A 115,037-nucleotide genomic window follows, 5' to 3' on the forward strand; every position below is an offset into this window, starting at 1 on the left:
TCGTGCCCATCCATCGTCTGCCCGACAACCCCAGCCTCGAACGGCTCCGCAAGCAGGCCAAGACCCTCCTCAAGCAGGTGGACGCGGGAGCGCCCGAGGCGCGCGGGCTCGTCGCCGAGTTCCATCCCCGGCCGCCTGCGACGCTCAAGCTGTCGGACGCGCAGCTCGTCACCGCCCGCATGTACGGCTTCGCGAGCTGGCCCAGGCTGACGGAGCATCTCGCCACCGTCGAGCGTTACTCCCGCTCGCCGCACGAGGTCCCGCCGCGAGCGGACCTGCCGGAGGAGTTCCTGCGGCTGGCCTGCCTCACGTACGGCTCCGACTACCCCGGCCGGACCGACGAGGCCGACCTCCTGCTGGCCCGGCAGCCAGACCTCTCCACCGCGAATGTCTTCACCATGGCCGCCACCGGGTCGGCCGGCGCGCTGGCCGTGGTGCTGGCCGACGATCCCGGGCTCGCGCGGTCGCAGGGCGGGCCCTTCGGGTGGGAGCCGCTGCTGTACCTGGCCTATGCGCGGCTCAAGGCTCCGGGTCATTACGTGGCGGCGGCCCGGGTTCTCCTCGAACACGGTGCCGATCCGAACGCCGGATTCCTGTGGGACGGGCTGACCTCGCCGTTCACGGCGCTCACCGGCGCGCTCGGGGGCGGGGAGGGTGACCAGCCGCCGCATCCGGAGGGGATGGCGCTGGCGCGGCTGCTGCTGGAGGCCGGGGCGGATCCCAACGACGGCCAGGCGCTCTACAACCTCGGGCTCGGCGGGACGTTCTCGGACGACGTCGACCATCTTCGGCTGCTGCTGGAGTTCGGGCTGGGGCGGGGGGCGGGTGGGCCGTGGCGTGCGCGGCTGGGGCCGACGATCCAGTCCCCGCGGCAACTGCTGCGCGAGGAGCTGGCGACCGCCGCGCTGCGGGGCGGGCCGGCGCGGGCGCGGCTGCTGCTGGCGCACGGGGCGGAGGTGGACGGGCTCGGCGAGCATCTGGCGTACGGGGGGCGCACGCCGTACGCGCTGGCCCTGCTGAACGGGCACACCGAGGTCGCGGAGCTCCTCGCCGAGGCGGGCGCCACGGCGACGCTGGACGAGGACGACGCGTTCACCGCCGCCTGCATGCGCGCCGACGCCGGCGCGGTGGCCGCGTTCGGTCCGGAGGCGGCGGCCCGGGCGCTCGCTCGCGCCCCGGGGCTGATCCACAGCGCGGCCGGCCAGCGCAAACCGGCGGCGGTACGGTTGCTCGCCGGCCTCGGGTTCGACGTGAACCACCTGCACCGGTCCACTCCGCTGCACGCAGCGGCCTGGAACGACGACGTCGAGACGGCCAGGACGCTGATCGAGCTCGGGGCCGACCCGACGATCAAGGACGCCGAGCATGATGCGACACCGCTCGGCTGGGCCGACTACGGTGGCAAGCATCAGGTGGCGGCCTACCTGCGGAGCGTCGCCGGGCAGGAGTGAGCCGGCGAGTCCGCCACGGCGGCGTACGCCTGTGGAGTGTGAGCCGATCTCGCAAGAGGCGGCCTACCTGCGAAGCGAGGTGTGGAAGTGGTGATCGTCGGGGGTGGAATTGTCGGTGGCACTCGCCATGATGAAGCCATGACCGAGACGCCCCCCATCACCGCGCTGGCCGACGACACGGCCTACGCCGAAGCCGTCCAGCTGGCCGTGGACTCCGCGGCCGCCTACTACGCCGACGGCACCTCGACGCTCGACGACGACGCCTACGACCGGCTGGTTCGCGGCATCCAGGCCTACGAGGAGGAGCATCCCGAGTCGGTGCTGCCGGCCTCGCCGACGGGCAAGGTCGCCGGCGGGGCCGTGGTGGGCGACGTGCCGCACACCGTGCCGATGCTCAGCCTGGACAACGTGTTCGGCGCCGAGCAGCTCGCCGACTGGGCGGCCGGGCTGGAGCGGCGGCTCGGCCGGCCGGTCACGCGGTGGAGCGTGGAGCCCAAGCTCGACGGGCTGGCGATCTCCGCCCGCTACCGTAACGGCCGCCTGGCGCAGCTCGTCACGCGCGGCGACGGCACCGCGGGTGAGGACGTCTCGCACGCCATCGGGACCATCGTCGGCCTGCCCGACCGGCTGGCCGACGCGGTCACGGTGGAGTTGCGCGGCGAGGTGATGATGACCACCTCGCAGTTCGAGGAGGCGTGCGCCAAGCGGCAGGCTCACGACGGCACGACGTTCGCCAACCCGCGCAGCGCCGCCGCGGGCACGTTGCGGGCGCAGGACCGGCCCTACGTGTGCGAGCTGACGTTCTTCGGCTACGGCGTCCTGCCGCCCCCGGGCGACGGCTCCGAGCTGGCCGTACGCCTGCGCGAGCTGCCGCACAGCGAGATCATGCACTGGGTCGCCGCGCAGGGCGTGCAGACCACGGCCGCCACGCCGGTGGCCGGGATCGTGGCGGAGACGCTGGAGCGGGTGCAGGAGCGCGTCGGGGAGATCGGGGCAGCGCGTGCCGAGCTGCCGTTCGGCATCGACGGCATCGTGATCAAGTGCGACCTGGCGGCCGACCAGGCCGAGGCCGGGTTCAGCTCGCGGGCGCCGCGGTGGGCGATCGCGTACAAGCTGCCCGCCACCGAGAAGATCACCAAGCTGCTCCGCGTGGAGTGGAACACCGGACGCACCGGCATCATCGCCCCGCGCGCGGTGCTGGAGCCGGTCGAGCTGGACGGCAGCATCGTCACATACGCGACCCTGCACAACGTCGCCGACATCACCCGGCGTGGCCTGATGCTCGGCGACAGCGTGACCGTCTACAAGGCGGGCGACGTGATCCCCCGGGTCGAGGCGCCGGTGGTCCACCTGCGCACCGGTGCGGAGGAGCCGATCGCGATCCCGGAGGTCTGCCCGTCCTGCGGCGACGCGATCGACAGCTCGCAGGAGCGCTGGCGGTGCGTGCGCGGGCGCGGGTGCCGGGCGATCGCGTCCATCACGTACGCGGTCGAGCGCGACACGCTCGACATCGAGGGGCTGGCGGTGAACCGCATCCAGCAGCTACTGGACGCCGGCCTGATCGCCGACTTCGCCGACCTGTTCTTCCTGACCCGGGAGCAGTTGCTCGGGCTGGAGCGCATGGGCGAGACCAGCACCGACAACCTGCTCGCGGCCATCGAGCAGGCCAGGACGCGGCCGCTGAGCAGGGTGTTCGCGGCGCTCGGGGTGCGGGGCACCGGCCGCTCGATGAGCCGGCGCATCGCCCGCCACTTCGCCACCATGGCCGCCATCCGGGCCGCCGACGCCGAGGCGATCCAGCAGGTGGACGGCATCGGCCCGGAGAAGGCGCCGGTCGTGGTCGATGAGCTGATCGAGCTGGGCCCGCTCATCGACAAGCTCGTCCAGGCCGGGGTGAACATGACCGAGCCCGGTGCCACCCCGCCCGCCGAGAGATCCGCGAACTCCGAGGAGCCCGGGCAGTCCGGGGGGTCGGTGGTCGAGCTGCCGCTGGCGTCGATGTCGGTGGTGGTCACCGGCGCGATGACGGGGCCGCTGGCGGCGCTGTCGCGCAACGAGGTCAACGAGCTGATCGAACGGGCCGGGGGCAAGGCCTCCTCCAGCGTCTCCGCCAAGACGTCCCTGCTGGTGGCGGGCGAGAAGGCGGGCTCCAAGCGGGCCAAGGCCGAGACCTTGGGGGTGCGGATCGTGAGTCCGGAGGAGTTCGCCGAGCAGGTCGGCGCGTTCATGGGAGGGTGATCGCGGCGACTTCCCGGAGCTTGGGCGGAGGCCGTTTCCAGGGGTGGCGTGGCGGCTACTTGCCAGGGGCGGAGCGGCGGCGGATCCAGCCGGCGGCGCGGTGGGCGACGGGGCCGAGCAGGCTGACCTCTCTGGTGGCCTTCCTCAGCGCCTGGACGGCGTTCTGCGAGTCCGCCGTGACCTTCTTCAGCTCCGCGGTCGTGCGCCGCAGCTCGGTGGTGAGCCGGTCCACGTCGCTGACCGGTGACGCGGGCTTCGGCTTCTTGCGGTGGTTGACGCGTACGAGCCGGCGGTCCCCGAGCACGTCGGTCGTGTGCCACAGGTCGGGGCGCTCCCCGAGCCAGTCCAGCAGCCGACGCTGGACGGGCACCGGGTCGCCCCACATCCCGTACAACTTCTGCGAGCTCACGCAGATCGGCTGCAGGCCGAGACCGGCGACCGCCTCCCAGACGGCGAGCGCGACGCCCGGCGTGTGCTCGCTGCGATAGTCGTCGAAGGCGACGACCCCACCGGCCCTGAGCACGGTCCGCGCCGCCGCCACGTCGGCCTTCACGTGGGTGTAGAGGTGTGAGGCGTCGACGTGTACGAACCTGCAGGTGTCGGCCTCGACATGGTCGAGAATGACCGACGTCGGGCCGTGCACGATCTCGGGGAGCGTGGTGTGGACGCTCAGGTAGTTCTGCTCGAACTGGCGGCGGGTGAGCGCGGAGTACGACCTGGAGGTCTCGGCGCCGTTGTCCGCGTCGGGGGCGTCCGACTCGAACAGGTCGCAGACGGTGAAGGTCTCCCCTTGGCGTACGTGGCCACCGATCAGGACGGCGCTCTTGCCCAGGTACGTACCGAGCTCGAGCACGTCGCCACGAGCGGCGTCATCCGACAGGAACCACTCGAACAGGCGCTGGTCCGCGGGCCAGAACCAGCCGGGGATGCGCTCCAGCGCGGCGGTGAGATCCGGTACTGACATGTGCGGACGCTAACAGCCGTGTTTTCCGGAGAAAAAGGGGGTTTGCCGCATGGCCATCGGGAGGTCACCCAAAGTTCGGACGGGCAGGGTCCGACCAGCGCCGCGCCCCGACCCCACGAAAGAACACTAGTCCCAGCGATATAGGCAGGGTCTGCCAAAAGTCACCATTTTGCGCAAAGCCGAGGGCCCCGATTCTGTCGGTGCCACCGTTCATACTCGCCACCAGCACCAACCCTCGGGAGGAAATGATGGCGAGGCGATCCGGTCGTCGCAGGAAGCGGTCCAAGCCGGGCGGCAAGGAGCAGTTGTTGCTGGCCGGCCTCGTGGGCGTCGCCATCGCGGCCGTCCTCGTGGCCAATTTCGCCGCCGAATATCCCGGGGCCGCAATGGGCATCACCGCGCTCCTGATTGCCGCCTTCGGCGGCGTACTTTTCCTGCGATATCGGGTCATCCAAGCCCGCCGGCGACAATTCCTCGCCGCCAACACGGAATTGGCGAAGGTCGATCTCATGACCGGCCCACAATTCGAGCACCTCGTCGCCGAGCGCATGATCGCCGAAGGATTCCGGCGCGTTCGCGAGAGGGGGCGCAGCGGTGACGGCGGCGTGGACATCACCGCCGTGGCGCCGGGCGGGACGCCGTACGCCGTCCAGTGCAAGCGCTACAGCCGGACCGTCGGCGCACCCGAGGTCCGCAACTTTCTCGGAGCGCTGGCCAATGCCTTCGCCGGGCACACCGGAGTGCTCGTCACCTCGGGCCGCCTCACCCGACAAGCCCGGGAGGAGGCACTCAACGCACGCCAGACCCTGTTACTCATCGAGCGGGATCGCCTGGCCGACTGGCTGATCGGCAGGAGCACCCTGCTGCCGCAACGGGTGCCGCCCCTTGCCGAAGGGGGTGAGGAGTTGGCCGGCTGACCCTGGCCCATCGGTGCGGGGCCCAGCGTGGATCGGGGTGCGTGAGGTGATCGACTTCGGGACGGCGGCACCGCTAAGGTTGGGCGCTTTGCTCCTCCCGTCCCCCGGTCCTCGTCACTCCGTCCGCCCCTCTTTCCTGCCAGGAACGGCTCGTGCTCCGCTATCGCCTTGGCCTGATCGTCGTCGCCGTCTTCACGGCCTTGGTCGGCGCGTCAGGGGTCGTCGCCCTCGTGACCGGCGACATCCGGCTCTCTCAACTGCTCGTCTACTGGAGCTTCACCGTGTGGCGCCAGGAGCCCCACACTGACGTCATCGTGATGCTGATCCTGATGGGGATGCTGCACGCCTGGGCGCTCTGGCAGTTCCTGCCGAAACGGGAGGACGGCGGGAAGCCGGACCGGGAGGCGTGGCTGCTGCGGATCGCGCTGTACGCGTGGGCGGTGATCGAGCTCGCCGACCGGATGCCCTGGACAGATGTGCCCGAGGAGATCGCGCAGGTCGCCGTCGTCGTGCTGCTGTACCGGGGGATGCGCGGGGTCTCCCGGACACTCCGGCTGTTCGCACTCGTGGCTGGGTTGCACCAACCGGGGCTGGCGGTCGCGTACACAGTGCTGGACTCGGTCGGGATCAACGGCGGGTTCCTCCAGGACACTCTGCCGTTGGGCACCATGCCGTGGCTGGTGTGGATCGTGCTGACCCTGGTGGCGCAGGCGAAGGACGGCAGATGGCGGCGGGGCACGCTGTGGGCAGGAGCGGCGGCCGCGGTCGCGCCTGGCCTCTTGCCGCAGCTCGCGGGGCCGTTCTACTCGACATTTGTGTGGCACGAGGGTCTCGGGCTGGCGATCGGTGTCCTTACGTCGGTATGGCTCGCGCGGACCGCACGGGAGGTCGGTAACCGGCCCAGAAGTCCGCGACCCGCCACGGCCGGAAGCCCGTTGCGATGGTGGCCGGTGCAGGTGGTCGCGGTCGTGTTACCGCTGCTGCCCGCCGTGGTGAACAGCGCGAACGGGGTGTTCACCTGGATCGGGTCGCGCGGGGCGATCGCGTCCTGGTTCACCGGGAGCGGTCGGTTCCTGTGGCAGCTCTGGGTCTCGTTCGACCTCCTCGTCGGGATCGGCGGGGTCTCGGGGCTGGTGCTGGCGGCCGTGCTGGTGCGGACAAGGCGGCTCGTGCTCGGGACGACCTGGGCTCTACTGGTCGCGGCGGTGGCCGGAGTGGTGAGCGTGGTGACAGCCGAGGGCGAGGGCATGACGGCAGCCCCCGCGGGCTACGAGCTCGTGGAGGGCTACGACAGTGTCCGGATGTCACCGGACCAGCTGCTGGGGTCCGAGGTCGGCATCTCACCGCTCTGGTACAGCGCCGCCCTCACCGGCTCCGCCCTGCTTCTCCTCCTCGTGAGCAACGGCCCCCTTGCGTACGGTAGCCGCCTCGCGTACGGCAGCCCTCTCCCGTACGGCGGGGGGCGCAGGCCGTATCGGGTGGTCGCGGCAAGTGTGAGTACGGCCCTGGTGCTCGTTCTGGTGCCGGTGTCGGATCACGCGCCCGGCCCGATCACCACGGCGAGCGACTGCGAGGCCATGGACGGCCGCAAAAGCCCTAAAACCGGCGAGCAGGAGTTCGTCTGCATGGTCCGGAGAAGCAGCCTGCCGTTCGGCAAGGCCCTGCCCGATCCTCAACTGATCGCGTACGGGCGGCGCATGTGCGGCATCTACACCCGCGGCGATGCCCGGGAGGCAGCCGCGTTCCGCGCGGCGCACGGCATCGACCCGCTCCAAGAGGCCGGCCTCCTCTATGGCGTCTGCCCTAAGGCCGAGGCGGACAACGACAAGGCGGCCGCCGAGGAGGAGGCCGAGATGCTGGCGTGGGAGGCCGAGGAGCAGGCCAAGTGCGATCACGCCCCGCGACATCGGCCGCTGATCAAACCCGTGCGGGCCATCAGGCAGAAGCGGCCGGTCTGGCCCGAGACCGTGCTGGAGGCGTACGAAGGGGAGGGCATGCCGGACGGCGGGCTGGTGGGGCAGGGCTCCGAGCTGGTGGCCGCCGCGCCCGGCCACCTTCGCATCGAGGTCAACACCACATACCGCGTCTGCGTCACCACCGAGACGTACGCCCGCCGGCCCCCGGTCGAGACCAAGGGCTGGGACAGCGTTGTCGAGGTCGGATACGAGAGCCCGACGGGCCGCATCGTGCTCACCGACGGTCTGGCCGGCATCGAGCTGCCTGACCTGGCCGTTCGCGGCGCGGGGCGTTACCGCATCCGCGTCCACTACGCCTGGTTGGACTGGAAGGGTCATGAGAAGGTGGGGCAGCGGCTGCTGGTCATGGCTTGGCCCGGGCACGGTGACGACGTGGTGGTTCACCACCCCGCCCACGCTCAGGAGTGAGGACAAAAGCCCCGCCCACGGCTGAGCATGAAAGGCTGCACGCGGCCGAGGGCGAAGCGCCCCGCGCCGCTGAGGCGGAGAGCGGCGCACCGCGAGGAGCGAGAGGCTGCACGCGGCCGAGGGCGTAGCGCCACACACCTGGAGGCGGGGGCGGCGCACCGCTGGGGGCGGAGGGCCGCGCACCGGTGGGGCGAAGCGCCGCACACGGCTGGGAACGAAAGGTCGCGCGGCCGAGGTTGGGGGGCATGCGCGGCCGAGGGTGAAGGCGTGTGGGGCTGAGAGTGGAGGGGCGGCGTGTGGGGCTGAGGGTGGAGAGGCTGGCGCGGATGAAGGTCGGTAAGTGGCTCAGGGGTGTGTGCACAAGGTGGTGTCCAGGGCCTGCTCGACGTGCTTCTGGGCGGCCGGTGTGGTGGGCAGGTGGGTGACGGCGATGGCGGCGGCGCGGCCGTCGTCGGTGGCGGCGTTGGTGGTGTAGTAGCCGGGGATCGCCCCGCCGTGGCCCCACGCCCGGCCGCCGCATGACAGCTTGACGCTGCTCAGGCCCAGCCCGTACGCGCCGCCGGGGCCGAGCTCCGGGACCTTGACGGTGGTGCGCATCTGCTTGAGCTGCGCGGGCTTGAGGAGCTTGCCGTCGAGGAGGGCGGTGAAGAAGCGGTTGAGGTCGCTGGGGGTGGAGATCATCTGGCCGGCGGTCCACGCCTGGGACGGTTCGTACGTGGTGACGTCGGTCATCGGCTTGCTCGGGTCGTCCCGGTGGTAACCCTTGGCGTGCGGGGGGCGGAGGGCCTGGTCGCCGACGTTCGGGAAGTAGGTGCGGGTCAGTCCGAGCTTCTTGACCGTGCGGTTGGTGATCTCCTCGATCGCGGGGCGGCCGGTGATCTTCTCGATGAGCAGGCCGGCGACGATGTAGTTGGTGTTGGTGTAGGCCCATTTGGCGCCCGGCGCGAACTGGGCCGGCTTGCGCAGCGCCATGTCCAGGAGTTCGCGGGGCTGGAAGTAGGTGTGCTGGTAGGGCAGGGCGCCCTTGGCCAGGAAGTCGGTGTACTCGGGCAGGCCGCTGGTGTGCTGCAGGAGCCGGCGTACGGTGATGCGGCGGCCGTCGATGCCCTTGCCGCGCAGCAGGCCCGGCAGATACTTCTCGACCGGCCCGTCCAGCTCGACCTTGCCCTCCCCGACCAGCTGCAGGACGGTCACGGCGGTGAAGGTCTTGGTGTTGCTGCCGATGCGCACGTAGCCGTCGGCCGGCGGGTCGTCCTGGCCGGCGGTGTAGTCGCGCATGGTCCCGTCGCGGTCCTGTACGGAGGCCAGCGCGGCGGGGAACTCGTCCTTGCTGACGAGGTCGTCCAGCGTGTCCTGGACGGGGAACGAGTCCGCCTGCGCGGCGGTGGCGACGGGGCCGCACAGGACGGCGAGGGCGAGGGCGGAGGCGCCGGTCCACCGGCGGAGAAGTGGCGTGGTCATGCCCTAGAACCTACGGACGATCAACGGTCCATCTCGATCCCGCAGGCGGGAAGACTCAGGTAGTGCCAGCCCTACCTCCGCCGTCGATGACGTCCGTGAGGGCGCGCAGGCCCGCGACGATCTCCGCGGCGTCGGGAGTCTGGCCGGGGTCGGTGAGCCACTGCGTCACCACCCCGGTGAGCAGCGCCATCTGCACGGCCCCCAGCGTGCGCACGCTCCGGTCGTCGACGTCGTCCTCGGGCGTGCCCAGGAGGGTGGCCGCCAGCCCCCGGCGCCCCAGGGCCTGCCCGCCCGCGAGGTAGCGTCGCAGGTCGTCGGAGTGCTCGGCCTGGACCAGCGCCTCGATCGTGGCCAGCCACAACGTCCGGTGCGTGGTGAAGGACGCCGTGATCGCGGCCCACATCGCCTCGTAGCGTTCGGCGGGGCCGCTGCCGTCCGCCCCGAACGCGGCCAGGGTGCGGCCGACCTGCGTGCCCCACTCGTCGACGGCCTCGATGAGCGCCGCGTTCAGCAACGCCTCGCGCGAGCCGAAGTGGTAGCCGATGGCGGCCATGCTGACGCCGGAGGCGGCCGAGATGTCGCGCACGGTGGTGCGTCCCCAGCCCTTCTCCTCCAGGCAACGCCTGGCTCCGGCGAGGAGGTCTTCCCGGTTTCCCATGCTGGAGCAGCGTACTCGATGGTTGGCACGAACGCCTTAGACATCCGTCTTGCGCAAATGCGCAAACGACGGCTACGTTTCTCTCGTACGCCGAGTCGAGGAGACGACATGCTGAGCAGCCACGCCCGCCCCCTGAACGACATGACCGCCCTGGAGGAGATGATCGGAAGCGCCCGGATCGTCGGGCTCGGTGAGGCCGGCCACAGCGCCCACGAGTTCTTCACCCTCAAGCACCGCCTCTTCCGGCACCTCGCCGAGACCAAGGGCTTCACCACGTTCGTGCTGGAGGCGAGCTGGAGCACCGGCCTGCGCCTGAACGACTACGTGACGAACGGCGTCGGCGACCCCGTGCAGATCATGCGCGAGGAGTTCCAGGGCCAGTACGTCTTCTGGAACACCCAGGAGTACCTGGACCTCCTCCACTGGATGCGCGAGCACAACGCCGCCGGCCGCCCCCGGCTCAGGTTCGCCGGCAACGACCTCGGCTACCCGGGCCGGGAGGCGTTCGACCAGGTCCTCGCGGGCTGCCCCGAGCTCGCCGAGCGCCTGACCGAGCTGTACGCGCCGCTCAGGCCCGGCACGACCGAGGAGGCGGGCCGGTGGATGTTCGGGCAGCTCACCAAGGAGCAGCCGCTACGCCAGGCCGACGCGGACCGGGCGCGGGCCGCCCTCGACCTGGTGCGCGAGCACGGAGGAAGCGCGTGGGCCCGGCAGAACGCCACCGCGATCGCGCAGAGCTTCACCGCGTACGCCTACCCGGACGAGCAGTTCCCCGAGCGGATGCGCTACCGCGACCGGGTCATGGCGGACAACACCGCCTGGCTGCTCGACCACACCGGCGGCAAGATCCTGCTGGCCGCCGGCAACGGCCATGTCGCCTACACCAGCGACCACCCCGAGGAGTTCCCCGAGCCGGCCGGGGCGTTCCTGCGCGAGCGCCTCGGCGCGGACTACGTGAGCATCGGCCTGACCTTCAACCAGGGCACCGTCAACGCGCTGCCCGACTTCACCGCCCAGGAGCCCCGGGTCTACACCGTCCCGCCCGCCCCGCCGGGCCACAACGAGCACGTCCTGGACCAGGTGCCGTTCCGGGACTTCGCCCTCGATCTGCGGACCGTCCCGGACCGCGACTGGTTCGCGACCGCCCGCCCCACGCGCTCGTACGGCCTGTACTGGTCGGCCGACGACCCGAAGACCGCCCTGGCCTGCTCCTACGACCTGCTCGTCCACCTGCACCAGGTCGAGGCCGGCCACCTGCTCACCCCGGCAGGCGGTCGAGCACCGCGCGGGTGAACTCCCCGGTGCCGGCCGTGCCGCCCAGGTCCCGCGTGCGTACGTCCCCCTTGGCCAGGACGGCAGCCACGGCCGCCACGATCTCGTCGCCCGCCTCCCGATGCCCCAGGTGCTCCAGCATCATGGCCGCCGACCAGATGGCGCCGATCGGGTTGGCCACGCCCTTCCCGGCGATGTCGGGCGCGGAGCCGTGCACGGGCTCGAACATCGACGGGAACTCGCGCTCCGGGTTGAGGTTGGCCGACGGGGCGATCCCGATGCTGCCCGCGACGGCGGCGGCCAGGTCGCTGAGGATGTCGCCGAACAGGTTCGAGCCCACGATCACGTCGAACCGGGACGGCTGCAGGACCAGCTTCGCGCACAGCGCGTCGATGTGCTCCTGGTCCCAGCGCACGCCCGGATGCCCGGCCGCGCGCTCCCTGACCAGCTCGTCCCAGAACGGCAGCGTGTGCACGATCCCGTTGGACTTGGTGGCGGAAGTGACGTAGCTCCGGCGGCGGGCGGCCAGGTCGAAGGCGTAGTCGAGCACGCGCGTCACGCCCGCCCGGGTGAACACCGCCTCCTGGACGGCCATCTCCTCCGGGAAGCCGCGGTTCATCCGGCCGCCGATCTCGCTGTATTCGCCCTCGGTGTTCTCCCTGACCACGACGAGGTCGAGGTCGGAGGCGCGTACGGGGCTCTCGATGCCCTCGAAGAGGCGGACCGGGCGGAGGTTCACGTACTGGCGGAAGGCCCGGCGGATCGGGATGAGCAGGCCCCAGAGGGAGACGTGGTCGGGCACTTCGGGCGCCCCGACCGCGCCGAGGAAGATCGCGTCGTGGCCGCGCAGCCGGTCCAGGCCGTCGGACGGCATCATGGCGCCCTCGCGGCGATAGCGCTCGCACGACCAGTCGTACTCGGTGAGCCGGAACCCGAAGCCGTGCCGCCGGCCCGCGGCCTGCGCCACCTCCAGGGCCGCCGGGGTGACCTCGAGCCCGATGCCGTCTCCGGGGATCACGGCGATGTCATGCGTCGTCATGGTCCCGATTCAAGCGGCGGCCCGCGCGAACGTCCAGGACCGGCGAGCGATACGACCTATAGGCCACGCCTATAAGAGGTGGCGATCTCCAGGAACTCCGCGGCCGCCGGGGAGAGCCAGCCCTTCCTGCTGACCAGGGCCAGGTGCAGCGACGCCGGCGGGTCCAGGTCGAACACCAGCGCGCCCGCCCGCTCGGCCAGCGTCCGCCACGCCTCGGCCGGCACGCCGATCCCGACGCCCTTCAGCACCAGCGGCAGGAACGCCTCCCGGTGCTCCGACTCCACCGCGATCGCCACCTCCACGCCCGGATGCCGGTCGCGGAAGTGGTCGATCATGCTGCTCAGCGGCTCCGCCGCCGGGGACGGCATCGACGCGATGGCCACGCTGCCGCACACCATCCCGTGCACGGCGGCCACGCTCGCGCGGGCTGCCGCCAGGCTGCGGACGACCTGCCGGGCCGGCTCGATCAGCGCCCGCCCGGCCTCGGTGAGCACCACGCGGCGGCCGATGCGGTGGAAGAGCTGGCTGCCCAGGTCCTTCTCCAGGGTCCTGATCGCCTGCGACAGGGAGGGCTGCGCCATGGACAGCGCCTTGGCGCCCTTGTCGAACCCACCGTGATCGACGACGGCAAGGAAATACTCGAGTTGCCGGACGTCCACTGAACGCTCCTATGGGGCAGACCTATAACCCAGGTAGCTAACGCGTCTTGGACCCGGCCGCCACCCGGACCTTGAATGACGGGCGGAAACGTTAGGAGCAGGCGATGACCCCCGGTCCACCGAAAACCGACGTCGACCAGGCCCTCCTGGGCCACGCCACCTACCGCGGTCTCGGCGAGCAGAAGCTGACGCCGGCCGAGGAGAGGTTCGAGAAGGGCCGGCGCACCACCGGGATGTGGCTCGCGCCGCTCATCACGGTGGTCTTCCTGCTGCTGCCGCTCGGCATGGACGCCAAGCAGCAGACGCTGGCGGCGGTCCTGCTCGGCGTGATCGTGTTGTGGGTGACCGAGCCGGTGCCCATCCCCGTCGGGGGCCTCATCGGCGTCGGCGCGATCGTGCTGCTCGGGGTGGTCTCCGCGGCGGACGCGCTCTCCCCGTTCGGCTCCCCCACGATCTTCACCTTCATCGGGGCGTTCATCCTGGCGCAGGCCATGCTCAAGCAGGGCCTGGCGCGCCGCTTCGCCTTCCGCATCCTGTCGCTGCCGGGCGTGGGACGCTCGACGTTCCGGCTGATCGTGGCGTTCGGGGCGATCACGGGCCTGCTGTCGGCGTTCGTCTCGAACACCGCCACCGTCGCCATGCTGCTGCCCACGGCGCTGGGCATGCTGGCGGTGATCGCCAAGCTCCTGCAGGATCGCGGGCTGGTCGCGGCCGACTTCAACCCGCTGCGGCTGCGGGTGGGGGCGGCGCTGGTCCTGATGCTCGCGTACGGCGCCAGCGTCGGCGGCCTGCTCACCCCCGTCGGCAGCCCGCCGAACCTGATCGGCCGCGGCCTCATCGAGGAGGCCACCGGCCGGCGCATCTCGTTCGCGCAGTGGATGATCACCGCGCTGCCGATCTGCCTGCTCATGTTCGTCGCGCTCGCCGCCGTGCTGCTCCTGCTCAACCGGCCGGAGATCCGCAGGATCGAGGGCGTCGAGGAGTACGTGCGCCGCGAACGCGCCTCCCTGGGCAAGCTCTCACGCGCCGAGAAGAACACGCTCGTGGCCTTCGGCGTCACCGTCTTCCTGTGGGTCTTCCCCGGCCTGGTCGCGTTGTTCGCCGGCACCGAGTCCGCCCTCTACACCACCGTCAGCGGGCGGCTGAACGAGGGCATCGTGGCCGTGCTCGGGGCGGCCCTGCTGTTCGTGCTGCCGACCGACTGGGGCAAGCGCGAGTTCACGCTGAACTGGAGCGACGCGGCCCGCATCGACTGGGGCACGATCGTGCTGTTCGGCACCGGCATCATCTTCGGCTCCCTGCTGGAGGACACCGGGCTGGCCAAGGCCATCGGCTCCTCGGCCGCCTCGGCGCTCGGGCTGGGCAGCGTGTTCGCCATCACCGCCTTCGCCGTCGTGCTGGCCGTGCTGGTGTCGGAGACCACCAGCAACACGGCGTCCGCCGCCGTGGTGGTGCCGATCATCATCCCGGTCGCGGTGGCGGCGGGGATCAACCCGTTCGTGCCGGCGCTGGCAGCGACGTTCGCGGCGTCGTTCGGGTTCATGCTGCCGGTGTCGACGCCGCAGAACGCGATCGCGTACGGGTCGGGCGTGGTGCCGATCACGACGATGATCCGCTCCGGGGTGAGCTTCGACGTGCTCGGGGCCCTGCTGATCATCGTGCTCCTGCCCCTGCTCATCGGGGTGACCGGCATCGGGGGATGACCCTTCCCGGCCGGACCTCGGATGCGCCGCGTCGCCGGCCGGACCTGTGCCTGGCCTAGGCCGCCGCGGCCTGGCGGCGGTACCGGCCGGGCGCCACGCCGAACTCGCGCTTGAAGGCGTTGCCGAAGGCGAACTCCGACCCGTATCCCACCCGCTCGGCCACCTCCGCCACCGACGCGTCGGACTCGCGCAGCATGCGGGCCCCGCTCACCAGCCGCCACCAGGTCAGGTACGCCAGCGGCGGCTGCCCGACCAGCCCCGTGAAGCGGCGGGCGAAGCCGGCGCGCGACATGCCGGCGTGGGCGCCGAGCGACTCGACCGTCCAGCGGCGGGCCGGGTCGCGGTGGATGGCGTCGAGCGCGCGGCCGACACCGGGGTCGGCCAGTGCGGCGGCCCAGCCGGACAGCGTGCAGGGCTCGTCCTGGGTCTCGAAGTAGGCCCGCAGGACGTACAGCTGCAACATCTCGAGCAGGGACGACACGACGGTGTCCGTGCCGGGGCGCGGGTTGTCGATCTCGGCGGCCAGCAGCTCGACGGCGGCCCGCAGCTCCGGATGGCTGCCGAGCGTCGAGGGCAGGTGGATCACGCCGGGCAGCGAGCCCAGGATCGGATGCGTCCGGTCGAGGTCGAGCTGGTAGCCGCAGGAAAGGATCACCGTCTCGGCCCCGGCGCCGCCGAAGCCGGCCGAGGCGAACAGCTCGGAATGCGGGGCACAGTCCGGCTCGACCAGCGGCCGCGCGGGATCGTCGGCCAGCCCGAACGAGTCGCCATGCGGCAGGAACACCAGGTCGCCCACGCTCAGCGGAACGGGCTCGCCATCCGGGGGAAGGAGCCAGCAGGACCCGCGCAGCACCACCTGGAAACCGGCGGACCCGCGCGCCGCGCGGAACGACACGCCCCAGGGCGCGCGCCAGGAGATGCGGGCGGAGGTGGGACGCCCGCACCGCATGAAGGCCACCACGTCGCTCAGCATGTCCATGCGCTGAGTCTAGCGCCTGAGACGATAGCGTATAAACCTTGGACAGCAGCGCATTCAGTATCTCAGCAAGTCTCCCTACGGTGGTTCGAGTAACCGATTGAGGGAGCATTGACATGCTGAAGGTAGGCATCATCCTGGGCAGCACCCGTCCCGGCCGCAACGGCGAGGCGGTGGCGCACTGGGTCCGCGATCTGGCAGCCAAACGAGGCGACGCCGAGTACGAGCTGGTCGATCTGAAGGACTACAACCTGGGCAACCTGGACGAGCCCGAGCACCCCGCCACGGGCATCTACCAGCACGAGCACACCAGGCGCTGGTCGGCCAAGGTGTCGTCCCTGGACGCGTTCCTGATCGTGACCCCCGAGTACAACAACTCGTACCCCGGCGCGCTCAAGAACGCCCTCGACTTTCTGTACACGGAATGGACCAACAAGGCGGCCGGGTTCGTCGGCTACGGCGTGGACGGCGCGCCCCGGGCGATCTCGCACCTGCGGCACGTCCTGGGCCTGCTCAGCGTGGCCACCGTGTCGAACCAGGTCGGGCTGTCGCTCAACACCGACTTCGCGGACGGCTTCAAGCCCGCCGCCGTCCACGAGGACCGGCTGAACGTCGTCCTCGACCAGGTCCTCGCCTGGGGCTCCGCCCTGCGCCCGCTCAGGGGGTGAGCGGGCGGCGGGGAATCGAAACGATCGGTTCGATGGGGTGCTGGCATCCTTGATGGTACCGATCGGTTCGATATAGGGGTTGTCTCGTGGCGACGTTCGTCCTCGTTCCTGGCATGTGCCATGGCGGCCGGTGTTTCGCCGAGCTCGCCGAGGAGTTGCGGAGCCGGGGGCATCGAGTGCTCCCGGTGACGCTGACCGGGCTCAGCGAGCGCCGCCACCTGCTCCACGGCGGGGTGAACCTCGACACGCACCTCCAGGACGTGATCGGCCTCATGGAGATCGAGGGCGTCGAGGACGCGGTGCTGGCCGGGCACAGCTACGGCGGCATGGTGATCACCGGGGGGGCCGACCGGGTGCCGGGGCGGGTGCGCGGGCTGGTGTACCTGGACGCCATGGTGCCGGGGGACGGCGACTCGTGCTGGAACGTGGTCTCCGACCAGGAGCGGCGCTGGTACGCCGACGTCGTGGAGAGCGGTTACGCGGTGCGGCCGCTGTCGTTCTTCGATCCTCGGGCCACGCCGCACCCGGTCGCCTCGCTGCTGCAGCCGCTCCGGCTCACCGGCGGGCTCGCCCAGGTCCGCGGCAGAACGTACGTGTACGCCGCCGGCTGGGAGGCCCCGTCCCCGTTCACACCCGTCTACGAGCGGCTGCGCGAGGACCCGGCGTGGACGACGTACGCGCTGGACAGCGGGCACAACCTCATGCGCGGCGCGCCGCAGGAGCTGGTGGAGATCCTGCTGAAGGCAGCCGCTCGGCGGTGAGCCTCACGACGGCACGGGAGACGTCCTAACCCTCCCGGGAGCGCAGGAACGCTTCGAGGGCCGCGCGGACGGCGGCGCGGGTCGGTTCGAGAGTGATGCCGCGCTCGCGCAGGAGCGTGCTGGACTTGTCGCGCAGAAGGCCGAGGAGCATGTGCTCGGTGCCGATGTAGTTGTGCCTGAGCTCCGCCGTCTCCGCCAGCGCCGCCTGCAGGGCACGCCGGGTCTCGGCGCCGATCGGGACCGCCGCCGGGGACCCGGGGCCGGTGGACAGGCGTTGTTCGAGGTCGGCCTTGAGCGCGGCTGGGTCCACTCCCTGGGCGGCGATCGCTCGCACGGCGAGGGTGCCGGGGTCGTCGAGGATGCCGAGCAGGAGGTGGTCGGCGCCGACGGCGAGCTGGCCCAGGCGGCGGGCGTGTGCCTCCGCCCGTTCCACCGTCTGCCTGGCCCGCCCCGTGTAGCGCTCGAACGCCCCCGACTGCGCGAGGTCGGCGACGGTGAGGCTGGACCAGCGGCGGCCGTAGCGCTGCTGGGCCGCCTGGCGGCTGATGCCCAGGTGGTCGCCGATGTCCGACCACGAGCAGCCCTCCGCCCTGGCCAGCTCGACCAGGTAACCGAGCAGCCGGTCACCGATGCCCTGCAGGTCGGACAGCACGCCTTCGGCGACGGTGAGACGGGTGAGGGCGTCGGCGCCCGCGCTGCGCTCTTCGACGATCGACAGCAGGGCGGAGAGATCGGGTAGCTCTGGCACCAGACCATTATGACTGTCAACGTACGCCTTGACGATTTCATCGTGTCAATGCCAGCCTTGACGCCATGGACATTGACTTGCTGGGCGAGGCGCTCGACGCGTACGTGCCGGAGATCATGAGGCACTACGGGACGCCGGGGTTGTCGGTCGCGGTGGGTGTGGGCACGGAGGTGGCGCTGGCCAGGGCGTACGGGCTGGCGGACCTGGCCACCGGCCGGCCCATGACGGTGGACACGGTGGGGCCGACGGGGTCGGACTGCAAGACGTACACCGGGGTGGCGGCCATGCAGCTCGTGGAGCGCGGCCTCATCGGGCTGGACGACCCGGTCGAGGAGCACTTCCCCGTCGTCAACCCGTACGGGGAACGGCCGATCACGCTGCGGGACCTGCTCACCCACCGCAGCGGTCTGGGCGTCAACATGGGGAACTGGGCTCGGGTGCCGCCCGCGCCGCTGGAGGAGCATCTGCGGCGGGTCTTCGAGGCCGGGAGGTCCGACGCCTACGGGGGCACGGTGGCGCCGTTCTGGGTGGGGCCGGTGGGTGCCCGGTACACCTACAGCAACGTCGGGATCGCCGTGGTCGGCCGGCTCGTCGAGCTGCTCGATCCCGAGGGGGCCACGCTCTCCGAACGGGTGCGGCGGCACGTGTTCCGGCCGCTGGGGATGGAGTCGACGGTGTTGCCGAGGGCTCAGCACCCCGACTTCGTACCGGCCGAGCTGCTCGCCCGCCGCTCCACCGGCTACGCGACCCTGTCCGGCTGCACCTTCACCCTCCCCGAGCTGTACCCCGGCGACTATCCGGCCGGCTCCGCCCTCAGCACGCCGTCCGACCACGCCAGGTTCGTGCTCGCGCTGCTCAACGGCGGAGGCGGCGTCCTCGATCCGGGGACGGCCGAGCAGATGATCACGGCGCAGGCGTCCGGTGGCACCCTCGCCGGGCCGAGCCAGGACCACTCGGTCGGGCTCGTGTTCAACGTCTTCGGCGGCGAGCACCCCTACATCGGCCACGGCGGCGAGTACCTCTGGGGCTGGAGCCACTTCACCCGCGGCTGGACCGAGGACCGGGTGGCTCTGGTGATCTCCGCGAACCAGTACGACCTCGGCGACCTCGGCCTGTCCGACCGCCCCAGCCACGCGGCCGCCCGGCTGGTCGCCGAGATCGTCACCGCCTGGGTGCACGGCGCCGACCCCCGTCCGCGACGCGACCCCGCGGCGGCGCGCAGCTACCTGGCCGGGCTGCTGATCGGCGACCGGCTCACCACCCGGCTCGGCATCGCCGCCCCGCCGGCGCCCGAGGAGGTCACGCGGATCGCCGAGTCCGCGGTCGTCGCGCTGCCGTGGGACGCCGAGGCGTTCCGGCAGGGGGTGGGCGAGGTGCGCATGACCGCCGACCCGCTGCGGGACAACGTCGAGACCATGCGCCGCGAGGTGCCCGCCCACGAGCTGGAGCTGCTGAAGCGGCAGCTCGGCCTGCCCGGGCTGGTGAGCAGGTGAGCGACGTCGCGCAGGAGGCACTGTCGATCGCGGTGTCGGCGGGCGTACCGACGTTGTTGTGGGGCAGCCCGGGCACCGGCAAGACCTCCGCCGTGGTGGCGCTGGCCGAGTCCCTGAACTGGCCCGTCGAGGTCGTCGTCGGCTCCATCCGCGAGCCGACCGACTTCGCCGGCCTGCCGGTGATCTCCGACGGCACGGTTCGCATGGCGCCGCCCGAATGGGCGCAACGGTTGCTCACGGCCGGGCACGGCCTGCTCTTCCTGGACGAGCTGACCACCGCGCCACCCGCGGTGCAGGCGGCGATGTTGCGCGTGGTGCTGGAGCGGGCGGTCGGTGACGTACGGCTGCCCGACAAGGTACGGATCGTGGCCGCCGCCAACCCGCCCGAGGAGGCGGCCGACGGGTGGGACCTGGCGCCGCCGCTGGCCAACCGGCTCGTGCACCTCGACTGGCCGGTCGACGGCCGGCGGATCGCGCGCGGGCTGGCCGTGGGGTTCCCGCTTCCGCCACTGACGGGCTTCGAGCGGCCCGCGTCGTACGAGCAGGTGACGCGGGCCCGGGCGACGGTGGCGGCCTTCCTCGAGGTACGGCCCGCGCTGGCGCTGCGGGTGCCGGCTCAGGGCGCGGGCGGGCAGGGGTGGCCCAGCCCGCGGTCGTGGGAGGCGGCGGCGCGGCTGATCGCCGCCTGCGATGCCGTACGGGCCTCGCCCGACGTGCTGGCGGCGCTCGTGACCGGGGCGGTCGGGGAGGGGGCGGCGCTGGAGTTCCTGTCCTGGATGGAGCACCTGGACCTGCCGGACCCGGTGGCGGTGCTCGACGATCCGGACGGGTTCGAGCTGCCTCGGCGCGCCGATCGGGCCTTCGCCGTACTGACCTCGGTGGTGGCCGTCGCGGTGGCCGACGGGGACGTGTCCCGGTGGGACGCCGCCTGGCGGGTGATCGCCAAGGCCGCCCGGACCGCGCCCGACGTGGCGACCCTGGCCGCTCGCGCCCTGGCCGGTCGCCGGCCCGCCGGCGCCCGGATCCCCGCCGCGCTGCTGGAACTGACGCCGATCCTGCGCGCCGCCGGGCTGCTCCATGAACCGTCCTGAGAAGTGGGCGGCCGCCCGGGTGTGGGCCGCCCATCAGGCCCCCTACCTGGCCAACGCGCTGCTCGCGCTGGAACCGGTCATGGTCCCGGGTTCCTCGGCACTGCGGCGCTTTCCCGCCGACCCGGGATGGCACGTGTACGTGGAGCCGGAGGAGCTGGCGCGGCAGAGCGTGCCCGAGGTGGGGTTCTGGCTGATCCACCAGGTGACGCACCTGCTGCGGGAGCACGCGCGGCGTTATCCGGGCGGTGCCGTCGAGGTGGGGGCCCGGGAGCAGCGGGACTGGAACCTGGCCGCCGACGCCGAGATCAACGACGACGTGTTCGGGGGCGTACCCCTTCCGGCGGAGGCGGTGACTCCCGTACGGCTCGGCCTGCGGGACGGGGGGACGGCCGAGCAGTACTGGCAGTCCCTACGGGAGTCGGCCTCGGACGCGAGGCTCCCGAACGGGTCTCCCCAGACCCCGGAGCCCCCGACCCAGCAGCCCGCGACCCACCGACCCCCGGACCCACACCATCCCGACCCGCACCGCCCCGACCCCCGCCTCCCAGACCCCCACCATCCGGAGCCGGACCTCCTCGACGTGCGGTTCGTGGACGGTGACGGTGGCGGTGACTGTGGGAGTGGTTGTGACGGTCTGCCGCGGGTTTGGGACTCCGGCCTGCCGGGGCTGTCCGCCACCAGCGCCCGGCTCACGGCGCTCGACACCGCGCGGCGGATCCGCGAACGGCTGAACGCCCACGACGACATCCCGGCCGGCTGGCGTCGGTGGGCGGACGACGTGCTCGAACCCACGGTGAACTGGCGGCGCCACCTGTCCGCCAGGGTCCGCCACGGCCTGGCCCAGGCGGCGGGGCGGGTGGACTACACCTACAGCAGGCCGTCACGCAGGGCCGCCGCGCTGCCCGGTGTCATCCTGCCCAGCCTGCGCCGTCCGCTGCCCGCCGTGACCGTCCTCATCGACACGTCGGGGTCGATCACCGACACCATGCTGGGCCAGGCGCTGGCCGAGGTCGCCGGAGTGCTGCGGGCCATCGGTGCCGGGCGAGGGCAGTTCACCGTCATCTCCTGCGACGCGCAGGCGTACCGACCGCAGACACTCGGCCGAGTCTCCGACCTGTACCCGAGCCGAGCCCAAGGAGCCGACGGCACCCCTGCCCCTCGGCCGGGCGGCACCGGAGCCCTCGACACCACCCCCACACCGCCACCAGACGGAACCGGAGATCCTCCCGACACCACCCCCGGCCCGCCGCCAGGCAGAACCGAAGACCCGGGGACCACCCCTCGTCTGCGGCTGAGCGGGGGTGGAGGCACCGATCTGCGGGCCGGGTTCGTCGCGGCTCTGGCGCGGCAGCCGCCGCCGGACGTGATCATCGCGATCACCGACGGCCGTACCCCTTGGCCGGACCGCCCGCCGGCCAGGACCCGGGTGATCGTCGGCCTGCTCGACGCGGCCGGGCATGCGCCTTCGTGGGCGGAGACCGTACTCATTGACTCAGGAGCGTCATGACGATGTCGTTCAGCACGCCGGGCGACGATTTCGACCCGGCCCCGTACCGCGCGGCCGGGATCCCGGCCGACGAGGCACACCTCTGGTGGCGGTGGCGGCTCACCGCGGCACACGCGGCCGCCTGGCGGCGAGCCGGGATCGCCGACCCGGCCCTGGCCACGCAGTGGGCCACCGCCCGCGTCACCCCCGAAACGCTCGCCGTCTGCCGTGCCGCGGGGCTCACCGCCGCGGAGGCGCTCCTCTGGCACGAGTACGAGTTCACCCCCGATGAGGCCATCGACTTCAAACGCCGGGGCCTTACCCCCGACCAGGCCTTCGACATCAGGCTCGGACGCAAGCCACGTCCCGCCGACGACACCTCCGGACCCGGTGACGCGTTCAGCAGCCTCATGTCCCTCACCGGAGGAGGAGTCGCGACCGAAGCCGGAGCCTGGACCGGTGATCCACAGGACCGGGCCCAGCGGTTCGTCGCACGGGCCGGGAACGCCGACGGTCTCCTGCTGTTCGGCTACATCAACGACGACTGGCTCGACGACGAGGCCATCGCATGGGCCCGGCACGGCGTCGACGCCCCCACCGCGCGTATGTGGCAGGACCTCGGACTCAGACCCGCCGAAGCGAAGCGCTACCTCCAGCGCGGCCTCAACCCGATGGCGGTCGCGCGGGCCTGGTGGCAGGCCGGCATCCCGTTCGAGGAGACCGCATCCTGGGCCGGGGCGGGCCTCACCCCGGAGGAGGCCGTCGAGCAGCGCGCCCGAGGCGTCACCGCCGAACAGGCCGAAACCCTCCGCGCCCTGCGCGACAACACCTGACGAACAAGGGCTTCCCCCACCGAGCAGGGCGGCGACCCGGTGGGACGTCACTCGCTCGCCGTGGCGGCGAGACCCGTTGCGCGACAGGGCGGCCGGGTGGTGATGTCCCGGCCGGGCGGGCGGGCGAGCGCCTGGGCGACCGGGCGCAGGCTCGGACGCACGGGGCGAACGGGTGGACTCACGGAGGCGCAGACGCGCGAACGCGGGAACGCGCGACGGCGAACGGACGCGGAGGCGAAACCGCGGCCTATTCGGTCACGGTGAGCTGACCGGGACGAAACCGGCGCCCGCGCGGTAGTTGGGCGACTGGTGCCGGAAGTAGGTGTTGTAGACCTGGCAGTAGCGGCCGCCCTGGGCCAGGAGCGTGGCGTGGTCGCCCTCCTCCACGATCTGTCCGTGGTCGAGCACGATGATGCGGTCGACGTGTTCGATCGTGGACAGGCGGTGGGCGATGACGATCGAGGTGCGGCCGGCCAGCACCACGTCGAGCCCCTCCTGGATCTGGGCCTCGGTCAGCGGGTCGACGCTGGCCGTGGCCTCGTCGAGGACCACGATGGCCGGGTCCTGGATGAGCAGGCGGGCCAGCGCGACGAGCTGCCGCTGCCCCATGGACAGGGCGCGGCCGTGCTCGCCGACGTCGGTCCGCAGGCCGTCGGGCAGGGCCTCGACCCAGTCGCCGCCACCGACCGCCGACGCCGCGGCCAGCACCTCGTCATCGCCGGCCTCCGGTCGCGGGTAGCGGATGTTGTCGGCGACCGTGCCGCTGAAGAGGAACGGCGCCTGCGGCACGGCGCCGATCTGCCGGCGGTAGGAGGCCAGGTCGAGGGTGCGGATGTCGCGGCCGTCGATCAGCAGGCGGCCTTCCTGGAACTCGTAGAAGCGGGTGATCAGCTTGCTGAGCGTGGACTTGCCGGCCCCGGTGTGGCCGACCAGCGCCACGGTCTCGCCCGCCTCGATGCGCAGGTCGAAGCCGCGCAGCACCGGGTGGGCCGGGTCGTAGCCGAAGGTGACGCCCTCGAACTCGATGCGCCCGGCCAGCTCACCGGCCGGCTGCGCGTCGGTCTGCACCACGCGGGGCGGGGCATCGATCAGGGCGAAGACCCGCTCGGAGGCGGACAGGCCCTGCTGGAACTGGGACCAGAACGCGGCGATGGACGTCAGCGGGAACCAGAAGAGCGAGACCCCCTGCAGGAACAGGTACCAGTCACCGGCGGAGATGCCGCCGCCCAGCACCGACAGGCCGCCGAGCTGCACGAGACCCACCGTCGCGAGCCCGGCCACGAGGAAGAGCACCGGGAAGATGGCCGAGAAGACGAACCCCTGCCGCAGCGTCACCTGGTAGCTCTGCCGGTTGATCGGCCGGAACTCGTCGTAGACCTGCTGCTCCTGGCGGAAGTTCTTGGCCACCGTGATGCCGCCCATGGTCTCCTGCAGGTTGGCGTTGACCCGGCTCAGCGAGCGTTGCGCCCGCCGGGTGCTGGCCCTGGCCAGGCGGCGGAACAGCAGCGCGAGCCCCACCACGATCGGCACGACGAGCAGCGTCAGCAGGGCGAGCTCGACGCTGCGCAGGAACAGCAGCACCGTGACGAAACCGACCATCAGCACCTGGCTGATCAGGTCCATCGTGAGCGTGGAGACCGTGGCGAAGTCGTCGGTGTCGGACGTCACCCGGCTGACGATCCGGCCGGACGGCGTCTCGTCGTAGAACGACAGGTCGCGCTCCAGCACGGCGTCGAACGCGTCCTCGCGGAGCTGGAGCACGACGTCGCCGGTGACCCTGGAGCTGAACCACTGGCGGACGAAGTTGAAGACCCACCCGAGCGCGCCCGCGATCAGCAGCCCCACCACGAACAGCCACCCGACCTGGGCGATCGTGCCGTCCGCGATGGCGTCGACCACCCAGCTCGCCAGCAGCGGCACGGCGGCCTGGCTCAACGACGACAGCACGATCATGCCCGCGACCAGGAACATCGCGCCCGCCTTGGGCCGGAAGTAGGACAGGATCCGGCGCAGCAGGTCGCGGTCGTTGTAGGTGCGGTCGTAGTCCTCGGCCTCGAGGCCGTCCATGATGAAGCCCATCAGCGCGCACTCCCCTGCTCGCTCGCCAGGACCGGGGCGTCGTCGTCCGGCCCCACGCCGGCCTCGTCGTAGTGGGCGAAGATCCGCCGGTAGAGGCGGCTCCGCTCGATCAGCTCGTCGTGCGTGCCGCAGTCGACCAGCTCGCCGCGCCGCAGCAGCAGCACCTTGTCCGCCCAGCGGATCTGGGAGAGCCGGTGGGTGATCAGCAGCGTCGTGCGCCCGTCGAGGATGCGGCCGATGGCCTGCTGGATCTTGTCCTCGGTGGCGGAGTCGATGGCGCTGGTGGAGTCGTCGAGCACGAGGATCGCGGGGTCGGTGAGCAGCGCCCGCGCGATGGCCAGCCGCTGCCGCTGGCCGCCGGACAGCGTGACGCCGCGCTCGCCGATGACCGTGTCGTAGCCCTCGTCGAGCTCGGCCACGAACTCGGCGGCCTGCGCGTCCTCCGCCGCCCTGACCACGGCCTCGCGGTCGGCCCGCTGGCCGAGGCTGAAGGCGATGTTCTCGGCCACGGAGCGGGAGAAGAGCACGATGTCCTGCTCGATGGTGGAGATCTGGGAGCGCAGCGAGTCGAGGTCCCAGTCGCGTACGTCGACGCCGTCCACCAGGATCCGGCCCGAGGTGACGTCGTAGATGCGCGGCACCAGCTTGGTCAGCGTGCTCTTGCCGGACCCCGTCTCGCCGACGATCGCCACCGTCTCGCCGGGTTTGACGGTGAACGTCACCCCGCGCAGCACCGGTTCGCCGTCGTCGTAGCCGAACGTCACGTCGTCGAAGACGATCTCGCCGCTGATCGGCGCGGCGTGCCCGTCGCCGCGCTGCATCAGCTCGGCCTCGGAGGCGACGATGCTCAGGATCCGGCGGGCGGAGGCGATGCCGATCTGCACCAGGGAGAAGGTGAAGATCGACATCTGGGTCGGGAAGCCGAGCATGACCATCAGCCCCATGAACGCCACGAGGTCGCCGACCGTGATCGCGCCGATGCCCTGCAGGTAGAGGGCGTGCCACAGGGCTCCGGCGACCGCCGCGGCGAACAGCAGCGTCGGCAGGTAGCGGGCCTGCACCAGGCCGTTGCGCACGAAGGAGTCGCGGTAGAGGCGGGCGTAGGCGCGGAACCGCTTGCGCTCCTGCCCCTCCTGCGCCATCACCTTGATCACCTCGATGCCGCGCACGGCCTGGCTGAGCCCGGCGTTGAGGTCGCCGAACTGCTCGCGCATGCGGGTGGCCACCGGGTTGAGCTGGCGCATGTAGTGCCAGAGCGCGGCCACGAAGAAGACCGCGAAGACGCCGGGCACCAGCAGCAGCCGCGGGTCGATCGCGGCGATGAAGAACAGCGGCACGAGGCCGGTGAGGCCGGAGTCGACGATCAGGTCGACGCCCGGCGTGATCATGATGGAGAGTTGCCTGATGTCGTTGGCGGCGCGGGCCATCAGGTCGCCGACGCGCTGCCGGTTGTGGAAGGTCTGGCTCTTGCCGAGCAGGCTCACGTAGAGCTCGTCGCGGGTGTCGCGCTCCAGCCGCTTGGCCAGGACCTCGCTCGACAGGCGGGCGACGAGGTCGAACAGGCCGCGGGCCGTCACGATGGCCAGCAGGACCAGCGCGATCAGCCCGAGCGCGGCGCCCGGGTCGCCCTGCCCGCCGAGCACGGCGTCGAAGGCGGCGCCGGTGAGCTGCGGCACCGCGGCGTTGAGCACCGTCATGACGAGCGAGCCGCCGAGGAACCCGAGCAGGTGCACCGGATGGCGGCGCAGATGGGACCAGAGCCAGCGGACCGGGCCGCGCCGGCTGTAGGGCGGACCGGAAACCGAGAACTCCGAGCTACTGGTGGTCACAGACATGGCCTCCCCCGGCCCGGCTCGGTGAACATCGAAACTGTTTTCTACCACCGGGGTACGACAGTTTTCCAACGAGTTTCGGGGGCGGCAGCTCTCGTCAGGCCGGGTTCGCCCTCTCCTCGGCCCAGCCGAGGGGCACCAGCCTGACGTCGAACTCGATCTCCTCGTACGGCCCGTCCATCCCCCACTCACCCGCCCCCGGCCGGGGCTCGCGGACCAGCTCCTCCTTCACCGCGTAGGCGGCGTCGGACTCCAGATAGGGATCACCGGCCAGGAACACGTGCGTGATCAGCGGCCGGTGGCCGCCGGCGGTGACCCGGTAGTGCAGGTGGGCGGGCCGCATCGGGTGGCGTCCGATGGCGCGCAGCAGCGTGCCGCCGGTCCCGTCGGTGGGTACGGGGTAGCTGCTCGGGCGGATGGTGCGGAACCAGTAGAGCCCGTCGGCGTCGGTCGTGAACAGGCCGCGCAGGTTGCCGGTGTCCTGGCTGTCGTCCTGCGTGTCGTACAGGCCGGTGTCGTTGGCCTGCCACAGGTCCACCACCGCGCCGGCCAGCGGCGTGCCGTCGCAGTCGAGCACCCGCCCGTGCACGACGGTCGGCACCCCGCGCTCGCGCTCGGGCCCGGTGCTGATCCAGTCGCCGAGCTTCCGCTCGGGGGCGGGCGAGTGGAAGGGGCCCTCCACGGAGGAGGGGGTCATGTTCGCCGGCCCGGCGTTGTTGACGTCGTCCACGGCCGAGGTCAGCCCCAGCATGTCGGACAGCAGGATGAACTCGTTGCGGTCGGGCGTGCACATCTTGCCCGTCTCGACGAGGAAGGCCAGCCCCGCCAGCCACTCCTCCGGCGTGGGGCGCGTCTCCTCGACGAAGGCGTGCAGGTGGCTGACGAGCGCCGCCACCACCTCGTTGACGCGGGGGTCGGGCCCGTCGATCTGGCTCAGGACCTGTCGCAGGAGCGGGGTCACGCGTACTCCTCAGAACGGCTCAGCGGGAGCGTATCCCCGACCGGCGGAAATGACCATCCGCCACGGCGGCAAGCGATTGCAGTAGATCGCCGACATGCAACAAAACTGCACACCATACGCATTGACTCGGCTAACAATCGGTTGCATAAAGGTGTGAAGCTCGCCGCGCGTACGAACGCTCGCCCGAGCGGAGCGCGGCCCGGTCGCCAGCAGAACCGGAGGCTCCAAAGTGCGCAGACGCAAAGCACGCAAGACCCGCTTATCCCTCGCCGCCCTCGCGGCGGCCACCACTGCCGCGCTGCTCGTCGCGGCGGCCCTGCTGGGGATGCCGAGCGCGTCGGCCGCGACGCTGTTCGGCGACGACTTCGAGGACGGTGACGCCGCCGGTTGGTCGCGGTCCGGCGGGAGCTGGTCGGTGGTGACCGACGGCTCCCGGGCGTACCGGCAGTCGGGCACCAGCGCGGACGCCCGGGCCGTGGCCGGCGCCGGGTGGACGGACCAGGCGGTCCAGGCGCGGGTGCGGCCGATCGCGTTCAACGGCTCGGGACGGCACGTCGCGGTGCTGGCCCGGGCGCAGAGCACCAGCAGCTACTACTTCCTCGGCCTGACCGACGCGGGCTCGGTCGTCCTGGGCAGGCGGACCGGCGGCGCTCCGGTGACGCTCGCCTCGGCCGCCGCCTCGGCGGTGCCCGGCACCTGGTACACCCTCAGGCTGGAGGCGTTCGGCAGCACGCTGCGCGGGTTCGTGAACAACGTGCAGCTCGTCACGGCCACCGACGGCGCGCTCCCCTCCGGCCGGGCCGGCCTGGCCGGTCACTACGCGAGCGCCACGTTCGACGACGTGCTCGTGTCCGACCTGGGCGGGCCCACCGACCCGCCGACCAGCCCCACCCCGCCGCCCGCCGGCACCTGCACCTCCCCCGGCAACCCCGTCGGGTTCGCCTCGGTGAACGCCTGGGGCCAGAACGGCACCACCGGCGGCGCCGGCGGCCCGACGGTCGAGGTGGACACGGCGAGCGAGCTGATCTCCGCGATCGCCCGCAGCGGCCCCCTGACGGTCTGCGTGCGTGGGATGATCACGGTCCCGGCCGGCATGTACGACGTCGCGTCCGACAAGACGATCATCGGCGTCGGCTCCGGCTCGGGCATCAGCGGCGGCGGCCTCAACATCGGCCTCCCGGCGGACAACGCGATCACCTCACCCCCGGCCGACGCCGTGCACAACGTCATCGTCCGCAACCTGGTCTTCAGGAACGCCAGCGACGACTCGATCAACGTCCAGATGTTCAGCCACCACGTCTGGATCGACCACAACGACCTGTCCGGTGGCTACGACGGCCTGATCGACGTCAAGCGCGGCTCCTCGTACGTCACCGTCTCGTGGAACCACACGCACGACCACACCAAGAACATGCTGCTCGGCCACGACGACGGCAACGGCGCGCAGGACGTCGGGCGGCTCAAGGTCACCTACCACCACAACTGGTTCGACCGGACGCCGCAGCGCAACCCGCGCGTGCGGTTCGGGGAGCCGGTGCACGTGTTCAACAACTACTACGTCTACAACACCGACGTCGGCGTGGCCTGCCAGGCGAATGCCGGCTGCCTGGTCGAGGGCAACTACTTCGAGCGGGTGGAGGAGCCGGTGAGCAACTCCTACGCCGGGCCCGCGGGCCGGTGCGTGGCCAGGAACAACGTGTTCGCCGACGAGTCAGGAGCCCCTGACTGCTCCGGCAGCGTGCAGGAGCCGAGCTCGTACTACGCCTACACCGTGGCCGACCCGAACTCCGTGAAGGCGGCCGTCATGGCGGGGTCCGGCGTCGGGAAGATCTAGCTGGCACCCTGGGAAGGGTGACGGAGACGAGCGGCCCCATGGTGGCCGACTTCTGGTTCGACCCTTCCTGCCCCTACACGTGGCTGACCTCGCGGTGGCTGCTGGAGGTGCGGAAGGTGCGCCCGGTCGAGGTGCGCTGGCACGTGATGAGCCTGTCGGTGCTCAACGAGGGGCGCGAGGACGATCCGGAAGGGGACCCGGAGGGATACCTCTGGGTCCCCGTCCGCATCTGCGCGGCCGTGCGGCGCGATCACGGCCAGGAGGCGCTGGGCCGGCTGTACACAGCGCTGTGGACGACCGGCACCGGCGACTGGCTGGGCGACCTGCGCGAGGCACTGGCCGTGGCCGGGCTGCCGGTCGAGCTGGCCGACGCCGGGACGTCCACGGACCACGACGACGACGTACGCGCCTCGCACGCCGAGGCCATGGCCCTGATCGGCGGCGACCACGTGGGCACCCCGATCGTGGCGGTCACGGACGGCGGCGGCGGGCGCGTCGTGTTCTTCGGGCCGGTCGTGTCCCGGGTGCCCACCGGCGAGCAGGCCGGCCGGCTCTGGGACGGGACGCTGCTGGTGGCCGGAACCCCAGGTTTTCACGAGCTGAAAGGCAGGCCCCACGAGGAGCCGGACCTGAATCACTCTCACGCACCGTGACGGCTTTGCCGGATCCCGTGATCCCCTCCGGGGGCGCGGGCTATCTTGGGTGCCCGGTCACCAGTGACAGACGAGAGCGCACAAGTCTCCATGGACGAGCACGTCATCCGCGTCGAATGGGTCAACGCCCCCGACGAGATCGCTTACCACGACTACGAAAAGGGCACCTACAACGCCTTCTCGTGCAGCTGCGACCTGCCGCTGGCCGACCGGGAGGCGGCCACCCGGCACGCCGCCGAGCACGGCCGGTGCCTCATGTGCCTGGGCACCGGCGAGCTGTCCATCAACCCGCGGGAGAGCGGTGGCTGCGCGAGTTGCGAGGGCTCCGGCGAGTCGGAGTCCGGGCCGGTGATGATCCAGGCGCGGGTCACCGAGAGCTTCGTCAAGGAGGTGGCCGCGCTGCTGCCCGACGAGTTCGGGCTCGTCGACGTGGTGGGGGTGCTCGACGGGCGCATGCCGCAGGGGCAGGGCGGGGTCGAGACGGTGTTGTCGGTGGCGGCGGGGCTGATCCGGTATCTGGAGGTGCAGGGGCGGATCGTGCTGTGCACGGCGCCCGACTACCTGCCCGCCGACGGGCTGGAGCAGCGGTACGGCGACCCGAGGTGGATCCGGGTCCCGTGACCGGTTTGTAGTGCTTGATAGGTTGGCGGGGGATATGCCGTCCGATGCCCCGGTCGCCGAACGTGGAGAGCACCGCCGATGCCCGTACGCCGCCTTGTCGCTGATCCGCTGCCGGTCATGGCGTGACGGTCACGGCGTGGGTGGCGGTGGCCGCCTTCCTGGCGGCGTACACGCTGATCGCCACCGAGAAGGTGCACCGGGTGGCCGCGGCGCTCGGCGGGGCCGGGATCATGCTGCTGATCCACGCCACCGGCGCGCAGGCGGCGTTCTTCGACGAGCATTCCGGGATCGACTGGAATGTGATCTTCCTGCTGCTCGGCATGATGGTCATCGTCGGGGTGCTGAAACAGACCGGGGTCTTCGAGTTCCTGGCCATCTGGGCGGCCAAGCGGGCCAGGGGCCGGCCGTTCCGGCTCATGGCGCTGCTCATCCTGATCACGGCCGGCGCCTCGGCCCTGCTGGACAACGTGACGACCGTGCTGCTCATCGCGCCGGTGACGTTCCTGGTGTGCGAGCGGCTGGAGCTGCCCGTGACGCCGTTCCTCATCGCCGAGGCCATGGCCTCCAACATCGGGGGCGCCGCCACCCTGGTCGGTGACCCGCCGAACATCATCATCGCCAGCCGGGGCGGGCTGACCTTCAACGACTTCCTCGCGCACATGGCGCCGCTGATCGTGGTGCTGGTGGCGGTGTTCGTGGCGCTGTGCCGGTGGCTGTTCAGGAAGTCCTTCAGGTACGACCCCGACCTGGCCGCCGAGATCATGACGCTCAACGAGCGCGAGGCCATCGCCGACCGGCGGCTCCTGTGGCAGTCGCTGGCCGTGCTGGCGCTGGTCATGGCGGCGTTCGTGCTGCATCCCGTGCTGCACTACGAGCCCTCGGTCGTCGCCCTGCTGGGCGCCGGGGTGCTGGTGGCGGCGACGAAGGTGACGACCGAGGACGCCCTGCGCGAGGTCGAGTGGCCCACCCTGGTGTTCTTCGCCGGTCTGTTCGTGATGGTCGGGGCACTGGTGGAGACCGGCGTCATCAAGCAGATCTCCGAGGCCGCGGCGGCGGCCACGCACGGGCAACTGGCGCTGACCACGATGTTGCTGCTGTGGGCCTCGACGGGGCTGTCGGCCGTGATCGACAACATCCCGTACGTCGCCACCATGAGCCCCATCGTCGCCGACCTCGTCCAGGCCAACGGCGGCAACGAGCACGCCCAGGTGCTCTGGTGGGCCCTGGCGATCGGGGCCGACCTGGGTGGCAACGCGACGGCGGTGGGCGCGGCGGCCAACGTCGTGATCCTCGGCATCGCCGCCCGCAACGGCACGCCGATCAGCTTCTGGCAGTTCACCAAGTACGGGCTGGTCGTCACGGTGGTGACCGTGGCGCTGTCGGTGCCGTACCTGTGGCTGCGCTACCTCACCTGAGCGGCAGCACGTCCACCCCGCGCTCGTCGTCGCCGCGCGGGCCGAAGATGCGCCGCTCCGACTCCTCGATGCGCACGTCGTTGATGCTGGCCTCCCTGCGCCGCATCAGGCCCGACTCGTCGAACTCCCACTGCTCGTTGCCGTAGCTGCGCCACCACCGGCCGGCGGCGTCGCGGGACTCGTACTGGAACCGGACCGCGATGCGGTCGCCCAGCACCGCCCACAACTCCTTGCGCAGGGCGTAGTCGAGCTCCCTGTCCCACTTGCGGCGCAGGAACGCCCTGATCCCGTCGCGGCCGGTCACGAACTCGTCGCGGTTGCGCCAGACCGAGTCCTCCGTGTACGCGAGGGCGACGCGGTCGGGGTCGCACGTGTTCCAGGCGTCCTCGGCGGCCTGGACCTTGACGCGGGCGGTCTCCTCGGTGAACGGCGGGACGGGTGGGCGTGACATGGCGAGGCCTCCTCGTGAGAACGGTCGTTCTCCGAGCTAGCCTAGAGAACGACCGTTCTCCGTTCAAGCGAGGTGCCATGGAACACGCCGAACGACTCCTGACGGCGGCCGGCGAGCTCTTCTACCGGCGTGGCGTGCGGGCCGTGGGCATGGACGAGGTCAGGGCCGCCTCCGGCGTGTCGCTCAAGCGGCTCTACCAGTGCTTCCCGTCCAAGGAGGCGCTCGTCGTGGCCTACCTGGAGCGGCGGGACGAGCGGTGGATGGCCTCGCTCACCGCTTCCGCCACTGACGTGGCAGGGGTGTTCGAGTGGCTGGAGCGGTGGTTCGGCGAGGACGACTTCCGCGGGTGCGGGTTCGTCAACGCGTACGGGGAGCTGGGCGCCACGTCGGAGGCCGTCCGGGACGTGGTGCGGCGGCACAAGCGGCGGCTGCGCGACTTCCTGCGCGGGCTGGTGGACGACGAGGTGCTGGCCGACCAGCTGCTCGTCCTGGTGGACGGCGCCACCGTCACCGCCATGGTGGACCCGGAGCGCGGGGCGGCGGCGGCTCGGGCGGCCGGGCGGGCCGCCCGAGTGCTCACAGCAGCTTGTCGAGCGTGATCGGCAGGTCGAGCACGCGCTTGCCGGTGGCGTGGCGCACGGCGTTGGCCACGGCGGCCGCGGCCCCCGTGATGCCGACCTCGCCCACTCCGATCAGCCCCAGCGGCATCGTCGGGTCCGGCTCGTCCAGGTAGCGCACGTCGATGCGGGGGATGTCGGCGTGCACGGGCACGTGATATTCCGACAGGCTCGGGTTCACGATCCGGCCGTCGCGGTGGTCGATCAGGGTCTGCTCCGACAGCGCCATGCCGATGCCCATCACGATCCCGCCGCGCAGCTGGCTCGCCGCCGTCTTGGCGTTGATCACCCGGCCGACGTCGAACACGCCCAACCAGCGCGACACGCGTACCTCCATGGTGTCGGGATCCACCCGCACCTCGCAGAACTGCGCGCCGGTCGCCGCCTTCACCCACTTCCTGCGCTCGCGCAGGGTCCGGGTGAGGAACCTCAGCGTGTTCGACTTGACCGCCGCCTCCACGTGGGTGCGACCGGCCGCGGCCAGGATCTCCGCGTACGTCTGGCCGCGCCCCCCGAGGTACAGCCCGCCGTCGCGGGCCTCCGGCTCCTCCAGCCGCCGGCCCCGCAGCGGCGAGTCCGGGGCGCGGCGGGCCAGGCCGAGCAGCGTGCGCTTCAGCTTGGCGCAGGCGGCCAGCACGCCCGCCGCCGCGCTCGCGGTCTGCATCGAGCCGCCCGCCTGCGGGCCCGGCGGCAGGTCCGAGTCGCCGTGCTCCACGCGTACGGAGTCCAGCGGCACGCCCAGCTCGTCGGCGGCGATCTGCGCCTGCACGGTCGCCGCGCCCACGCCGATCTCGTGCAGGCCGCAGCGCACCACGACCGTGCCGTCCGCGGCCATCCGCAGGGTGACGCTCGCCGTCATCCGAATCGACGGGTGGTACGCCGTGGCCACCCCCATGCCGACCAGCCACCGCCCGTCCCGCATGGCACCGGGCCGCGGGTCGCGCTCGCGCCAGCCGAACCGCTCGGCCCCCAGCGCGTACGCCTCCCGCAACATCCGCTGCGCGAACCGCTGCCCGCCCACCGGATCGCGCTCGGGCTCGTTGCGCATGCGCAGCTCGACCGGGTCCGCGCCGAGCTCCCAGGCCAGCTCGTCCACGGCCGACTCCAGGGCGAAGGTGCCGATGGACTCGCCCGGCGCCCGCATGAACGTGTTGGCCAGCAGGTCGAGCGGGACGGTGCTCTGCCGCAGGTGGATGTTGGGCGCGGCGTAGAGGTGCCGGGAGACCGCGGTGATCTGCTCCCCCATCCCGCCGGTCCGTCCCGTCCTCGACACGCTGGTGTGGATCAGCGCGGTCAGCCGCCCGTCCGCGTCCGCGCCCAGCGCGACCCGCTGCGTGCTGGGGGTGCGCCCGCCGACCGTGTGGTAGACGCTCGCGCGGGTGAGCGCCAGGCGGACCGGCCGGCCCGTCGCCCGCGCGGCCAGCACGGCGAGCAGCGTGCCCGCCCAGACCGACCCCTTGCCGCCGAACCCGCCCCCCACGTACGGCGACAGCACCCTGATCGCCTTCTCCGGCACCCCGAACCGCTGGGCCAGGTGCTTGCGCAGCCATGGGATGTTCTGCGTGCCCTCGTGCAGGGTCAGCTTGTCGCCGTCCCAGACGGCGGTCGTGGCGTGCGGCTCGATCGCGTTGTGGCTGTGCGGCGGCGTCGTGAAGGTCAGGTCCACCGCGTACGGCGCGGCGGCCAGCGCCGCCGGCGCGTCCCCCTTGTCCGCCTTGGTCTCGGCGATCAGGCTGCCCTTCTGGGGGACCGCGTTCGGCTCCTCGGCCGCGAAGTCCACCGCGGCGGGCAGCTCCTGGTACGCCGGGCGCACCAGCGAGGCCGCGTACCGTGCCGTCTCCGGCGTCTCGGCGACCACGACCGCCACCGGCTGGCCGTTCCAGTGCACCTCGTCGGTGGCCAGGTAGTTGACCGACGTGCCCGAGACGAGCGTGCTGAGGTCGAGGAAGCTCACCTTGGGGGCGGGTTTCATGGCCGGGGCGTTCTCGTGGGTGAGGACGTCGATCACGCCCGGCACGGCCCGCGCCTCGGCGGTGTCGATGGCGGTGATGCGGCCCCGGGGGATCGTGGCGTGCACGAGCGCGGCGTGCGCCAGGTCGGGATACGGGTGCTCGGCGGCGAAGCGGGCCTCGCCGGTGGTCTTGGCCCGGCCGTCGAGCCGGTCGACCGCGCGGCCGACGTATTTCGGGCCCGCCGTCGCCTGCTCGGTCTCGGCGTACTTGGTGCTCATCGAGCCGTCCCTCCCGTGCTCGTCAGCTCGCGCAGCGTGGCCGTGATCGTGGCCACGGCGAGTCCGGCCTTGAACGCGTTGCCCGGCCGGACGGACGCGGCGGCCAGCTCCACCTCGGCCGCGTGGCGGAAGGCCGCCTCGTCCGCCGGGCCGCCGAGCAGGATGCGCTCGGCCTCGCGGGCCCGCCAGGGTTTGGTGGCGACGCCGCCGAGCGCCAGGCGTACCTCCGCCACCGTCCCGTCCTGCACCCGCAGGGCCGCCGCGACCGAGACGAGGGCGAAGGCGTACGAGGCGCGGTCGCGTACCTTGCGGTAGCGGGAGGCGGCGGTGAGCGGCGGCAGCTCGACCGCGGTGACCAGGTCGCCGGGGCCCAGCTCGGTCTCGATCTCCGGGGTGTGGCCGGGCAGGCGGTGGAAGTCCGTGAGCGGGATGCGGCGCGGGCCGTTGACCCCGCGCACCTCGACGACCGCGTCCAGGGCGGCCAGGGCCACGGCCATGTCGGAGGGGTGCGTGGCGATGCAGCTCTCGCTCACGCCCAGGATCGCGTGCCCCCGGTTGAACCCGTCGATCGCGTCGCAGCCGCTGCCCGGCTCGCGCTTGTTGCAGGCCGAGGCGCCGTCGTAGAAGTACGGGCAGCGGGTGCGCTGCAGCAGGTTGCCACCCACGGTGGCCATGTTGCGCAGCTGCGCCGAGGCCCCGGCCAGCAGCGCCTGCGACAGCACCGGGTAGCGGGCGCGCACGCGGCCGTCGGCGGCCAGGACGCTGTTGCGGACGAGCGCGCCGATCCGCAGGCCGCCGCCGGGCAGCTCTTCCACGGTGTCGAGGGGCAGGCCGGTGACGTCCACGACGGTGTCCGGGCGTTCGATGCCCTCGCGCATCAGGTCGACGAGGTTGGTGCCGCCGCCGAGGTATTTCGCGCCCGGCTCGGTGGCGGCGGCGCGCACGGCGGCTTCGACGTCGGTGGGCTTGACGTAGGCGAACGGCCTCATCGCGGGTCCTTCCCGGCCACGTCCATGATCGCGTCCACGATGCCGTTGTAGGCGCCGCAGCGGCACAGGTTGCCGCTCATCCGCTCCCTGACCTCGGCCTCGCTCAGCTCGCCGGACCCCGTCACGGCGCTGGGCATGCCGGCCGCGTGCTCGGCCAGCATCCCGATGGCCGAGCAGATCTGGCCCGAGGTGCAGTAGCCGCACTGGAACCCGTCGTGGCGCACGAACGCCTCTTGCAAGGGGTGGGCCACGCCCTCGATCGTGGTGATCTCGCGGCCGTCGTACTGGACGGCCAGGGCCAGGCAGGAGTTGATCCGCATGCCGTCGGCGAGCACCGTGCAGGCGCCGCAGGCGCCCTGGTCGCAGCCCTTCTTGGGGCCGGTCAGCCCGAGCCGCTCGCGCAGCGCGTCGAGCAGGCTGACCCACGGCTCCACGTCGAGGGACTCGACGGAGCCGTTCACCTTCATCCGTATCTCGGTCACTCGCTCTTCCTCCCATACCGCTGTAGACGGGACGCTAACAGAACGCCGTTCCCTTAACAAGTGAACGGTGTTCTCTTAAATCGAGAAGTATGCTTTTGAGCGCCATGACCTTCCTTCGTGCCAGGCGGCCAGAGCACAAGCAGCAGCGGCGCGAGGCGATCCTCGCCGCCGCGCGCGAGCTCGCCCGCACCTCCGGCGTGCGCAACGTCAGCCTCGGAGCGGTCGCGGAAGCGGTCGGGCTGGCGAAGTCGAACATCATGCGTTACTTCGGCACCCGCGAGGAGATCTACCTCGAGCTCTGCGTCGAGGAGTGGGAGCAGTGGGCCGAGGCCGTGGCCGCCCGCCTGCCCGGGATCACTGACCCGGCCGAGGCCATGAAGGTGCTGGCCGAGACGGTCGTGGAGCGGCCGCTGTTGTGCGACCTGATGGGCCACACCTCCACCACGCTCGAACACAACGTGTCCGTCCCCGCCGCCTACACGTTCAAGCGCACGGTGCTGGCCGTCTCCGGCGAGATGGGCGCCCGGCTCGCCAGGGATACCGGCCTGACCGAGCGCGAGGGCCTCGAGCTGGTCGCCGCCGCCAGCGGGCTGGCCGGCATGCTCTACCCGATCGCCCATCCCTCCCCCGCGCTCGCCCAGGTCTACGCCGAGCACCCCGAGCTGGCCGCGGCCTGCCCCGAGCTCCTGCCCACCCTCCTCCGCGCGCTCCAGGCACTGGCGGTGGGCCTGCCCACGCTCCGGCAGCCGGAGTGAAACTTTCACCCCGATCCAGGCATTCCTGACCCCGATCCCCCGGCGCGCTGTACATCGGAGCCGATTCCGCAGAGCATGTGCCCATGTGAACCTAACCGGTTAACAAGAGAAGGGCACCCCCCATGACCAAACGACTCGGGCTCGCGGTCGCGGCGCTCCTGTCGCTCCTCGTCTCGATGCTGATCGCTCCGGCTCCCGCACACGCCGCGGTCGGCCTCCGGGTCAGCGGCACCCGGATCCTCGAGGCCAACGGGAACGCGTTCGTCATGCGCGGCGTCAGCCACGCGCACACCTGGTACACCAGCCAGACGGGCTCGTTCGCGAACATCAAGGCCTTGCGCGCCAACACGGTGCGCGTGGTGCTGAGCGGCGGCCGGTGGCCCGCCAACGGGACCGCCGACGTGGCCAACGTCGTGTCCCTCTGTCGGCAGAACCGGTTAATATGCGTGCTCGAAAACCACGACACCACCGGGTACGGCGAGCAGAGCGGCGCGTACACCCTCGACCAGGCGGTCGACTACTGGAGCAGCGTCCGCAGCGCGCTCACCGGCACCGAGGACTTCATCGTCGTCAACATCGGCAACGAGCCGTACGGCAACAACAACGTCTCCGCCTGGACCGCCGCGACCACGAACGCGATCACCCGCATGCGCGGCCTCGGCTTCCAGCACCTGCTGATGGTGGACGCGCCCAACTGGGGCCAGGACTGGCAGTTCACGATGCGCGACAACGCCCAGGCCGTCTTCAACGCCGACGCGCAGCGCAACACGGTCTTCTCCGTCCACATGTACGGCGTCTTCGACACGGCCGCCGAGATCACCGCGTACCTGGGCGCCTTCCAGACCGCCGGCCTGCCGCTGGTGATCGGCGAGTTCGGGTACAACCACTCCGACGGCGACCCGGACGAGGACACGATCATGTCCCAGGCCCAGTCGCGCGGCCTCGGCTACATCGGCTGGTCGTGGAGCGGCAACGGCGGCGGCGTCGAATACCTCGACATGGTCACCAACTTCAACCCCTCCGCCCTGACGTCGTGGGGCCAGCGCATCTTCAACGGCGCGAACGGCATCGGCCAGACCGCGCGCGAGGCCACGTTCTTCGGCGGGGGCGGCACCGACACCACCGCCCCGACGACGCCCGGCACTCCCTCTGCCTCCGGTGTGACCTCCAGCGGCGCCACCCTGACGTGGTCGGCCTCCACGGACGCGGGCGGGTCGGGCCTGGCGGGCTACAACGTCTACCGCGAGCAGGGCAGCACCGACCCGCTCCTCGGCCAGACGGCGACCAACTCCATCGCGCTGACCGGCCTGAGCGCCTCCACCCAGTACCAGGTGTACGTACGCGCCCGCGACGGCGCCGGCAACCTGTCCGGCAACTCGCCCACCACGACGTTCACCACCACGTCGGGCGGCACCGGCGGCGGCTGCACCGTCACCGGCACCGTGCAGGGGCAGTGGAGCGGCGGGTACGTGGTGCAGCCGGTCACGGTCACCAACAGCGGCTCCTCCGCGATCACCGGCTGGACGGTCACCTTCACGCTGCCGGCCGGCCACACGATCACCGGCTCCTGGAACGCCACCCTGACGGTGAACGGGCAGACCGTCACGGCCCGCAACGCCGGCTACAACGGCAACCTCGCGGCCGGTGCCTCGGCCGGTTTCGGCTTCCAGGCCTCCCGCCCCACCGGCAACACCTCGACCCCCGGCCCCTACACCTGCACCGCCTCCTGACCCGCCCCCTGACCCGCACCGCCTCCGCCGTCCCTTCTGGACACGGCGGAGGCGCCCACATCCGTCACGAGTGAACGCTCATGTCCGAAAATGGCGAGCCCTCGCGCCGGACGGGCTGGTGGGATGCTCTTCATGACCTCTCATCTGGACAGAGCCGTCCTGTTCCGCTCGCTGCACGTGCCCGGCGAGCCCCTGCTGCTCCCCAACGCCTGGGACGCCGCCAGCGCCCGCGTCGTCGAGGCCGCCGGCGCGCCCGCGGTCGCCACCACCAGCGCCGGCGTGGCCTGGAGCCTGGGCGCGCCGGACGGCGACCGGCTCGGCCGCGATCTCGCGCTCGCGCTGGTCGCCCGGGTCGTCGCGGCCGTGGATGTCCCCGTGAGCGCCGACGTCGAGGGCGGGTACGCCGACGACCCCGAAGGGGTGGCGGAGACCGTGCGCGGCGTGCTCGGCGCCGGGGCGGTGGGTGTGAACCTGGAGGACGCCGACCGCACCGGGCCCGCTCCGCTGCGGCCGGTCGAGGACCAGGTCGCGCGGCTGGCCGCCGCCCGGGCCGCGGCGGACGAGGCCGGGATCCCGCTGTTCGTCAACGCGCGGATCGACACGTTCCTGGGCGGTGGCGGGGATCTCGGGGAGACGCTGGAGCGGGCCGCCGCCTACGTCGAGGCGGGGGCGGACGGCGTGTTCGTGCCCGGCCTCACCGACCTGGCCGCGATCGCGGCGCTGACCGGGAAGGTCCGGGCGCCGCTGAACGTCCTCGCCGGGCCGGGAGCGCCCGATGTCGCCGCCCTGGCCGCGGAAGGGGTCGCGCGGATCAGCCTGGGCTCGGCGATCGCCGAGGCGGCCTACACCGTGGCCCGGCGCGCGGCGGTCGAGCTGCTCGGCGCGGGCACGTACACGGCGGTGGCCGGAGCGCTGCCCTACCCCGAGCTGAACCAGCTCATGACGAGGTCCTGAGCGCACCGGCTCAGGGCGTGGCGGCCCTGAGCGCGGGCTCGCTCAGGGCGTGGCGGCCCTGAGCGCGGGCTCGCTCAGGGCGTGGCGGCCCTGAGCGCGGGCTCGCTCAACCCCGCCGGCGAGGGCGCCGGGAGCGGGAGCATGACCTCGACGCGGGTCCCCACGCCCGGCTCGCCCTTCACCACGCAGATCCCGCCCAGCTCCGCCGCCCGCTCGCGCATCGAGCCCAGGCCCACGCCCGCGCGGTGCGACTCGGGCAATCCCTCGCCGTCGTCGGCGACCAGCACGCGCAGCGCCGTCTGCTCCCGCTGGACGGAGATCGTGGTCCGCGACGCGTGGGCGTGCCGCCGGACGTTGGTGAGGGCCTCCTGGACGATCCGGTAGACCGCCACCTCCACGGCGGCGGGCAGGCCCGACAGGTCGCCCTCGACCGTCACCTCGACCTCGGTGTCCGGCGACGACTGGCCGGCCAGCTCGCGTACCGCGCGGGCCAGGCCCAGGTCGTCGAGGGCGGGCGGGCGCAGGCCGTACACGAGCTCGCGGATGTCGCCGGTGACCGCGCTCATGCCGGCGTGCAGCTCCCGCAGCAGCTCGTCGGCCGCCTCCGGGGAGTTCCTGAGGCTGAGGCGGGCCATGTTGATGGTCATCGCCATCGCCGACAGGGTCTGGCCGAGCCCGTCGTGCAGGTCGCGGCGCAGGCGGCGGCGCTCCTCCTCCCTGGTCGTCAGGATGCGCTCCCGCGAGCGCTGCAGGTCGGCCGCCATCCGCACGGCGTGGGCCACGTCCGCCGCGTACGGCGTGAGCGTGGCCAGCACCCGCTCGTTGTGGGCGGCGGGGAAGCGGCGCGGCCCCGGCGGGCCGACGAGCAGGCGCCCGACGCGGGCCCCGTGCCAGATCAGCGGCACCTCCCGCGGCCCGGGCCCGACGCGGCCGCTCTCGACGTAGCGGGGCTCGCCGTCGGCCACCTCCACGGCCACGCCCTCGACCGCCAGCCCGTCGCGCAGCACGCTCACCACCGAGGTCAGCGCCTTGGCCGGGTCGCCGCGGCGCACGGCCTGGGTCAGCCGCTCGGCCAGCACGCCGGGGTCGCCGACCGCGCCATACAGGAGCCGGTCCACGGCCCGCTGCAACGCGCGCCGCAGCGGCTGGAAGAACGCGCCCGCGAACAGCGCGGCGGCGATCCCGGCCACCTGGTCGTAGCCGGACACCAGCACGCTCGACAGCGTGCCCGCGCCGAAGTAGACCAGGCTGACCACGACCACCACGCCGGCCGCCACGAAACCGCGGCTGATCACCGTGTCGATCCCGTAGAGCCGGTAGCGCATCACCGAGAACGCCACCGCGAACGGGATGATCCCCGCCCACAGAATGGCCGGCCACAACAGGCCGGTCCAGATCGCGGCCGCGACCAGGAACACGATGTAGCCGGAGAACGCGAACAGCGGCCACCCGATCTGCCGCCGCACGACCGGGTCGGCCCGCCGCATCCGCACCGCCATCGACAGCGCCGCCAGCGCCATCGCGGTGTAGATGCCCACCCAGCTGACGGTCCCCACGACGTCGAAGTACGGCCCCAGGGCGGGGATCTGCAGCGGGTTGGGAATGACCCGCGGGTACGGGTACCCCTGCGGGGGCGGGGGCATCCTGAACACGGCCCGCACCATCCCGAGCGTGATGGCCGCGGCGCCCAGCCACAGGGCCGGCCGCCAGCGTTTCGAGGGCAGGCGGCCGTCGGGCGAGTACAACGGCAGCACCATCGTCAGCGCCAGCCCGCACACCGCCCACCCGACCTGGGTCGGCAGCCGCATCCATCCGGCGAAGGCGAACTCGCCGTCGGCGGCGGCGCGGAACATCAGCGCGCCGGCGAAGTCGCTGACGCCCGCCCCCAGCCCGCCGGCGCACATGAGCCAGGCCATGTTCAGCCGGGGCCGGTGGTAGATCAGGAACGCGCCGACCGCGGGGAAGGTGAAGACGACCGCGGACTGCGGGCTCGTCGTCCTGGCGGGCGTCCACTCCGGGGGCAGCCCGCCCCAGATCAGAATCGCGGCCAGGCCCAGGACCGGCGAGGCTACCGCCATGGCGACGGCGAGGATGACCGCGCCGGTCACCCGCGGGGCGGGGGGGCCGGAGTTCTCGGCGATCTCGGCGAATCCGGCCATCGCGCTTGTCGGTCCTCCGATCTCCGGCACGCACGCCGTGTCCTGGCCCCGCGAAACGGGCGGGGCCAGGACAGAATAGGCGCTACTCGACCGTGACGGTGGCCTTGGCGGCGATCGTGGTGCCCGCCACCTGACCGGCCACGGTGAACGTGCCGGGCTGGGCGTACCGCTCGGGTGCGACGGCCTCCCAGGTGACGGCCACGGCGCTGTCCTTCGACCCGTCGTTGTACGTCGCCACGACGGTCCTCGGCAGCGAGGGCGCGACCCCGGCCCGGGTCGTGACGGCCTCCTCGGCGATCGAGGTGATCGTCACCGCCGAGGTGGTGCGGACGTACACGGTGGCCTGGGCGGTCTGGCGCACGCCCTCGGCCAGGCCGGCCACGGTGAAGCTGGTGCCGCCGGTCCTGACCTGGTCGGGCGTCACCTGCTGCCAGGTGACGGCGGCCCGGCCGCGGGTGCCGTCCGCGTACGCGGTCTCCACGGTGTCCGGCAGCTTCGGCAGCGTGCCGGCCAGGGTGGGCACGTGGACCGGCCGCACCGAGTCCGGCGGCACCTCGTACACCCTGGTCTCCAGCAGCCCGACCGACGCCCCGCCGGACTCCAGCTGCACGCGCAGCCGCGAGGTCGTGACCGTGTCGAAGGAGACGGCGTTGTAGGTGTCGATCGCCTTCGGGTAGGCGCCGGCGCCGGTGACGTCCTCGAAGGAGTCGCCGTCCCACTGCTGGATCTTCCACGAGGCGGGCAGGCGCACGCCGCCGCCGTCGTCGAAGAAGTAGACCTCGGCCTTGTTCACCCGCACGGGCTCGGGCCATTCGAGCTGCACCCACTGCATGCCCTGCTGCGGCCAGGTGCCCCAGCGCGGGTTGGCCCCGTCGTTGGAGCGCGGCGGCTCGATGCCGTCGTTGATCGCGGCGATGCGCTCCCACGGTGAGGTGTAGGAGGCGGTGGGCGTGGCCTTGGGAGCCACGTTCACCTGCGCGGCCTGGGCCGTGGCGGTGACGTGCACGGTGGTCGAGGTGCTCTTCGCGCCGTCGGTGGCGTCCAGCCTCAGCCGGTACGTCCCCGGTTCGGAGAACGCGACCACCGTGGTCGTGCCGGTCGGGTCGGTGAAGAACGCCTCACCGGGCCCGTCCACCTTGGTCCACTGCGTGGTGAGCTCGCCCTTCGGCAGGGCGTCGTCCTTGACCACGGCCTCGATCCTGACCTGACCGGGCCGGCCGAAGGTGGGGTCGACCACGGTGACCACCGACGGGGCCCGGTTCGTGACCGAGCCGGCGTCCGCGCCCGTGCGGTAGACCTGCACCTCCTTCAGGCCGGTGGCGAAGCCGGGCCGGTGGGTGGCCAGCACCCGCAACTTCTGCGCGGTGACGGCCGGGAAGCGCACCTCGTTGAGGTTCGCCCGGGGGTAGAGCGGCCGCTTGTCCTGCCCCGGCACGTTCTTCCAGGTCTCGCCGTCGAGATACTGCACCGAGTAGAAGGCGGGCTCGCTGTGGCCGGCCGCCTTCCGGTCGTTGTAGAAGTACAGCTTGGCCTGGTCGACCTTCTGGGCCGACCCCAGGTCCACCTCCAGCCAGTCCCGAGCCTGCCCTGAGCCCTTGCTGCTCCAGTACGGCTCGTTGATCGTGAACCCGTCCACGGCCCCCGCCGTCTCGCCGTGCGAGGCGGTGGCGGACCTCACCAGGTTCGTACGGGTGGAGCGCAGGTTCACGCCCGCCTTCTGGAACAGGTCCTCGATCCGGTCGCCGCCCAGCTCGACCTGCCCGGGGGCCCTCATGGACGGCGCCTTCTCGGCGTGCACCACCGTGCTGATCCCATCGGGGCCACCGTCGACCTTGCCGGTCTTCGGGTCCCAGACGGCGTGCTCCAGGCCGGACAGGGTGACCTTGCGCTTGCCGTCGACGAGGATCGAGTAACCCTCGGGCACCCCGGCGTAGTGCTTCGTGCCGTCGCCGGGCTTGTCCCAGACGATGGTCAGGTCGCTGCCCCGGTAGTTGACGCCGTTGACGGTGAAGTGGTCCCAGCCGATGTCCACCGGCCACAGCTCGACCTTGCCGTCCGAGCGCGGGCGCAGGCCCATGACGTCCTCGATGACGGTCCAGTTGCTGCTGCCCAGGATCGTGTGGTGGATCCAGGAGCGGTAGTCGATGGTCTTGGTCTGCGGGTTCCAGTTGGCCCAGAACTCGTTGGCGTCGGGGTAGCGGGTGTCGCCGTCGACGTACTGCGCCCAGGCGTTCCAGTACAGGAGCTGCTTGTACTGCTCGGCCGTGATGTACGGGGTGGTGTACTGGCGCATGGCCTTGGAGAACAGCTGGAAGTTCCGGGTCGAGTTGATCTGCGAGAAGTTGTTGGAGCCCGGGTGGCCCGCGGCGGCGGCCTCCGCCTTGTCCTTCTGGTTGGCGGTGTACGCCGGAAATATCGGATATTCCGCTGGGTCAGCCCACAACCGCAGCGCCTCCCGATATTTCGGGTCGTCCGTCGGCACCAGCCCCGTCGCGTACGGGATGTAGTTGTTGGACTCCTTCCACGGGATCAGGTTGCCCGTCTGCAGGTCGCGGTGCTTGAACACCTTGTTCTGCTCGTCCCACAGCAGGGTCAGGATGCCGTTCCTGACCTTGTCGGCCACGCCGCGCATCTCGGCGGCCTTGGCCTGGTCTCCGGACAGCTCGTACGCCTGCGCCGCCGCCATCGCGTTGGCGTAGACGTAGGCGCCCTCCAGACGCTCGTTCGCCCGGTCGTAGTAGTGGAACGACACCGCGTCGGCGTCGTTGCCGGTCATCGCCTCCCACGCGTACTCGATGACCCCGTTGCCGTTGGAGTCGTACGCGTCGAGCTGCCCGTACACGTCCTTCTCCGCGTACCGGGCGAGGTTGCGCAGGATCGACGGCTGCCCGCCGTGGATCTGGTAGCTCTCCAGCGCCGAGGCCGAGATGTACTGCGTGTAGCTGTTCGACCAGTTCTCCGGGTCACCCGGGTTGTCGGTGTACTTGGAGTTGCGCGACACCTCGCCCGCCGACACCCACGGCCCGTACGAGTAGATCGGGTCCCGCAGGTACTTCAGGTCCTGGACGAACATCGGCACGGTCAGCACGATCGCGTTGTTGTAGCCGAGCGCCCCCTCCACCGAGGTCGGGAACTGGAAGTCGTTCCCGGGGATGTCGGCGTCGAGGAAGTTGAAGCGCATCAGCCACCAGCGGTAGTAGACGAACTTCTTGATGTTCTCGTCGGGCACGTCGATGTAGGGCAGGTTCTCCGCCCACCAGGCGTTGTAGTCCTGGAGCTGGCGCCGCACCGCCTGCTCGGGCGAGCGGCCCTTGTAGCCGTCATACTCCGAGCGCGACCTCGCCAGCTCCGCGGTGACGAAGCCCATCTGCACCTTGGTCCGCACGGTCCTGCCCGGCTCGACGGTCACCGAGCCCTTGAGCGCGCCCTCGGAGACCTTCAGCCCGTCGCCGCTGAGCCGGGGGAAGATCGTGGTGAGCTTGTTCTTGCTCCAGACGGTGCCGGTCAGCTCCCGGTCCCCGTCGGGGGTCTTGGTGTAAGGCGAGGTCACGGTGATGGGCACCGACCGCGCCGCGGACCCGGTGTTGGTGATCTCCAGGGTGGTCACGGCCACGTTCTCGTGGGTGATGAACTTCTTCACCCCGACCGAGAGGCCGTCCCCGGCGTACTGGCCGGTCCAGTGGCTGGGCATCTGCAGGCGCTTGGACACGTCCTCGGTGAGCGTGCCGCCGAGCGAGATCTCGTAGGCGTCCCGGTTGTCGATGCTCTCCCAGTACGCGACATAGCCGCCGAACCCGAGCTTGCGCGGATCGTGCTCCTTCATGAACAACGCCCGCCCGCGCGTCATCAACCACGGCCCCGCCGGATCGTTCCCGGGCCGGGCGAGCATGCGGTCGATCCAGTACGAGTCGCCGCCCTTCTCCTTCTTGTAGATCTCCTCCATCATCTTGCGCGGGTGGTACCCCACGGGCTCGGCGGGCACGGGATCGGCACCCGTGAACACCGGCATGCCCAGATCGTCCTGGGCGGCAAGGGACGGTGCCGCGCCCAGCGAGGCTGTGAGCGCTAACACGGCTAAGCACACCAACGGTTTACGCACGTACGTCTCCTAGATCGTCGGGAGCCAGACACGCATCGTGGCGGGGCCCCGGTTGCCCCACCGGTGGTACGGCACCAGCCGCAGCCGGACGTCCGCGCCACCCCCGTGCGCGCCCGCCGGGCCGTACGGCCAGCCGCCGTTGCCGCCGGAGCCGATCGAGGCCGCCACCTCCAGCTCCACCACGCTGGCCGCCCCGTCGCCCGCCGGGTGCTCCACCGGGGGGTCGACCCGCGCGGTCAGGTCTCCGAGCGGCGGCTCGTCGGCCACCGACTCCGCGCAGTAGACCAGCGGCCCGCGCTCGACCGCGGCGCTGCCGCGCAGCGCGTCGATGCGCCGGTCGGGGAACGTCCACCGGGGCCGCATCGGCAGCTCCAGCCGGATCTCGTCGCCGGCCCGCCAGGGGCCCTCGACGTAGGCGTACCCGGGGCTCACCGGCCGGACGACGGGCCCGTCGGGCAGCGGCGCGTCCTGGGACGAGACCGGCACGTGCGCCAGCGTCGCGTCCGTGGCCCAGGCGGGGACGCGCAGGCCGATGCGGCCCTGGCCGCCCTCCAGCACGCGCACGCTCACCGAGCCGGTCCACGGGTAGCCGGTCTCCACCCGCACCGCCAGGCCGTCGTGGCGGATCTCCGACGGGGTGATGTGGTGGATCACGATCCCGCCCCTGGCGGCGCCGGCCACGTAGGCGGGCAGCGAGGCCAGCGTGCGGGCGATGTTGTTCGGGCAGCAGGACACGTCGAACCAGGGCGAGCGCAGCCCGCCCTCGGCGGCGTGGTTGACGCCTTCGAGCGGCACCGCGGGCACGCGTACCTGGAGCGGGTTGGCGTAGAAGAACGAGCGCCCGTCCAGCGCGACGCCCGTGGCCAGCATGTTGTACAGCGTGCGCTCGGCGAGGTCGGCGTAGCGGACGTCGCCGGTGGCCAGCAGCAGCCGGTGCGCCAGCATGATGGAGGCGATGCTCGCGCAGGTCTCGTTGTAGGCCCGGTCCGGCGGCAGCTCCCAGTCCTCGCCGTACGACTCGTCGGCATGCCTCGAGCCCATGCCGCCGGTCAGGTGGGTACGCCGCGCGATGGTCCGCTCCCACTGGGACTCGACCGCCTTCAGCAACTCCTGGTCCCCGGTCTCGACCGCCACGTCGACCACCCCGGAGGCCAGGTAGAGCGCGCGCACCGCGTGCCCGCGGAACACCTGCGCCTGCCTGACCGGCTGGTCGTCCTGGTAGTAGGCGCGGCCGAAGGGGATGTCGGCGAGCGCGGGCAGGCCGCGCCGCTCGACGAAGCGGCGGGCCATCTCCAGGTAGCGCTCGGCGCCGGTGACGCGGTAGAGCTCGACGAGCGCCATCTCGATCACGGGGTGCCCGCAGGTCTCGGTGCCCTCCATGAACCGGCGGCACACGTGGTCGGCGGCCCGGACGGCGACCCGGGTCAGCTGGTCCTCGCCGTGCATGCGCAGCCGGGCGACCCCGGCCTGGATGAGGTGGCCGTAGCAGTAGAGCTCGTGGCCCCACTCGAAGTCGGTGTAGCGGCTGCCGGACCAGCGGGTGTTGAGGTAGCCGTCGCCTTCCTGGGCCTGGGCCACGGTCTCGGCCAGCGCGGGCAGGCCCGGGTGGTCGGCCCAGGCCATGGCCTCCAGCAGCTTGTAGATCTCCGAGTCGCTGAACTCCCGCCCCCTGCGGGGCCGCTCGCCCCGGAAGTTGCCGATCCAGCCTTCGCGCTCCTCCCACTCCTGGCAGTGGGCGATCGTGACCTCACGGTTGAGCGCCGCCCGGTCCCCCCAGAAGCCGGGCAGCAGGCGTACGGAGTCGAGGCCGAGGGGGGACAGGACGCCCGATGAGGGCAGGACAGGGTTAGCCACGCAGAGCTCCTGACATGAATCCGCGCACGTAGTGGCGCTGCAACACGATGAAGAGGATGAGACAGGGAATGGCCATGACCATGACGCCGGCCTGGAGCATGCCGTAGTCGATCGCGCCGAACGTGTGCTGCGTCATGCTCACCACGGCCACCGGCAGCGTGAACGAGGAGCCGTCGTTGAGCAGGATGAGCGGCGCGAAGAAGTCGTTCCACGAGGCCAGGAAGGCGAACAGGCCCACCGTGATCAGCGCCGGCCGCACGGCGTGCAGCAGGATCCTGGAGAAGGCCCGGAACGTGCCACATCCGTCCACCAGCGCCGCCTCCTCCAGCTCGCGCGGCACCGCCTCGAACGCGTTGCGCATCATGAACAGCGCGAACGGCAGCTGGAACATCACGAACACCAGCGAGAGCCCGACCAGGGAGTTCTGCAGGCCGAGGTAGCCGAGCAGGACGTAGAGCGGGATCAGGATCGTCGCGTACGGCACCATGAGGATCGCCAGCGTGGCCAGGAACAGCAGGTTCTTGCCCGGGAAGTCGAAGCGGGCGAAGCCGTAGCCGCCGAGCGCCGAGACGACCAGCGTGCCGCCCACGGTCATGACCGACACCAGCACGCTGTTGGTCGCGTACGTCCCCACCCCCTCGCCGAACTGGGCCATCTCCAGATAGTTGGACGGTTCCTCCAGCGACGCGTAGCCGCTCCACACCAGCGGGAACAGGAACAGCACCGCCAGCGCGGAAAGCGTGAGATACCGGCTCATCGCAGCCTCCGCATCATGAGCGTGTTGAGCCCGACGAGGGCCACGAGCAGCACGACCGAGAGCGCCGCCGCACCGCCGAGGTCGAAGCGGAAGAACGCGTCCCGGTAGACGACCATGACCATCGAGACCGTGCTGTTGTCCGGGCCGCCGTTGGTGAAGACGAAGAACTGGTCGAAGGCCAGCAGCGAGCCGGTGACGCTGAGGATCAGCATCAGCGCCAGCGTCGGGCGCAGCAGCGGCAGGGTGATCTTGGTGAAGATCTGCCAGCGGTTGGCGCCGTCGCTCCTGGCGGCCTCGTACACCTCGGTCGGGATGGCCTGCAGGCCGGTCAGCAGGATGAGCATGTTGAACCCGGCGAAGCGCCAGATGACCAGCGTGATCGTGGAGAACAGCGCCATGTTCGGCGTGCCGATCCACTTGACCGGCTCGCTGGTGATGCCCAGTGCCCGCAGCATCGGGTCGATCGGGCCGAAGTCGTTGTTCAGCATCCCGTAGAACAGCAGGCCCGCCGCCGCGAACCCGACCGCGCCGGGCAGGAAGAACGCGGTCCTGAAGAACGCCACGCCCGGCCTGCGCTCCTGCACCAGCAGCGCCAGCCCGAGCGCCACCCCCGACAGCAGGACGGTGGTGATCGCGGTGTACTTCAGCGTGAACAGCACCGCGTCGATGAAGAGCGGGTTGTCGGCGATCTTGAGGTAGTTGGCGGGGGCGTTGAACGTGGCCTGGCCGAGCAGGGGCCAGCGGTTGAGCGACATCCAGACGACCAGCACCAGGGGCGCGATGAACAGCACGCCCACGATGACCGCCGTCGGCGCCGCGTACAGCCAGCCCTGGACCTTCCTGCTCCCCCACCGGGCGGACGGCGCTGAGTGAGCCGCCCGCCTGGATCGGGTGATCGTCAAACTCATTGCTGCAGCGACTTCGTGATTTCGGCGTTGAGCTGGGTGACCTTCGCGGCGTCCCCGAACACGGCCTCGCGCGCCAGGCGCAGCCACGGGCCCTGCGGGTCGTTGAAGGTCTGGCCGAAGCGCAGCGCGAACGGCGTCTGGCCCTTGGCGACCAGCGAGTTGATCAGCACCACGCGCGGGTCCTCGGCCGAGTACTTGTTGCTGGACAGGTCGGTACGCGCGAGCACGTCCTTGTTCTTGGCCATGACCTCGACCTGGGCCTCGTCGGAGACCGTCCAGGACAGGAACTCCCAGGCCGCGTCCGCGTTCTTGGAGGTGGACGAGATGCCCACGGAGTCGCCGCCCACGAACGTCGACTCGCCGCCGTCAGGACCGGCGATCGGGGTGACGCCGATCTTCATCTCCTTGGGCATCAGGCCGAGCGTGGTGGAGGGCATCGGCATGACGCCGATCTCGCCCTTGGGGAAGAAGCCGGTCCAGGTCGGGCCCTGCTCCTCCTTGGCTGTCGGGCCGGTGGCCTTCTTCTCGTACAGCTCGCGCCAGATCTTGAACACGTCGGTCATCGCCTGCTGGTCGTTGAGCGAGGTGGTGCCCTCGGGGTTCATGACCTGCGCGCCGGCGGCCCAGACGGACGGCCAGAAGGTGAAGACGTAGCAGCCGCCGCAGTTGCCGCCGAAGAAGGTGCCGTGCACCTTGCCGTCCTTGCCCAGCTTGTCGTGGATGGTGGTGGCGTGCTGGGCGAACTCCTTGAGGGTCTTCGGCCCCTGCTCGGGGTCCAGGCCGGCCTTCTCGTACAGGTCCTTGTTCCAGAACCAGACCGACAGGTCGAGCGTGTGCGGGAGCGTGTACTGCCGGCCGTCGAGCGTGCCGAGCTTCATGTGCGAGGGGGCGAGCTTGTCCTTGTACGGCAGGGCCGCGACCCGGTCGGTGACGTCCATGAACAGGCCCTGCGAGGTGTAGTTCGGGACGAAGATGACGTCCGCCGCGAACACGTCGGGGAGCTGCTTGGCACCGGCCGCGGCGGCGATGCGGGGCTGATAGTTGTCGGTCGGGATGACCGTGAGTTTGACCTGGTTCTTGTGCGTGCTGTTGTAGGCCTTGACCAGACGCTCGCTCTGCGTCTGGGTGGCCGCGCGGGTCCACATGGTGATCGTCACGGGACCGTCCGCCGGTTGCGTGCCGCCGCCCCCGCCGCCGCCGCTGCCGCAGGCCGCCGCTGTGAGCGTTAACACACCGAGGAGGGAGATCCCGGCCAGCCTTCGTCTCATGATGTGCTCCTGGACTTAAAGGTTTTCGGAAACGTAGAAGAAACATGAGGCCATGTCAATGGGTGCTAAGGTGCTAAGCAGTTCACAATTCACCGAAAAGGGTTTCGAAGTATGGCGGGTAAGCGGGCGACCATCAACGATGTGGCCTCGCTGGCGGGGGTATCGATCGCCACGGCCTCCAAGGCGCTCAACGGGCGCCAGGACGTGCGGGCGGCTACGCGCGAGCGCGTGCTCGCCGCCGCGGCGGAGCTCTCCTTCCAGCCGAACGCCCTGGCCAGGGGGCTGCTCTCGGGACAGACGCGGACGGTGGGGCTGCTGACCTCCGACAGCGTCGGCCGGTTCGGCATCCCGGTGCTGCTCGGCGCGGAGGACGCGTTCGGGGCCGGGGAGATGGCGGTGCTGCTGTGCGACGCGCGGGGCGACGCGATCAGGGAGCAGCACCACCTGCGCGCGCTGCTGTCGCGCCGGGTGGACGGGCTGATCGTGGTGGGCGAGAGCACCAACCCGCGGCCCTCGGTGAGCAAGGACCTGCCGGTCCCCGTCGTGTACGCGTACGGCCCCTCCGAGGACCCCGGCGACGTGTCCTTCGTCCCCGACGACGTGGGGGCGGCGGCGATGGCCGTCAACCACCTGCTGGCCCTGGGCCGGCGGCGGATCGCGCACATCACGGGCCCGGCCCACTACAAGGCGGCCCGCGACCGCGAGGAGGGCGTCCGCCGGGCCCTCGCCGAGGCGGGGGTCGAGCAGGCCGGGCAGACGCTGTCCGGGGTGTGGTCGCAGCGGTGGGGCCGGCACGCGGCCGAGATGTTGCTGATGGCCGAGCCGGAGATCGACGCGGTGTTCTGCGGCAGCGACCAGATCGCGGCCGGCTTCGTGGAGGCGGCGCGGGAGCGCGGGCGGCGGGTGCCCGACGACATCGCGGTGGTGGGTTACGACAACTGGGAGGTGCTCTCGACGGAGACCCGCCCGGCGCTGACCACGGTGGACATGAACCTGGAACTGCTGGGCAGGACGGCGGCGCAGCACCTGTTCGCGGCCATCGACGGCAAGGCCACCCCCGGGGTGCACACCCTGCCGTGCCAGCTCGTGATCCGCGACTCGACCTCCCCTCCCGGCGTCTCCTGACACCCTGAGGCGGCGCCGTGCGGGTCATGTCCGCCACGGACGCCATATCCCGGTAATCCGGATTAGCACTGCGGAAACCCTTGACACGCCAATAGCGCGCGGCGAACAATTCCAGGCATCGCCACGCGCTAATGCGCATTAGCTGAGGACTTCCGCATGCCTCCCCCCGACCCCGCACGCCGCCTGACGCAGCGCGACATCGCCCGCCTGGCAGGCGTCAGCCAGACCACCGTCTCCCTGGTGCTCAACAATCGCGCCGACGCCGACTCCCGCATCCCGGCCGAGACCAGGGACCGCGTCATGCGGGTGATCAGGGAGACCGGCTACGTGGCCGACCCGGCCGCCCGCCGGCTGGCCGCCGGGCGCAACCGGATCCTGGGCGTCTTCACCTACGAGCCCGTCTTCCCCAGCGCGACCGGTGACTTCTTCCACCCGTTCCTCGTCGGCATCGAGGAGTGCGCCGAGCACTGCGGCTGCGACCTGCTGCTGTTCACCAGCGCTCCCACCGTGGCCGGCCGCAAGCGGGTCTACCACCAGGACCACCGGCTCAGGCTGGCCGACGGCTGCGTGCTGCTGGGGCGCGAGCTGGACCGCGAGGACCTGACCAGGCTGGTGGCCGAGCGCTACCCGTTCGTGTCGGTCGGCCGCCGCGACGACGCGGGCGGCACGGTGCCGTACGTCGGCGCCGACTACCCGGCCGCCGTCCGCGAACTGGTCGCGCGCACCCGGGCCATGGGCCACGAGCGCCTCGCGTACCTGGGCCACGGCTCGAGCCCCGAGTCGTACGCCGACCGTTTCCGGGGTTTCGCCGAGTCGGTGCCCGAGCCGCTGCGGCTGTCCCCCGGCGAGCCCGCCGACATGGTCGAGCGGGTGCTGGCCGCGGGCGTGACGGCGGTGCTGGCCGAGGAGTACGCCGACGGCGTCGCCCTGACCGACCTGCTGGGCAAGCGCGGCGTCTCCGTCCCCGGCGACCTGTCGGTCCTCACGCTGGGCGACCCGACACGGCCCGCCCCCACGGACATCGACTTCACCGGCTTCCGCATCCCCCGGCGGGAGATGGGACGCCAGGCAGTGGAGGAGCTGACCGAGCTGATCGAGGGCGGCGAGCCCGTACAGCGGCTGCTGCCCTGCGAGTACGCCGAGGGCGCCACACTGGCGCCCGCACGCACATGAAGGGATCGGACTTGCGCGAGTCGAGCACAGACGTGCTGATCGTGGGTGGTGGGCTCGGCGGGGTGGCCGCGGCGCTCGCTGCCCTGCGGGCGGGCCGGAGGGTGGTGCTGACCGAGGAGTACGACTGGCTCGGCGGCCAGCTCACCAGCCAGGCTGTCCCGCCCGACGAGCACACCTGGGTGGAGCGGTTCGGTGTGACCGCGAGCTACCGGGCGCTGCGCGATGGCATCCGGGCCTACTACCGCCGCCACTACCCGCTGACCGCGGGCGCCCGCGCCTGGCGGGAGCTGAACCCGGGGGCGGGCCACGTGAGCCCCCTGTGCCACGAACCCCGGGTGGCGGTCGCGGTGCTCGACTCCATGCTGGCCCCCTACCGGGGCGGCGGGCTGCTGACCGTGCTGCAGCCGTACCGGCCGGTGGAGGCGGAGGTGGACGGCGACCGCGTGACGGCGGTGCGGCTGGCACACCGCGACGACCCGGGTGACACGATCTGGATCAGCGCGCCGTACGTCCTGGACGCCACCGAGACGGGCGAGCTGCTGCCGCTCACCGGCACCGAGTACGTGACCGGCTTCGAGTCCCAGTCCGACACCGGCGAGCCGAGCGCCCCGGCGACCGCGCAGCCGCTGAACATGCAGGCCGTCTCCGTGTGCTTCGCGATCGACCACGTGGACGGCGACCACACGATCGACCGGCCGGAGCGCTACGACTTCTGGCGGGCGTACCAGCCGGAGTTCTGGGGCGGGCCGATGCTGGGCTGGCGCAGCCCGAACCCGCGCACGCTGGAGATCTCCGAGCGCTCCTTCACCCCCAACCCCGGCGACGACCCGCTGCGGGTCCGCGCCGACCAGCGGCGCAACCCCGGCGACGGCAACCTGTGGACCTTCCGCAGGATCGCCGCGCGGGACCTGTTCGTCCCGGGGGCCTACGCCAGCGACATCACGCTGGTGAACTGGCCGATGATCGACTACCTGGAGGGTCCGGTCATCGACGTGCCGGACGCCGCCGGCCACCTGCGCGCGGCCCGCGAGCTGTCCAGGTCGGTGCTCTACTGGCTGCAGACCGAGGCGCCGCGCCCCGACGGGGGCACCGGCTGGCCGGGGCTGCGGCTGCGCGGCGACGTGACGGGCTCGGCCGACGGCCTGGCCCAGGCGCCGTACATCCGGGAGTCGCGCCGCATCCTGGGCGAGTACACGATCGTCGAGCACGACCTGTCCATGGCCGTGCGCGGCGACAAGGGCGCCGCGCGCTACACCGACTCGGTCGGGATCGGCATGTACCGGATCGACCTGCACCCCTCGACGGGCGGCGACAACTACCTCGACGTGCCGAGCAGCCCGTTCGAGATCCCGCTCGGCGCGCTGCTGCCCCGCCGCGTGACCAACCTGCTGCCCGCGGGCAAGAACCTGGCCACCACCCACATCACCAACGGCTGTTACCGCCTGCACCCGGTCGAATGGAACATCGGGGAGGCCGCCGGCGCGCTGGCCGCGTTCTGCCTCGACCGGTCCGCCGCCCCGCACGCCGTGCGGAACGACCCCACCCTGCTCGCCGCCTTCCAGGAGCGCCTGGAGGAGCAGGGCGTCGAACTCCACTGGCCGGACGTGTCCGGTTACTGATCCCCCCCTTTAGGAGCCCCGATGCGCATCACCATGGCCGCCACCGGCCTCGCGGGACTGCTCGTACTGACCGCCTGCGGCTCGGGCTCGGAGCCCGCCGCCACCGGACCCGCCTCGCTGCGGATGACGATCTGGACCGGCAACGCCGAGCACCTCAGCCTGCTGAACTCGATCGCCGACGAATATCGCAAGACGCACAAGGACGTGGCGGCGATCAAGTTCGACACGTTGCCGATCGAGAACTACACCACCACGCTCACCACGCAGATCGTCGGCGGCAACGCCCCCGACCTGGCCTGGATCCTGGAGAACTCCGCGCCCGACTTCGTCGGCTCCGGCGCCCTCGCGCCGCTGGAGAGCCTGGTCAAGCCGGAGGAGCTGGCGCCCTCGACGACGAAGCTCTGGCAGCGCGACGGCAAGCTGTACGCCTACCCGTTCTCCACCTCGCCCTTCGGCGTGTTCGTGAACCGGGACCTGCTGAAGGAGGCCGGGCAGAAGGCGCCGAAGGCCGGCTGGACGTGGGAGCAGGCCGTCGAGGCGGCCGCCGCCGTGAACGCGAAGACGGGCAAGGCCGGGCTGGTGGTGCGCGACTTCGACTACAAGGGCTGGGACAACCTGGCCACCGTCTGGGGCGGCTGGGGCGCGGAGGCGTGGAGCGAGGACGGCAGGACCTGCGGCTTCGCCAAGCCCGAGATGGTCGAGGCGATGACGTTCCTGCACAAGGCCATCTTCGAGGACAAGGCGCTGCCCGCCCCCGGCACCACGGCCGACTTCTTCGCCGGTGAGGCCGCGATGACGGTCACCCAGATCTCCCGGGCCTCCCTGCTCAAGGACGCGACCTTCGAGTGGGACCTGATCCCGCTGCCCACCGGCCCGAAGGGCGCCTACAGCGTCATCGGCCAGGCCGGCATCGGGGTGATCAAGAAGAGCCCGAACGCCGCCAAGGCCGCCGACTTCCTGTCCTTCCTGTCCAACCCGGAGAACTCCGCCAAGCTCGGCCAGTATTTCCCGCCGCCCCGCACCCAGCTCCTCACCGCCGAGAGCCTGGCCAAGAGCAACCCGCTGCTGAAGCCCGAGCAGCTGCAGCAGGTCGTCATCGACGGCATCGCGAACGGCCGGGTCAAGCCCAGCCACGCCGGGCAGGCCGAGCTGGCCCAGACCGTGCGGGCCGGCCTCGACCAGCTCTGGCAGCCGGGCGCCGACGTGGCGAAGACGCTGACCGGGGTGTGCACCGCGATCCAGCCGATGCTGGCCAAGTGATGGCGCGCGACGCGCGCGCCCCCGCCGCGGCCCCGCCCCGCGGGAGCGGGGCCGGCTGGTGGACGGCCGGCCGCCGGGACCACCTGATCGGGTACGCGTTCGTGGCCCCGCAACTGGTCGGCAGCCTGCTGTTCGTGTTCCTGCCGCTGGGCCTGGTCGTCTACTACAGCCTGCACGAGTGGAACGTGCTCGCCGACACCTTCGAGTTCGTCGGCGGCGACAACTACCGTCAGCTCCTCGCCGACCCGAACGTCCCCAAGGTCCTGACCGCGACCGCCGTGTTCTCGGTCGGCCTGGTGGTGTTCAACCTGTCGCTGGCCATGCTGCTCGCGGTGCTGCTCAACCAGCGGCTGCGCGGCACGGTGGTGTTCCGGACGCTGTTCTTCTCCCCCGTGGTGGTCTCGCTGGTGGCGTGGACGATCGTGTGGGGCTTCCTGCTGCAGTCGAACGGCGGCGTCAACGCCCTGCTCCAGAGCGTGGGCGTCGAGGGCCCTAACTGGCTGCGTACCGGGACCGGCGCGATGGTGTCGGTGATCTGCGTGCAGGTGTTCAAGAACGTCGGGCTCAACATGGTGCTGTTCCTCGCCGCGCTGCAGGGCGTGCCCAAGGAGCTGTACGAGGCGGCCAGGATCGACGGGGCTGGGGCGTGGACCAGGTTCGCCCGGATCACGCTGCCGATGATCAGCCCGACCGTGCTGCTCACCTCGATCATCACGGTGGCCGGCTCGCTGCAGGTGTTCGCCCAGATCGCGGTGCTCACCCAGGGCGGGCCCGGCACCTCGACCACCGTGCTGGTCTACTACCTCTACCAGCAGGCCTTCCAGTTCCACCACTTCGGCTACGGCGCCACGCTGTCGGTGCTGCTCTTCGTGATCGTGCTCGCCCTCACCGTGCTGCAGTGGCGGATGCGCAGGAGGTGGGTGTTCCTTGAGACGTAAGACGCTCCTGTACGGCGTGCTCTGCGTGTTGTGCGTGCCGTTCGTCTTCCCGACCTGGTGGATGGTCACCTCCTCGCTGAAGCCGGTGAGCGAGATCTTCGCCTTCCCGCCGTCGCTCCTGCCTGGGAACCCCCGGCTGGACGCCTACCGGCAGGTGTTCGAGCTTCAGCCGTTCGCGCAGCAGTACTGGAACAGCCTCTACATCGCCGCCGTCGTCACCCTGGGCACGCTCGCGGTGTCGGCGCTCGCGGGGTGGGCGTTCGCGCGCATCCGCTTCCGCGGCTCGAACGCGCTCTTCCTGGTGATCCTCGTCGGCCTGCTGATCCCCAGCGAGGTCACGATCGTCCCGCTCTTCCGGCTCTTCCACTCGGCCGGGCTGACCGACACGCACTGGCCGCTGATCCTCATCCCGGTGCTGGGCGCGCCGAGCGTGCTGGCCACGTTCATCATGCGGCAGTTCTTCCTCGCGCTGCCCAAGGAGCTGGACGAGGCCGCGGCGGTGGACGGGCTGGGGCGGTTCGCCACGTTCTGGCGGATCGGGCTGCCGCTGGCCAGGCCCGCCGTGGGCGCGGTGGCCATCTTCACGTTCCTGCACAGCTGGAACCTCTACCTGGAGCCGATCGTGTTCCTCACCACGCCCGAGCGGTTCACGCTGCCGCAGGCGCTCACGCAGTTCGTGGACGCCTACGGCGGGCCGATGTGGAACGTGCAGCTGGCCGCCGCCTCGCTGACCGCGCTGCCGGTGCTCGTGGTGTTCGTGGTGGCGCAGAAGCAGTTCGTGGAGGGCCTGGCGCATACGGGACTCAAGGGATGATTTCCTATACGCATGCCTGATCTCGTAGTGGACGGCGGCGACAAGCTGTGCGTGCAGCTGCTCATAGAGCTGCGCGCGCACGTGCGCGCGGCCGGCCCGGGCGCCGTGATCCATCTGATCGCCTCGGATCCCGCCGCACCCGTGGACCTGCCCGCGTGGTGCCACCTGACCGGGCACACCTACCTGGGGCCGGTGGAGGGGGCGGAGCGGGCCACGTACGCGCTGCGCGTGGCCGGGGCCGCCAAGGAGACGCAGGACTCGAAGCCCTGGCACGCGGCTTAAGCGGTTAATATCTACCCGTGAGACGACCGACGATCGCCGACATCGCCACCCGTGCGGGAGTGTCCAAGGTGGCGGTCTCCTACGCGCTCAACGGGCAACCGGGAGTGTCGGAGGCGACGCGGGCCAGGATCGTCGCCATCGCCGACGAGATCGGCTGGCGGCCCAACAGCGCGGCGCGGGCCCTCAACGGCGCCCGGGCCAACTGCGTCGGCCTCGCGCTGTGCCGCCCCGCGCGCATCCTGGGCGTCGAGCCGTTCTTCATGGAGCTGATCAGCGGCATCGAGGGCGTGCTCGCCGACCGCTCCTACGCCCTGCTGCTCCAGGTCGTCGCCAGCCACGAGCAGGAGAGCGAGGTCTACCGGCACTGGTGGGGCGAGAGCCGCATCGACGGCGTGTTCCTCGTGGACCTGCACTATGCGGACTCCCGGGTGAGCGAGCTGGAGCGGCTCGGCATGCCGGTCGTCGTCATCGGGCACCCCTCCGAGTCGGGCTCGCTGTCGGCCGTCTGGTCCGACGACGGCGAGGCCGTGCGCGAAACCGTCGGCTATCTCGTGGCGCTGGGTCACCGCCGCATCGCGCGGGTGGCCGGGCTGCCCCGGCTGGTCCACACCACCGTCCGCGACCAGGCGTTCCTCCGGGCGTGCGAGGGCGTGGCCGAGCACGTCATCGTGCACACCGACTACACCGGCGAGGAGGGCGCCCGGGCCACCAGGCGGCTGCTCAGCTCGCCCGACCGGCCCACGGCCATCATCTACGACAACGACATCATGGCGGTGGCGGGCCTGTCGGTGGCCCAGGAGATGCGGGTGGAGGTGCCGCGTGACCTGTCCGTCGTGGCGTGGGACGACTCGCCGCTGGCCCAGGTCGTACGCCCGCCGCTGACCGCGCTCACCCGCGACATCCCGGCCTACGGCGCGCACGCCGCGCAGCGCCTGCTCGCCCTGATCTCGGGCGAGAGCGTGCCTCCCTACGAGGACCAGGCGGCCGTCCTCACGCCGCGCGGCAGCACCGGGCCCGCCCACTCCGGCACGTAGACCTTCGCCTCCCCCGGTTCCCGCCTCCGGGAGCTCCCCGGCGCGTGCCGCGGGCGCGGGGCCTCCGGGTGGCTGGCAGACCACCCGTTCCCCGGCCCGCGGCACGTGCCGTCCCCTCCTCCGCGGCAGGCTCTCGGAGCCGTCCCGGCGTCCCCCGCGCTGAGACGGCTCCAGACTGTCCGAGTGCGGGCGGCCGGGCTTGAGTACCCCCATACCTAAACGAGACCCGAAATCCGGCAAATCGTGACCTGGGCGCCAGGTGCTGGATTGACCACTTTTTTTGTCGGCGGCTACCCTCGACACAGCCGGGTCATCTCCGTCGAGTCCGGCGCCCGCACTGGAGGGGTTCTTCCGATGAGATTCCGCAGCACGATCGAGCTGGGCAGCAAGACCGCCACGGGTTTCGAGGTCCCCGCCGAGGTCGTCAAGGGGCTCGGGAGCGGGAAGCGGCCCGCCGTGACCGTCACGATCAACGCCCACACCTACCGCAGCACCGTGGCCCCGATGGGCGGCCGCTTCATGCTGCCGCTCAGCGCCGAGAACCGGCAGGGCGCCGGCGTGGCCGCGGGCGACGAGGTCGAGGTGGAGGTCGCGCTGGACACCGCGCCCCGCGAGGCGCGCGTGCCCGACGACCTGGCCGCGGCGCTCGACCAGGCGCCCGAGGCCAGGACGTTCTTCGAGAGCCTGTCCTACTCGCGCAAGATGCGCTACGTCCTGCAGATCGAGGGCGCCAAGAAGCCGGAGACCCGGGCGCGGCGCGTCACCGACACCGTCGCCAAGCTCGCCGACGGCGTGGGGTAGGTGGCACGGGTGCGTAACGCGGGGCGTGGCGGGTAGGCGGGCGTTATGACTGAGGGTTTTGACACCGACGTGCTGTGGAACGAGTTCCACCGGATGGTCAACATGAACTCCGAGGAACTGCGGTCCTACCTGCTCGCCGAGGCCTCCGACGAGGAGGGCTTCCCGCCCGACCCGGACATGGGGATCGACGAGCTGGGGCGGGGCGTGCTGCACGTCCTGAGCAAGCGGAAGGGCGACCTCACCAAGGTGGACATCGAGGTGATGCGCCAGGTCGTGGACCTCGTCGAGACCATGGGCGACCGGACGGACGACGAGTCGCGGCGGGAGCTCATGACCGTGGGACATGACCCGCTGAGAGGATAGCCCGATGGTCGAGCCGCACCCGTGGATCGAGGGGTACGTGCGCGCATGGAACTCCAACGATCCCGACGACATCGCCGCCCTGTTCACCGAGAACGCGGTCTACTACACCGAGCCGTACAGCTCGCCGTGGCAGGGTCGTGACGACATCGTCTCGCAGTGGCTGGGGCGGCAGGACAAACCAGGTGAGGCCACATTCGAGTGGCATCCGGTGTCCGTGACGGACGACGTCAGCGTCATCCAAGGAGTCACGACATATCCGGACAAAACGTACAGCAACCTCTGGGTGATCCGGTTCGAGCCCGACGGGCGCTGCCGGGAATTCACCGAATGGTGGATGCGGCACGATGCCAAGTGATGCAATGGGCCGAACCGTCTTCACCCGAGGAGATCCGTTGAGAGACAACCTCGACCTCGCCGCGAGCGCCCAGGAACTGGCCGACGCCGCCCCGACGGGATCGATCGACCGTGCCGCGGCCTCGTCCGTGGCGATCACGCTGGCCACCACCCGCGACATCACCGACGCCAGGAAAACCTTGGACGGGCTCTCACCGGAGGAGGTCAGGCAGGCCGCTCTGGCTCTGTTCGACCGCCTGTCGGCGGACTGACCCTCGGGGCGCCTCCGCCGGGAACTCGGGTCAGGCGGAAGGCGGGGTGAGGCGGGCGTTCACGGCCTCGCGGGCGTACGTGGCGGCGTGCGGGTCACCGTGGAGCTGGATGGTGTGGTTGAGCGCCATGGCCATCCCCATGAGCTCGAAGACCAGCCGCCCCGGATCGGTCCCCGCGGGCAGCTCGCCCGCGTCCACGGCCCGGCGGGCCTCCTTGGCCAGCCGGGCCCGCCACACACCGAACCGTGACTCCACGGCGTCCCGGACCGCACCGGGCCGGCCGTCGAACTCGTGTGCCGCCGCCACGAAGAAGCAGCCGCCCGGGAAGACCCGCCGTTCCAGGTAGGAGATCCACGCCTCGCAGAGCACCCGCAGCCGGGCCAGGCCGGGCGCGGCGGGCAGGGCGGGCTCCCAGACCTCGGCGCGGAAGATCTCCCCGGCCCGGTCCAGGACGGCGAGCTGGAGGGCCTCCTTGGTGCCGAAGTGCCCGAGGACGCCCGACTTGCTCATGCTCAGCTCGATGGCGAGCCGGCCGATGGTCAGCCCTTCGAGCCCCTCCATGGAGGCGATGGCGACCGAGCGGTCGAGGATGGACGCACGCGTGCCGAGCGCCTCGGCGACGGACCGGCGCGGGCTCATGCGGATGCCCCGGCGGGCGTGGGCGGGCTCATACCGGCCAGTTTAGCGTCCGAACGTTCGCTTGCTATAGTCCGCCGCATGAACGGATCACGACTTGTCGCCACAGGCCACTATCAACCCGCCAAAGTTCTGACAAATGATGATTTGGCGGCAATCGTGGACACCAGCGACGAGTGGATCAGCAAGCGGGTCGGCATCCGTACCAGGCATGTGGCGGGCGACGGCGAGAGCGTCACGGACCTGGCCGCGCAGGCCGCCGCCAAGGCGCTGGCCGCAAGCGGCCTGGACGCGTCCGACATCGACCTCGTCCTGGTCGCCACCTGTACGCAGACCGAGCACGCCCCCAACGTCGCCTCCCGCGTCGCGGCCCGGCTCGGCGTGCCCGACGCCGCCCTGATGGACCTCGGGGCCTCGTGCTCCGGCTTCACCCACGCCCTGGCCCAGGCCGACCACGCCATCCGCGCGGGAGCGGCCACGAACGCCCTGGTCGTGGGCGCGGACAAGATGACCGCGGTGACCGACTGGACCGACCGGACCACGTGCGTGCTGACGGGCGACGGGGCCGGCGCGGTCGTGGTGAGCGCCGCTCCCGAGGCGGAGATCGGGCCCGTCGTGTGGGGCTCGGCGCCGGAGCTGGGCACCGCCGTACGGATCGAGGGCACCCCCACCCGCTTCGCCCAGGACGGCCAGACCGTGTACCGCTGGGCCACCACCCGGCTCCCGGACATCGCCCGCCGGGCGTGCGAGCGCGGCGGCGTACGCCCGGAGGACCTGGCGGCGGTGGTCCTGCACCAGGCGAACCTGCGCATCATCGAGCCCGTCGCCAGGAAGCTCGGCGCGGTCAACGCGATCGTCGCCAAGGACGTGGTCGAGTCGGGGAACACCTCGGCCGCGAGCGTGCCGCTGGCGCTGTCGAAGCTGCTGCAGCGGGACGAGGTGGCCAAGGGGGCGCCGATGCTGCTGTTCGGCTTCGGGGGCAACCTGTCCTACGCCGGGATGGTGGTCCGCTGCCCCTGACGGTGGGCGGCCATGACAGCCCGCATGTCGCCGATGGCGCGCAACGTCCCCCGTACGGTGCCCGTCACCTTGGAGCGCCCGGCCCTGGGCAGGTAGCGTACGTCGGCCTCGCCCACCCGCCAGCCGGCCGCGGCGGCCCGCAGCACCATCTCCAGCGGATAGCCGAACCGCCGGTCGGCCAGCTCCAGGCCCAGCAGCGGGACGCGGCGGCAGGCCCGCATCGGCCCCAGGTCCCGCACCGGCACCCCCGCCGTACGCCGCAGGCGGCGGGCCAGAACGGCGTTGCCGAGCCGCGCGTGCACCGGCCAGGCCCCCCGTCGCGCCGGCACCCGCCGCCCGAGCACCAGATCCGACCGGCCCGCGGCCACCGGTCCGGTGACGAGGGGCAGCTCGGCGGGGTCGAGGGAGGCGTCGGCGTCCATGAAGCAGACGATCTCGCTGGAGGCGGCCAGGAGCCCGGCATGGCAGGCGGCCCCGAACCCGCGCCGCGGCTCGTGCACGACGACCGCTCCCAGCTCGGCGGCCACCAGGTCGGACCCGTCGGTGGAGCCGTTGTCGACCACGATGGGGCGGTAGCCGGGCGGCATCCGCTCCAGCACCCAGGGCAGCGCCTCGGCCTCGTCGAGGCAGGGCAACACGACATCGATCACGCCCCCGACGCTAGAACGCCCACCCCCGCCCAACCCTTACGGACCGATGACATCACGCCCGGCCCGGCCGTCCTGGGTCCGCACAGCTCGCGCCGACCTGACTGCTCGCTCATGCCCCTGCTCCCTCGTCGACGGCATGCTCGCGCCCGGGGCAGAGCCGTATGGCCCGGCGGCCCGGCTCCACGTCACGATCCTGTCGCGCCCGGGTCCGGTGCGGCGCCGGCGAACTCCTTGATGCCGTCCGTGAAGGTGATCCGCGCCGTGAAGCCCAGCTCGGCGGCCGCTCGGGCCGGGGAGGCGACGATGTGGCGGACGTCCCCGAGGCGGTACTCGCCCGTCGTGACCGGGGCCGGGCCGCCCGTCTGCGCCGCCAGGGCCGCCGCCAGCTCCCCCACCGTGTGCGCGGTGCCGCTGGCGATGTTGTACGCCGCCAGCTCCCCGGCCGCCCCCGCCCCGAGCGCCAGGACGTTGGCGCGGGCCACATCCCGTACGTGGACGAAGTCCCGACGCTGCCCCCCGTCCTCGAACACCCGGGGTGCCCGGCCCGCCAGCAGGGCCGACAGGAAGATCGAGGCCACCCCGGCATAGGGCGTGTCCCGGGGCATCCGGGGGCCGTAGACGTTGTGGTAGCGCAGGGCCACGACGGTGCCGGAGGTCTCGCGGGCCCAGTTGGCGGCCAGGTGTTCCTGGGCCAGCTTCGTGGTGGCGTAGGCGTTGCGGGGGTCCGGGGGCGCCTCCTCCCGGACGACCGTCGGGGTCAGGACGTCGTCGCAGCGCGGGCAGCGGGGGTCGAAGACGCCGCGCGCCAGATCGCCGGCCCGTCTGGGGCCCGGGCGGACGCGGCCGTGGCGCGCGCAGTCGTAGGCACCCTCGCCGTACACGACCATGGACGAGGCCAGGACCAGCCGGCCGACGCCGTGCCGGGCCATTGCGGCGAGGAGGGTCGCGGTGCCGTACGCGTTGACGGAGGCGTAGTCGGGCAGGTCGGCCACGTTCACGCCGAGGCCGACCTTGGCGGCCTGGTGGATCACGGCGTCGACGCCGGGCAGGAGATGGTCCAGGGCGTCGGGGTCGCGGATGTCCACGCCGTCCCGGAGGTCGGCGGTGATCACCTCACAGCCGCCGGGGCCGGGGGTGACCACCTCGCCATCGCGGCGGCCCGGGGTGATCGCGCCGCCGTCGAGGGCCTCCGCGATGTGGCTGCCGATGAAACCTGCCGAGCCGGTGAGCAAGACGCGCATGCCGCCGATCCAACACCCGCCCGGCCCGCGCGGATCTTACGGAGCGGGAACGTCGGCCGGGAGCTCGCCCGTCTCCTGACGGGCGCGCAGGTGCTCCGGCTCCCGGCGCTTGCGTGCGACGACCGGGGCGAACAGGGTGGAGGCATGCCAGGCGTCGACACACTGGACGGTCTGCTCCAGGCCGTCGCCGAGTTCCGTACGGACGACTACGAGCTGCCGGCCGAGCGGGCCGCCGTCGACCGGGCCAGGCGCTCGATCGAGGAGTCCGGGCTGCTGCTGCTCGGCGAGGTCCACGGGGTCAGGGAGAATCCGCTGGTCATCCTCGGGCTCATGAGGCTCCTCGGGCTGACCCATCTGGCCCTCGAATGGCCCGGGACCCTGAAACCGCAGCTCGACGTCTACCTGGCCGATGGAACGGGGCTCGACCATCCGCTGTGGTGGCTCGGCGACGGGCGCGTCACGGCGGGGCACTTCGCGGTGCTCAAGGCGGTGCCGGGGCTCTCGGTCACGCTGTTCGACGGAGGGGCGTTCACCGGGGACTGGTCGCAGCGGGACGCCTCGATGGCCGAGCAGGTGCTGGCCGCGCACGTCGAGCCCGCGCTCGTCGTGGCGGGCAACGCCCACACGTGCACCTCGCCGACGGAGCTGGGGCTGCCGATGGGGGCGTGCCTGGCCAGCGCGCGGCCGGCGCTGGAGAGCGTACGGATCGACTACGGCTCGGGGGGCTACTACAACGGCGGGCCGCGGCACATGAGGGGCTACTGCGCGGTGGAGGGATTGCGGATCTTAGAGGGGGAGCTGGTCGTGGGGCTGCCGGAGATCAGCGAGGCCACGGTGCCGCATCTGCCCGTCGAGCTGCTGAGGGAGCGGCTCGGCTGCTGATCCCGGTCGCCACCCGGCGGCCGGGGACGGCGGCCGGGGTGCGTACTGTGGACTCGGCGCGCAGTCGTGGAGGGTGGATGCGGTCGGGATTCTGGGACCGTTGCGGGTGGCGGGGAGCGAGATCGGCGGGGCCCGCCAGCTGGCCGCCAGGTGCGCGCGGGCCCTGGGAGCCGACGGTTACCGGGCGGCGCTGAGGCGAGGCGCGACGTTGCATGACCCTGTGGGGTATACGCTGAGCACACGCCACGCTAGGGCGGAGGATCCCAGACCGCCTGTCAAGCGCATGGCCTCCCCCTGACACCCAGGTCGCGACCACGACGTCGCGGCCCCCGGGATCAAGCGTGGGCCGGTGAATTCACTCCCCCTGACTACGTGCTTCCGGTTTTGCCATGGATGCGCCAAGGTTAGGGCAACTTGCACCGCGAGGTAAGGAGACCTGTGGCCAGTCCCGGCACGATCGACACTCGAGGCAGTGACTTCGCCCGACTAGCCCATCGCATCTCTGACGCCGGTCTCCTCGACCGGCGTCCCGTTTATTACGCCATCCGGATGAGCATCGCCGCCATCGTCTACCTGGGTTGCTGGGCGTTGTTCGCCTGGGTGGGCGATTCGTGGCTTCAGCTTCTCGTCGCGGCCCTGATGGCAGTGGTCTTCACCCAGCTCGGCTTCCTCGCCCACGACCTGGGGCACCGGCAGGTGTTCAGGACCCGCTCGCCGAGCGACATCGCGGGTCTGATCATCGGCAACCTCGGCGTCGGGCTCGGCTGGGGCTGGTGGACCACCAAGCACAACCGCCACCACGCCAATCCGAACCACGAGGACCACGACCCCGACGTGTCCCCCGCCGTGATCGTCTGGTCCCAGGACCAGGCCATCAAAAGCGCAGGCTTGCCACGGTTTATCGCGAAATATCAGGCTTACTGGTTCTTTCCGCTGCTCACCCTCGAGGCCTGGCACCTCCACATAGCCAGCTTCAAGGCGCTCCTCGCACCCACGACCAAGCGGCGCGGCGTGGAGCTGACGCTGCTCGTGGTGCACTTCGCCCTCTACTTCGGCCTGGTCTTCACCATGCTGCCGGTCGGCAAGGCGCTGCTGTTCCTGGTCATCCACCAGGGTCTGTTCGGGCTCTACCTCGGCTGCACGTTCGCGCCGAACCACAAGGGCATGCCCGTGCTGACCAAGGAGGACAAGCTGGACTTCCTCCGCAAGCAGGTGCTGACCTCGCGCAACGTACGCGGAAACCTGTTCACCGACGTGGCGCTCGGCCAGCTCAACTACCAGATCGAGCACCACCTGTTCCCCAACATGCCGGCCCCGAACCTGCGCAAGGCGCAGCCGATCGTCGAGCGCTACTGCGCGGAGATCGGCGTCGACTACCTGCAGACGGGCCTGGTCGAGTCGTACGGGCAGGCATTGAGCCACCTGCACGACGTCGGCGCCCCCCTGCGCCGCTGAGGCGCCGCCCCGCGCCGTTGAATCCGAAGGGCGCCCGTCACTGGGCGCCCTCCTCTTCCAGCCGCTTGATCAGCCCGTCGCGGCGGCGTTCGAGCTGGGCGATCAGCTCCACCTGCTCGTCCGCCTGGCTGATCACCGCTGAGATCTCGACCTGATCGGTCGCGCCCATGTCGCGGATCTGGTCGCGCACTTCCTGGTTCTCGGCCCGCAACCGGACCAGGTCCTCTTCGACCCGCCGGAGTTCGTCCTTAGTGCTCATCCACGGGCTCTACCCAGATGCGCCCGGCCGATCACCCCGCCACCCGGGCCGGCATGCAGAATGGGAGCCATGAGCAGGCCCTCCACCAGCACGATCGTGTCACTCGTGACGATCGTCGCCGTGCTGGCCGGCACCGCGCTCACCCACGTCCTGCGCGCCCCCGGCCGGCTGAACGCGCTGGACGTCCTGCTGCCGCTGATCGCCTGCGGCGCGCTGCTGGCGCGGCGGCGCTATCCCGTCGCGGTGCTGATCGTCGTCGCGGTGTCGGTGGCGGCCTACTATCCGTGGGCCGGAGTCGACGGGCCGATGATCGTGCTCATCTTCGTCGCCCTCTACACCGCCGCCGACCTGGGCCACCTCGCGCCCGCCATCGCCACGGGGGCGCTGTCGCTGCTGGCCATGGGGGTGGGCGAGACCGGCGGGGTCAGGCACGTGGACGACAGCCTGTTCATGATGATCGCCGGGTGGGTGGTGGCCGCCATCGCGTTCGGCGGTGTCACCCGCAACCGCCGCGCGTACCTCATGGAGGCCCGGCAGCACGCGCTGGACGCCCTGCGCAGCAAGGAGGAGGAGGCCAGGCGGCGGGCCGGCGAGGAGCGGCTGCGGATCGCCAGGGAACTGCACGACGTGCTCGGGCACAACATCTCCATGATCAACGTACAGGCGGCAGCGGCGCTGCACGGGTTGAAGAAGCGGCCCGAGGAGGCCGAGGCGGCGCTGCGGACGATCAAGGAGACCAGCAAGGAGACGCTGCGCGAGCTGCGGACCACGCTGGGGGTGCTGCGCCAGGTGGACGAGGACGCGCCGACCGCGCCCGCCGGCAGCCTGGCGCGGGTGGAGGCGCTGGTCGCGGCGTCGGGGCTGAACGTCCGCACGCAGCTGTCGGGGCCGCTCGACGCGCTGCCGACCGAGGTAGACCTGGCCGGCGCCCGCATCGTCCGGGAGGCGCTGACGAACGTCTCCCGCCATTCCGGCACCGACAGGGCCACGTTGACGATCACCAACGCGTCCGGGAGCATCGTCATCCGCGTGGAGGACGACGGACCGGGCGCCGCCTTCGACGGGGGCAGCGGCTTCGGCCTGCAGGGCATGCGCGAGCGCGCCACCGCGCTCGGCGGCACCCTGGAGGCGGGCCCGCGCCCCGAGGGCGGCTTCCACGTCGCCGCCCGCCTGCCACTCACCCAGCCGACGAACGGGGCTCGATGATCCGCGTAGTGCTCGCCGACGACCAGACCCTGGTACGCGCCGGGTTCCGGTCCATACTCAGCGACGAGGACGACATCGAGGTGGTGGCCGAGGCCGCCAACGGCGCGGAGGCGATCTCCAAGGCGCGCGAGCACCGGCCCGACGTGGTCCTCATGGACATCCGCATGCCCGAGCTCGACGGCCTGGAGGCCACCCGCCGCATCGCCGGCGACCCGGCGCTCGACGGCGTCAAGGTGATCATCCTGACCACGTTCGACCTGGACGACTACGTCTACGGCGCGCTGCGGGCCGGCGCCGGCGGCTTCCTGGTCAAGGACACCGAGCCGGCCGAGCTGATCCACGCGGTCCGGGTCGTGGCCAGGGGCGACGCGCTCATCGCCCCGTCGGTCACCCGGCGGCTGATCGCCGAGTTCGCCGGCCGGGTCAAGCGCCCGGAGCCGGGCCCCGAGCTCAACGCGCTCACCGAGCGCGAGCGCGAGGTCATGACGCTGGTGGCCGCCGGGCTGTCCAACGACGAGATCGCGGCCCGGCTCGTGCTCAGCCCTGCCACGGCGAAGACGCACGTCAGCCGCATCATGACCAAGTTGTCCGTCCGCGACAGGGCCCAGCTCGTCGTCATCGCGTACGAGGCCGGCGTCATCACTCCGGGCTGGCTTACACCCTGAGTGGTACGCCGGGGCGGCCCATGCGACCCGGGATGTACGCCAGGTGAACGCCCCGGCATGACGCGGCGGGCGGTGCCGTGCCCGGAAGCTCGGGGGCATGGAAACCGTGGACCTCGCCCGCCTGCAGTTCGCGCTCACCGCGGGCGCGCACTTCCTGTTCGTGGCGCTGACGCTCGGCCTGGCGACGCTGGTGGCCATCATCCAGACCCGGGCCACCTTCGGCGGCGATCCCGTGCACCTGCGGATGACGCGGTTCTGGGGCCAGCTCTACATCATCAACTACGCGATGGGCATCGTCACCGGGCTCGTGATGGAGTTCCAGCTCGGGCTGTCGTGGAGCGGGCTGACGGAGTACGCGGGCGACGTGTTCGGCTCGGCACTGGCGATCGAGACGCTGGTGGCGTTCTTCGTCGAGTCCACGTTCCTGGGCTTGTGGATCTTCGGCTGGAACAAGCTGAACCGGTGGGCGCACCTGGCGGCGATCTGGGTGGTGGCGCTGACCGCGTACGCGTCGGCGTTCTGGATCATGGTCTCCAACGGCTTCCTGCAGAACCCGGTCGGTCACGTGCCCGACGGCGGCCGGCTGCGGCTGGTGGACTTCGGGGCGATGGTGGCCGACCCGGCGGCGCAGGTGGCGTTCTGGCACGTGCTGGGCGGCGCGCTGATCGTGGGCGGGTTCTTCCTGGCCGGGGTGAGCGCGTACCACCTGCGCAGGCGCACCGCCGAGCAGGACGTCTTCCGCAAGTCGCTGCGGATCGGGATGGGGGTGGCGCTGCCGGCCACGTTCTTCACCGCGGCGTTCGGCGGGCTCGGGTTCGAGACCATGCAGCCCACCAAGGTCGCGGCGTGGGTGAACGACGCCGGCCGGCTGGCCGCCGCCCAGGCCGAGATGGTGGCCAGGCACGGGCCCGGCGACTACCTGCCGCCCGTGGCGTGGGTGCAGACCAGCGGCATCACGATGATGACGTTGTTCGCGCTGATGATGTTCGTGGCCGGGCTGAGCTGCCTGCTCATGCTCTTCCGGCCGGTGGTGCGCGGGTTCCGGCTGTGGCACTGGCTGCTGACGCTGATGATCCCGGTGCCCTTCGTGACCATGTTGTCCGGCTGGATCTTCCGCGAGATGGGGCGCCAGCCGTGGGCCGTGTACGGGCTGCTGCGGACGTCCGAGGCCATGTCACCGATGACCGGGGCTCAGGTGCGCTTCTCGTTGTTCGCCTTCGCCACCGTGTTCGCGGTGCTGATCGTGATCAACTACTGGCTGCTGGCCAGGGCCGCCCGGCGCGGTCCCGCCGAGGTGGCGCTGGGCGACCGCCCGATCGACGCCCCCGTCCCCGTCCCTTCCTTCTGAGTGGAGCCGAACATGGAGATCCTGATTCTGGCCTTCTTCGCGCTCGGCTACCTGGTGCTGGCCGGGGCCGACATCGGGGTGGGCATGGCGCTGCCGTACCTGGGGCGGTCGGCGGGCGAGCGGCGCGAGGCGATCGCCGCGATCGCACCGTTCTTCCTGGGCAACGAGGTCTGGCTGGTGGCCACGGCGGGCGTGCTCGCGGGGCTGTTCCCCCAGCTGGAGGGCGAGCTGCTGCACGGCAACCACACCGTGGTCGTGACGCTGCTGCTGGCGTGGGTGATCCGCGACATGGGCCTGTGGCTGCGCGGGCGCGTGCCCGGGGCGCGCTGGCAGGCGTTCTGGGACGGCGCGATCGTGGCCGGGAGCTGGGGGCTGGCGCTGAGCTGGGGCCTGCTGCTGGCCCGCGTCCTGCTCGGGATCGAGGGGCCGGTGGCGGTGCTGCCCGCGCTGGTGCTGGCGGCGCTGTTCCTCACGCACGGGCTGGCGTTCGCGGCGCTGCGGCTGCGGGGGACGTTGCGCGAGCGGGCGGCCGTGCTGTCGGGAGGGGCCGGCGAGGTCCGCACGTACGCGCTGACCTCGGCGGCGATGGTGGTCGTCGGGGTGCTGGCCGGGCTCCGGCTGCCGCTGGAGCCCGGCACGTCGGGACCGGTGCTGGTGCCGATCGTCCTGGCCGTGACCCCGCTGCTGGTGGCGTCCCAGGCCTGGGTGTGGTGGACGTTCAGGCACCGGGTGACCGGGCCCTCCTACCTCTGACTAGAAGAGCGGGACCCCGTCGCGGGTCAGCTTCCAGTTGGGCACCGCGAAGTCCGACGGGTCGATGGTGCCCTGGGCGGTGGCGTACTCGATCAGCGCCTGCCTGATCTCCACCTGCGCGTTGTAGACGACGGGAGCGCTGGTGACGTGCGGGAAGCCGCCGCCGCCCGACTGACGGTAGTTGTTGATCGCGACCAGGAACTCCTTGCCGGCCGGGATCGGCGCGCCCTCGTAGGTCAGGTTGGCGATGCGCTGGCCGGCCGGCTTGGCCACGTCGATGTCGTACGACACCCCGGAGAGCTGGTCGTAGTTGTAGTCGGGGGTGTTGTTCGCGTTCGTCAGCTTGGTGACGTCGACGGGGGCGCCGGGGGCGAGCTGGTTGAAGTACTTGGCGGAGTACTCCAGGTAGTCCTTGATCTGCGCGCCGGTCAGCTTGACCGCCTGCAGCGTGTTGTCGTAGACGTACAGGCCGGCCACGTCCCTGACCCGGATGTCGCCGGCGGGGAAGACGGCGCTGCGGCTGAACGGCGCCGCGATCGACAGCACCGGTAGCGTGTTGTCCGGCAGCGCCTGCTTGACCGTCTCCTCCTGCACGTGCTGGATGTAGTCGAGGATCGGCGTGTCCTTGTACGGCGACTCGGCCGCCGACAGCTGCTGCGCCGACTTGGCCACGACCTTGTTGACGTAGCCGACCGTGGTGTCGTGCTGCGGCTTCAGCAGCTCGACGATCTTCGGGTCCTCCTGGACCGTGTTGGTGTTGAGCGTGGTCGAGGACTTGCCGGTGACGACCCACTTGCCGCGCTGCTTGGCGAGCTGGAAGTCCAGGACCGACAGGCGCTGGCCCCACTTGCCCGGCTCGGTCAGCAGCACCTGCTGCCCGGTCGCCTTGTTCGTCACGAACTTCTGGGCGACCTCGTTGTGCGCGTGCCCGAACAGCACCGCGTCGATGCCCGGCACCTGCTCGGCCACCATCGCGGAGGCGTTCTCGACCGGCAGGTCGCCACCATAGGAGGACATGCCGTTGTCGCCCGCGTGCGCGGTCACGACGACCACGTCCGCGCCGAGGCCGCGGATGACCGGCACCCACTTCTTCGCCGACTCGACCAGGTCGGTGAAGCGCAGCCTGCCCTCGACGTTCGCCTTGTCCCAGATGGCCACGCCCGGGTTGGTCAGGCCGAGCACGCCCACCCTGATCGGCTGCTCGCCCTTGACCTTCATGGTCTTGATCACGAACGGCTTGTACGCGGGCCGCCCCGACTTCTCGTGGACCGCGTTCGCGCCGAGCACGGGGGCCTTCATCTGGTCGACCCACGTGGCCAGCAGCGGCAGACCGTAGTTGAACTCGTGGTTGCCCAGCGTCACGGCGTCGTACCCGATGGCGTTCATGGCCTTGGCCATCGGGTGGATCTGCCCGGTCTCGTTCACCGGCTCGACCTTGGCGTAGTAGTACGCCAGCGGGGTGCCCTGGATGGTGTCACCCGAGTCGAACAGCAGCGTGTGATCCGCTCCGCGCTCGGCCCTGATCCGGTTGACCAGCGAGGAAACCTTCGCCAGACCGACGCTGTTGCCCTGGCTGTCGGAGTAGCCGGCGTCCTTGAAGTAGTCCCAGTTCAGGGCGTTGCTGTGGAGGTCGGACGTGCCCATCACGGTGACCGTGACCGTCTTGGCCGGCCGGTCGGCCTGCGCGGGGGGCGCCGCCAGGGCCAGCACGCACAGCGCGGCGGCCCCGGTGAGGGCGAGCTTCTTGGTCTGCATGATGCTGGAGAGTAATCAGGACAAATTACTCGTTGGTTACGAATGCCCTAATCAGCGCCATAGCTCGGCCGGGCGCTCGTGCACGACCACGTGGCCGCTGTCCAGCTCGGCGTACTCGCCGCCGGGCAGCGCGCGGGCTCGCTCGACCGGGACCAGGTAGTCCCGGGGGTTGCCGATGACCAGGGTGGGCGCGGTGATCTTCGGCAGCAGGTCGCCCAGCCCGCGATCAGCACCAGCCGCCTGACCAGCTCCGGGCTGCCTGATCATCACCGCGGCGGCGAACTGCGGCCCCGAGTCGGCCGAGGTGGGCCGTCGCCACCCTCGCCATGTCCGCCTGGCCGGTCACCGCGCCTTGACCGAGGCGTCCTCCGGGGCCAGCTCCGGAGGCGAGGCGCGCAGCCAGCGGCAGCCGTGCGGGTCCAGCGGCACGCGTACGACGCCCTCGCCCGACACCTCCAGCGCCCCGTCCACCAGCAGGTCGGTGAGCAGGCACCGGTCGAGCCCGGCCAGCCGCAGCTGCACGTCCTGCGCCGTGTCGCAGAGGTTGTGCACGACCACCACCGTCGCCCCGTCGGCGTCGCAGCGGTGCGCGAAGACCGCCGGATGGCCCGTGTCCAGCACCGTGCAGTCTCCCCATGCCAGCTCGGGGCACTCCCGGTAACGCTCGATCAGCAGCTGGAACCAGCGCAGCAGCGAGTCCGTGTCCCGCTTCTGGTCGGCCACGTTGACCCGATCGGGGGCGAAGGAGCCCTCCGGGATCTCGCGGACAGGGTCGGCCCGGGTGAAACCGCCGTCGTCCGACCACTGCATCGGGACGCGGACCGCCATCCGGCCCTCCTCCTCCAGGTTCTCCCCCATCCCGATCTCCTCGCCGTAGAAGATCACGGGCGTGCCGGGCAGGGAGAACAGCAGGCTGTAGGCCATCTTGATGCGCCGCAGGTCGCCGCCGAACATGGTCGGCAGGCGGCGGCGCAGCCCGCGGCCGAAGATCTGCATGTCCTTGCTCGGCCCGAACGCCTGGAAGATCTCCTCCCGCTCGCTCTCCGTCAGCTTGTCGAGGGTCAGCTCGTCGTGGTTGCGCAGGAACATGGCCCACTGGCAGTCCTTGGGCGGCTGGGGCCGCGCGCGGAGGGCCTTGGCGAGCGGGGCGGCGTCGCTGCGGGCCATCGACAACCAGGCGTTCTGCATGCCGATGAAGTCGAAGCACATGGTGATCTGGTCACCCAGACCATCACCGAAATATCCAATTAAGTCGTCGTACGGGACGTTCACCTCGCCGAGCAGGATCGACCCGCCCATGCGCCGCGTCATGAACGCCCGCAGGTCCGCCAGGAACTCGTGCGGCTCCGCCAACTTCGGATTGACGTTCTCGATGAGGAACGGCACGGCGTCCACCCGGAACCCCGACAGCCCCAGCTCCATCCAGAACCCCAGGATGCGCGCGATCTCGTCCCTGACCTCGGGGTTGCCCACGTTCAGGTCCGGCTGGTGCCGGTAGAAGCTGTGCAGGTAGTACTGGCCGGAGACCTCGTTGTACTCCCAGATGCTGGTCTCCTTGTCGGGGAAGACGATCTGCTCGGGGTTGTCCGGTTCGGGAGTGTCGGACCAGACGTACCAGTCGCGGCGCGGCGAGTCCCGGCCCGACCGTGCCTCCGTGAACCAGGGGTGCTGGTCGGAGGTGTGGTTGACGACGAGGTCCGCGATCACCCGCAGCCCGCGGTCGTGGGCGGTGCGCATGAACTCCACGAAGTCGCCCAGCGTCCCCAGCCTCGGGTCGACGCTGTAGAAGTCGGTGATGTCGTAGCCGTCGTCCCTGTTGGGAGTCGGGAAGAACGGCATGAGCCACAGGCAGGTCACGCCGAGCCCCGCGAGATAGTCGATCTGCTGCGTCAGGCCGCGGAAGTCGCCCACGCCGTCGTCGTTGCCGTCCTTGAACGTCTCCACGTCAAGGCAGTAGACGACGGCGTTCTTCCACCAGACGTCGGAGGTGTACGTCAGTCGCATCCGCTCCCGCTACCCAGGGCGGCCCCGGTCATGACAGCGCGCGGATGGCGTCTTCCAGCAGCCGCCAGAACCCCTCGACGTCGACGCCGGTGGCCACGCTCGCGTTGGGCGGCCGCCTGAGTTTCCCGAGCAGGTCGACGCTGGTCGCCCCGGCTGTCTCGGTGCCGTGCAGCTCGATGTCGAGCCTGGTCCGCACGGTGGTCACCAGGCCGGGCCGGGCCACCAGCGCCACCGCCACGGGGTCGTGCAGCGGGCCTTCCGGCATGCCCTGGTCGGTCTCGTACGTGGAGTTGAAGTAGTTGAGCAGCTCGACGCCGAAGGCGGCGGTGCGGTTGCCGACGGCGCCGATCCGGGCGACCACCTCGGGCGTGATGAGCACCTGGTGGGTGACGTTCAGGCCGATCATGGTGAACGGCAGCCCCGAGCCGAGCACGATCGCGGCGGCCTCGGGGTCGGTCCAGCAGTTGAACTCCGCGTACGGGGTGATGTTCCCCCGTCCCGTGGACCCGCCCATCCAGACCACCTCCTTGATCCGGGAGAGCCGGTCGGGATAGGTGCGGACGAACATGGCGATGTTCGTCAGCGGCCCGGTGGCCACGATCGTCACCTCCTCCCCGGCCCCGTCGAGGGTGTCCCTGATGAGCTCGACCGCCGTGCGCGGGTCGGCCGCCACGGTGGGCGCCGGCAGCTCGGGACCGCCCAGCGCGTTGGCACCGTGGATCCCCTCGGCCGGCGACAGCAGCCGCACCATCGGGCTGTCGGCGCCGGGCGAGATCGGCACCCCCGCGATCCCGGCCAGCCCGGTCACCACCCTGGCGTTGTAGGTGGTGTGGGTCAGCGTGCCGTTGCCGCCGACGGTGGTGATGGCGCGCAGGTCGATCTCCGGATCGCCGGCCGCCAGCCAGATCGCGAAGACGTCGTCGTGTCCGGGGTCGCAGTCGAGGATCACCGGTTTCGGCATCCGACCATGCTATAGATCGGCTGTCGATCCCGGCGGGCACCGTTCGTGTAGACAGAAACGTCCCTGTTCGTGGAAGGAGACACCCCGCATGCCGTTCACCGACGAAGAGATCGCCTACCTCCGCTCGCAACCGCTCGCCCGGGTGGCGACGCTGTCCGGCGACGGCCAGCCGGATGTGGTGCCGCTGGCCTTCGAGTTCGACGGGACGCACTTCTGGATCGGCGGCGCCGGCGAGCAGGTGCTCGGCACCAGGAAGTTCCGCAACATCGGGGCGGGCAACGTCAAGGTGGCGCTGGTCGTGGACGACATGGTGTCGTTCGACCCGTTCATCGCGCGCGGGGTGCGCGTCTACGGCGTGGCCGAGGGCCCGGTGGAGCGGGTCGGCCTGGTCGGGCCGGGCGTGTACGCGCGGGTCACGCCGACCGTCTCGTGGAGCTGGAACATGGCCGGGGAGCCGGTCGGCGACGACTGGTACGAGACGAGGCGCGCCGTGCACCCGTAGCTCAGCGGCCGGACATGACCGCCTGCCTGGCCCGCAGCGCGATCTCCAGCTCGAAGCGCACGTCGGGGTCGGCGAGCTGGTCACCGTACAGCTCTTCGAGCTGCCGCAGCCGGTAACGCACGGTCTGCGGGTGGACGTGCAGCTTGGCGGCCACCTCACCGGCGCCCCTGCCGTGCCGGAGCCAGGCCAGCAGCGTCTCGGCCAGCCGGTCCTGCTGCGTGGGCCGCAGGTGGGCCAGGGGCGCCAGGCGCACCTCGGCCAGCGCGCTGACCAGCTCCTCGTCCTTGAACACCACCAGCGTGGCCATGTGGTCCTCGCACCGCAGCAGCCCCCTGGGCAGCACGCCGCGCCGTGACAGGTCGAGCGCCTCCCCGGCCCACCGCAGCGACGTCTCGGCCGAGGCCAGCGGAACGGCGGGACCGATGGCCGCGCGGTGGCCGCGCAGGGCGTGCTCCAGCATCTGGGCCTGGCCGGGCCCGGCCGGGTCGGGCACCAGGAGGCAGGGCACGGTCCGGTCGGCGCCGGCGAGGACGTCGGGCGGCAGCGGGGGCACGCGGCAGGGGCCGTGCTGGTCGTCGAGGACCACGCAGGCGACGGTCCTGGGCAGCCGCCAGCCGGCCGCCTTGGCCAGGTCGGCGACGGCCTCCGCGCTCGCCGGCGGCCGGCTGAGCAGCAGGTCGAGCAGGCGGCCCCGGCGGCGCTCGATCTCGCCGGCGACGTGCGCCCTGGCCTCCTCGAAGCCCTCGGCGGCGGCGTCGGCGAGCTGGTCTAGGTAGACGAAGATGTCCTCGCCCAGCTCGTACAGGGACTGGGGGGACAGCCCGAGCGGTTCGGCGATCTCCGTCAGCCGCCGCCAGCCGACCCGGGCGCCGAGCCGCATCGCCGCCTGCAGCGGCTCCAGGTTGCGGCCCTCGGCCGCCTCTCCCTTGCCGATCATGCGGAACGGCTCGGGGTCCCAGGAGGCGTCCGGGCGCTCGATGCGGTCGAGAAAGCCCTCGATGGCCTGCTCGACCGCCATCCGCACGACCTTGATGTAGATCTCGTCCGATGGCCGGGCGTATTCGGGGATGCGGGTCTGGATCTCCTCGATCACCTCTTCGGAGACCCGGCCGATGCCCGACCTGAGCGTTCGTACGATGTCCGCGGGTGTACGGCTTTCGCTGATGTCACTCTTGTTGGCCATCGTCCCTCCTGCCGCCATTGTGACCCAGGCAACAGAAGAATGTGTAGCAAGTGCTTGTTTCTTATCACTTCTGGAGGAAGGCGGCGAACTCCTCGACGTCGATCAGGCCGTCGCCGTCCTTGTCGAGCTTGAGCACCCCTTCCTGCGCGGCCTCCAGCGTCACGGGCTGGCCGAGCACCTCCATCAGCCGGACGAGCTCGACGGCGGAGATGCGGCCGTCCTTGTCGGCGTCGATCAGGTTGAAGGTGGTCGCGTAATCGCTCATGGGTCGCCCTTCCGCGTGATCTGATATCGCGTCAGACCTTAGTGGTGACATGTCGTAGCGCGTCGATGAATGCCATGACTTGTGGGCTCACATCCCCTTCGCGCCAGGCAATGGCCAGTTCCCCGGGAGGCAGCCCGGTAACCGGCCGGTACGTCATACCCGGTCTCTTGTACAGCATGGCGTTCCCCTCCGCCACCAGCACCACCCCGAGCCCGCTGGTCACGGCCTCGAACACCTCCTCAGGTGTATTGGCGGTGACCCCGACGACCGGCGCGTCCTCCCGCGCGTCGAGCCCGAGCCAGAAGTCGCGCAGCGGCCCCGCCGCCGGGGGCAGCGCGATGAACGGCTCGTCGCGCAGCGCCGCGAACGGGATCTCCGCCAGCCCGGCCAGCGGGTGGTCGGCGGGCAGCGCCACCCCGCGCCGCTCGGTCGCCAGCACGTACGTCCGCAGCCCCGGCGGCACCGGCAGCCAGATGAACGCCACGTCGGAGGACCCGTCGGCCAGCCCGCCACTGGGGTCGTCCCAGCCGACCAGCCGCAGCGACACCTCCCACCCCGGCATCGCCGCCCGGAACCGGCGCAGAGCCTCCTGCTGCAACCCCCGGCCCACGGCCGTCTGCATCCCGATCACCAGCGTGCCGGTGGGCGCCGCCGCCCGCGCGCGCTCGACCCCGGCGTTCCACTGTTCGAGCAGGTCACGGGCGACCGGCAGCAGCACCGCACCCTGCCTGGTGAGCACCACCCCGCTCGGCACCCGCTCGAAGAGCGGGAACCCGAGCTGCCGCTCCAGCACCCTGAGCTGCTTCGACAGCGCGGGCTGGGAGACGAACAACCGCTCTGCGGCCCGCGTCACGTTCAGCTCCTCGGCCACCGCCACGAAATACCGCAACTCACGCAGATGCACGTCCATAGCCACTGGTTATAGCAAAGGGTCTTGGACCCGGAGCCGGCCCGCGCGGCAGGATCGCACGCATGAAAACACGCACACTTGGCAGCTTGCAGGTTCCCGCCATCGGTTTCGGCGCCATGGTGTTGTCGCCCGGCGTGTACGGCGAGGTGGACGACGCCCGGGGCGAGGCGGCGCTGAAGTCGGCGCTCGACGCGGGCGGCACCCATGTGGACACCAGCGACGCGTACGGCCCGAACGGCCACAACGAGCGCCTGGTGGGCCGCGCGATCAAGGGCCGCAGGGACGAGGTCGTGGTGGCCACCAAGTTCGGGCTGGCGGTCCCGGAGGGCGAGCCGAGCCGCTCGTACCCGGTCGGGTACGCCTTCGGCGAGCTCCGGGTGAACGCGGAGCCCCGCCTGGTGCGCCGCTACGCCGAGAGCAGCCTGCGCAACCTGGACACCGACGTGATCGACCTCTACTACGCCCACTATCCCGACCCGGGCGTCCCCATCGAGGAGACCGCCGGCGCGATGGCCGAGCTGGTGCGCGACGGGCTGGTCAGGCACATCGGGTTGTCCAACGTGACGGCCGCCCAGCTGAGGGCGGCGCACGCGGTCCACCCGGTGGCGGCCGTGCAGAACGAGTGGTCGATGTGGCGCCCGGTGGACGCCGGCCTGCTGGCCACCGCGCGGGAGCTCGGCGTCGGGATCGTGGCCTGGAGCCCGCTGGGCAACGGCTTCCTGACCGGCACGGTGCAGGCGCTCGGGGAGGGCGACTTCCGGCACAACGCGCCCCGCTTCTCGGCCGAGAACCTGGCGGGCAACAATGACCGCTACGCCCCGATCAGGGCGCTGGCCGCGCAGCTCGGCATCTCCCCGGCCCAGCTCGCCCTCGCCTGGCTCCTGCACCAGGACGAGCACGTGGTGACGATCCCCGGCAGCCGCACCCCGGCCCACATCGAGGAGAACCTGGCCGCCGCCGACCTCACTCTCCACCCGGACACCCTGGCCCGGATCGACGAGGCCCTGGCCACATTCGAGGTGAGCGGCGGGACCCTGCTCTAGATCGGCTCTAGATCCCGGTGGGGAGCCTGCCCCGGACGGCGGTCGCCAGCCAGACCGTGGCCAGCCCGGCGTACATGCCGAGCAGCGCCACGGCCGGCGCGGAGGTGGCCACCGAGACGGCGATGGCCACCGCGAGCAGGCCCGCCCACCCGTACAGGACCGCCCGGCGACGCGCCGATCCGGTGTGCGCGGCCTCCTGGGCCGGGGTGACCAGGGCCATGACCGCCGCGCCGGCGGTGGCCACCGCGTCCTGGCCGAGCGCGAGACCCAGACCGAGCAGGGCCGCACCCGCCACGGCCAGGCCGCAGCACAGCACGGCCACCCGTGCCTCGACCCCCTCGAACAACAACCGGGTGGTCCTGGCGCGGGCCAGCCGCAACGTGGTCCACGACTCGGCCACCCACGCCACCCAGTGCAGCACCGCGAGGATGACGAAGACCGCGATGACGGGCGGAACGGCGGGCAACAGGAAGATCAGCCGCCAGCCGCCGGGGAACCTGCCCCGCAGCCGCGAGAGCCGCCGGTAGAGCGGGTTGCGCTGCTTGAGCGCCGCCACGAGCAGGTCCCTGGCCTGCCCGAAGCCCGGGTCCAGCCGGAGCACCTCGCGGAACGCCTCCGCCGCCCGCCGGGGATCGCCGAACCTCAGCGCCACGCGGCCGTGGACGAAGTGCGCGGTGGGGCTCTCCGGATCGAGCTGCACGGCGTGCGCGGCGGCGGCCTGGGCCTGCCCGGCGTCGCCGAGGTTCGTGCAGGCCAGCGCCAGCAGGCTCACCAGGTCGGAGTCCTGCGGATCGATCCGCAGGCCGCGCCGGGCGGCGTCGGCCATCCCGGTCCACTCGCCCTTGATCATGTGTGTGCGGGCCAGCAGCTCCCAGGTCGGGGCGTACTCGGGCTGCAGGTCCAGGGCCGTGTGGATGGCGGCCATGGCCTCCTCGGGCCGGCGGGCGCGGTAGTGCACCTGGGCGGCGGCGTAGTGGGGGAACCACTGGTCGGGCGCGAGGCGTACCGCCTCGTGGGCCTCCTCGACGGCCTCGGCCACCTGGCGCTGCTGGATCAGCGCGAGCGCCAGGAGGGCGTGGCCGGTGACGCTCTGCGGCTCCTGGGCGAGCAGGCCGCGCAGCTCCCGCTCGGCGTCGGTCGGACGGCGCAGCTGCAGGAGCGTGCGCGCCCGTTGGATCGGGTCGGCGACCTTCACCACTTGCCCTTGACCCAGGGCATCAGCTCGTCCCAGGCGCCGGAGTCGTTGGCGTGCATCACGTAGTTGCGCGCGGTGGCCATCCACTCCCTGACCGCCGTGGGCCGTACGGTGCGGGCGGCCGCCAGCAGATCGGGCGTGGACAGCGGGATGGGGCGGCCCGCGCTGATCGACTGCTGGAGCTTGGCCTCCACCGCCCGGTCCACGACGCCCTTGAGGTCGGCGCCGACGAAGTGCTCGGTCACCCGTGCCACCGCGTCGAAGTCCATCTCGGCCAGGGGCTTGTCGCGGCACAGGATGCGCAGGATGGCCGCGCGCGCCGCCTGGTCCGGCGGCGGCACGAACACCGGCTGGTCGAGGCGGCCGGGGCGGCGGAAGGCGCCGTCCACGTACCAGGGGGCGTTCGTGGCGGCCAGCACCAGCACGCCCTCGTTGGCGCTCTGGTCCACGCCGTCGAGCTCGGCCAGGAACTGGTTGACGAGCTGCCGGGTGTGCGCCTGGCGCATGTCCGAGCGGCGCCCGGCCAGCGCGTCGACCTCGTCGAAGAACAGCACGCAGGGGCGGTTGCGGCGGGCCAGGTCGAAGGTGGCGTGCAGGTTGCGCTCGCTGGAGCCGACGTACATGTCCAGGATGTCGGCCAGGCCCACGTTGACGAACGCCGCGCCGAGCTCGCCGGCGGCGGCCCTGGCCAGGTGGGTCTTGCCCGCTCCCGGCGGGCCGTAGAGGAGCACGCCGCCGCCGGCCCGCTTGCCGTACGCGGCGAACAGGTCCGGCTGCTGGATGGGCAGCAGCAGCTTCATCCGCAGCGCCTCCTTGACCGCCTCCATGCCCGCCACGTCGGCGAACGTCAGCCCGGCGCGCTCCACCTCGCTGGTGCTCTCACGCGTGGCGGGCCCGCCCGCGACGGGCTGCTGCCCGGCCATCGCGGGCGCCGCGTACAGCGGAGGTGCCGCAGGAGATGCCGGAGGGGGTGGCGCGGAAGGGGGTGGCGGGGAGACCTGGGGCGGGGAGGCCGCAGGAGGTGCCGCAGCGGGCGGCCACGGGGAGCCGGGGCCGCCCGGGGTCAGCCGGGTGGCCAGCTCGGCGTCGACCAGGGAGGCGTCCCGGTTGATCGCCTCGAAGTACCGGTAGGCCGCCCGGCCCATGTCGCCCTCGCCGATCAGCGCCCTGGCCGCCAGGATGCCGAGCCGGGGCGGGTAGCCGGGCTCGGCCAGCAGCGGTTCGAGCGCCGCCAGCGCCGGTCCGTAGGCGCTCTGCCGGACGAACGCCTCCGCCAGCCCGGCCGTGAGGTCCGGGTTCTTGGGCGCGAGCACGAGTGCGGCGCGGAACTCGGCCTCGGCGTCGGCCAGATAGCCCTTGGCCAGGAGCAGACCGGCGAGGTGCTGGCGCAGGGGAAGGTTGTCCGGAGATAGACGCGCCGCCTCGCGGAGCGCCTGAAGGCCGGCATCGTCTGACACGTGCCGTTCCCTTCTGTCGCAGTTTCGGTCATCTCGAACTACGCAAGATACCGAAATTGACGATGCTCGTGTCGCGCGTAACGGAGCATTCCACTCCGACATATGCCCGGCGGGTTTCAGCCGGTCCGGAACAGCCGCAGGCGGTCCTCGCCGATCCGCGCGCGCAGCTCGTGGTCCTCGATGCCGAGGCCCTCCTCCGGGGCCAGGGCCAGCACGCCGACCTTGCCCACGTGCCGGTTGAGCTGCACGGCGCGGGTCGCGTCCGCCGCCTCGGTCAGCGGGTAGACGGTGGAGAGCGTGGGGTGGACCAGGCCGAGCGAGATGAGCCGGTTGACCTCGTGGCACTCCTGGTAGTTCGCTCCGTGGGAGCCGATGATCCGCTTGAGTTTCATCCACAGGTGGCGGTTGTCGTACTCGTGGGCGTACCCGGTGGACGACCCGCACGTCACCACCGCGCCGCCCCTCCTGGCGACATAGACCGAGGCGCCGAACGTCTCCCGGCCCGTGTGCTCGAACACGATGGCCGGGTCCTCTCCCACCAGCCGCCTGACCTCGGCTCCCAGCCGCCGCCACGCCTTCTCGTCGCCCAGGTCCTCGAACTGCGAGCGGTCCACGACGTGCGGGCAGCCCATCCGGCGCAGCAGCTCGGCCTTCTCCGGAGAGCTCACGACGCCGACGGGGATGCCGCCGCCGTTGCGGACGAGCTGCACGCCGTACCCGCCGAGGCCGCCCGTCGCGCCCCACAGCAGCACCACGTCGCCCTGCTTCATCCGCGCGCCGCGCTCGCCGACCAGCATCCGGTAGGCGGTCGAGGCGCACAACATGTTGCAGGCCGCCTCCTCCCAGCTCAAATGGCGGGGCTTGGCGAGCAGCTGGGTGGCCTTGACCACGGCGAAGTCGGCCAGGCCGCCGAAGTTCGTCTCGAAGCCCCAGGCCCGCAGGTCGGCCGCCAGCATGCCGTCGTGCTGGACGACCGGGTCCTCGGGGTCCACGTAGGCGGGGCTGGTGACCACCCGGTCGCCGGGGTGCCACCTGCGTACCGCCGCGCCGGTCCGGACGACCACGCCCGCCGCGTCCGAGCCGAGCACGTGCGTCGGCAGGTCGTGCCTCGGGTCCGTGCGCCCCAGCCGCTCCAGGAACGCGAACGTCGGGATCGGCTCGAACATCGCCGACCACACGGTGTTGAAGTTGATCGCGCCGGCCATCACCGCCACCAGGACCTCGTCCGCGGCCAGCTCCGGCATGGGCACCTCGCCGACGTGCAACGTCCTGCGCACGTCCTTGTCGGCGGCGCCCTGCTCGAACGTGCCCACCTCGTCCTTGCGCAGGTGGGCCGCCCGGTAGGTCGCGGGCACGTCCAGGCGCTCCAGCTCGGCGGGTGCCGCGCTCGCGACCACTGCCTCTGCCAGCGTCATAGCAGTCCTCTCAGGTGCTCGGCGATGACCTCGATGTGCGGGGGATCGAGCAGGTCGAGGTGGTGCGATCCAGGGATCTCGACGATCTCCAGGTTCGCGCTGTACGGGGCGAAGCCCCTGGCCGGGTCGCCGTCGTGGGCGTAGCGGGGGTCCCGTACGGCCCAGGGGGTGGGATCCGTGGAGCGGTAGAGGACGACCCGGCCGTCGTACGGGGCCGGGCGGTGGCGTTCGAGGGCCCTGGTGTCCTCGTGCGAGGTGAGCTGGTGGCGGAGGATGGGCGCGGGCAGCACGTGGAGGGCCGCCGACAGCCTGGCGCGGACGAGGTCCGTCCGGGCCGGCTCGTCCAGGTCCGCGAGCTCGGCCGGGTCGAGGCGCACGGCCACGCCGTACGTCTTGCGGAGGTAGGCCGCGAAGTCCGCGTAACGCCGGGCCTCGATCCCGCGCCTGGCCGCTTCCGGCACCGGCTCGGGCAAACCCGCGTCGATCATGGCCACCAGCTCGACCTCGCCACCCAGCCGACCGGCGATCTCGAACGCCAGGACGCCGCCGAACGACCACCCGCCGACCCGGTACGGTCCCGGCCCCGTGCCCTTGATCGCCGCCACGTAGCGGTCCGCGCGCTCGTGGATGTCACCGGCGCCGTCCAGGCGTTCGAGGCCGACGACGGGGACGGGGAGCCGGTCGGCGAGCAGCGCGTACACGCCGGTGGTGCCGCCGGCGGGGTGGGCGAGGAAGAGCGGCCGTCCGGTGGTGACCGCGTTCAGGCGGCGCAGGCTCTCCCGCCCGGCCTCCGCCTCGTCGAGAGCCCGTACGACGTCCGCGAGCCCCGCCGCGCTGACCGGGCCCGGCTCAGGCGGCGGGATCGGCCTGCCCAGCTCGCGGCTCAGGAGGTCGAGGGCCCGCGTCACGACGCCGGGCGCGACGGGCTCCGTGACGGAGGGCTCGCGCCCGAGGAGCCCGGCCAGCACCCGCACCACCTGCCGCTCCGCCGCATCCCTCGCCCCGACGCCCCCTGCTCCGACGTCGCTCTTCCGGGTGTCCCCCGCCCCGACGCCCTCCGCCCTGACGCCCTCCGCCCGGATGTCCCCCGCCCTGACGCCCTCCGCCCGGATGTCCCTAGTCCGGATGTCCGGCGCCCCGTCCGGCTCGGTCCCGCCGCCGTCCCGATCCGGCGCATCCGCCGCCGTCGCGGCACCCTCCCGGGCCGGGACCGCCGGTCCCAGGCCGGTCTCGACCATCCGCACGAGGGTGCCCACGGTGGCGCCCGTGAGCAGCGGCGCGGTCGGCACGGTGACGCCGAGGTCGTGCTCGATCATGCCTCGCAACCGGGTCGCGGCCAGGGAGTCCAGGCCCAGGTCGGTCAGCACCGTCTCCTCGCCCAGCCGGTCTGCCGCCACCCCCAGCACGACCGCCACCCGCTCCTTGACCGCGGCCGGCGCCTCCCCAGGGACCGGCGCGGCGAGACCCCGGGGAGCGGCGAGGTCCCGGACGGGGGCGAGGCCCCGGGCGCGGCCGGACTTCCCGGCCTCCTCGACTGCGGCGGTGAAGTCGGAGAAATACGGTATGCGGGATATTTCGGGAAAGACAGCAGCCGCCTGCCCCGCATCGACCTTCACCACCCCCGCCGACAACCCCCGCTGGATCAGCGCCTCCAGCGCCTCGATCCCCTCCTCCGCCGTCAGCGGCGTCACCGCGGGCAGCGCCCCGGCCGCCGTCCCCGCCCACGGCCCCCACGCGATGCTGATCCCGGGCAGCCCTTCGGTCCTGCGCAGCTCGCACAGCCCGTCCAGCCAGGCGTTCGCCGCCGCGTACGCCGCCTGCCCCGGGGACCCGAGCAGCCCGGCCGCCGACGAGAACGCCACCCACCAGTCCAGGTCCAGCTCCCTGGTGGCCTCGTGCAGCCGCAGGCCGCCGTCGACCTTGGCCCCCCACACGCGATCGAGGCTCTCCGGATCCAGGTCGTCGATCAGCCGATCGTCCAGGACCCCGGCCGCGTGGATCACGCCGCGCAGCCGTACCCCTCCGGCCGTCGCCGCCGCCACCAGCCGCTCCGCCGTACCGGGCCGGGCGAGATCACCCGTCACCACCTGCATGACCCCGTCGGCGGGCGAGCCGGAGCGGGCGTTCAGGATGACGCGGGTGGCGCCGCGTCCGGCCAGCCAGCGGGCGGCGAGCCGGCCGAGATGGCCGGTCCCGCCGGTGATCACGTACGCCCCCGGACCGGCGACCGGGGTCGGGCGGGCAGGTGGGAGCGGGGCGCGGCGCAGGCGGGCCGAGTAGCGGAGCCCGCCGCGCCAGGCCACCTCGTCGCCCGTTGCACCGTCCCCCGTGCCGTCCCCCGTGCCGTCCCCCGTGCCGCCCGACGTGCCGCCCGACCTGCCGCCCGACGTGCCGTCCGACCTGCCGCCCGACCTGTCGCCCGTCGTGTCGCCCGATGTGTCGCGGGACAGCTCCGCCGCCAGGTCGGCGAGGTCGTCGAAGTCCACGAGCGTGACGCGGGCCTCGGGACGTTCCAGGGCGAGGACCCTGACCAGCCCGCGCAGCGCCGCCGGACCGGGATCGGGCCGCTCCCCCTCCAGCACGGCCTGCGCCCGCTCGGTCGCGATCGTGACCCGCGCACCCCGGGCGACCAGCCCGGCGACCTCCAGCAGCACCCGCCGTGCCCCGGCCGGGTCGAGGCTCCGGGGAGGCAGCACGAGCACCGACTCCGCTCCGGGCCGGACGGTGAGCAGGGAGTGGAGGCGGGCCGCCCGCGCATCCCCCTCATCGGCCAGGATGAGCCATGCGCGGGACGAGCCCGCCCCCCGGGGTGACTGCGGAGCCCAGGCGCGTACGACCAGCTTGGCGTCCAGCGTGGCCGGGGCGGCGGCCTGGGGCAAGTTCGCGGTCTCGGCACCTGAGAAGGCCCCGCTCACGGCCACGTGCCGGATCCGCTCCAGCCCGGCGGGGCCGGGGGCGGCGGGGGTGAGCCCGGCCGTGCCGTACACGTGCCAGACCCCGGCCGCGTTCTTCGCCGAGAGCGAGAAGGCCGTGCCCGTCAGGGTGATCGTCACCTGGGCGGGGAGCGGGAGCAGCGCGTGCAGCGTGACATCGTGCAGCTCCGCCTCCTCGTGCACCTCCCCGGCCAGCGAGTGGAGGAGCCCGGCCAGCGCCTCGACCCGGAGCAGCGGCCCGCCCTCGACGGTGGTCGTCCAGGCGTGTCCGGTCGGTGTCTCCACGTGCCGGCGACGGGGAACGGCGGCCGCCCAGTGGCGTACGTGGTGCCAGGGTGAGTGCGGCACGTCCACGACGCGCCCGCTGGTACGCGGCGGGACGGCGGTGGCGGCGGTCGTCACCTGGGTGTGGAAGCCGCCCGTGGTGAGCAGCGCGGCCGGGGGGAGGGTCTCGCGGAGCGCGCCGGTCAGCAGGGGGCGGGGGCTCAGCTCGGTGAAGAGCGTGAAACCGTCCTCGGCCGCCGCGCGCACGGCCTGCATGAGGCGTACGGGGCGGCGCACCCCGGCGGCCCAGTACGCGGCCTCGAACGCCGGCGCCTCCCGGGGGTCCTCGAAGACCGTCGAATAGTACGGCAGGCCGGGCTTCCCCCCGGCGACCGTGGCCAGCTCCTCCCTGAGCACCGGCAGCAGCGGCCTGACCTGCGGCGAGTGCCCCGCACCCTCGGCAGTGAGCGTCCTGGCGAACAGCCCCCGCCCCGCCACCTCCGCCGCGAACTCCGCCACCCGCCCCGGATCTCCCGTGACCACGCTCTGGCGGGGCGCCGAGTACACGGCCACGTGCAGGTCGCCGGGCACCTCGTCCGCCCCCACCGCCACCACGGCCATCGCGCCGTCCCCGCCCAGGCCGCCCAGGAGGCGGGCCCGCGTGCAGATGACCTTGACCGCGTCCCGCAGCGGGAGCCCGCCCGCCACCACGGCCGCCGCCACCTCTCCCATGGAGTGCCCGATCACGGCGGCCGGCTCGAAGCCGTAGGCCCGCCACAGGTTCGCCAGGGCGAGCTGCGCGGCGAAGGTGATCGGCTGGATCGCGGCGACGCCCTCGGGGGCCGGGTCGTGGAGGTCCGTCCCGGACTCGGCCGCCAGCAGCGGTGCCAGGGTGTCGATCGTGCGCCGGTAGGCGGGCTCGGTGTCGTAGAGGTCGAGTGCGGGCGGGCGGGGGCTGTAGCCGCCGAACACCCATACCGGGCCCTTCGCCACCCCCTCCAAGGGCCGTGGCCCGGGCCGGAGGTCGCGCAGCCGCTCGGCCAGCTCCTGCGGGCTCGCGGCCGCCACGGCGGCGGCCACCCGGCCCCGTCCCGCCCGCCTGGCCAGGGTGTGCGCGACATCCCGGAGGCTCGCCCCGAGGGGCCGGCCGCCGAGCGCGCGGGCCCCGGCCTCGGTGGCGTCCGCGAGCACGCGGGCATGGTGGCGGACCCTGGCCTCGGTGGTGTCGGTGAGCAGGAAGACGTGCTTGGCTGTGGCAGTGACGGCGGCGGGGCGCGGTGCGGCGACGGGCGGCAGGCCGTACGCGTCCACGACCACGTGCGCGTTCGTGCCGCCGAACCCGAACGCCGACACCCCCGCCCGCGCGTCGGGCCTGGGCCAGGGCGTCGGCTCGGTGACGACCTGGAGCGTGTCCCACGGGATGTACGGGTTCGGGTGGCGGAAGTGCAGGCTGGGCGGGATCACCCCGTGGTGCAGGGCGAGCACGGTCTTGATGAGCCCGGCGATCCCGGCGGCGGCCTCCAGGTGGCCGAGGTTCGTCTTCGCCGAGCCGAGCAGCACCGGCGTGCGGACGGCGGCGGCGATGGCGCGGGCCTCGATCGGGTCGCCGAGGAACGTGCCGGTCCCGTGGGCCTCGACGTAGTCCGGCCCGCGATCCGCGTACACCTGCCTGAGCAGCGCCTCCTGCGCCTCCGGGTTGGGCGCGACGAGGCCGTTGGAGCGGCCGTCCTGGTTGACGGCGGTCGCGCCGAGCAGCGCCAGCACCCGGTCCCCGTCGCGGACGGCGTCCGCCAGCCGCTTGAGCACCACCACCCCGCACCCCTCGGCCCGCACCATCCCGTCGGCCGAGGCGTCGAACGCCTTGCAGCGCCCGTCCGGGGCCGTGCCGCCGCCCCGGTCGAAGGCCACCGTGACCACGGGCGACAGCAGCAGGTTCACCCCGGCGGCCAGCGCCAGGTCGCATTCGCCGGCCCGCAGGCTCGATGCGGCCAGGTGGGTCGCGACGAGCGAGGAGGAGCAGGCGGTGTCCACGGCCAGGGAGGGGCCGCGCAGGTCGAGGAGGTAGGACAGGCGGTTCGGGGCGATGCCGGGCGAGGCGCCGGTGGCCGTCCAGGCGTCCACGGAGGCCAGGTCTGAGGCGGTCAGGTACGCGTACTCGTTGCCGGAGATGCCGGTGAACACCCCGGTACGCGTCCCGGCCAGCGACCTGGGCGCGATGCCGCCGTGTTCGAGCGCCTCCCATGCCGTCTCCAGGAGCAGCCGCTGCTGCGGGTCCATGGCCGCCGCCTCGCCCGGCGCGATGCCGAAGAACTCCGCGTCGAACCCGGCCACGTCGTCCAGGAACCCTCCGTGCCTGGTGGTGCCCGCCAGCACCGCCCCGGTGCGCGCCGACCCGTCGTCGAACGCCTCCCACCGCCCCGCCGGCACCTCGCCGACCGCGTCGCGCCCCTCGATCAGCAGCTCCCAGTACGCCCGGGGCCCGTGCGCGCCGGGGAACCGGCAGCCGAGGCCGACCACGGCGACGGGCTCGCCGGGAGCGGGGGCGGCCCGTACCGGGGGATCCTCGGGGGCCAGCACCCGGGCCAGCCGGTTGATCGTCGGGTGCTCCCACAGAAGCGTCGGGCTCAGCTCCCGGCCCAGCAGCCCGGCCAGCTCCCCGGCCACCGCCACCGCCTCGCGCGAGGAGAGCCCGTACTCGCCCAGCGGCCGATCGGGATCCACGTGCTCGCCGAGCCGCTCCACGAGGAAGCGGCGGATCTCGTCCGCGCCGGGTACGTCCATGGATCACTCCCATGCATCCGGGGTGATCGGCCAACCTACCCACCCGTCCGGGGCGAGAGGCAGGCCCGGACGGAACATTCCTCGGCCGGGTTTTGTCACCGGAGTGATGATTTATCCGGCAGCGCGCAACAAGCGCCGGGTTTCGTTGCCGGAGCTCATAGCCGCCCGCCGCCGCACCGCCTAGCCTCGCCTGCACCCACAGCGAAGGGCATCCGACCATGCGTGGCTTGCTGGCACTGGCGACGACGCTGCTGCTCGTCGTGTCCGGCCCCGGGGTCTCCCCCGCCCGAGCCGACCCCGACTGGTCCATCGTCCCCGACGGGGAACCGTCCCCCACGGGACCGCCGGCGACCTCTCCGCCCGCCCGGGACACCGGCCACCTCCCCTGGCAGAAGGCGCTGCCCGGGACCGCCCGCGTGGTGCGCGAGCGCCGCCTCGACGCCCGAACGCTGGACGTGCTCGTCTCCTCGCCGTCGGTCGGCCGCCTGCTCCCGGTCCGCCTGCTCCTCCCCCGGGGCTGGTCGAAGACCGCCAGGCGGACGTGGCCGGTCCTCTACCTGCTGCACGGCGGCGCGGACGACTACACCTCGTGGACCCGCATGACCGACATATCCGCCTTCACCAAGAACCTGGACGCCATCGTCGTCATGCCGGAGGCCGGCCGCGCCGGCAACTACTCGGACTGGCACAACGGCGGCAGGGGCGGCCCGCCGTCCTGGGCCACGTTCCACACCTACGAGGTGCGCCGCCTGCTGGAGATCGGCTACCGCGCCGGAACCCGCCGCGCGATCGCGGGCCTGTCGATGGGCGCGTACGGGGCCGTCAAGTACGCCGCCCGCAACCCCGGCATGTTCCGCTTCGCCGGCGCGTACAGCGGCATCCTGGCCACCCGGCTGCCCGGCATCCCGGCGATCATCATGAACGCGCAGGCCAGCGAGAAGCAGGACCCGCTGGCGCTGTGGGGCCACCCCAAGCGCGACAAACGGGTCTGGGCCGCGAACGACCCCATGGCCCTCGCCGCGAACCTGAAGGGCGTGCGCCTCTACCTCTCCAGCGGGACCAACAGCTTCAACGGGCCGCTGGACCCGCCCGGGTCGCCGTGGCATCCGGCGCACCTGGGCGAGCCCGTCTCGGCGTACACGGGAAAGGCCCTGAGCAAGCGGCTCAAGCAGCTCGGCATCCCGCACACGCTGCACCTGTACGGCAACGGCACGCACACCTGGCCGTACTGGATCCGCGAGTTCAAGAACTCGTATCCGATGATCCGCGAAGCTCTGCGGGTTTGAGCGCGACCTACGGGACGTCGAACCTCTTGCGGTTCCTCGCCCCGATGACCTCGATCCCCTCGGTGCCGAGGACGCCGTCGAGCGGCAGCGACACCGTGTAGGGGGCCGTGGCCGGGAGGCCGACGCCCGGCAGCGAGCCGGTGACCTCGATCCCCCAGTGTTTCGGCTGCCTGATGTAGACCAGCGGGGACAGGACATCGTCAACTCGGGCGTCGGGCAGATCGACGCGTACGGGGCCGGCAAGTACGCGATGGTCACCGAGGGCAGCTGGAACACCAAGAGCTACTGGGCGCTCAAGGACGTGAAGTCGGCCCTCGCCCCGACCCCGGTCGGGCCCATCGGTAAGCGGGCGAGCCTGTTCAACGGCCTGGCCGACAACATCTCGGCGAGCACGGACAACCCCGAGGCCGCGTGGGCGTGGGTCAAGTTCCTCGGCTCGCCGGCGTGCCAGGAGGAGATCGTGGCCAAGGAGGCGACTGTGTTCCCGGCCATCAAGACCGCTACGGCCAAGGCCGAGCAGGCGTTCGCCGCCGCGGGCATCGACGTCAAGCCGTTCACCATGCACGTCCAGGAAGGCACCACGCACCTGGCGCCGATCGCCGACCACTGGGCCGACGTCACGGCCACCATGACGGAGACCATGGACTCGATCTTCTCCTTCAAGAGCGACGTCAACGCCCTCGACCAGGCCAACGCCACCGTCAACGGCCTCTTCGGCTGACCCGCCCGCGCCGGAGTACGGCGGGACACGCGAAAGGGGCCGGACACCGCCGCTCAAGCGGTGTCCGGCCCCTTCCGGGCAGCCCGGGTTCAGGAGGTGTGCAGGTAGACCTGGCCGAACACCTCGGACAGGTTCTTCAGGTCAGTGGCCATGTCCACCTCGGGGTTGGCCGGGTCGTAGATGGTGGCCAGGCGAGCACGGATCGAGCCGAGCTTCTTGAGCTGGTCCCAGGTGACGTTCGCCGCCCACTTCTCGCCGTACACCCGGTTGACCTGCCCCTGGTCGGTCTGCCAGCGGCTCCACAGCGTGACCGTCTCGGCGGCGTCGTTCTGCAGCGGGGTGGCGATGCGCTCGGTGATCGCCTTGGTGGCCTGCTCCTCGTTGAGCTTGGCGGCCCCGGTGGCGGCGAAGGAGGCGTCCTCGGCGGCGATTTGCGCGTAGGCGTCCCAGGAGCGGGCGCGGACCTGGATCCACTGGTTGCGCTGCGCCTCGGCGGCGTCGATCTTCCAGGTGGCGTACTCGGTGGCCAGGTGGCCGTTGTCGAGCGCGAGCTGGTCGATGTACCCCTTGTTCAGCCAGGCGCCGATGCGCTCGGGGTCGAGCAGCGGGTACTTCTTGGTCATCTCGGCCTTGCAGGCGTCGTTCGCGCCACAGCCGAGCAGCGGCACCACCGTGTGCGCGGACAACTTCTTGCCCGGCAGCAGCGCGCGCAGCGCGGTCGTGGTCTCGACGACGAACTTCTCCAGCTCCTCGGCCGTGGCGAAGGTCTGGTTGTAGCCGAGCTGCGAGGTGAACCTGACGCCCACGACGCCGGGCTGCGCGGCGGCCAGCGCGGCGATCTTCTTGGCGGCCTCGGCGAGCTTGCCGTCCTTGTAGTCGTCGGCGAGCTCGGTCTCGATCCAGACGCGCATGGTCGTCTGGGCGACGGCCTGCGCGGCCTGGCCGGCCGGCGTCTCCTTGGCCGCGGTCTTCTCGGCAGCGGTGATCTCGCTCGGGTCGACGTAGCACTGCTCGCCGTTCTGGCACTCCGGCGTGCCGCCGTCCTCGGCGCCGGGCACGTCGGGCTCGCCGACGTCGTGCATCTCGCCGTCACCCTCGGAGTCGGTGGGGCACTCGTTGCCCGGCTCGCTGCAGTCCACCGTGATCGGGTTCTGCGGGCCGGCCTCGATCATGTGCTGGCCGTCGTTCTCGAGCCAGAACTTGGCGATGTCCAGGGCCTCTTCGGGCGTGGCCATCCAGCGGCAGACGACGTACGCCGGGGTGTCGGCCGACATCAGGTCGTTGCAGCTCCTGTCGTCGTCCTCCGACCAGGCGGGAACGCCGATGCCGAGGAGCGAGAGGGTGAGTCCGATGATGAAGACCTGCCGTAGCCGCCGTCTCATGGCACCTTACTTCCAGGGGGTGATCGCGGGCATATCGCACAATATCTGTACGATCAACAACGTTCAATGAGATCCATGGCGCTCTTCACGCCGTCCTCGACGCGAAGTAGCCGCCCCAGTTGAGCCGATTTTCTTTGATATTTCGGTACGGCCAGCAGCCGCGCGGCCAGCCCGTCCCTGCTCAGCACCCTGATCGGCAACGGCGCCGGCCCCGCCCCGAGCGCCGCCACCCTGCGCCCCCAGAACGGCTGATCGGAGAAGAACGGGCAAACAATGTTGGGCACACCTGACGCAAGCCCTGTTCCAGTGGTCCCCGCGCCGCCATGATGAACAACGGCCGCCATTTCGGCGAACAAAAGATCGTGCGCCACCTCACCCACCACCCGGACGTCATCGTTCTCCGTCACAGGCAGCCCCTGGACGACCCCCCGCATCCGCGCCTTCCGCAGGGCGGCCACCACCTCATCGGCCACCCGCTCGGGCGCCCCGGGCACCATGCTCCCGAACCCCACGAACACGGGCGGCGGCCCCGCCCCCAGGAAATCCTCGATCCCACCGAGCCACCCCGGCCTGCCGGTAGACGTGGCCCGGCCGCTCAGACGCCAGTAACCGGTCATGTGCACGTGCCCGGACCAGTCGGCGGGCCGGGGCACCACCAGGGGGCTGACCCCGCACAACACCGGCACCCGCGCCCGCCGGTCGGCCGCGAACGGGCTGCCGCGCATCGGCCCCAGCCCCAGGACGCCCGCCCGCAACCGGTTCACCATGCGGCCGAGCACCATCCAGCCGAGCCGCTCGACCAGGGCGTAGCTGGCCCGGTTCCCCAGCGGGCCCAGGGTCGCCCGGGGCACCAGGGGGTTCGGGAACTCGCGGGTCGGCTCGCTGGGCTGGAAATGCAGGATCCGGTACGGCATTCCGTACCGTTCGTGGAGATGCCTGCCGAAGGCGCCCAGGGCGGGGGCGAGGACCAGGTCCGCATCGGCGCAGGCGGCGTCCACCTCCTTGACCAGGACGGCGGCCAGCGGTTCGACGACGGTGCGCAAACCCCGTACGAATCCCAGGGGGCCGCTCGCCAGCCACCGCCGCCCCGCCTCGCTCTCCGTCACCGCCAGGGGATCCACGCTCATGGGGGCGAACGTCACACCGGGACCGCCCAGCCCCGCGTACCGCCCGGCGGCGACGAGCGTCACCACATGCCCCCGCCCGGCCAGCCCCCGGGCCAGCGCCGCACAAGGCTGCACGTCCCCCCGCGATCCGATCCCGAGCACGGCTACCCTCACGCCGCCACCGGCCTCACGGGAAGGGCCACGGCATCCCTCATGGCAGGGCCACCAGGCTGACCAACGCCCCGACCAGCACCAACCCGGCCGCCACCAGCAGCCCAGCCGCGTACCCGGCGGCGAACCCACCCCCGGCCTGCACGACCACCCCGACCGCAGCAATCCCGAACAGTCCCGAAATTTCACGACTCACCGAGAAGATGCCGCCCGCCACCCCGGCCCTCGACTCCGGCACGGCACCCAGCACCGCCGACCCCAGCGGCATGGTCAGCGCCGACCCCACCCCGATCGCGCATACGGCGGGCAGCAGCCGCCCCCACCCGTCCCCCGTCTGCAGCGTGGCGGCCAGCGCCATGCCCAAGGCCACGAGGACCAGCCCGGCGGCCACCGTCCGCCCGGCCCCCAGCCGCCGCTCCACCGCCGGCGCCAGCGGCGTGACCAGCACCACCAGCAGCGCCAGCGGCACGAACGCCATCCCGGAGGCCGTGGGCGTGAACCCCAGCACGCCCTGCAGGAAGATCGCGGTGTAGAAGAACACCCCGTTCACGCCGAGCCCCCAGAGCACCTGGGCGACCACCCCGCCGGCGAAACTCCGCGCCGCGAACAGCCCCAGATCCACCATCGGCTCGCGGGCCCGCCGCTCGGCCACCGCGAACACCACCCCACCCCCCGCACAGGCGACCAGCCCGCCCACGACGACCGGCGACCCCCACCCGTACTCGCCGCCGTGGATCAACGCGAACGTCCCCGCCGCCAGGAACACCACCGACCCCGCCGTCCCGGCCCGATCCACCCCCCGCCCCGCCTCGGAACCACCAACTCCCGCCGGAACAGCCACGGTGGCCAGCCCCATGACCACCGCCCCCATCGGCACGTTGACCAGGAACACCCAGCTCCAGTGCACGTGCTGGCTGAGCAGCCCGCCCACCACGGGCCCCAGCGCCAGCGCCGCCGCCCCGGAGGCCATCCACACGGCCACCCCCATGGACCGCTGCCGCTCCTCCCGCCCGGCCAGCATGGCCAGCGTCGCAGGCAGGACCAACGCCGCCCCGGCCCCCTGGACGAGGCGGGCGGCGATCAGCACCTGGATCGACCCGGCGAGCCCCGCACCGAGCGAGGCCACCGTGAACGTGCCCAGCCCCGCCAGCAGCACCCGCCGATGCCCGTGGACGTCGGCCAGCCTCCCGCCGGCGAGCATGAGGCCCGCGAAGGTCAGGATGTACCCGGTGGCGACCCACTCCAGGGCGGTCAGCCGGGCGCCGAGGTCGCGCTGGATGCTGGGGAGCGCGACGGTGACGACCGTGTTGTCCAGCGTCGTCATGAACCCGGCCAGGCCGGTGACGACGAACAGCGGCCAGACCCCGGCGGGCCGCCGCACTCGGGTGACGGCCAGGCTCACTCGTCCACCTCCACCCAGGTCCACCCACCACCGGGCCGGGCCCGCACCACCCTCGTACGCCCCCGCCCCACCCGCACCCACCCGGGCCGCTCCCCGGCCGGCTCGACGGCCTCCCGTGGATCGGCGGGCAGAGGAACGGGATCGGTGTCCGCCCCGAAAACGGCCGGCCGCCCTTTGAAGGTCACCACCGGCGACTCCCCGGGATCCCGCCACGCGCCCTCCACACCGGCCGGCGTCCGGGGGGTCCTCCGGTCGTGAGAAGTTCGCGCACCCGCGGTCGGCGCCGCATCCGGCAGCGCCTCGGACGCGAACGGCACCGACGCAGGCGGCGGGGCGGCCTGGGGCGGGGCGCTCGCACGCGACGCCGCACTCCGCGATGCGGTGGCGCCAGGCTGCCCCGGCGCAGGCAGCGCCGCGCGTGGTGGCGAGGGTGGGTGCCCGGACGGGGAATGGGACGGGGACGGGCGGCGCGGCGGGGATCGGTGGAGGGACGGGTCACTGAGAGCGGACTGGTCGCGGGAAGCGGACGAGGCGCGGGGAGGGGACGGCAGGTGAGGTGGGGACGGCGGGCGGGGAGGGGACGGGGGGTGGAGGTCGATGTGGTGGTGGAGGCGGCGCCACGATCGGGGCAGCCACCAGTTCGCCCCGCCCAGCAACCGCATCGACGCCGGCACCAGCAGCCCCCGCACCAGCGTGGCGTCCACCACGATCGCCACGAACATCCCCACCCCCAGCAGCTTCACGATCGTGATCCCCGCCGTGGAGAACGCCCCGATCACCACCAGCAGCAGCAACGCCGCGCTGGTGATCACCCCGCCCGTCTGCTGCAGCCCCGCCGCCACGGCCGCCGTGTTGTCCCCCGTGCGCAGCCACTCCGCCCGCACCCGCGACAGCAGGAACAGCTCGTAGTCCATCGAAAGCCCGAACACCACGGCCAGGATGAGCACGGTCACGGTCGCCTCGATGGACCCGGTGGAGGTGAACCGGAGCACGGAGGCCAGATGACCGTCCTGGAAGGCCCACACGATCACCCCGAACGAGGCGCCGATCGACAGGACGTTCATCAGCAACGCCTTCACGGGCAGCACCAGCGACCCGAACGCGGCGAACAGCAGCACCCACGTCACCGCGCACACCACCAGCGCCATCCACGGCAGGGTCGCGAGCAGGCTGTCCTGCAGGTCCAGCTGCGCGGCGGTGGCCCCGCCGACCACCACCCGGCGCACGTTCGGCTCCAGCGTCATCGCCCGGATCGACCGTACGAGCGAGCGGGCCTCGTCCGACATGGGATCCCGGTCGTAGCGCACGGACAGCCGCACCGCGCCGCCGTCCTGCGCGAGCCCGGCCACGTCGACCCCCGTGACGTGGGGCAGCCGCTTCAGCCGGGTCACCAGGGGCCGGACGTCCACGGGGCTCACCGGCGTGACGGCGCTGATCGGCGTGTGGCCCTGGCCGAGCGGCCCGGGGACGGCGGGCTCGCCGGTGAAGGTGCGTTCGACCAGGACGTGTACGTCGATCGGCGACATGGCGTTCCTGGCGAAGTCCCGATCGAGCGTCTCGGCCACCCGGCGGCCCTCGGAGGCGGCGGGCAGCACGCGGTGGTCCACGTTCCCGAACTTGACGTGCAGGAAGGGCACCGCCAGCGAGACCAGCACCACGGTCACGACCACGAGGTACAGCAGCGGCCGCCGCATCACGCTGGAGGCGACGGCGTGCCACACCCCGCCGCCTTCCCGCCGCCCGAAGTCGGGCGTCAGGCGCAGGGCCTTCACGCGGGGCCCGAGTATCCCCAGGACGGCGGGCAGCACGACCAGCGCGGCGCCCATCGCGACCAGCACCACGGCCGCCGCTCCGAGCCCGATCGAGCGCAGGAACATCTGCGGGAACAGCAGCAGCCCCAGCAGCGCCGTGGCCACCGTCAGCCCGGAGAAGGCCACGGTGCGCCCGGCGGTGGCCATCGTGCGCACCACGGCCTGCTCGTTCGAGGCCCCGCGCCCGATCTCCTCCCTGAACGCCTTGAGCACGAACAGCGAGTAGTCGATGGCCAGGCCGAGCCCGAGCATGGTGACGACGTTCAGGGAGAAGACGGAGACCTCGGTGACCTCGGTGAGCAGCCGTAACAGCACCAGGGCGCCGAGCACCGCGAGCAGCCCCACGAGCAGCGGCAGCCCGGCCGCCACCAGGCTGCCGAACACCACGACGAGCAGCACCAGCAGCACCGGCATGGAGATGGCCTCGGCGCGGGCGAGGTCGGCGGCGGTCTGGTCGTTGAGCTCCTTCAGCAGCGGCACCGCGCCGCCGACGGACACGTACAGGTTCTCGACGTTCCTGAGCCGCGCGGCTATGGCCGCGTACGCGCGCTGCTCGTCGCCTTTCAGCGTGACCAGCGCGTACGTCGAATGCCCGTCGCGGGACACCATCTCCTTCGCCCCGGTCGTCCAGTACGTGACCATCCGGCGCACGTGCTCGGCCGGCAACCGGCGCAGCGAGTCGTGCACGGCCCGCTTGTACCGGGGGTCGCGCACCTCGACCGAGGGGTGCCGGTAGAGGACGACCACGTCGGGGGCGTGGCCGCCGTACCACTGGTCGTTCCAGCGCGCGGCGGTCGTGGAGTCGGCGCGCGGGTCCTCGAAGCCGCCGTCCGCCATCCGCCCGAACAGTTCCAGCCCCAGCGGCACCACCAGGAGGGCCGCCGCCAGCGTCAGCACCAGCAGCGTCCACCTGCCGCGGTAGACCAGGCGACCCGCCCGCTCAAACAAGGGCGCCCTCCAGGTACGCCCGCAAGCACGCCCGCCGGGCGATCTTCCCGCTGGACGTCCTCGGCACGGCCCCGGCGCCGGTCAGCACGAAGTCATGCACCGATAGTTCGTGATATTTCCAGACCGCCGCGCGCACCGCCCGGCCCACCTCGCCGGCGTCCGCGTCCAGCCCGAGCCGCGACCGCTCGGCCACCACCACCAGCCGCTCCCCGGCCGACGCCACGCGGGGCTCCCCGGGCGGCTCGCCGGGTGGCTCCCCCGGCACCGCGAAGGCCGCGACCCGGTCCCGACGCACCGCCGGGTGCGCCTCCTGCACCGTGACCTCGATGTCCTGGGGATAGTGGTTGCGCCCGTCCACGATGACCAGGTCCTTGATCCGGCCTGTGACGTACAGCCGGCCGTCGTGCAGCACGCCGAGGTCGCCGGTGCGCAGCCAGGTCCCGTCCGCGCCCTCCAGCACCGCCCCGAACGCCTCCGCGCTGCGGCCGGGGTCCCGCCAGTAGGCGCGGGCCACGTTCGGCCCCTGCACCCAGACCTCGCCCACCTCCCCGTCGGGCCGCGCCCGCCCGTCCGGGCCGACGACGCGTACCAGCTGGCCGTGGGGGCGGCCGCAGGAGACGAGCGTGCTGCGCGGCCCCGGGCCCGAGGAAGGCACCGCCCGCCCGTCGCGCAGCGCGTCCCGGTCGAACGCGGTCACCACGGGCCGCTCGTCCCGTCCGGTCGCGGTCACGAAGACGGTGGCCTCGGCCAGCCCGTACGCGGGCGTGTGCGCCTCCGGCCGCAGCCCGCACCCGGCGAACGCCGCGTCGAACGCCTCGATCGCGCCCGGCCGCACCGGCTCCGCCCCGTTCAGCATGACCCGCACCCCGGACAGGTCCAGCCCCTCCTTCTCCTGGGGGCTGACGCGGGCTGCGGTGTACTCGTAGGCGAAGTTGGGCCCGCCGGTGAACACGTCGCCGAACTCCGACAGCAGCCGCAGCCAGCGCACCGGCCGCATGACGAACGCCACCGGATCCATGAACGCCGCCTGGTTCCCGCCCATCATCGGCATCGCCACGGTGGCGACCAGCCCCATGTCGTGGAAGAGCGGCAGCCACAGCGCCGCCACGGAGGTCCTGGGCCGCGCCCGGAACACCTCCCAGAGCTGGGTGGCGTTGGCCGTGAGGTTCGCGTGGGTGATCTCGACCCCGGCCGGCGCGCGGGTGGAGCCGGAGGTGTACTGCAGGTAGGCCAGGTCGCCGGGCCCGGCCGGCTCGCCCTCCCACTCGTCGGCGAGCAGGTCGGAGACGGTGTCCACGCAGAGCACGTGCTTCGGCGCCGGGGCGGTGGCCAGGAAGTCGGTGACGCCGGGCAGCGCGGCCGTGGTGGTCAGCACGACGAGGGGGCCGGCGTCGGCGTACGCCCCGGCCAGCCGCTCGGCGTGCCCCGGCAGCCCGGGGGCGAACAGCGGCACCGCGACCAGCCGCGCGTACATCACACCGAGCATCGCCACGACGTAGTCGAGCCCCTGCGGCGCGAGCACCGCCACCCGGTCGCCGGGCCCGGCCAGCTCGCGCAGCCGCACGGCCAGGGCCCTGGCCCTGAGGTCCGCGCCGCCCCAGGTGAGCGTCCGGCGGGAGCCGTCCCCGAGGTGGTCGACGAACGTGTACGCGGGCGCCTCAGGGATCTCCCGTGCCCACCGGGCCACCCGGGCGATCAACATGTCGCGCATGCCTGGTCCCCTCGCCGTCAGCAGGGACCTAGCAAATTACGGGAGAAGCAGTCGCGATTCTTGCCAAACACCGGCACATTCCGCGATCGGTCTTGTTGGCCGCGTGACAATAAATAAGCACACGACAACGGCCGCACGTTACGGCAGGATGATGGGGTTTGGCAGTTTTTCAGGGGGTTTGCGCCGGTGCACAGTTTTGTCAGCGATCTCGAGCTGCTCCGGGACCGGCGCTTCGCACTCCTGCTGTCAGCACGGACGATCTCCATGCTGGGCAGCGCGTTCGCCCCCGTGGCGCTGGCGTTCGCCATTCTCGACATGCCCGGGGCCACCGCCTCGACGCTGTCCGTGGTGCTCACCGCCGAGTCGTTGCCCATGATCCTGTTCATGCTGGTCGGCGGGGTGATCGCGGACCGGCTGCCGCGCCAGCGGGTGATGATGACCGGCGAGTTCCTCATGGCGGCCGCGTTCTTCGCGCTGGCCGCGATGCTGCTCACCGGCTGGACCCCGCTGCCCGCGCTGGTCGCGGCGGCGGCGCTGGCCGGGGTGGCCACGGCGATCACGTTCCCGGCGCTCACCGGGATCATCCCCGAGGTCGTCCCCGCCGAGCGGCTGCAGACCGGCAACGCGCTGCTCGGCCTGGGTGCCAACGCCTCGCGCGTGGCGGGTGCGGTGCTGGGCGGCGGCACGGTGGTGCTGTTCGGCGGGGGCTGGGCGCTGGTCGTGAGCGGCGCGATGTTCGCCGTGGCGGGCGTGCTGATCGCGCGGTTGCGCCTGCAGCCGGGTGAGCGTCCCCGTGGCGAGGCCCACTCGGTGCTGGGCGACCTGCGGGACGGCTGGCGGGAGTTCAGCTCGCGGCAGTGGATCTGGGTGGTGGTCGCGCAGTTCTCGCTGATGGTCATGGCCATCCAGGCCGGGCACGGCGTGCTCGGCCCGCTGCTGGCGAAGGAGTCGCTGGGCGGCCCGATGGCCTGGTCGGCGTTCCTGGTGGGCGAGGCCGTCGGGACGATCGCCGGCGTGCTGGTGGCGCTGCGGCTGCGCCCGCGCCGGCCGATCCTGGTGGCGGTGCTGCTCTGCCTGCCGACCGCGCTGCCGTACGTGCTGCTCGGGCTCGACTCGCCGCTCTGGGCGATCGTGGCCGGGGCCTTCGTGCTCGGCGTGTGCTTCGACGTGTTCGGCGTGCTGTGGCAGACGACGATGCAGCGCGAGGTCCCGGCCGAGTCGTTGTCGCGGGTCAGCTCGTACGACGTGCTCGGGTCGCTCATGTTCGGCCCGATCGGGCTGCTGCTGGCGGGGCCGGCGGCGGCGTTCTTCGGTACGGAGGAGTCGCTGCTCGGCTGCGCGGTCCTGGTCGTGGTGTCCACGCTGGCCGCGCTGCTGTCCCCGGGAGTGCGCAACCTGCGCGCGCCCCAGCCTCAGGCGGCCGCCCCGGCCGACCTGAAGTAGGCGTTGGCCCTGGGCTGGAACATCAGGGCCACCGCTCCCAGCACGGCCAGCACGTGCAGGATCCGACTCGCCGCGAAGGCCCATCCCACGGCGTCGGCCCCGGCCATGGCCTCGCCGATCGACCCGCCCGCCAGCAACCACTGGGCGGGCCCGACCACGAGCGAGAGCGTGCCGAACACGCCGAGCGTGCCGGCCAGGGTCCAGCGCGCCCAGTTCGCCCCCTCCTTCAGCCGCAGTGCCAGGTAGACCGCCCCGGCGAACACGGCCAGCCGGAACCCGGCGCCCGGCAGCAACTCCCCGAGCGCCGAGGTGCCCTCGTACAGCTCTCTGGCGATCATCAGCACGGCTTCGAACGCGCCGAGCGCGACCGCCGACAACCAGAGCATGGAGGCGGTGTGGACGACGGGCGGGGGCGACGGGTGCTCGGTCGGGCGGAGGTCGGTGATCGTGGTGGGACTCATGGCGGGCTCCTTCACGTGCGCGTTCGTCCTTGAAGTGTGCGCCGCGCACCCGGCCCGGATCATGCCCGCCGTCCCCCGACTTGGAGTGAGGCGCGCCCTACCAGACCTCGCCGCTCGTCCTCAGCCCGCGGGTGGGGGTGCGCGGGTGCGGCCCGAAGCGGGGCTCGGGCTCGTACGCGCCGTCCAGCACGCCCGCCACGTAGCCGGCCAGCGCCGGGGCGTGCTTGAACCCGTGCCCGGAGTCCCCGCCCAGCAGCCAAACCCCGGGTGACGCCTCGGCGAGCAGCCACTCGGCGTCGGGCGTGAGCGCGTACTGGCAGACCTGGGTGAACAGCACCGGCGCGGCCGCCAGCGAGGGGAACCTGCGCCGCAGGTAGGTCCTGGCCCGCTCGACGCTGCCCGGGTCGACCACCCGCTCGCCGTGCTCGGGCTCGTACGGCGGCCCCTCCGCGTCGGAGGTCGCCTTCATCCCCACCCCGTCCACGTCGCCGTGCCCGTAGGCCGAGGCCCCGTGGTCCACCCAGGCCGGTGTCTCGGGGACCGACCACGCGGGCGGCACCGCGAAGTGCAGCGTGTCCTGCTTGGTCACGGTGATCGGCAGCCCGTCGAACAGCTCGGGCAGCCACGCGCCGCACGCCCAGACCACCCGGTCGGCGTGCCGCACCTCGCCGTCGATCTCGACCGCGCTCGCGTACGGCGCCGCCTCCCCGGCCACGGGCACCGCCCGCGCCCTGACCAGGCATACCCCGGCAGCCGTGGCCAGCCCCGCCGTCACCTGGGTGGCCCGCCGGGCCCTGATCACGCCGGCGTGCGGCTCCCAGAGCAGGAAGCTGAGGTCGTCGCCGCGGAAGTCGGGGAAGAACCTGCCGCCGTCGGCGGGGTCCAGCACCTCACACGCGATGTCCAGATTTTTCAGGACTCGGGCGCTGGCGTGCTCCCACCCGTCCGGCGTCCCGGCGAACCACAGCATGCCCGCCTCCTGGTACAGCTCCTCGCCGGCCCGTTCGCCGAGCCGCCGCCAGCCGTCCCTGGCCTGCCAGGCGAGCCGGGCGTACCAGTCGTCCTCGCCGTGCGCGCAGCGCAGCAGCCGGGTCTCCCCCGCGCTGGCCTGCCGGACGTGACCCGGCCTGTGCTGCTCGACCAGCGTCACCTGCCAGCCGCTCTCGGCCAGCCGCAGCGCCAGTGACGACCCCCAAATGCCCGCTCCGACCACAATGACCGATTTCATGAGACCACGGTGACCGGAAACCACGTGCCGCCGCAAGAGCGAGTCACACGATGATCAGACGTACGACGACTCCGGCGCAGTTGCCCGCCACGCAGATCCGCACCGGCACCTCGGAGATGCCCGGTGCGGCCGGGACGCCGCCCACGTGGCCGTCGGGGCCGATGCTCACGCCGTCGGGCACCTTGTCGAGGTCGGTGACGGTGAAGGTGGGCACCACGCCCGGGGGGCCGCCGTTGATGCCGATCTCGCCGTCCAGCGCCGCGCCCGCCCGGCCGGGGAAGGTCAGCTCGCGCGGCTCCCACGGCACGTTGGCCAGCACCACGAGCGTGAGCTGCTGTGTCCGGCACGCCGGGCCGGCGCAGACCTGGACGCGGGCGACGTAGGTACCGGAGCGCTGCGGCCTGCCGTACAGGCGGCCGCTCTGGTCGACCTTGATGCCGACGGCGAGGTAGGCGGGGCGGAAGGCCACGCCCTTCGCGGTGGGCAGCAGCCGCTGGTTCACCTCGATGCCCTCGGTGACGTAGAAGGTGTCCTCGACCACGTTGCGGCCGGTCGGGGTGAGCGGGGTCTCGCTGGCCATGGGCGTGGTGAGCGAGGGCAGGGCAGGCGACAAGGCACACATGGCCAGCCCGGCAAGCAGGAGAACCCACCTTTGCCGCATGATTACCCCCCGGCTCTTCTATGTCGATACGTACCCCCGTAACCGCGCAGCGTCACTAGATAATCGATCGCATGGCCGCTGAATCCGCTCAGACCCTGGAACGCGGGCTCCGCCTGCTGAGACTGCTCGCCGACGGCAAGGGCGGGCGCACGCCGACCGAGCTGAGCACGGAGCTGTCGCTGAGCCGGCCCGTGGTGTACCGGCTGCTGACGACGCTGATGAGCGAGGGTTTCGTCCGCCGGGACGCCGAGGGCCGGGTGCACCTCGGGTTCGGGGTGCTGGCGCTGGCCCAGGCCGTGCAACCGCTGCTGCGCGCGGCGGCGGTGCCCACGCTGCGGCGGCTGGCCGAGCAGGTCGGCGCGACCGCGCACCTGACCGTGGCCGAGGGCGACGACGGGCTGGCGGTGGCGGTGGTGGAGCCGTCCTGGACCGACATGCACGTGGCCTACCGCGAGGGCTCGCGCCATCCGCTGGCCAAAGGCGCGGCGGGGCGGGCGATCCTGGCGCTGCGCGAGGGACGGCATGACTACTTCATCACGGAGGGGCAGTTGCAGGAGGGAGCCCGCGGCGTCGCCGCGCCGGTTACCGGGCTGCCATGGCTGGAGGCGTCGGTCGGAGTGGTGACGTTCGGGCCGCTGGGAGAGGCCACCGGGCCACGCGTGGTGGCCGCGGCCGCCGAGCTGGCGGCCGCGCTGGGTTGACATCTCCCGGCCGATGGCAGACGGTAATCACATATAGAGGACACTTCCGTCCGATAATCGGACATGCATGGAGGGGCCGGGATGCCGTACTACCGGGTCGTGGGAGAGGTGCCGCGCAAGCGGCACGTGCAGTTCAGGCGGCCGGACGGCGGTCTCTACGCGGAGGAGCTGATGGGCGAGGAGGGCTTCTCGTCCGACTCCTCGCTGCTCTACCACCGCCACCTGCCGACGGCGATCCTCAAGGCGGAGGCCGTCACCCCATCGGTCGAGACCCGCCTGGAGCCCAACCTGCCGCTCTCGCCGCGCCACTTCCGCACCCAGGAGCTGGCGAGCGCCGGCGACCTGATCACGGGCCGCATCTCCCTGGCGGGCAACGCCGACGTCCGGTTGTCGTACGCCACCAGCGACCGGCCGAGCGAGCTCTACCGCAACTCCATGGGCGACGAGTGCGTCTACGTGCAGAGCGGGCGCGTCCGCTTCGAGTCCACCTACGGCGTGATCGAGGCCGGCGAGGGCGACTACGTCGTCATCCCGACCGGCACCATCCACCGCTGGGTGCCCGACGGGCCGGTGAACGTGCTGGCCATCGAGGCGTCCGGGCACATCAGGCCGCCCAAGCGCTACCTGTCACAGTACGGGCAGTTCCTGGAGCACGCGCCCTACTGCGAGCGCGACCTGCGCGCCCCCGCCGAGCCGCACGTCGTGGAGGGCGAGGAGGTGCCGGTGCTCGTACGCACGCGCGGCGGGCTGACCCGGCTCGTCTACCGCAACCACCCGTTCGACGTCGTGGGCTGGGACGGCTACCTCTATCCGTACGCGTTCAACATCAACGACTTCGAGCCGATCGTGAAGAAGACGCACGCGCCGCCGCCGGTGCACCAGACGTTCGAGGGGCCGGGGTTCGTGGTGTGCTCGTTCTGTCCCCGGCCGCTGGACTATCACCCGGAGGCCATCCCGATCCCGTACAACCACCACAACGTGGACTCCGACGAGTTCATGTTCTACGTGGGCGGCGACTACTCCGCGCGCAAGGGATCCGGCATCGACGTCGGGTCGATCTCGCTGCATCCGGCCGGCTTCACGCACGGGCCGCAGCCTGGGGCGGTGGAGGCGGTGATCGACGCGGTCTCGCGCGGCGTCACGGTGACGAGCGAGATGGCCGTCATGGTGGACACGTTCCGCCCGCTCGACCTCGGCCAGGGCGCCCTGTCCTGCGAGGATCCCGGCTACGCATGGACCTGGGCACGATGAGGCTCTACAGCGCACTGATCGACGACGCGGGCCTGTTCCCGCCGACGTCCCTGCACATGGACGAGGCCCTGGCCCGCAACCAGCGGGACCTGGAGCACGGCAGCCCGGTGCTCACGCACCGCTTCCTGTGCCCGGCCAGCCGGCTCGACCGGCTGCGCGGCATGGACTACCGGCCGCGCCGGATCGGGCTGATCGCCGACACCTCCGAGCTGCCCGACTTCGGCGACCTCCCCGTGGACTACGTCGAGATGCGGCTGCCGCCCGACACGTCCGTCCAGACGCTGGCCGACCGACTGCGCCTGCCCGACGGGGTGCGGCTCTTCGCCGAGGTGGTGCCGCGCAAGATCTCCTTGGACGTGCCCGAGAACTGCGGCCTGAAGATCCGCTGCGGCGGCTCCTCGGCCGACCTGTTCCCGCCGGCCGAGCATCTCGGGCAGTTCATCAGGTCCTGCGCCGAGAACGACATCCCGTTCAAGGCCACGGCCGGGCTGCACCACGCCGTACGCCACTTCGACCCCTCGCTCGGCGTGGACCGGCACGGCTTCCTCAACCTGCTGCTGGCCGTCTGCGAGGCCGTGGAGGGGCGCGATCCGGTGCCGGTGCTGCGCACCACCGACGTCGGCCACCTCGTACGGCTGGCGGGCGCCGTGCCGGACGACACGGCCGAGCAGGCGCGGCGGCTGCTGGTGAGCTACGGCTCGTGCAGCACCGCCACGCCCCTTGACGACCTGCGCACGCTCGGACTGATCGAGGAGGCTTCGTGAGCTTCGGGGTGGACAACCTGCCGTACGGCGTCTTCTCCTGTCCCGGGGAACAACCCAGGGTCGGCGTCCGGTACGGCGACAAGGTGCTCGACCTGGCCCCCGCGCTGCACGACGAGGTCTTCGCGGCCCCCTCGCTCAACCCGTTCATGGCCAGGGGCCGCACGGCCTGGCACGACACCAGGACGCTGATCCGGAACAAGCTCACCGGCGACGTCTCCGTCACCGAGCGGCACCTGATCCCGCTGGACCACGTGCGCCTGCACATGCCGTTCGAGGTGGCCGACTACGTCGACTTCTACTGCTCGCTCGACCACGCGAGCAACATCGGCAAGATCTTCCGCCCCGGCTCCGAGCCGCTGCAGCCGAACTGGCGGCACCTGCCCGTCGGCTACCACGGCAGGTCCGGCACGGTCGTGGTGTCGGGCACCCCGGTCACGCGCCCGCAGGGGCAGCTCGGGCCGGGGAAGTTCGGCCCGTGCCAGAAGCTCGACATCGAGGCGGAGCTGGGGTTCGTGGTGGGCGTGCCGACCGCGATGGGCTCGCCGGCCGGGGCGTTCGAGGATCACGTGTTCGGGGTGACGCTGGTCAACGACTGGAGCGCGCGCGACATCCAGTCGTGGGAGTACGTGCCGCTGGGGCCGTTCCTGGCCAAGTCGTTCGCCACGTCGATCTCCCCCTGGATCACCCCGCTGGAGGCGCTGCCCAGGATCCCCGGCCGCGCCCAGGATCCCGAGCCGCCCGCCTACCTGCGCCGGAAGGCCGACTGGGGGCTGGACATCTCGCTGGAGGTGCTGCTCAACGGGGAGGTGGTGTCGCGGCCTCCGTACTCGGCCATGTACTGGACGCCGGACCAGATGCTCGCGCACATGACGGTGAACGGGGCCTCGCTGCGCACCGGTGACCTGTTCGCCAGCGGCACGATCTCCGGCCCGGAGCGGGGCGAGCGCGGCTCGCTCATCGAGCTGACGTGGAACGGGACCGACCCGATCAAGCTGGCGGGCGGGGAGACCCGCGCGTTCCTCCAGGACGGCGACACGGTCACCATCCGCGCGACCGCAGCCGGCCTGACATTGGGGGAGGTTTCCGGAACTGTCGGATAGGTAACTCGACGTGCTTGCGTGTTGACTCACCGCTACCCTGGGGTCTCCCCTTCCCTCGGAAAGCAGGAGTCGCATGCGTCGTGCCGCGATGTTCTGTGTCGCCTTCCTCCTGGTCTGCCTGGTCTGTTTGGTCTGCGGCTGCGGTTCCGGCCCGACCGAGCCCACGTCGCCGCCGCCGGTCGTGCAGGTCTGGCCGCCGTTCGACACCAAGCGGGCCCGGCCCGACCGGGGGCTGGTGATCAAGGCGCACGGCGGCACGCTCACGCAGGTGCTGGTCTACCAGGACGGCGAGCCGGTGCCCGGCCGGCTCGACGACTCGCGTACGACGTGGCGCACCGACTGGACGCTCAAGCCCGCCACCGAATACACGGTGACCGCCACCGCCTCCCGCGAGGGCGCGCCGGCCACGGTGGCCATGGGCCGCATCCACACCCGCGCCGCCACGAACACGCTCCAGGTGGCCGCCACCTCGCCGCTGCCCGGCGAGACGGTCGGCACCGGCATGCCGATCGTCATCGACTTCGACGCTCCCGTGGAGGAGAAGGCGGCCGTCGAGCGGACGCTCGAGGTCACCTCGCGGACGCCGGTCGAGGGGGCCTGGCGCTGGACCAGCGACACGCAGGTGGTCTACCGCACCCGGCGGTTCTGGACGCCCCGGCAGACGGTCACGGTCACCGCCCATCTGGCGGGCGTACGCGCGGGCGAGGGCCTGTTCGGCGGCACCGACTCGACCTTCTCCTTCACCGTCGGCCGCGAGCAGACCAGCACGATCGACACCCGGACGCATCAGATGGTCGTCCGGCGCGACGGGGCGGTCGTCCAGCGCATGGCCATCAGCGCCGGCAACGCCACCACCCGCGAATACACCACGACCAGTGGCGTCCACCTGACCATGGACAAGGGAAATCCGGTCCGGATGATTTCCCCGGGCCGCGAGGAAGGCGAACCCGGCTTTTACGACATGATGATCGACCACGCCGTGCGCATTTCCAACAGCGGGGAATACGTGCACGCCAAGGACAACGTGTGGGCGCAGGGCCGGGCCAATGTCAGCCACGGCTGCATCAATTCCCGGCCCGATCAGGCGGCCTGGTTCTACGAGTCCTCCCTGCGCGGCGACCCCGTCACGATCACCGGCACCAGCCGCCCGCTCGAATGGGACAACGGATGGGGTTTCTGGCAACTCTCGTGGGAGAAATGGCGCCAGGGAAGCGCCCTGAGCGAATCCGACACCGCACGCGGCGGGGTGCCGAACCGCTGATATCGGTACTACGGTAGAGGAAGGGGAACCACTTACGACCTCAGGCCCGTTGTCCCATACAGGAGGGCCGACATGGATGAATGGATCATCTGGGTAATCCTCGCAGTCGTTCTGGGCGTGGCCGAGATATTCACGCTCACGGCTTCGCTCGGTCTCCTCGGGGTGGCGGCGCTGCTGACCGCCGCGACCGCGGCCCTCGGATTGCCCGTTCCCCTGCAGTTACTGTTCTTCGCAGCCTCCTCCGCGGCCGGCCTGCTGGTGCTCAGGCCGATCGCCATGCGCCATATCAAGCAGCCACCGCTGCAGCGGTTCGGCGTGGAAGCACTCGTCGGAAAGCCCGCCTACGTCGTCGCCGAAGTGACGGGCCGTGACGGTCGCGTACGCATCGGTGGCGAGGAGTGGTCGGCGCGCGCCTACGACGAGACCCTGGTGATCCCCACGGGGGCGACCGTCGACATCATCGAGATCGAGGGCGCCACAGCCCTCGTATATCCCCGGGAGTGACCCATGGACCCGCTGTTGCTGGTCGGACTCTTCGTCATACTCTTCGCGGTGATGACCCTGCTCAAGGCCGTGCGGATCGTCCCGCAGGCCCGCGCCCGCAACGTCGAGCGCCTCGGCCGTTACCACCGCACGCTCAAGCCCGGTCTCAACTTCGTCATCCCGTACATCGACCGCGTCTACCCCATGATCGACCTCCGGGAACAGGTCGTCTCCTTCCGCCCCCAGCCCGTCATCACCGAGGACAACCTGGTCGTCGAGATCGACACCGTCCTGTATTTCCAGGTCACCGACCCGCGGGCGGCGGCGTACGAGATCGCCAACTACATCACGGGCGTCGAGCAGCTCACGGTCACCACGCTGCGCAACGTCGTCGGCTCCATGGACCTGGAGAAGACCCTGACCTCCCGCGACACCGTCAACAGCCAGCTGCGCGGCGTCCTCGACGAGGCCACGGGCAAGTGGGGCCTGCGCGTCAACCGCGTCGAGGTCAAGGCCATCGACCCGCCGAAGACCATCAAGGACGCGATGGAGAAGCAGATGCGGGCCGAGCGCGACAAGCGCGCCGCCATCCTCAACGCCGAGGGCCAGCGACAGTCGCAGATCCTCACGGCCGAGGGTGACAAGCAAAGCAGCATCCTGCGCGCGGAGGGCCAGCGCGCGGCCGCCATCCTGGAGGCCGAGGGCCAGTCGCGGGCCATCGACCAGGTCTTCCAGGCGGTCCACCGCAACGACCCGGACCCGAAGCTGCTGGCCTACCAGTACCTGCAGGTCCTGCCGCAGCTCGCGCAGGGCGAGGGCAACACGTTCTGGGTCATCCCCAGCGAGGTCACCTCGGCGCTGCAGGGCGTCTCGAAGGCGTTCACGGAGGCCCTGCCCCGCTCGGCGGCGACCCGGGAGGAGCTGCCGGAGACGTCGGCGGCGGACGAGGAGGTCGCCAAGGCTTCGGAGGCGGCGGCCGAGGCGGTGGCCGACGCCCAGGAGGCGGAGAGCCCGAACGGCCCCCGGCAGCTCACCCAGGCCGCCCAGGAGCCGTCCCCGTTCCCCGACCTGGACCGGAAGCCGACGGAAGCCGATCGCTGACAGACCGCACCAGGGGCGCCCGCCGTGTGGCGGGCGCCCCTGATGTTGCGGAGTCGAGGGAAGACAATGCCGAGGAATGGCCGTCAGGGGTCAGGCGACGTCGATCAGGTGCCGGATCCGGGTCTCCTGGTGCGCGGCCCTGGCCCGGCAGGCCAGCTTGACGGCCGCGTCGGCGAGCGCGATGTCCCGGTTCACGGGCGGGATGTCATCGCCCATCCTGGTGCGGAGCCAGTCGGAGATCTCGGCCCAGGAGTAGATGCTGATGTTGTCGGCCTCCATGACGGGCTCAGGGAAACCCCCGGGACCGCGCTGCCCGGCGGCGAGCTGGCGCAGGCTCGCCTGCGTACGCCCACCGTGCCGCCGCGCCGCGTCCCCCAGCGTCACCCCGTCCCCTTGGCCGACGCCGACTGCCCAGAGGCCCTCGACCCTACGGAGATCGGTGAGCACAGAGGCGACGGCGTCCAGCAGGCTGGCCGCCGCACGATCGCATCTGAGGTGCACGCTGCCGTCCGGACCGCCTGCTATCGCGCAGTCGTCCAGCCCTGCTTCATACAGAGCGTCCGTTTCCGCGTCGGTAGGCTCGCGATTGAGAACCACACGGAAGTTCCAGGTTGGCATGACTCCTCCTCGCTAGCGCCGCACTGAGTGTGCTCCTCGACCCACCGGAGAATGTCATTCGCGTGGTTGCCCGGGTTTCGCGGCGTGCACCAGATCTTGTATCGCGCGGAACCGCAGGCACATTCGATCCACCCCCAGCAGTGGCCGCTGTGCCTTTCCACTACTACGTTCAACGAATCGATCTTGCGAATCCGCTTGAAGACCGCGTTGATCTCGTTGTGCTGATGTCTTCCTCGACCGACCGTGTACTAACCTTGCAACAGTGTTACATGGTTAGAACGGCTTTTCCACCCCTGGAGCCTCCACCAAGGCAAAAGAAGCCCGCCGCACGACTCTCGCGCGACGGGCGACAGGCCCTTCGGGGGGCGTCAGTGCGACAGCGGCGCCTCCGTGGTGTCCACGAGCACGCAGTCGGCGATCGGCCCCTCGCCCACCCGGGCCCAGATGCCGGCGATCACCCCGCCGTTGTTCTCGCCCACGCTGAACTCCAGCACCCCCGTCTGCCCCGGCCCGATCACGCTCGGGTCGATGGTGAAGCCCGGTTCGCCGCCCTCCGGGGCCGGCCAGACGGACAGTTCGGCCTCGTCGGTGGTGAGGAAGCGGGCGGCGCGGGGCTGGGGGCTGCACTTCTTGCCCATCGGGATGTAGTCCACGACCACGTTCGCCCCCATCCCCCGCAGCTCCTCCTGCAGGCTCTCCGGGTTCCTGGCCTCGTTGATGGTGATGTGGATCAGCCCGTCGGCCCCCTTGGTCACCGCGTACGCGGGAGTGCCGCCGAACAGCAGCGGTACGGCCAGCGCGGCGGCGGCCGCCAGCCCCAGGGCGGGCGCCAGCACGGCGGGGCGCGGGCGGCGGCGTCCGGCGGGCGCCCGGTCGATCTCGGTCATGACGAACTCCTTGAGCAGCCGGTGACGGCCCACGGGAAGATCGCGCTCAGTCGTCCGGTTCATCGGATCTCCTCCTTCGAGGGGCCTCGGTCACCTACTACCTGTCGCCGCTGCGGAGGTGGTTCCCCGGCGCCGGCGAGTTTCCTGCGGGCCCGTGACAGCCGGGACCGGACCGTGCCCACCGGGATGCCGAGCGCCTCGGCCGCCTGGGCGTAGTCGAGGCCGGCCCACACGCACAGCGCGAAGACGTCCTGCTCCTGCCGGCGCAGCCGGTCGTACGCCCGGCGGACGGCGGCCAGCCGGTCGGCGTCGTCGATGCGGCCCACGACCTCGTCGGCGAAGTCCGGCACCCGCTCGCCCCTGGGCAGCCGGGCCAGGGCGTCGTCGTGCCGACGGGCGGCGCGGCGCACGTTGCGGTGCACGTTGGTCGCGATGCCGAGCAGCCAGGGCCTCAGCGAGCCGCCCTCGGGGTCGATCTTCGTACGTAACCGCCACGCCTCCAGGAACGTCAGCGCCATCACGTCCTCGGCGGTGGACCAGTTGCCGGTCAGCCGGAAGGCGTGGTTGTAGACGGCCTTCGAGCACTCGTCGAAGAGCTGCCCGAAGGCCGCCTGGTCCCCGTCGCGTATGCGGGCGCGTATCGACATATCCACATCTGGTTACTGTCCGGCCGCGCCTCCGGGTTCCACCTGCCCGTTGTCGAAGTACGCCGCCAGCCCGGCGTCCAGCCCCGGCACGTCGTACGGCATCCCGCCGTCCCGCAGCGACATCGTCGCCATGTACCCGGCCGCCACGCTCATCCGCGCCGCCACCGGCGAGGTGTCGGTCGCCCCGCCTTCCCTGACGAACCTGAGGAACTCCGTCACGATCTCCACGTCCGCGCCCCCGTGGGAGCCCTGCGCCGCGGGCACCTTGTACGCGATGTCGCAGTCGTCCCGGTAACCGCTGGGCCCGGTGTTCCAGACCTTGACCGTGTCCCCCGGCCCGTCGCCGAAGTTCTCCAGCCGCCCCTCGGTGCCGATCACGGTGTAGTTGCGCACGTAGTCGGGCGAGAAGTGGCACTGCTGGTAGGCGGCGATGACGCCGTTGTCCAGGCGCATGTTCATGACCGAGACGTCCTCGACGTCCACGACGTGGTGCAGGTTCGTGCGCGACGTGGGCGGCCACTCGTACTCCTGCAGCCAGCCCTCGGGCCGCGGCGTGCCGGGGGCCCGGCGCGGCAGGTCGCCGTGGAGCATCAGGTCGCCGAGGGCGTTCACCCTGGTCGTGTAGCCGCCGGCGAGCCAGTGGATCACGTCGAGGTCGTGGGCCGCCTTCTGCAGGAGCAGGCCGGTGGTGCGGGTGCGGTCGGCGTGCCAGTCCTTGAAGTAGTAGTCGCCGCCGTAGGACACGAAGTGGCGCACCCAGACGGTCTTCGGCTCGCCGATGACACCCTTGCCGATGATGTCGCGCATCAGGCGTACCACGCCCATGTGCCGCATGTTGTGCCCCACGTACAGCCGGGTCCCGCTCTCGCGGGCGGCGCGCAGGATGTTGTCGCAGCCCTCCACGGTGATGGCCATCGGCTTCTCCAGGTAGACGGCCTTGCCGGCCCGGAGGCAGTCGATCGCGAGGCGCTCGTGCGTGTCGTCGGGCGTGTTCACCACGATCGCGTCGAGGTCGTCCCGGCCGAGCAGTTCGCGGTAGTCCTCGGTCAGGAACTCCGCCTCGAACGTGCCGGCCTGCCTTTTGAGCACGGCCGGGTCGGAGTCGCACAGCGCGGCCACGACCGAGCCCCTGCCGGGCCGGTGCGCGGCCCGGGCGAGGCTGGTACGCAGGCCGAGGCCGATGACTCCGATGCGCAGATCTTCCACTGGTGTCCTTTCTGAGCTCTCGATCCATTCAACAAGGTCGCGTGAAGCAGGTCTGAGGGGGCACTTAAGAATCCTTCGATGGACACGTCCCGAGTGCAGCGGGCACAGTGCGTTAGGTTCGTAGACGGCGAAAGGTACGGGGATGAAAGCGCTGGTCAAGGAGAGGGCCGAGCCTGGCCTGTGGCTGGTGGACGTGCCGGAGCCGGCGTTGGGACCGGGTGAGGTGAAGATCCGGGTCCTGCGGACCGGCATCTGCGGCACAGACCTGCATATCCGGAAATTTGATGACTGGGCGCGGCACACCCTGGAGCTCCCGCTCATCGTCGGGCACGAGTTCTCCGGGCACGTGGTCGAGGTGGCGCCGGGCGTCGAGGACATCTCCGTCGGCGACCTCGTCAGCGGCGAGGGTCACATCGTGTGCGGCAAGTGCCGCAACTGCA

99 protein-coding genes (1 of these 99 only partly in view) are annotated in these 115,037 nt (G+C 71.7%); 52 read left to right on the forward strand and 47 right to left on the reverse strand.

The features are described 5' to 3' along the window. Positions 1-2: 2 nt before the first annotated feature. Both AB0J69_RS14175 and ligA read left to right on the forward strand, forming a co-directional pair. On the forward strand, positions 3-1,451 hold the full coding sequence (locus tag AB0J69_RS14175) for an ankyrin repeat domain-containing protein (protein WP_364116789.1): 1,449 nt from the start codon (positions 3-5) through the stop codon (positions 1,449-1,451). 138 nt (positions 1,452-1,589) lie between these two features. Further along, the gene (gene ligA, locus AB0J69_RS14180; RefSeq protein WP_364116791.1) at positions 1,590-3,689 is read left to right on the forward strand and encodes an NAD-dependent DNA ligase LigA; all 2,100 of its coding nucleotides are present in this window, start codon (positions 1,590-1,592) and stop codon (positions 3,687-3,689) included. Positions 3,690-3,744: 55 nt separating this feature from the next. Here the strand turns inward: ligA and AB0J69_RS14185 are convergent, their stop codons facing one another. Further along, entirely contained in the window at positions 3,745-4,653 is a 909-nt protein-coding gene (locus AB0J69_RS14185; protein ID WP_364116793.1) for a class I SAM-dependent methyltransferase, read from the reverse strand. A gap of 308 nt (positions 4,654-4,961) precedes the next feature. Here AB0J69_RS14185 and AB0J69_RS14190 point away from each other — a divergent pair, with 308 nt between their 5' ends. Both AB0J69_RS14190 and AB0J69_RS14195 read left to right on the forward strand, forming a co-directional pair. Next, on the forward strand, positions 4,962-5,570 hold the full coding sequence (locus AB0J69_RS14190; RefSeq protein ID WP_364116795.1) for a restriction endonuclease: 609 nt from the start codon (positions 4,962-4,964) through the stop codon (positions 5,568-5,570). 152 nt (positions 5,571-5,722) lie between these two features. Further along, positions 5,723-7,954, forward strand: coding sequence for a hypothetical protein (locus AB0J69_RS14195; RefSeq protein ID WP_364116797.1), 2,232 nt, complete (start codon positions 5,723-5,725; stop codon positions 7,952-7,954). Between the two features lie 345 nt (positions 7,955-8,299). On the opposite strand, the gene AB0J69_RS14200 is transcribed toward AB0J69_RS14195, so the two are convergent. Further along, a complete protein-coding gene (locus AB0J69_RS14200) occupies positions 8,300-9,415 on the reverse strand; it encodes a serine hydrolase domain-containing protein (RefSeq protein WP_364116799.1) in 1,116 nt (371 codons plus the stop codon). A gap of 55 nt (positions 9,416-9,470) precedes the next feature. Then, positions 9,471-10,073: a TetR/AcrR family transcriptional regulator gene (locus tag AB0J69_RS14205; RefSeq protein WP_364116800.1), complete on the reverse strand. Its 603-nt coding sequence runs from the start codon at positions 10,071-10,073 to the stop codon at positions 9,471-9,473. Between the two features lie 108 nt (positions 10,074-10,181). Between AB0J69_RS14205 and AB0J69_RS14210 the strand changes: the two genes are divergently transcribed. Then, positions 10,182-11,366, forward strand: a complete 1,185-nt coding sequence (locus AB0J69_RS14210) for an erythromycin esterase family protein (RefSeq protein WP_364116802.1) — start codon at positions 10,182-10,184, stop codon at positions 11,364-11,366. Here the strand turns inward: AB0J69_RS14210 and AB0J69_RS14215 are convergent. Then, positions 11,332-12,384 (reverse strand): tartrate dehydrogenase, encoded by a 1,053-nt coding sequence (locus AB0J69_RS14215; RefSeq protein WP_364116804.1) that lies wholly within the window; start codon positions 12,382-12,384, stop codon positions 11,332-11,334. The genes AB0J69_RS14210 and AB0J69_RS14215 overlap by 35 nt on opposite strands. 56 nt (positions 12,385-12,440) lie before the next feature. Beyond that, the gene (locus AB0J69_RS14220; RefSeq protein ID WP_364116806.1) at positions 12,441-13,043 is read right to left on the reverse strand and encodes a LysR family transcriptional regulator; all 603 of its coding nucleotides are present in this window, start codon (positions 13,041-13,043) and stop codon (positions 12,441-12,443) included. Between the two features lie 104 nt (positions 13,044-13,147). Here AB0J69_RS14220 and AB0J69_RS14225 point away from each other — a divergent pair, with 104 nt between their 5' ends. Next, a complete protein-coding gene (locus AB0J69_RS14225; RefSeq protein ID WP_364116808.1) occupies positions 13,148-14,746 on the forward strand; it encodes a DASS family sodium-coupled anion symporter in 1,599 nt (532 codons plus the stop codon). 55 nt (positions 14,747-14,801) lie between these two features. On the opposite strand, the gene AB0J69_RS14230 is transcribed toward AB0J69_RS14225, so the two are convergent. Beyond that, positions 14,802-15,725 carry an AraC family transcriptional regulator gene (locus AB0J69_RS14230; protein WP_364116810.1) on the reverse strand — a complete coding sequence of 308 codons (924 nt, stop codon included), beginning with the start codon at positions 15,723-15,725 and terminating at the stop codon, positions 14,802-14,804. 113 nt (positions 15,726-15,838) lie between these two features. On the opposite strand from AB0J69_RS14230, the gene AB0J69_RS14235 reads away from it, so the two are divergent. Continuing rightward, a complete protein-coding gene (locus AB0J69_RS14235) occupies positions 15,839-16,390 on the forward strand; it encodes an NAD(P)H-dependent oxidoreductase (protein WP_364116812.1) in 552 nt (183 codons plus the stop codon). 86 nt (positions 16,391-16,476) lie between these two features. Continuing rightward, the gene (locus AB0J69_RS14240) at positions 16,477-17,151 is read left to right on the forward strand and encodes an alpha/beta fold hydrolase (protein WP_364116814.1); all 675 of its coding nucleotides are present in this window, start codon (positions 16,477-16,479) and stop codon (positions 17,149-17,151) included. A 25-nt stretch (positions 17,152-17,176) separates the two neighbouring features. Here AB0J69_RS14240 and AB0J69_RS14245 read toward each other — a convergent pair whose 3' ends face one another. Continuing rightward, on the reverse strand, positions 17,177-17,899 hold the full coding sequence (locus tag AB0J69_RS14245; protein WP_364116815.1) for a Clp protease N-terminal domain-containing protein: 723 nt from the start codon (positions 17,897-17,899) through the stop codon (positions 17,177-17,179). 65 nt (positions 17,900-17,964) lie between these two features. Between AB0J69_RS14245 and AB0J69_RS14250 the strand changes: the two genes are divergently transcribed. From AB0J69_RS14250 to AB0J69_RS14265, 4 genes are read left to right on the forward strand one after another with little or no spacing between them, the layout of a single operon-like run. Next, complete coding sequence (locus AB0J69_RS14250) at positions 17,965-19,392, forward strand: serine hydrolase domain-containing protein (RefSeq protein WP_364116817.1); 1,428 nt, start codon at positions 17,965-17,967, stop codon at positions 19,390-19,392. After that, the gene (locus AB0J69_RS14255; RefSeq protein WP_364116819.1) at positions 19,389-20,483 is read left to right on the forward strand and encodes an AAA family ATPase; all 1,095 of its coding nucleotides are present in this window, start codon (positions 19,389-19,391) and stop codon (positions 20,481-20,483) included. The genes AB0J69_RS14250 and AB0J69_RS14255 overlap by 4 nt, the downstream gene beginning before the upstream one ends. Next, positions 20,470-21,990, forward strand: coding sequence for a VWA-like domain-containing protein (locus AB0J69_RS14260; RefSeq protein WP_364116820.1), 1,521 nt, complete (start codon positions 20,470-20,472; stop codon positions 21,988-21,990). The genes AB0J69_RS14255 and AB0J69_RS14260 overlap by 14 nt, the downstream gene beginning before the upstream one ends. Next, positions 21,987-22,802 (forward strand): hypothetical protein, encoded by an 816-nt coding sequence (locus AB0J69_RS14265; protein WP_364116822.1) that lies wholly within the window; start codon positions 21,987-21,989, stop codon positions 22,800-22,802. Before AB0J69_RS14260 ends, AB0J69_RS14265 begins: the two co-directional genes overlap by 4 nt. A 255-nt stretch (positions 22,803-23,057) precedes the next feature. Here AB0J69_RS14265 and AB0J69_RS14270 read toward each other — a convergent pair whose 3' ends face one another. The 3 genes from AB0J69_RS14270 to AB0J69_RS14280 form a co-directional block, all read right to left on the reverse strand. Next, entirely contained in the window at positions 23,058-24,881 is a 1,824-nt protein-coding gene (locus AB0J69_RS14270) for an ABC transporter ATP-binding protein (protein ID WP_364116824.1), read from the reverse strand. Next, the gene (locus AB0J69_RS14275) at positions 24,881-26,710 is read right to left on the reverse strand and encodes an ABC transporter ATP-binding protein (protein WP_364116826.1); all 1,830 of its coding nucleotides are present in this window, start codon (positions 26,708-26,710) and stop codon (positions 24,881-24,883) included. Before AB0J69_RS14275 ends, AB0J69_RS14270 begins: the two co-directional genes overlap by 1 nt. A 100-nt stretch (positions 26,711-26,810) precedes the next feature. Beyond that, positions 26,811-27,674, reverse strand: coding sequence for a dioxygenase (locus AB0J69_RS14280; RefSeq protein ID WP_364116828.1), 864 nt, complete (start codon positions 27,672-27,674; stop codon positions 26,811-26,813). Between the two features lie 229 nt (positions 27,675-27,903). On the opposite strand from AB0J69_RS14280, the gene AB0J69_RS14285 reads away from it, so the two are divergent. The 4 genes from AB0J69_RS14285 (at position 27,904) to AB0J69_RS14300 (ending at position 32,197) form a co-directional block, all read left to right on the forward strand. Continuing rightward, positions 27,904-29,508 carry a pectate lyase gene (locus tag AB0J69_RS14285; RefSeq protein ID WP_364116830.1) on the forward strand — a complete coding sequence of 535 codons (1,605 nt, stop codon included), beginning with the start codon at positions 27,904-27,906 and terminating at the stop codon, positions 29,506-29,508. 38 nt (positions 29,509-29,546) lie between these two features. Then, complete coding sequence (locus AB0J69_RS14290) at positions 29,547-30,161, forward strand: DsbA family protein (protein ID WP_364117038.1); 615 nt, start codon at positions 29,547-29,549, stop codon at positions 30,159-30,161. A 90-nt stretch (positions 30,162-30,251) separates the two neighbouring features. Beyond that, the gene (locus tag AB0J69_RS14295) at positions 30,252-30,782 is read left to right on the forward strand and encodes a hypothetical protein (RefSeq protein ID WP_364116831.1); all 531 of its coding nucleotides are present in this window, start codon (positions 30,252-30,254) and stop codon (positions 30,780-30,782) included. Between the two features lie 122 nt (positions 30,783-30,904). Then, a complete protein-coding gene (locus tag AB0J69_RS14300) occupies positions 30,905-32,197 on the forward strand; it encodes an ArsB/NhaD family transporter (protein ID WP_364116833.1) in 1,293 nt (430 codons plus the stop codon). On the opposite strand, the gene AB0J69_RS14305 is transcribed toward AB0J69_RS14300, so the two are convergent. Then, entirely contained in the window at positions 32,190-32,648 is a 459-nt protein-coding gene (locus AB0J69_RS14305) for a nuclear transport factor 2 family protein (RefSeq protein WP_364116835.1), read from the reverse strand. The genes AB0J69_RS14300 and AB0J69_RS14305 overlap by 8 nt on opposite strands. A 77-nt stretch (positions 32,649-32,725) precedes the next feature. Between AB0J69_RS14305 and AB0J69_RS14310 the strand changes: the two genes are divergently transcribed. Further along, positions 32,726-33,247, forward strand: coding sequence for a TetR/AcrR family transcriptional regulator (locus AB0J69_RS14310; protein ID WP_364116836.1), 522 nt, complete (start codon positions 32,726-32,728; stop codon positions 33,245-33,247). Here the strand turns inward: AB0J69_RS14310 and AB0J69_RS14315 are convergent. The 3 genes from AB0J69_RS14315 to AB0J69_RS14325 are packed head-to-tail and all read right to left on the reverse strand — an operon-like array spanning position 33,225 to position 36,951. After that, the gene (locus tag AB0J69_RS14315; protein WP_364116838.1) at positions 33,225-35,495 is read right to left on the reverse strand and encodes a xanthine dehydrogenase family protein molybdopterin-binding subunit; all 2,271 of its coding nucleotides are present in this window, start codon (positions 35,493-35,495) and stop codon (positions 33,225-33,227) included. The two genes, AB0J69_RS14310 and AB0J69_RS14315, sit on opposite strands and share 23 nt — an antisense overlap. Then, entirely contained in the window at positions 35,492-36,484 is a 993-nt protein-coding gene (locus AB0J69_RS14320; RefSeq protein WP_364116840.1) for a xanthine dehydrogenase family protein subunit M, read from the reverse strand. Before AB0J69_RS14320 ends, AB0J69_RS14315 begins: the two co-directional genes overlap by 4 nt. After that, on the reverse strand, positions 36,481-36,951 hold the full coding sequence (locus AB0J69_RS14325; protein ID WP_364117040.1) for a 2Fe-2S iron-sulfur cluster-binding protein: 471 nt from the start codon (positions 36,949-36,951) through the stop codon (positions 36,481-36,483). Before AB0J69_RS14325 ends, AB0J69_RS14320 begins: the two co-directional genes overlap by 4 nt. Positions 36,952-37,070: 119 nt before the next feature. Here AB0J69_RS14325 and AB0J69_RS14330 point away from each other — a divergent pair, with 119 nt between their 5' ends. From AB0J69_RS14330 to AB0J69_RS14340, 3 genes are all read left to right on the forward strand, one after another. Beyond that, complete coding sequence (locus tag AB0J69_RS14330) at positions 37,071-37,721, forward strand: TetR family transcriptional regulator (RefSeq protein ID WP_364116842.1); 651 nt, start codon at positions 37,071-37,073, stop codon at positions 37,719-37,721. A 122-nt stretch (positions 37,722-37,843) separates the two neighbouring features. Beyond that, the gene (locus tag AB0J69_RS14335) at positions 37,844-39,451 is read left to right on the forward strand and encodes a cellulase family glycosylhydrolase (protein ID WP_364116844.1); all 1,608 of its coding nucleotides are present in this window, start codon (positions 37,844-37,846) and stop codon (positions 39,449-39,451) included. 132 nt (positions 39,452-39,583) lie between these two features. Next, entirely contained in the window at positions 39,584-40,405 is an 822-nt protein-coding gene (locus AB0J69_RS14340) for an isocitrate lyase/phosphoenolpyruvate mutase family protein (protein WP_364116846.1), read from the forward strand. A 74-nt stretch (positions 40,406-40,479) separates the two neighbouring features. On the opposite strand, the gene AB0J69_RS14345 is transcribed toward AB0J69_RS14340, so the two are convergent. The 6 genes from AB0J69_RS14345 to AB0J69_RS14370 form a co-directional block, all read right to left on the reverse strand. Then, positions 40,480-42,564 (reverse strand): sensor histidine kinase, encoded by a 2,085-nt coding sequence (locus tag AB0J69_RS14345; protein WP_364116848.1) that lies wholly within the window; start codon positions 42,562-42,564, stop codon positions 40,480-40,482. Between the two features lie 82 nt (positions 42,565-42,646). Further along, positions 42,647-46,636, reverse strand: a complete 3,990-nt coding sequence (locus AB0J69_RS14350; RefSeq protein WP_364116850.1) for an Ig-like domain-containing protein — start codon at positions 46,634-46,636, stop codon at positions 42,647-42,649. A gap of 36 nt (positions 46,637-46,672) precedes the next feature. Beyond that, positions 46,673-48,517: a beta-L-arabinofuranosidase domain-containing protein gene (locus AB0J69_RS14355; RefSeq protein WP_364116852.1), complete on the reverse strand. Its 1,845-nt coding sequence runs from the start codon at positions 48,515-48,517 to the stop codon at positions 46,673-46,675. Further along, positions 48,510-49,274 carry a carbohydrate ABC transporter permease gene (locus AB0J69_RS14360; RefSeq protein WP_364116854.1) on the reverse strand — a complete coding sequence of 255 codons (765 nt, stop codon included), beginning with the start codon at positions 49,272-49,274 and terminating at the stop codon, positions 48,510-48,512. Before AB0J69_RS14360 ends, AB0J69_RS14355 begins: the two co-directional genes overlap by 8 nt. Further along, the gene (locus AB0J69_RS14365; protein WP_364116856.1) at positions 49,271-50,182 is read right to left on the reverse strand and encodes a sugar ABC transporter permease; all 912 of its coding nucleotides are present in this window, start codon (positions 50,180-50,182) and stop codon (positions 49,271-49,273) included. The genes AB0J69_RS14360 and AB0J69_RS14365 overlap by 4 nt, the downstream gene beginning before the upstream one ends. Continuing rightward, a complete protein-coding gene (locus tag AB0J69_RS14370) occupies positions 50,179-51,450 on the reverse strand; it encodes a sugar ABC transporter substrate-binding protein (RefSeq protein ID WP_364116858.1) in 1,272 nt (423 codons plus the stop codon). Before AB0J69_RS14370 ends, AB0J69_RS14365 begins: the two co-directional genes overlap by 4 nt. Positions 51,451-51,561: 111 nt before the next feature. Between AB0J69_RS14370 and AB0J69_RS14375 the strand changes: the two genes are divergently transcribed. The 12 genes from AB0J69_RS14375 to AB0J69_RS14430 all read left to right on the forward strand — a co-directional run bounded on the left by AB0J69_RS14375 (position 51,562) and on the right by AB0J69_RS14430 (position 61,464). Further along, positions 51,562-52,575 carry a LacI family DNA-binding transcriptional regulator gene (locus tag AB0J69_RS14375; protein ID WP_364116860.1) on the forward strand — a complete coding sequence of 338 codons (1,014 nt, stop codon included), beginning with the start codon at positions 51,562-51,564 and terminating at the stop codon, positions 52,573-52,575. Positions 52,576-52,731: 156 nt separating this feature from the next. Further along, entirely contained in the window at positions 52,732-53,748 is a 1,017-nt protein-coding gene (locus AB0J69_RS14380; protein WP_364116862.1) for a LacI family DNA-binding transcriptional regulator, read from the forward strand. A gap of 11 nt (positions 53,749-53,759) precedes the next feature. Next, entirely contained in the window at positions 53,760-55,367 is a 1,608-nt protein-coding gene (locus AB0J69_RS14385) for an FAD-dependent oxidoreductase (RefSeq protein ID WP_364116864.1), read from the forward strand. A gap of 21 nt (positions 55,368-55,388) precedes the next feature. Then, complete coding sequence (locus tag AB0J69_RS14390; RefSeq protein ID WP_364116865.1) at positions 55,389-56,627, forward strand: sugar ABC transporter substrate-binding protein; 1,239 nt, start codon at positions 55,389-55,391, stop codon at positions 56,625-56,627. Continuing rightward, the gene (locus AB0J69_RS14395) at positions 56,627-57,565 is read left to right on the forward strand and encodes a sugar ABC transporter permease (protein WP_364117042.1); all 939 of its coding nucleotides are present in this window, start codon (positions 56,627-56,629) and stop codon (positions 57,563-57,565) included. Before AB0J69_RS14390 ends, AB0J69_RS14395 begins: the two co-directional genes overlap by 1 nt. After that, positions 57,555-58,379, forward strand: coding sequence for a carbohydrate ABC transporter permease (locus tag AB0J69_RS14400; protein WP_364116867.1), 825 nt, complete (start codon positions 57,555-57,557; stop codon positions 58,377-58,379). Before AB0J69_RS14395 ends, AB0J69_RS14400 begins: the two co-directional genes overlap by 11 nt. 12 nt (positions 58,380-58,391) lie before the next feature. Further along, positions 58,392-58,661: a sulfurtransferase TusA family protein gene (locus AB0J69_RS14405; RefSeq protein ID WP_364116869.1), complete on the forward strand. Its 270-nt coding sequence runs from the start codon at positions 58,392-58,394 to the stop codon at positions 58,659-58,661. 17 nt (positions 58,662-58,678) lie between these two features. Then, a complete protein-coding gene (locus AB0J69_RS14410) occupies positions 58,679-59,695 on the forward strand; it encodes a LacI family DNA-binding transcriptional regulator (RefSeq protein ID WP_364116871.1) in 1,017 nt (338 codons plus the stop codon). A 354-nt stretch (positions 59,696-60,049) separates the two neighbouring features. Then, positions 60,050-60,496 carry a YdeI/OmpD-associated family protein gene (locus AB0J69_RS14415; protein WP_364116873.1) on the forward strand — a complete coding sequence of 149 codons (447 nt, stop codon included), beginning with the start codon at positions 60,050-60,052 and terminating at the stop codon, positions 60,494-60,496. 45 nt (positions 60,497-60,541) lie between these two features. Then, positions 60,542-60,859, forward strand: coding sequence for a DUF3140 domain-containing protein (locus AB0J69_RS14420; RefSeq protein WP_364116875.1), 318 nt, complete (start codon positions 60,542-60,544; stop codon positions 60,857-60,859). 4 nt (positions 60,860-60,863) lie between these two features. Beyond that, positions 60,864-61,214 (forward strand): nuclear transport factor 2 family protein, encoded by a 351-nt coding sequence (locus tag AB0J69_RS14425; protein WP_364116877.1) that lies wholly within the window; start codon positions 60,864-60,866, stop codon positions 61,212-61,214. 37 nt (positions 61,215-61,251) lie between these two features. Beyond that, entirely contained in the window at positions 61,252-61,464 is a 213-nt protein-coding gene (locus AB0J69_RS14430; RefSeq protein ID WP_364116879.1) for a hypothetical protein, read from the forward strand. 30 nt (positions 61,465-61,494) lie between these two features. On the opposite strand, the gene AB0J69_RS14435 is transcribed toward AB0J69_RS14430, so the two are convergent. Beyond that, positions 61,495-62,103, reverse strand: a complete 609-nt coding sequence (locus AB0J69_RS14435; RefSeq protein WP_364116880.1) for a TetR/AcrR family transcriptional regulator — start codon at positions 62,101-62,103, stop codon at positions 61,495-61,497. 78 nt (positions 62,104-62,181) lie between these two features. Between AB0J69_RS14435 and AB0J69_RS14440 the strand changes: the two genes are divergently transcribed. Next, positions 62,182-63,120: a beta-ketoacyl-ACP synthase III gene (locus AB0J69_RS14440; protein WP_364116882.1), complete on the forward strand. Its 939-nt coding sequence runs from the start codon at positions 62,182-62,184 to the stop codon at positions 63,118-63,120. Here the strand turns inward: AB0J69_RS14440 and AB0J69_RS14445 are convergent. Beyond that, on the reverse strand, positions 63,090-63,770 hold the full coding sequence (locus AB0J69_RS14445) for a glycosyltransferase family 2 protein (protein ID WP_364116884.1): 681 nt from the start codon (positions 63,768-63,770) through the stop codon (positions 63,090-63,092). The two genes, AB0J69_RS14440 and AB0J69_RS14445, sit on opposite strands and share 31 nt — an antisense overlap. Before the next feature lie 185 nt (positions 63,771-63,955). Then, on the reverse strand, positions 63,956-65,011 hold the full coding sequence (locus tag AB0J69_RS14450; protein WP_364116886.1) for an NAD-dependent epimerase/dehydratase family protein: 1,056 nt from the start codon (positions 65,009-65,011) through the stop codon (positions 63,956-63,958). Between the two features lie 144 nt (positions 65,012-65,155). On the opposite strand from AB0J69_RS14450, the gene AB0J69_RS14455 reads away from it, so the two are divergent. After that, on the forward strand, positions 65,156-65,893 hold the full coding sequence (locus AB0J69_RS14455; protein ID WP_364116888.1) for a hypothetical protein: 738 nt from the start codon (positions 65,156-65,158) through the stop codon (positions 65,891-65,893). 549 nt (positions 65,894-66,442) lie between these two features. After that, the gene (locus AB0J69_RS14460) at positions 66,443-67,348 is read left to right on the forward strand and encodes an acyl-CoA desaturase (RefSeq protein ID WP_364116890.1); all 906 of its coding nucleotides are present in this window, start codon (positions 66,443-66,445) and stop codon (positions 67,346-67,348) included. Between the two features lie 37 nt (positions 67,349-67,385). On the opposite strand, the gene AB0J69_RS14465 is transcribed toward AB0J69_RS14460, so the two are convergent. Beyond that, positions 67,386-67,607: a hypothetical protein gene (locus AB0J69_RS14465; protein ID WP_364116892.1), complete on the reverse strand. Its 222-nt coding sequence runs from the start codon at positions 67,605-67,607 to the stop codon at positions 67,386-67,388. Positions 67,608-67,676: 69 nt separating this feature from the next. Between AB0J69_RS14465 and AB0J69_RS14470 the strand changes: the two genes are divergently transcribed. The 4 genes from AB0J69_RS14470 to AB0J69_RS14485 all read left to right on the forward strand — a co-directional run bounded on the left by AB0J69_RS14470 (position 67,677) and on the right by AB0J69_RS14485 (position 71,579). Then, positions 67,677-68,813 carry a sensor histidine kinase gene (locus AB0J69_RS14470; RefSeq protein WP_364116894.1) on the forward strand — a complete coding sequence of 379 codons (1,137 nt, stop codon included), beginning with the start codon at positions 67,677-67,679 and terminating at the stop codon, positions 68,811-68,813. Beyond that, positions 68,810-69,478, forward strand: coding sequence for a response regulator transcription factor (locus tag AB0J69_RS14475; protein WP_364116896.1), 669 nt, complete (start codon positions 68,810-68,812; stop codon positions 69,476-69,478). The genes AB0J69_RS14470 and AB0J69_RS14475 overlap by 4 nt, the downstream gene beginning before the upstream one ends. Positions 69,479-69,575: 97 nt before the next feature. Continuing rightward, positions 69,576-70,826 (forward strand): cytochrome ubiquinol oxidase subunit I, encoded by a 1,251-nt coding sequence (locus AB0J69_RS14480; protein WP_364116898.1) that lies wholly within the window; start codon positions 69,576-69,578, stop codon positions 70,824-70,826. 12 nt (positions 70,827-70,838) lie between these two features. Next, the gene (locus tag AB0J69_RS14485) at positions 70,839-71,579 is read left to right on the forward strand and encodes a cytochrome d ubiquinol oxidase subunit II (RefSeq protein ID WP_364116900.1); all 741 of its coding nucleotides are present in this window, start codon (positions 70,839-70,841) and stop codon (positions 71,577-71,579) included. Here AB0J69_RS14485 and AB0J69_RS14490 read toward each other — a convergent pair whose 3' ends face one another. The 4 genes from AB0J69_RS14490 to AB0J69_RS14505 form a co-directional block, all read right to left on the reverse strand. Then, positions 71,580-73,334 carry a 5'-nucleotidase C-terminal domain-containing protein gene (locus AB0J69_RS14490; RefSeq protein WP_364116902.1) on the reverse strand — a complete coding sequence of 585 codons (1,755 nt, stop codon included), beginning with the start codon at positions 73,332-73,334 and terminating at the stop codon, positions 71,580-71,582. Positions 73,335-73,385: 51 nt separating this feature from the next. After that, positions 73,386-73,601: a hypothetical protein gene (locus tag AB0J69_RS14495; protein WP_364116904.1), complete on the reverse strand. Its 216-nt coding sequence runs from the start codon at positions 73,599-73,601 to the stop codon at positions 73,386-73,388. A 75-nt stretch (positions 73,602-73,676) separates the two neighbouring features. Beyond that, positions 73,677-75,338, reverse strand: coding sequence for an alpha-amylase family protein (locus AB0J69_RS14500; protein WP_364116906.1), 1,662 nt, complete (start codon positions 75,336-75,338; stop codon positions 73,677-73,679). A gap of 28 nt (positions 75,339-75,366) precedes the next feature. Continuing rightward, positions 75,367-76,299: a nucleoside hydrolase gene (locus AB0J69_RS14505; RefSeq protein WP_364116908.1), complete on the reverse strand. Its 933-nt coding sequence runs from the start codon at positions 76,297-76,299 to the stop codon at positions 75,367-75,369. A gap of 88 nt (positions 76,300-76,387) precedes the next feature. On the opposite strand from AB0J69_RS14505, the gene AB0J69_RS14510 reads away from it, so the two are divergent. Next, a complete protein-coding gene (locus tag AB0J69_RS14510; RefSeq protein WP_364116910.1) occupies positions 76,388-76,801 on the forward strand; it encodes a PPOX class F420-dependent oxidoreductase in 414 nt (137 codons plus the stop codon). A 1-nt stretch (position 76,802) separates the two neighbouring features. Here the strand turns inward: AB0J69_RS14510 and AB0J69_RS14515 are convergent, their stop codons facing one another. From AB0J69_RS14515 to AB0J69_RS14525, 3 genes are all read right to left on the reverse strand, one after another. Beyond that, a complete protein-coding gene (locus AB0J69_RS14515; RefSeq protein WP_364116912.1) occupies positions 76,803-77,984 on the reverse strand; it encodes a helix-turn-helix domain-containing protein in 1,182 nt (393 codons plus the stop codon). Between the two features lie 64 nt (positions 77,985-78,048). Further along, complete coding sequence (locus AB0J69_RS14520; protein WP_364116914.1) at positions 78,049-78,249, reverse strand: EF-hand domain-containing protein; 201 nt, start codon at positions 78,247-78,249, stop codon at positions 78,049-78,051. Between the two features lie 31 nt (positions 78,250-78,280). After that, a complete protein-coding gene (locus tag AB0J69_RS14525) occupies positions 78,281-79,159 on the reverse strand; it encodes a LysR substrate-binding domain-containing protein (RefSeq protein ID WP_364116916.1) in 879 nt (292 codons plus the stop codon). An 86-nt stretch (positions 79,160-79,245) separates the two neighbouring features. Between AB0J69_RS14525 and AB0J69_RS14530 the strand changes: the two genes are divergently transcribed. Next, positions 79,246-80,202, forward strand: coding sequence for an aldo/keto reductase (locus AB0J69_RS14530; RefSeq protein ID WP_364116918.1), 957 nt, complete (start codon positions 79,246-79,248; stop codon positions 80,200-80,202). 7 nt (positions 80,203-80,209) lie between these two features. On the opposite strand, the gene AB0J69_RS14535 is transcribed toward AB0J69_RS14530, so the two are convergent. From AB0J69_RS14535 to AB0J69_RS14550, 4 genes are all read right to left on the reverse strand, one after another. Further along, the gene (locus AB0J69_RS14535) at positions 80,210-81,397 is read right to left on the reverse strand and encodes a tetratricopeptide repeat protein (RefSeq protein WP_364116920.1); all 1,188 of its coding nucleotides are present in this window, start codon (positions 81,395-81,397) and stop codon (positions 80,210-80,212) included. Beyond that, complete coding sequence (locus AB0J69_RS14540; RefSeq protein ID WP_364116922.1) at positions 81,394-82,854, reverse strand: AAA family ATPase; 1,461 nt, start codon at positions 82,852-82,854, stop codon at positions 81,394-81,396. The genes AB0J69_RS14535 and AB0J69_RS14540 overlap by 4 nt, the downstream gene beginning before the upstream one ends. Positions 82,855-82,970: 116 nt before the next feature. Continuing rightward, positions 82,971-84,269 carry a crotonyl-CoA carboxylase/reductase gene (gene ccrA, locus AB0J69_RS14545; RefSeq protein WP_364116924.1) on the reverse strand — a complete coding sequence of 433 codons (1,299 nt, stop codon included), beginning with the start codon at positions 84,267-84,269 and terminating at the stop codon, positions 82,971-82,973. Then, a complete protein-coding gene (locus AB0J69_RS14550) occupies positions 84,266-90,247 on the reverse strand; it encodes a beta-ketoacyl synthase N-terminal-like domain-containing protein (protein ID WP_364116926.1) in 5,982 nt (1,993 codons plus the stop codon). Before AB0J69_RS14550 ends, ccrA begins: the two co-directional genes overlap by 4 nt. A 218-nt stretch (positions 90,248-90,465) precedes the next feature. On the opposite strand from AB0J69_RS14550, the gene AB0J69_RS14555 reads away from it, so the two are divergent. Then, a complete protein-coding gene (locus tag AB0J69_RS14555; RefSeq protein ID WP_364116928.1) occupies positions 90,466-91,533 on the forward strand; it encodes an alpha/beta hydrolase family protein in 1,068 nt (355 codons plus the stop codon). A gap of 157 nt (positions 91,534-91,690) precedes the next feature. Beyond that, the gene (locus AB0J69_RS14560; protein WP_364116930.1) at positions 91,691-92,254 is read left to right on the forward strand and encodes an extracellular solute-binding protein; all 564 of its coding nucleotides are present in this window, start codon (positions 91,691-91,693) and stop codon (positions 92,252-92,254) included. Between the two features lie 89 nt (positions 92,255-92,343). Here AB0J69_RS14560 and AB0J69_RS14565 read toward each other — a convergent pair whose 3' ends face one another. From AB0J69_RS14565 to AB0J69_RS14585, 5 genes are read right to left on the reverse strand one after another with little or no spacing between them, the layout of a single operon-like run. Then, a complete protein-coding gene (locus AB0J69_RS14565) occupies positions 92,344-93,636 on the reverse strand; it encodes a hypothetical protein (protein WP_364116932.1) in 1,293 nt (430 codons plus the stop codon). 53 nt (positions 93,637-93,689) lie between these two features. Continuing rightward, positions 93,690-94,916, reverse strand: coding sequence for a glycosyltransferase (locus AB0J69_RS14570; protein WP_364116934.1), 1,227 nt, complete (start codon positions 94,914-94,916; stop codon positions 93,690-93,692). A 37-nt stretch (positions 94,917-94,953) separates the two neighbouring features. Continuing rightward, on the reverse strand, positions 94,954-96,315 hold the full coding sequence (locus AB0J69_RS14575; RefSeq protein WP_364116936.1) for an MFS transporter: 1,362 nt from the start codon (positions 96,313-96,315) through the stop codon (positions 94,954-94,956). Beyond that, a complete protein-coding gene (locus AB0J69_RS14580; RefSeq protein WP_364116938.1) occupies positions 96,312-99,074 on the reverse strand; it encodes an MMPL family transporter in 2,763 nt (920 codons plus the stop codon). The genes AB0J69_RS14575 and AB0J69_RS14580 overlap by 4 nt, the downstream gene beginning before the upstream one ends. Continuing rightward, a complete protein-coding gene (locus AB0J69_RS14585; protein WP_364116940.1) occupies positions 99,067-100,785 on the reverse strand; it encodes a fatty acyl-AMP ligase in 1,719 nt (572 codons plus the stop codon). Before AB0J69_RS14585 ends, AB0J69_RS14580 begins: the two co-directional genes overlap by 8 nt. A 186-nt stretch (positions 100,786-100,971) precedes the next feature. On the opposite strand from AB0J69_RS14585, the gene AB0J69_RS14590 reads away from it, so the two are divergent. Then, the gene (locus tag AB0J69_RS14590) at positions 100,972-102,228 is read left to right on the forward strand and encodes an MFS transporter (protein ID WP_364116942.1); all 1,257 of its coding nucleotides are present in this window, start codon (positions 100,972-100,974) and stop codon (positions 102,226-102,228) included. On the opposite strand, the gene AB0J69_RS14595 is transcribed toward AB0J69_RS14590, so the two are convergent. The 3 genes from AB0J69_RS14595 to AB0J69_RS14605 form a co-directional block, all read right to left on the reverse strand. After that, entirely contained in the window at positions 102,198-102,689 is a 492-nt protein-coding gene (locus AB0J69_RS14595; protein WP_364116944.1) for a hypothetical protein, read from the reverse strand. The two genes, AB0J69_RS14590 and AB0J69_RS14595, sit on opposite strands and share 31 nt — an antisense overlap. Positions 102,690-102,786: 97 nt before the next feature. Next, positions 102,787-103,917, reverse strand: a complete 1,131-nt coding sequence (locus AB0J69_RS14600; protein ID WP_364116946.1) for an FAD-dependent oxidoreductase — start codon at positions 103,915-103,917, stop codon at positions 102,787-102,789. A gap of 43 nt (positions 103,918-103,960) precedes the next feature. Continuing rightward, positions 103,961-104,530, reverse strand: coding sequence for a hypothetical protein (locus AB0J69_RS14605; protein WP_364116948.1), 570 nt, complete (start codon positions 104,528-104,530; stop codon positions 103,961-103,963). 119 nt (positions 104,531-104,649) lie between these two features. Between AB0J69_RS14605 and AB0J69_RS14610 the strand changes: the two genes are divergently transcribed. The 7 genes from AB0J69_RS14610 (at position 104,650) to AB0J69_RS14640 (ending at position 111,239) form a co-directional block, all read left to right on the forward strand. After that, on the forward strand, positions 104,650-105,279 hold the full coding sequence (locus tag AB0J69_RS14610; RefSeq protein ID WP_364116950.1) for a helix-turn-helix domain-containing protein: 630 nt from the start codon (positions 104,650-104,652) through the stop codon (positions 105,277-105,279). A gap of 81 nt (positions 105,280-105,360) precedes the next feature. Continuing rightward, entirely contained in the window at positions 105,361-106,530 is a 1,170-nt protein-coding gene (locus AB0J69_RS14615; protein ID WP_364116952.1) for a homogentisate 1,2-dioxygenase domain-containing protein, read from the forward strand. Then, positions 106,512-107,294 carry a hypothetical protein gene (locus AB0J69_RS14620; RefSeq protein WP_364116954.1) on the forward strand — a complete coding sequence of 261 codons (783 nt, stop codon included), beginning with the start codon at positions 106,512-106,514 and terminating at the stop codon, positions 107,292-107,294. The genes AB0J69_RS14615 and AB0J69_RS14620 overlap by 19 nt, the downstream gene beginning before the upstream one ends. Then, positions 107,291-108,394, forward strand: a complete 1,104-nt coding sequence (gene fahA / locus AB0J69_RS14625) for a fumarylacetoacetase (protein WP_364116956.1) — start codon at positions 107,291-107,293, stop codon at positions 108,392-108,394. Before AB0J69_RS14620 ends, fahA begins: the two co-directional genes overlap by 4 nt. 73 nt (positions 108,395-108,467) lie before the next feature. Continuing rightward, positions 108,468-109,655, forward strand: coding sequence for an Ig-like domain-containing protein (locus AB0J69_RS14630; protein WP_364116958.1), 1,188 nt, complete (start codon positions 108,468-108,470; stop codon positions 109,653-109,655). A gap of 72 nt (positions 109,656-109,727) precedes the next feature. After that, the gene (locus AB0J69_RS14635) at positions 109,728-110,159 is read left to right on the forward strand and encodes an NfeD family protein (protein ID WP_364116960.1); all 432 of its coding nucleotides are present in this window, start codon (positions 109,728-109,730) and stop codon (positions 110,157-110,159) included. Positions 110,160-110,162: 3 nt separating this feature from the next. Next, complete coding sequence (locus tag AB0J69_RS14640) at positions 110,163-111,239, forward strand: SPFH domain-containing protein (protein ID WP_364116962.1); 1,077 nt, start codon at positions 110,163-110,165, stop codon at positions 111,237-111,239. 90 nt (positions 111,240-111,329) lie between these two features. On the opposite strand, the gene AB0J69_RS14645 is transcribed toward AB0J69_RS14640, so the two are convergent. The 4 genes from AB0J69_RS14645 to AB0J69_RS14660 form a co-directional block, all read right to left on the reverse strand. Next, a complete protein-coding gene (locus AB0J69_RS14645) occupies positions 111,330-111,623 on the reverse strand; it encodes a hypothetical protein (protein WP_364116964.1) in 294 nt (97 codons plus the stop codon). 602 nt (positions 111,624-112,225) lie between these two features. Beyond that, the gene (locus AB0J69_RS14650) at positions 112,226-112,807 is read right to left on the reverse strand and encodes a hypothetical protein (protein ID WP_364116966.1); all 582 of its coding nucleotides are present in this window, start codon (positions 112,805-112,807) and stop codon (positions 112,226-112,228) included. Next, the gene (locus tag AB0J69_RS14655; RefSeq protein ID WP_364116967.1) at positions 112,804-113,391 is read right to left on the reverse strand and encodes an RNA polymerase sigma factor; all 588 of its coding nucleotides are present in this window, start codon (positions 113,389-113,391) and stop codon (positions 112,804-112,806) included. The genes AB0J69_RS14650 and AB0J69_RS14655 overlap by 4 nt, the downstream gene beginning before the upstream one ends. Positions 113,392-113,403: 12 nt before the next feature. Beyond that, positions 113,404-114,597: a Gfo/Idh/MocA family oxidoreductase gene (locus AB0J69_RS14660; RefSeq protein WP_364116969.1), complete on the reverse strand. Its 1,194-nt coding sequence runs from the start codon at positions 114,595-114,597 to the stop codon at positions 113,404-113,406. 142 nt (positions 114,598-114,739) lie between these two features. Here AB0J69_RS14660 and tdh point away from each other — a divergent pair, with 142 nt between their 5' ends. Beyond that, a protein-coding gene (gene tdh, locus AB0J69_RS14665) for an L-threonine 3-dehydrogenase (protein WP_364116971.1) crosses the window boundary here: on the forward strand, positions 114,740-115,037 show its beginning. It continues 803 nt past the right edge of the window; only the first 298 of its 1,101 coding nucleotides appear in the window; its start codon is at positions 114,740-114,742; the stop codon falls past the right edge of the window.

It is taken from the genome of Nonomuraea sp. NPDC049709 (assembly GCF_040674815.1).
Lineage (GTDB): Bacteria > Actinomycetota > Actinomycetes > Streptosporangiales > Streptosporangiaceae > Nonomuraea.

Coding starts and splice junctions, on each gene's coding strand:
- ligA (WP_364116791.1), top strand. CDS start 1,590: ATGACCGAGACGCCCCCCATCACCGCGCTGGCCGACGACACGGCCTAC.
- AB0J69_RS14185 (WP_364116793.1), bottom strand. CDS start 4,653: ATGTCAGTACCGGATCTCACCGCCGCGCTGGAGCGCATCCCCGGCTGG.
- AB0J69_RS14200 (WP_364116799.1), bottom strand. CDS start 9,415: ATGACCACGCCACTTCTCCGCCGGTGGACCGGCGCCTCCGCCCTCGCC.
- AB0J69_RS14205 (WP_364116800.1), bottom strand. CDS start 10,073: ATGGGAAACCGGGAAGACCTCCTCGCCGGAGCCAGGCGTTGCCTGGAG.
- AB0J69_RS14210 (WP_364116802.1), top strand. CDS start 10,182: ATGCTGAGCAGCCACGCCCGCCCCCTGAACGACATGACCGCCCTGGAG.
- AB0J69_RS14215 (WP_364116804.1), bottom strand. CDS start 12,384: ATGACGACGCATGACATCGCCGTGATCCCCGGAGACGGCATCGGGCTC.
- AB0J69_RS14225 (WP_364116808.1), top strand. CDS start 13,148: ATGACCCCCGGTCCACCGAAAACCGACGTCGACCAGGCCCTCCTGGGC.
- AB0J69_RS14230 (WP_364116810.1), bottom strand. CDS start 15,725: ATGGACATGCTGAGCGACGTGGTGGCCTTCATGCGGTGCGGGCGTCCC.
- AB0J69_RS14235 (WP_364116812.1), top strand. CDS start 15,839: ATGCTGAAGGTAGGCATCATCCTGGGCAGCACCCGTCCCGGCCGCAAC.
- AB0J69_RS14250 (WP_364116817.1), top strand. CDS start 17,965: ATGGACATTGACTTGCTGGGCGAGGCGCTCGACGCGTACGTGCCGGAG.
- AB0J69_RS14260 (WP_364116820.1), top strand. CDS start 20,470: ATGAACCGTCCTGAGAAGTGGGCGGCCGCCCGGGTGTGGGCCGCCCAT.
- AB0J69_RS14265 (WP_364116822.1), top strand. CDS start 21,987: ATGACGATGTCGTTCAGCACGCCGGGCGACGATTTCGACCCGGCCCCG.
- AB0J69_RS14270 (WP_364116824.1), bottom strand. CDS start 24,881: ATGGGCTTCATCATGGACGGCCTCGAGGCCGAGGACTACGACCGCACC.
- AB0J69_RS14290 (WP_364117038.1), top strand. CDS start 29,547: ATGGTGGCCGACTTCTGGTTCGACCCTTCCTGCCCCTACACGTGGCTG.
- AB0J69_RS14295 (WP_364116831.1), top strand. CDS start 30,252: ATGGACGAGCACGTCATCCGCGTCGAATGGGTCAACGCCCCCGACGAG.
- AB0J69_RS14305 (WP_364116835.1), bottom strand. CDS start 32,648: ATGTCACGCCCACCCGTCCCGCCGTTCACCGAGGAGACCGCCCGCGTC.
- AB0J69_RS14310 (WP_364116836.1), top strand. CDS start 32,726: ATGGAACACGCCGAACGACTCCTGACGGCGGCCGGCGAGCTCTTCTAC.
- AB0J69_RS14315 (WP_364116838.1), bottom strand. CDS start 35,495: ATGAGCACCAAGTACGCCGAGACCGAGCAGGCGACGGCGGGCCCGAAA.
- AB0J69_RS14320 (WP_364116840.1), bottom strand. CDS start 36,484: ATGAGGCCGTTCGCCTACGTCAAGCCCACCGACGTCGAAGCCGCCGTG.
- AB0J69_RS14325 (WP_364117040.1), bottom strand. CDS start 36,951: ATGAAGGTGAACGGCTCCGTCGAGTCCCTCGACGTGGAGCCGTGGGTC.
- AB0J69_RS14330 (WP_364116842.1), top strand. CDS start 37,071: ATGACCTTCCTTCGTGCCAGGCGGCCAGAGCACAAGCAGCAGCGGCGC.
- AB0J69_RS14335 (WP_364116844.1), top strand. CDS start 37,844: ATGACCAAACGACTCGGGCTCGCGGTCGCGGCGCTCCTGTCGCTCCTC.
- AB0J69_RS14340 (WP_364116846.1), top strand. CDS start 39,584: ATGACCTCTCATCTGGACAGAGCCGTCCTGTTCCGCTCGCTGCACGTG.
- AB0J69_RS14345 (WP_364116848.1), bottom strand. CDS start 42,564: ATGGCCGGATTCGCCGAGATCGCCGAGAACTCCGGCCCCCCCGCCCCG.
- AB0J69_RS14360 (WP_364116854.1), bottom strand. CDS start 49,274: ATGAGCCGGTATCTCACGCTTTCCGCGCTGGCGGTGCTGTTCCTGTTC.
- AB0J69_RS14365 (WP_364116856.1), bottom strand. CDS start 50,182: ATGAGTTTGACGATCACCCGATCCAGGCGGGCGGCTCACTCAGCGCCG.
- AB0J69_RS14370 (WP_364116858.1), bottom strand. CDS start 51,450: ATGAGACGAAGGCTGGCCGGGATCTCCCTCCTCGGTGTGTTAACGCTC.
- AB0J69_RS14375 (WP_364116860.1), top strand. CDS start 51,562: ATGGCGGGTAAGCGGGCGACCATCAACGATGTGGCCTCGCTGGCGGGG.
- AB0J69_RS14380 (WP_364116862.1), top strand. CDS start 52,732: ATGCCTCCCCCCGACCCCGCACGCCGCCTGACGCAGCGCGACATCGCC.
- AB0J69_RS14390 (WP_364116865.1), top strand. CDS start 55,389: ATGCGCATCACCATGGCCGCCACCGGCCTCGCGGGACTGCTCGTACTG.
- AB0J69_RS14395 (WP_364117042.1), top strand. CDS start 56,627: ATGGCGCGCGACGCGCGCGCCCCCGCCGCGGCCCCGCCCCGCGGGAGC.
- AB0J69_RS14405 (WP_364116869.1), top strand. CDS start 58,392: ATGCCTGATCTCGTAGTGGACGGCGGCGACAAGCTGTGCGTGCAGCTG.
- AB0J69_RS14415 (WP_364116873.1), top strand. CDS start 60,050: ATGAGATTCCGCAGCACGATCGAGCTGGGCAGCAAGACCGCCACGGGT.
- AB0J69_RS14420 (WP_364116875.1), top strand. CDS start 60,542: ATGACTGAGGGTTTTGACACCGACGTGCTGTGGAACGAGTTCCACCGG.
- AB0J69_RS14425 (WP_364116877.1), top strand. CDS start 60,864: ATGGTCGAGCCGCACCCGTGGATCGAGGGGTACGTGCGCGCATGGAAC.
- AB0J69_RS14435 (WP_364116880.1), bottom strand. CDS start 62,103: ATGAGCCCGCGCCGGTCCGTCGCCGAGGCGCTCGGCACGCGTGCGTCC.
- AB0J69_RS14440 (WP_364116882.1), top strand. CDS start 62,182: ATGAACGGATCACGACTTGTCGCCACAGGCCACTATCAACCCGCCAAA.
- AB0J69_RS14450 (WP_364116886.1), bottom strand. CDS start 65,011: ATGCGCGTCTTGCTCACCGGCTCGGCAGGTTTCATCGGCAGCCACATC.
- AB0J69_RS14455 (WP_364116888.1), top strand. CDS start 65,156: ATGCCAGGCGTCGACACACTGGACGGTCTGCTCCAGGCCGTCGCCGAG.
- AB0J69_RS14460 (WP_364116890.1), top strand. CDS start 66,443: ATGAGCATCGCCGCCATCGTCTACCTGGGTTGCTGGGCGTTGTTCGCC.
- AB0J69_RS14465 (WP_364116892.1), bottom strand. CDS start 67,607: ATGAGCACTAAGGACGAACTCCGGCGGGTCGAAGAGGACCTGGTCCGG.
- AB0J69_RS14470 (WP_364116894.1), top strand. CDS start 67,677: ATGAGCAGGCCCTCCACCAGCACGATCGTGTCACTCGTGACGATCGTC.
- AB0J69_RS14475 (WP_364116896.1), top strand. CDS start 68,810: ATGATCCGCGTAGTGCTCGCCGACGACCAGACCCTGGTACGCGCCGGG.
- AB0J69_RS14480 (WP_364116898.1), top strand. CDS start 69,576: ATGGAAACCGTGGACCTCGCCCGCCTGCAGTTCGCGCTCACCGCGGGC.
- AB0J69_RS14485 (WP_364116900.1), top strand. CDS start 70,839: ATGGAGATCCTGATTCTGGCCTTCTTCGCGCTCGGCTACCTGGTGCTG.
- AB0J69_RS14490 (WP_364116902.1), bottom strand. CDS start 73,334: ATGCAGACCAAGAAGCTCGCCCTCACCGGGGCCGCCGCGCTGTGCGTG.
- AB0J69_RS14495 (WP_364116904.1), bottom strand. CDS start 73,601: ATGATCAGGCAGCCCGGAGCTGGTCAGGCGGCTGGTGCTGATCGCGGG.
- AB0J69_RS14500 (WP_364116906.1), bottom strand. CDS start 75,338: ATGCGACTGACGTACACCTCCGACGTCTGGTGGAAGAACGCCGTCGTC.
- AB0J69_RS14505 (WP_364116908.1), bottom strand. CDS start 76,299: ATGCCGAAACCGGTGATCCTCGACTGCGACCCCGGACACGACGACGTC.
- AB0J69_RS14510 (WP_364116910.1), top strand. CDS start 76,388: ATGCCGTTCACCGACGAAGAGATCGCCTACCTCCGCTCGCAACCGCTC.
- AB0J69_RS14515 (WP_364116912.1), bottom strand. CDS start 77,984: ATGGCCAACAAGAGTGACATCAGCGAAAGCCGTACACCCGCGGACATC.
- AB0J69_RS14520 (WP_364116914.1), bottom strand. CDS start 78,249: ATGAGCGATTACGCGACCACCTTCAACCTGATCGACGCCGACAAGGAC.
- AB0J69_RS14525 (WP_364116916.1), bottom strand. CDS start 79,159: ATGGACGTGCATCTGCGTGAGTTGCGGTATTTCGTGGCGGTGGCCGAG.
- ccrA (WP_364116924.1), bottom strand. CDS start 84,269: ATGACGCTGGCAGAGGCAGTGGTCGCGAGCGCGGCACCCGCCGAGCTG.
- AB0J69_RS14550 (WP_364116926.1), bottom strand. CDS start 90,247: ATGGACGTACCCGGCGCGGACGAGATCCGCCGCTTCCTCGTGGAGCGG.
- AB0J69_RS14555 (WP_364116928.1), top strand. CDS start 90,466: ATGCGTGGCTTGCTGGCACTGGCGACGACGCTGCTGCTCGTCGTGTCC.
- AB0J69_RS14565 (WP_364116932.1), bottom strand. CDS start 93,636: ATGAGACGGCGGCTACGGCAGGTCTTCATCATCGGACTCACCCTCTCG.
- AB0J69_RS14585 (WP_364116940.1), bottom strand. CDS start 100,785: ATGCGCGACATGTTGATCGCCCGGGTGGCCCGGTGGGCACGGGAGATC.
- AB0J69_RS14595 (WP_364116944.1), bottom strand. CDS start 102,689: ATGAGTCCCACCACGATCACCGACCTCCGCCCGACCGAGCACCCGTCG.
- AB0J69_RS14600 (WP_364116946.1), bottom strand. CDS start 103,917: ATGAAATCGGTCATTGTGGTCGGAGCGGGCATTTGGGGGTCGTCACTG.
- AB0J69_RS14610 (WP_364116950.1), top strand. CDS start 104,650: ATGGCCGCTGAATCCGCTCAGACCCTGGAACGCGGGCTCCGCCTGCTG.
- AB0J69_RS14615 (WP_364116952.1), top strand. CDS start 105,361: ATGCCGTACTACCGGGTCGTGGGAGAGGTGCCGCGCAAGCGGCACGTG.
- AB0J69_RS14620 (WP_364116954.1), top strand. CDS start 106,512: ATGGACCTGGGCACGATGAGGCTCTACAGCGCACTGATCGACGACGCG.
- AB0J69_RS14630 (WP_364116958.1), top strand. CDS start 108,468: ATGCGTCGTGCCGCGATGTTCTGTGTCGCCTTCCTCCTGGTCTGCCTG.
- AB0J69_RS14635 (WP_364116960.1), top strand. CDS start 109,728: ATGGATGAATGGATCATCTGGGTAATCCTCGCAGTCGTTCTGGGCGTG.
- AB0J69_RS14640 (WP_364116962.1), top strand. CDS start 110,163: ATGGACCCGCTGTTGCTGGTCGGACTCTTCGTCATACTCTTCGCGGTG.
- AB0J69_RS14650 (WP_364116966.1), bottom strand. CDS start 112,807: ATGAACCGGACGACTGAGCGCGATCTTCCCGTGGGCCGTCACCGGCTG.
- AB0J69_RS14655 (WP_364116967.1), bottom strand. CDS start 113,391: ATGTCGATACGCGCCCGCATACGCGACGGGGACCAGGCGGCCTTCGGG.